This is a genomic window from Rufibacter sp. JT3400010 (genome assembly GCF_054956755.1).
Genome location: NZ_JBUDXA010000007.1, coordinates 57,672 through 173,014 on the forward strand (window position 1 = coordinate 57,672; position 115,343 = coordinate 173,014).

Genomic DNA, 115,343 nt, shown 5'->3' on the forward strand with positions numbered 1-115,343 from the left:
CAACTCGGCCGGTAAACGCGGCTCCTTTCAGGCCATAGGCGTATGGCAACGACCACGCGGTAATATCATAGGTCACGGAGTCTTCCAGGCGAGCCGAGGGTTCAAACAGCACGTTCAGCAACGTAGATTTAGGCTGATAAGCACTGATGACCAAATCGCCGGACTCATATTTCACAGATTCAGTTTTGCCGGTCTGGTAGTTGAACCCTTTGCTGCTGCCTGCGGCTTTGGCATAACCATAGCGTATTTGCTGGCGCTCCAGATAATCTGTCAAATCTTTGATGCGGCCTTCTTCGCCTTTCACCTTGAACACGTAGCTGCGGTACTGCCCGAAGGGCTTGGACTGGGCATCTGCGTAGAACTTCTTGAATTCCTTCACCACCTGGTCCGCTTTGTCTGACATGGCCTCCACACTGGCCAAACTGGCGGCGTGGTGGTGGGCAATGCGTTGGCTTAAGGTTAAGCTGTCGCCGTCTGACTTCTGAATGACCACCCCGGCGCGGCCCGAACCGCCTTGCTCATACGTCATGGCAATAGCGCCCTGGTAAGTAGGCCAGGTATCGCCGTAGCTGGGGTAAAAGAGGTCGAAGCTTTCGCGGGTGAAGTACAGCCAGTTGTTTTTGTCAAAGTACCGGCGGTTGTACTCGCCTATGAAGTTCTGGGCTTCGCGCTGCCAAGGCGTGATGGCATCATGGTAGGGCTTCGCCGAAGGCGCGAAATAATACGGATTGTCAACGGCTTGCTCGTGGAAATCGGCGTGGAGTTGCGGCATCCATTGGTTGTACACTACGGCCCGCTGCTTGGACTCAATCTGCGTTTGCCAAGCCCAGTCGCGGTTCAGGTCAAAGTAGTAGTGGTTGGGGCGTCCGCCCGGCCATGGTTCCTGGTGTTCCCAAGCGTACGGTGAGGCATTGGGCGTTTGGTTGCGAGCCCGGTTGTACCACTGCGTGTAACGTTCGCGGCCGTCTGGGTTTACGCAGGGATCAATCATGACCACCGTATTTTCCAGCCATTTCTGGGTCTGGGCATTGTTGGGGTTCATTAAGTCATACAACACCTGCAACACGGCCTCAGAAGAGACAGACTCATTGCCATGAATGTTGTAGCTGAGCCACACAATGGTCGGTTGCTTGGCACCGGTTGGCTGGCCGCTCATTAAACCAGTGCTCTTGAGGTTATTGGTTCTGATTTCCTCCAGGCGCTGCATGTTGGCCGGCGAAGAGATAGTGGCCAGCAGCAAGGGACGTTTTTCATACGTGTGCCCGTAGGTCTGCACCTGCATTTTGCCGGGGTTCTGGGCCGCCAGATACCGCACATAATCTACAATGCGGGCATGGTACGTGAACTGGTCGCCCAGGCGATACCCTAAGAATTGTTCTGGTGTCTGTAACGTGGCCTGGGCATAACCCACCGACATTCCGCACCACAGAATGGCCCAACAGAGCGCATACTTTACGTAAATTTTCAGCATAAGAATTGGCTTGAGTAAGCGTAATAAGCAAAAGAAGCGATTTCCAAAGTTTGTAAAAAATGCTGAAAGAGTAAGATGCCGCAGACGGGTTTTCAGGCCACTTTTCAGAAAACTCCTCAAAAAGATGTTCTCTTCTCTTGCCAGGAGTAACAAGGGAATCTGCTTTTTAGCCGAGGGCAGATTTGGCACAAGACATTGTTCCCTTCCAATTTTGGCTGATGGGTCTTCCAAATCTTAAAGATGTAGCTACTTATCAAGATACTTTAAGAAAGTTCTGCCAGTATTAGGGGTAAAGGGAAAGCCGGGTGTCTATACTTCTGAAAATGCATAGAAGCGCTTTGCATCTCTTTCAAAAAAAGACATTTCACCCAGTAGAATAATCTAACCACCATTAAAGCTCTCGCTACTAAGTGTATGCTTCCATTACCGTGGTTGTGTCCTTGACATTTGCGGGCACACTAAGGCTTTCTTCCATCAAATCACTTTAACATTTTATGAAACTCAACAGAATAGCACCCCTTTGTTTAGCAAGCGCATTTTTTCTCCTCACTTCCTGTGAAGACAAAGACAAAGGCACTGATCCGCAACCGGTTTTAAAAACTTGCTCGCTCACCAAAGCAACAGAAGGCCAACAGGTCACTACGCTCACGTATACAGGTGATCAGCTCACAAGCTTCACGGAAGGCGCAGAAACCGCCACTGTTCACTACAATTCGGCGGGTAAGCCCAGTAAACTAACCTATGCGGGCAGCAATGATGAAGTTCTGTATACCTATGATACCCAAGGCAAACTGACTTCTATGAGCGAAGCCGAACACCTGGAGAATGGGGTAAGCACCCTCACCACCCAGTACGAGTACACCAATGACAAGATCACGAAAGCTACCTACACTAGAACCTTTCGGCCAACGTCTGGTCCTTCTACCATTCCTCTGCCCAGAGGGTACACGACGTATACCTATGATGCCAAGGGCAATATTTTAGTTATAAAGGAATATTCGTCTCAGAACTTTATAACCTCTACTACAGAGAAGTCTAACTATGATGACAAAGTGAACCCGGGGGCCTTCCTGCAATCTTTGTTCGGGCCAGCAAGCCCAAATAATGCTCGTACTGAAGTTGAAAAAGACGAAGACAGCAACATTGACAAAGCGGCCTCTTACACCCATGTCTATACCTATAACGAGAGCGGCTACCCCACCAAATTGGAAAAAACAAACCAGAACGGCGTCAAGAGCTTAGCCACCTTTGATTACAGCTGTAAATAGCCTGCCCTACGTTCATTCAGAAAAGCCCGGTCTACCCGGGCTTTTCTGTTTTACCCCCGCTTTTACATTTTTGAGCTTATTTCCTGAAATCAATCCCTAAATAGATGTTGTCTGCTGCCGCCGGATTCTCTAATTTACCCGCACCAAACCTCACCAAACAAACACGTATGAAACCAAACCGCTGGCAATGGCTCTTGCTGGTCCTTTTATGGCCTACGCTTGCCGCCTCTGCCCAAACCCTGTCAGATTCGGCCTATATCCGGCAGAACTACACCAAAACCGAGCACCAGATTGCCATGCGTGACGGCACCAAGCTGTTCACCATTGTGTACGCGCCCAAAGACAGCCGCCAGAAATACCCCATCATGCTGAACCGCACGCCCTACTCCATTGGGCCGTACGGCGCTGATGTCTACAAAAACAGCATTGGTCCTTCTTCAGACATGCTGCGCGAAGGCTACATTTTCGCTTACCAGGATGTGCGCGGAAAGTTCATGAGCGAAGGCGAGTTTGTGAACATGGCCCCTCTCAAAGCCAAGAAAGGCAAAAACGACTGGGACGAAAGCACCGACACCTATGACGCCATTGCCTGGCTGGTGAAAAACGTGCCTAACAACAATGGCCGCGTAGGCCAATGGGGCATTTCGTACCCCGGCTATTACACCACTGTGGGTTTGGTGGGCAGCCACCCCGCCCTGAAAGCCTCTTCCCCGCAAGCCCCAGTGACCGACTGGTTCTGGGACGATTTCCACCACCACGGCGCTTTTTTCCTGCCGCACGCCTTCAACTTTTTGGCTTCCTTCGGGCAACCGCGTCCCCAGCCCTCACCTACCGGGGCACCGCGCTTCAACCACGGCACCCCAGACGGCTATGATTTCTTTATGCGCATGGGTCCGCTGTCTAACGCCAATACCCAATACCTCAAAAACAACGTCTCCTTCTGGAACGACATCATCCAGCACCCCAACTATGACGCTTTCTGGCAAGCCATGAACATCAGGCCGCACCTGAAAAACGTGAAACCCGCCGTGATGGTGGTAGGCGGTTGGTTTGATGCCGAAAACCTGTTCGGGGCGCTGGAAACGTACAAGACCATTGAGAAAAACAACCCCAAGACGTACAACACCATTGTGATGGGGCCGTGGTTCCACGGTGGTTGGTCGCGTTCAGCGGGCGAAAACCTGGGCAGCGTCTCTTTCCGGCAGAATACGTCTGAGTTCTACCGGCCTAACATTGAAGCCAAGTTCTTCCGGCACTACCTCAAAGGAAACGGCAAAGGCCAACCAGACCTTCCGGAAGCCTACATGTTTAACACCGGCGCGAACCAGTGGCGCGAATTTGCCGCCTGGCCGCCTAAAAACACGCAAGAACGCCAGTTGTATTTCGGGGCGAACGGCAAGCTCAGCTTCGAGAAACCAACTGCCACCGGCAACGGCTTTGACGAGTTCATCAGTGACCCTAACAAACCGGTACCGTTCTCGGAGGAAACCACCGTGGGCATGACCCGAGAATACATGACCGATGACCAGCGTTTCGCGGGCCGCCGCCCAGACGTATTGGTGTACCAGACCGATGTACTGACCGAAGACATTACCCTGGCCGGACAAATCTTATCTGCCCTCCACGTGTCCACCACCGGCTCAGACGCTGACTGGGTAGTGAAACTGATAGACGTGTACCCCGACACCGCCCGCCAGAATGCGCATAATCCGGCTAGCGTGAAAATGGGCGGTTACCAGCAAATGGTGCGCAGCGAAGTGTTGCGCGGCCGTTTTAGAAACAGCTATGAGAAACCAGAGCCGTTCACACCCAACCAGGTAACCGCTGTGAATGTGCCGCTGCAAGACGTGCTGCATACCTTCAAGAAAGGACACCGCATTATGGTGCAGGTGCAAAGCACCTGGTTCCCGCTGGTAGACCGCAATCCGCAGAAGTATGTGCCTAATATCTATGAGGCCAAACCCGAGGACTTCCAGAAAGCCACCCACCGCGTGTACCACAATGCCCAGCAACCTTCTTTCTTAAAAGTGAACGTACTGTAAGCAGTAAAGCCAAACAAAACAGAAAGGCCGCTCTTGTGTAAAGAGCGGCCTTTCTGTTTTTGATATAGTTTTATCAAAACGGCTTTAAAATCACTCTGCACCCTAGTTCAGAAAAAAATATGAAAAAACTTTATAGGAAGTCCTTTCTTCATCTTCTCTTCATCTTGACAGGATAGTTTTGACGCATTAATCATTTAAAACCATCTGACCAATATGAAAAAGTTAACCTTCTTTGCCGCCGCATTTTTAGTAGCCGCCACTTCTTTTGCCCAAACTACTCCAACCTCCGGCACCCCAGAAACCAAATCAAAAACAACCCACGGCACTACGGTTAGTGCTGCGGCCAAAGCCAATGTCACTTCTGATGTAACTGGCAAAGGAGAAGCCGTGCGGGAAGTAGCCAAAGCGAAGGCAGACAAAGCAAAAGCCAGAAAAGAAGAAACCACCACTGCGCTGAAAGAGGAGCTTACCTCTCAGAAAGAGGCCGCTAAAACCCGAAGAGAAGAGCTGAAAGCCAAAAAAGAAGAGACTAAAAACCAAACAGAACAAACCTTGGATGCCGCCGCTCAAGCAAAAGCTGATTTAAAAGCGAAAGCCAAAGCCCAGCGTGAGGAAAACCAGGAAACTTCCACTCAGTCCAAAGCTGACCTAAAGCTGAAATCCAAAGCCGAGGTGGAAATGTCAAAACAGGGGCTTGAAAACCATGGCGACGCCGTGAGCAATCTGGCAACAGAAACCGTTGCCGCTAGAAGAGAAAAAGGCCAGCTAGTAAAAGAAGCAGCCTCTGAAAAACGCCAGAGGGCGGGCAGATTGGAGACTAAAACAGGAACGGCTGTGAACATTGGTTCAGGCAGTGCTCACCGCGCTAAGGTAAACACTGGTCTTTCTACCAAAGGGCTGAAACCGGTAAAGGTCCATGCCGCCACTAACCTGAATATAGGTCGCAAATAACCTAAAATTCCAACCTTGTTGAACTGCGTTTGCACCGGCAGCGCAGTTCAAATTCCTTAACCTAATCCACTGTAATACCATGAAACTGTTCATCAGCGCTTGCTTTGTTCTGAACTGGCTTTTGGCTACCTGCGCCCCAGCATACGGTTGCTCTAAGGGCAATGCCAACAGTTCTTCTCCTGTTAGTAGCAAAGCCAACTGCCACCATACCGTGTAAAATTCTTTGCGACATAGTTTATGGCTACTTTTTTGTAAATGAGCCTTAAACCTAACCATCAGCAAACATTAGCTACTTAAAAATGAATAAAAATTGAAGTATTCATCTTTCCTTCATCTTTCAATAGTAGCTTTGAAGTATCAATATTAGAATGCGCCCAACCTATATGAAAATCAACTTCTTACTAGCTGCCACTTTTATCTTTTTCATCACCATTGCCCAGCCGGTAGCTGCCCGAAATGAACCCCTTCGTCCTGCTTCTTCGGCAGGTTCTGCACCTAAGGAGGTTTCCGGGAAGATTGAGGTATCTGTTGCTGCTTCCTCTTCTGGAACTGGGTTTAATGGTACCGTACTTTCCGGTGACAGCGACCTTCCCGGGCAGGAAAGACCACGTAAAGCCAAGGGGAAAGAAAGCGGAAATGAGCCTGAAAATGAGAAACAAGGGGTAAAAGAGGTAGCCACTGCCAAACGCCAAGAGAAGCCTGAGAAAGTTTCTGAGAGAACCGCGAATGAAGTTTCGGCTGCCCGAAATTCTGCGGCACGTCCGCAGAGTGCTGCCCGTCCGGGAAGAGGTGCCGCCAGTAGCGTTGTAAAAGCGGCCGGAAATGCCACTAAAGGGGTTAAGGTAGTAAAACCAGTAAAAGTTGGCGTAGGCTTGGGTCCCATTAAAGTAGGCAAAAACTAAGAACGCAGGTATACGGCAGAATTATCCTTTCCCAATATCTGGTCTCCTTTCCTCCTTTAAAACAGCAGTACTTTTTCTACACTTTATCTATCTACTCAGATGAAAACCATCTTAGGTGCCTGCTTCTTGCTTTTTATTTCCGTAGCGCAGGCTTTCTGTGCCAATACGAAGAAGCTAGCTATTGCTGAACCTTCTTCCATCTCTGCCCAGGATACCGCTTCAAAACAAGGCTGGTGGACGGTAGGCCTGGAGACGGCTAACAACGCTTCTTTCTTTGGGCGCAATACGGCAACCCAGTATCCGTACGTGGCGGCTTCGCTCACCTATACGCATACCTCGGGTTTGTTCCTGTCTGCCATGTCTTATCAGTTATTCAATACCGACGACTTTATAGACGAAACCGATGTCTCGGCGGGTTACTCGTTTAAAGTGGGCGAGCGGTTTGATGGTTTAGTAAGTTATTCGCGCTTTTTCTTCGGGCCCAATACGCCCCTGGTGAAATCCGTTACCTCCAATGCCGTCACTGCTTCTGGTACGCTGGACTGGAAATACCTTTTAACCGGCCTCACCTCCAGTTACATCTTCGGGGGCAGCAGCGACCTGTTTACCGTTCTGGACAACTCCCGCTATATTCCGTTGCAGAACCTCTGGAAAGGCAAGAACCCGGTGGGCATTGACCCTAAATTCAGCATCATTGCCGGAACCCAGGAATTTGCCGAGACGCATACCGTAGAGACCCAAAATAAGAAAAAAGGCTTGGGTACCATTTTGGACCCATTGAACCCGATTGGAAACGGAAACGGAAAAGGAAATGGAAATGGTACCACCACCACTACCACTACCACCACTACTACCAAATTTAAAGTACTGAACTATTCCATCACGGTGCCGGTAGTTTTCAGTTTACAGAACATTGACATTGAACCGGCTTACCGATTCGCGCTGCCGGTAAACAGGCTGGAAGGCGATGAGTCAAAGGCCCAGTCTTTTGTCTCCCTCAACCTAAGCTATACTTTCTAATCTGCTACTAACCCTACTTTTCCTATGCACATCCTGATTGTAGAAGACGAAACCAGTCTAGCTACCGAATTGATGCACTTTCTGGCACAGGAACATTACATCTGTGATTGGGCCTCTAACGGGCGCGAAGCATCTGAAAAAATTGCCGTAAACCGGTATGACTTTATCTTACTGGATTTGGGTCTGCCAGACTATGAAGGCATGGACCTGCTCCCAGAAATCAAAGCTGTTGACTATGACCCAGCCATCATCATTCTCACGGCACGTGGGGCTCTGGAAGACCGCATCAAAGGGTTAGGCCTGGGGGCCGATGATTATCTACCCAAGCCTTTTTCTCTGCTGGAACTGCAGGCACGAATGCAAGCCGTTCTACGCCGTAAGTTCAAGCTGAAATCCTCCTCGGTGACGTTTCATGGGTTTGAGATGGACAGCAGCTCGCGCCGCGTCATGTTTGGCTCCCATGAAATTGTGCTCACCAAAAAGGAGTTCGACCTTCTGCATTACCTGCTCCTGCACAAGAATCGCATTTTAACGCGTCTGCAACTCACCGAACATATCTGGGGCAACATCTTGGAAGATGATTATGACTCCAATTACATTGATGTGCACATCAAAAACCTGCGCAAGAAACTTTCAGCGTTCGCCCTTACCGAGTGGCTAGAAACAGTGCGCGGCGTGGGATACCGGTTAACAATTTGATGTGGAGATTTGGAAATGAGAAAATGTGGAGATTGGGAATATACCTTGTTAAATCTCCTAATCTACACATCTTCTCATCTCCTAATCTACACATCTTCAAATCTCCTAATCATCTAAATGCGCTTACAATCCAAATTAGCCCTGTTTAGTGCGGCTTCTAAGGTATTCATTCTGCTTCTTCTGGTGGTGGGGCTTCCTTTGCTGGTAAACAAAGTGGCCTTGCTCAACGCTGATGCAAGGCTTCAGCAGAAAGAGGCAAAGATGTACCAGATTATTGAAGAGCAGGGCATAGAATCTTTCATTACCGAAGAGACTGGTGCTGCCTACGGTAGTTACAACTTGTTCCGAGAGGAATTTATCTCCCTGGAGGAGATTTCTTCGGGCAAAGTGGTGAACAGCATTGAGAACAGCCTCCGGAAGGTAGACAACGAAATTGTAAACTACCGGGTACTGTCCTCCACGTTTGATTTAGGCGGAAAACGGTACCTGCTGGAGATCGGCCGCTCACTAGCTACCATTGAGCACAACAGCAAAACGCTGCAAACCTATGCTCTGTATTTTCTGGCCGCCGTGGTGCTCCTCACTGCCTTCACAGATTTGGCTTTTAGCAGGCTCCTGCTACGTCCGCTTGCGCAGATTGTGAAACGCCTGCAAAAGGTAGAACACCCCAGCACGTTCACGCCCAAGAAACTTCAGACTTCCACCGATGACTTCCTGTACCTCAACAACACCATCAACGCCATGATGGGGCAGATACAAGAGGCTTTCCAGAAAGAGAAAGAGTTTATCGGGAACGTGTCGCATGAGCTCCTTACACCCGTTTCCATTCTTCAAACCCGCTTAGAGAACCTGTTAGCGGACCCTGAAACGCCCGAAAGTCTATTAGAGAAACTGGTTGACAACCTCAAAACCTTGCACAGGCTGAAGAACATCATTCAAGCCCTGCTGCTCATCTCCCGCATTGAGAATGAACAATACCTGCGCAATGAATCTGTAGACATCCCGCAACTAGCCCAGGAAGTAGCCGAAGAAATAGAGGAACGGGCCGCAGCCCGCGAGATAGAACTGAAGCTTGAATTCTCTGGTGATTACACGTTAACCAAAGCGAATCAGTCGTTACTGTTTACCATGCTTTTCAATGTGGTGAACAATGCCATTAAATACAACAAACCCCAAGGCAGCATCTGCCTCAAAGGGCAACCTGCCCCCACCGGGTACGAACTTTCCATTATTGATACCGGCGTGGGCATTCCCCAAGAGCAAATACCCCACATATTCAACCGGTTCAAACGCTTACATGCCCCAGATGGTGAAAGCCACGGTTTAGGGCTCACCATTGTTAAAACCATTGCTACGTTTCACGGAATTGAGTTATCCGTTTCTTCTGAATTAGGTAAAGGCAGCACTTTCACGTTCAGATTTCCGCAGAAGGTTTAAACCAGGTTTAAGGCTTGTTTTCTGAAAATAAGCCTTAAACGGTAATTCGCTTGTACCGCTTGCGCGCTCCATTCGTAAATCCTTACTTTCGTGCATACCTAAAAGAGAAATACATGAACGTAGGATTTATAGGATTAGGCATTATGGGCAGCCGCATGGCCGCTAATCTGCAAAAAGCTGGTCACTCCTTAGTGGTTTATAACCGTACCCCTGAGAAAGCAGAAGCCTTGGTTTCCAACGGAGCTACCCTGGCCAACACCCCCGAAGAAGTAGGAAAACAATGCCGCGTCGTGTTCACCATGCTGGCTACGCCCGAGGCCGTAGAAGAAGCTGCCTTAGGACAACACGGCTTCCTAAAAGAACTGCCCGGCAACTCTCTCTGGATTGACTCCAGCACCGTGAACCCCTCCTTCAGCCAACGCATGGCGCAAGTGGCCCTCAAAATGGGGCACCGGTTCTTAGACGCGCCTGTTTCCGGCTCTCTTAAACCCGCTGAGACCGGGCAATTGGTGTTTCTGGTGGGCGGTGAGGAAAAAGACGTGGAAGAAGTGCGTCCCTTGCTAGATACCATGGGGAAAGCCGTTCAGCACATTGGTCCGCACGGGCAGGGCGCCAGCATGAAAATGGTCAATAACATGCTTTTCGGGCAGATGATGGCGGCCTTCGCCGAAGCCTTGCGCTTAGGTACGTCATTGGGCATTACCGAAGAGATGCTGTGCCAAACGCTCCTGAACGGGCCAGGCGGTGCACCTTTTCTCAAGCTGAAAGAAAACAAGCTCCTCACCCGTGACTTCTCCCCGGAGTTTCCGCTGGAATGGCTACACAAAGACCTGCACCTGGCTGGCGTAACCGCCTATGAACAAGGCATTGCGCTTCCTACCCTGCACACCGTGAAAGAACTCTACGCGCAGGCTAAACAAGCTGGCTTCGGCAAAGAAGATTTCTCCGCGCTGTACCAGTTTGTTAATCCTGAATAAGGTATACTCGGTAATTAAAGCCAGAGAACCACACTGACCACACGGTTGGTGAACCAATAAGCACGCATTCCGTCCCCCTTTGAAGTGGTAGGGGATGACAAAGGCGGTTGAAGATCCGAAATAAGCAGCTATGAAAGAATTCTATGGCGCGGAAGTTACTTCCGTGACTTGCGGAAACTAAGTAAGTCACGGAAGTAACTTCCGCGCCATAGTGCCCCTACTTAAAATTGGAATGTCATCAGCAGGAGTAATCATCCCCCTAACCCTTCAAAGGGGGACAGAAGGCGTGAGATAAATCATCTGACTCTGTTTCAGGTCTGTTTTAGTGAAAGGAGGCCTGAAACAGAGTCAGATTAAATCCTGTAGATGCAGCACGGTATCGAAAGACTTGTAATGTCGGCTCACTTTCAACTGCAGGCGGCGGTTGGGGTACTTCTGAAAAAGCTCCAGTATTTCGCCCAGGCTTTTGTCCATGCATTTCACGCCGTTGATACTGACAATGGCATCTCCTGCCTCCAAGCCCGCGCGTTCGGCCGGAGAATTGGGGATGACTAGTGCTACGGTGTAAAAGTTAAGGCCAGGAATAGGGCTGTTTAACTCCAGACCGCTCAGGTTGTAATGAAAGGGCTTTTTGTAACGGTGATTAGGCCGAAGCAGCATTCGGGAGTTGCCGTAATCAAACACCACGTGAAAGCGTTGCAGCACATCGGCTCCCAGATTTCCGTTGCGGTTGTTGAGCCCCAGTGCATGCCTGATGGACATGGTGTCTGGGAAGCAGGCCGGCAGATTGAGCAACGTAAAACTCCCGATTTCCAGTGCTTCTAACCGGGCAATTTCTCCGTGAATGTCTCCATTCAGCCCTCGGCCTAAGTAAGCCTCAATCTTCTTGTCAGGGATCTTGGCGTCTGGTAAAGTGGGCGGGTACAACAGCATGGAGGTACTCATGCCGCTGTCTACAATGAGGCGTAACGCGTGTCTGGAGCCATCTGGGAAGCTGGCATTCGCTTTCACGTACGGTTTAGAAGATTCAATCTCCAACGGCACAACAGAGCTTTTACGCGCTTTTTTTTCGGGGTACGTACCTGGCTTGTAGAGGGTAAGCACCTTGTTCTGGTAATCTATCTCTACCACAAAATCCTTGAACAGCGGGTACCCAATGATGCCGTGCACCTCCATGCCCAACCGGGAGGAAAGATTGAAGATGTTTTGCTCCAGCATGAGCACCTTTTGGTTTTTGGCCTCTACAGAAGAGAAGTTGATGTTGTTGCCGGAGGAAAGTATGGCCTCAATTCCGGCCCCTTTTCCCAAACCACGCAAAAAAAGCTTTTCTACATTGTTGAGGGTGATGGTGTCAAACTGCCCAATTTCCATGAGCAAGGTTCTGTCTACCCCCGTGTCTACCACAAAATTAAGCGGATTGGAATTGTTGATCTGTACCGGAATAATGACCAGATTATGCACCAACTGAAACGGAATCTTCACCTTTTTCCGGCCAAACTGAAACCGCATGCCCTCCTCGGCCACCGGCAGTTCTTGCGCCCAAAGTAACATTGGGAACAAAAACAGGGAGCAGAAGAACACCAGAAGAATGAATCCGGGAAATGAATGATTCTGCAGAGTTGTACCCATACATAGCTTTTTCAGTCCTAGTAAGTTAAGAAAAATTAATGCCGTGGGCAAGTTTAACGTCTCTGTTTTTTATGGAAGAAATCCTATCTTTTCAACGCCACGCGTCCCTTACTTTTTGCTGACCTACAACCCTAGATTTGTAAGTCAAGGTTTACAGGTTTGCTTAGATATACCACGGTATTCACCCTGTTTTATCTCCCATTTTCCTGAATGTTTCGGTTTGATTCCTTTCTCTGATCCTCTGCCTGGTGGCCCCTTTGGAACTGTTTTAGGGAAAACAGGCATGAAACGCACTGTTTCTTTTCCTAACTTGCCGCACTCCCGTAGTAACCCTGTCAGCCGCTTGGTTCCCACCAGAATCTGACGGCTACAGAAAACGTATTTCATTTTTTTGGCAGTATATATGAACACCTCACTTTACCAGCAGCTTCTCGCGCACGTTTTTCCTTCAACAGATGACGCGTTACGCCAAACGCTTACCCCTTTGCATGAAGAAATGGAAACAGCCTTGAAAGAGGCTCGTCCCGGCAGAACAAGTCAGGAGGAAGTTAGTTTCAGGTTTGAGCGCCTCCGGTTAGGGCTCGGCATTTCGCTGTTGCAACTCCTCACTGACTTAGGAGGAGACGAAGAAAGTGCCCAGGTGCGTGATCTGCTGCAGGATGCCTTGCAGGCGAAAAACGTCAAGGGAATAGACGAGGTCATTCAGAAGAAAAGCCACCTGTTTGAAGAACTCTACACAGATCTGTACGTGAACGCAGACGCCGAACACGTACTGGCTTTGTTTGAGGAAACCCTCAACGCATCTACCAAAGACGAGATGGAAGACCTGATTGACCGGGCTCTGGAGATTGCCGAGGATCTGGAATTTGAGGCCGAGGACGACAATTCTCCCGAAGAGTAAGCCCCGTTCTCCTTTGCTGCCATGGAAATAACGCTCACCACGCCTGCCCTGCTGTTCCCGGCGCTGTCTTTGCTGCTACTGGCGTTCACCAACCGCTTTCTGTCTTTGGCCAAACTGATCAGAGATTTAAAGCCCGTGTACAAGGCCAGCCACAGCCATCTGGTGTACGGCCAAATCCAGAACCTAAGGCTCCGGCTGGTCCTCATCAGAAACATGCAGGCGTTCGGGATTGCCAGTATGTTCTCGTGCGTGCTTTGCATGTTCATGCTCTACGCTGGTTGGCAAACGGCCGGAAAAATCATCTTCGGGGCCGGTTTGCTTTTGCTGCTGGTATCCATGGCACTTTCTTTATGGGAGATCCAGATCTCAGTGAAAGCGCTGGAACTAGAACTTAGTGACGTAGCGCATGACGAAGAAATTGCCCCCTATAGTGCTTCTTAAGGAAAGAGTTGGCTTTAACCTTGTTTTAGCACATATTCTAGAAAACGGCTATAAAAAAGAAGTATCTTTATGCCAATGAAATTGTCTTTGAAGGCGATGCCGTTTTTTGCCGGGTATAGATTGTTTTACTTATTTTTTACAGACCAGCCTGCGTAAACTGTGGTTTTCCTGTTCTTGAAGTCAATCGGATTTATAGGAAATATGTCCCCCGCATTTCCATCTGTGTTTCAGTTTAAGCAAACAGGCGAACTGCCGTTTTCCTGTCTTCTGCCAATTGATGCCGGGCCCTGCTTTTTTACCTATGTTTTCTATTGTGCTTGACGTTCATGCCTACTACTCATCCTAGACAGTTGTCTATTTCAGACTTTACGTACACCCTGCCCGAAGAAAGAATTGCCCAGTTCCCGCTAGAGAACCGTGATCAGTCAAAGCTGTTAGTCTATAAAAAGGGCCGCATCTCAGATGCACAATTCAAAGACCTCCCCGCTGCCCTTCCGTTCAACTCACTGCTGGTGTTCAATGACACCAAGGTAGTGCAGGGTCGTTTACGGTTCCAGAAACCTACGGGCGGCACCATTGAATTATTCTGCCTAGAGCCGCTGGAGCCCGTGCGCGAGGTGCAGCAAGCCATGCAGCAAACCTACTCCGTTATCTGGAAATGCCTGGTAGGCAACAACAAACGCTGGCGCGATGGACGTCTGGAATTACCCCTGGGCCCCTACCCCGCCGATGGCTCCCTGTGGGCCGAGCGTCTGGCTCCCGCCGAGGAAGGATTTGCCATTCACTTCACCTGGTCACCAGGCCATAAAACCTTCGCCGAGATTCTGGAACTGGCCGGTTTGCTGCCGCTGCCTCCCTACATGAACCGCGATGCCGTTGAAACTGACCAGGAACGCTACCAAACCGTGTATGCCTCTGAGGCTGGTGCCGTAGCAGCCCCAACCGCCGGTTTGCACTTCACCCCGCAGGTGCTGGAGAATGTTACCGCCAAAGGCCACCAATTGGGTTTTGTGACCCTGCACGTGGGTGCCGGTACGTTTAAGCCCGTGAAAGCCGAGTTGATGGAGTACCACTACATGCACGGGGAGCAACTATCCGTGAGCCGGGCTTTTGTGGAGCAACTGTTATACCATGGTCCGCACCCGGTTATTGCCGTGGGTACCACTTCCATGCGCACCCTGGAAAGTCTGTACTGGTTGGGTACCGGTATCTCCCTGGGCATCTTGCCTACCGAAGGCGAAGACCTTTACGTGCCGCAGTGGTTTCCGTATGACGTCCGCACCAACCTCTCGGTGCAGGAAGCGTTGGAAGCCCTCTTGAATTACTTAGACAGCCATCAACTCACCCATTTGCACGCCACCACCCAGATCTTGATTGCCCCCGGCTATCAGTTTAAAATCTGCACCGGCCTGGTCACCAACTTCCACCAACCGCAAAGCACGCTGCTCCTGCTGGTCTCAGCGTTGATTGGTCCTTCCTGGCAGAAGTTGTACAAACATGCCTTGGCGAATGGCTACCGCTTTCTGAGTTATGGCGATAGCTCGCTTTTATTGCCGTAAGCAGGGTTTGTTTTTGGGACTGTTTTTTGAAAATAAGCTTATAAGGGGTAGCGTAAGGGATTTAAACTGAATTGGTTGTGCATGCCTTACGCTGTTCCCTTGGCTTGACTGCTTTTTTCGTGGGTGCAGGTGCTGGGTTGTTTCATCTTTGCCGGTAAGCGCTCACGGCCGCGAGGCCCCGTCTTCCCCTCGCGCACTGCCCTTTCGGCCTGCAGTGTCCTTTGCGGTTAGCTTTGCCATTCCAGGGCCAAAAGCGAGGCGCGCTCGGGAAAGACTGGAAAGGGGAAAGTAGCGGAATGCGATGGTAGCAATGCGTGAGAAGCCCTTTCTAAAGCGGAGACTCCCCCTTTGAAGGAGGCGGAGGGGGATGTTTACACCTGCAGATCACACGCATTGCTCTCTCCTGCAAAAGCGTATTCCTTTGTTCAGAGGAAATTTTAAGCGTCGCCATCTCTTTACAAACCAATCACTACTATTTACTCAATTAGTATAAACAAAAAGAGGAGGCCTTGGGCCTCCTCTTTTTGTTTTGAAGTAGATTAGCTTATCCACCGTTATAACCTGGATTCTGTGTTAGGTTGCTGTTGGCATCTCTTTCCCGTTGAGGAATGGGGAATATAAGGTTGTTTGCACTGTAAGGCGTGTTCCCCACCATTCCTTTGGTACGCTTGATGTCATGCAAGAGCTGGCCTTCAAAGATGAGTTCCAGTTTCCGTTCTTGTAGCACTTGAGCGAGAGTGACGGTTGTTATTGGATCTAGGCCGGCGCGGGCTCTAATGGTGTTGATATCGGCTACAGCAGAAACGCCCCCAATGTTGGTTCCGGTTCTTACGCTTGCTTCTGCACGGGTCAGGTACATTTCAGCTAAACGCAAGATAGGAACCACGGCATACTGCTCATCAAACTTGTTGGTGTAACCATCTTCATAGATTTCTAAGCGCTCATCTCCGGCTTCATATTGCTCAATAAGCTGATCCTGGATTTCAATATCTCCTCGTTGCAACTGAGAGTAGTAGGTGTTCAATTCATTGATCCCATCCTGTGAGGTCACCTGAATAGCGAAGATATCTTCTGAGCTGTTTCCGGTGTTGTTGAAAGCCGCCGCATAGGTATCTGTAAGTCTGTACCGGCCAGATTTGATTACTCTATCAGCAGCTTGTCCGGCCTCCAGAAACTTCTCCTGTTGCAGGTACACGCGGGAAAGCATGCCTGCCGCTGCCCACTTGGTGGCGAAGAACCCGTTGGTAGCCGGCAATAGCGCCTCTGCTTCCATTAGGTCTTTTACTACTTGCGCATAGACATCTGCCACAGAATTTCTGCTGACAAAAGAACCTTCAGTGATGGTGCTAGTGGGCGTCAGGACGATAGGCACTCCCGGATTAGTGGCAGGGTTTCCGTCTACCCATGCTTTGCCGTAGAGCTTCACCAATTCAAAATAAATAGCACCTCTCAAAAACTTCGCCTCGCCTTCTACTCGTGCTTTTTTGGCTTGATCAACCTTGTCTAAATTCGCCAATACGCTGTTGGTGATGTTAATGACCCGGTAACTGTCTAACCAGGTGTTGGCTATAAAGGAGTTGTTCTCTAGTATAGCTTTTTCATACACCTCGCCGGGCTGTATGTACGTCCCTACCCAGGCAATGTCTTTATCATTGGCCAGAAGGTCAGACAAAAACTGAATATCTCCGCCATACACATCGGCATCGCCGGCGGCATCATAAGCGCCTACCAAGGCGGCCTCCACATCTGAAGAAGTAGCCAAGGCCTGCCCCACCTCTACAGATTGTTGGGGATCTATATCCAATTGATCATCACAGCTAGCCAGAAGTCCGGCAAAGCCGAAGATGACAACGTATGCTTTTATATTTTTTCTTTTCATGATCTGTTCTTTTTCGTAATTGAGTACCGCTTCTTAGAACCCGATGTTCACTCCAAACGTGAAGGTTTTTGCTTGTGGAGCCCCGTAGAAATCATTTCCCTGGGAGATGTTCCCGGCCAGGTAGTCTGTGTTCACTTCTGGGTCCCAACCTTCATAGTCTGTGAAAGTCAGCAAGTTCAGGCCTATGGCATATAACCGCACTTTTTCCAGTTTGAGTTTCTGCGTAAACGTGGCCGGTAAGGTATACCCAAGGGTCAGGTTCTTCAGACGCACATAGGAACCATCTGACAGGTAGCGCGAAGAAGCGTCTGTACCGTTAGAATACCCTAAATAAGCTCTTGGCACATTGGTGATGTCGCCGGGCTTTTGCCATCTGTCTAACTGATCTTTGGTTTGGTTGTCATACCAGGTGGCGCTGGCGCTCATGTAAGACCCGGCTCCGTTGTAGATATCGTTTCCTACTACTCCCTGGAAAAGAACGCTTAAATCAAAGCCTTTGAAGGAGAAGTTGTTGGTAAAGCCAATGGTATAGTCTGGGTTTGGATTTCCGATCACTACGCGCTGGGCCGCGCCATAGTCACTGGTTGTTTCACGGTTCAGGCTGCCGTCTGGGTTGGGAGTATTGAGGAAATACAAGGCATTTCCGTTGGCTGGGTCTACCCCGGCGTATTCCACCCCGAAGAACACTCCGATGGGTTGCCCTTCCACGGCCCGGTTCAGGTAACCGCCTTCAATGATCTGGCCTTGCAGGTCGGTGATTTTGTTGCGGTTCCTGGAGAAGTTGAAGTTAGTGGACCATTTGAAAGCCCCTACCAGGTTATCTGAATTCAGGCTGAACTCAAATCCTTTGTTTTCCAGCTTACCCACGTTCTTGAGCTGGGTTCTGTAACCGCTGGTGCCCGGTACGTTCACGTTCAACAGGAGGTCATCGGTTTTCTTGATGTAATAGTCAATCTCCCCAGATACTCTGCCGTTCCAGAAACCATATTCCAACCCAACGTCAAACTGAGCGGTTTCTTCCCATTTCAGCTCTGGGTTCTCTATCTGCGTTGGTCTCTGTCCTGGTGTACCACCGTAACCAGCATCACCGGAATACAAGCCCAGTGAGGCGGCGTTGGCGATTTCAGCGTTACCCGTAATGCCGTAGCTGGCTCTCAGTTTCAGGTAGTTGATGAGGCTTGAGTTAACCAAGAAAGATTCTTCGCTCAGAATCCAGCCCACCGAACCGGCCGGAAAGAACCCGTATTTGCTGTCATTTCCGAACCGGGAAGATCCATCAATCCGGCCGCTCAGTCCTAACAGGTAGCGGTCTCTGAACTTGTAATTCACCCGGGTAAAGTAAGACAGAAAGGAGTAGTCTGTGCCCGAAGAGGAACCTTCGGTGATATCTGCCGCACTAGCAATGGTTCTGTACGCGTTACTCGGGAACTGCTGCGCCTCTACATAATTCTCCGTTTGGTTCGCCTCCTGGTAGCTCATCCCCAACACGGCATCTAGAGCATGGGCATCGGTGAAGGTGGTGGTGTAGTTGAAGAAGTTATTGGTGTTGTAGTTGGCGATCTGGGTGTTGGAACTTACTCCAATACCGTTAGGCGTTCCGGTGTTTCTGGCCGTTAATTTACCATAGTAGGCGTTTTCGTTCTGGTTTAGCAAATCCAGACCAAATTCAGACCTGAAGGTTAAACCTGTGAAGAGCTTGTAACTGGCATATACGTTGGTGAAATTACGGAATACCGTGGTCAGGAAATCTGCGTCAAGGGCATTCAGTAACGGATTATAGTACACCGGATAATTGGTGTTAGGACGACCCGTAGCCGGATCTAAGACGCCGCTTATTAAGCCGGTTCTAGGATCTATCACAGGCGTGATAGGCGGCAAAGCCACAATCTGCATGGGCGTACTGAACGCATTGTCATTGCTTAGACGGTAGTTTTTAGTACGCGTCAAGCTGAAGTTCATGCCCAAGGCCAGTTTCTCCGTGGCCTGATGATCAAGGTTTAAACGCCCGCTCATCTTCTCAAACCGGTTATTGATCAGAATCCCTTCCTGGTTGCTGTAGGAAAGACCGGTGAAGAACCTTGTTTTCTCATTACCGCCCGTCACACTCACATCCATCTGGTTCACGGCGGCATCCTGAAAGACTTCGTCCTGCCATTCTGTGTTGTAGGTTAACGGATCGGCCCCGGCCGAATACCGCCGTAAACGGTCTTCGTTGAATTCTACCCAGTAAGGCTCACCTTCGCGTTCTTCTGAGTTAACGGCGGCTTCCCTTAAAAGCTCTACATATTCGGCTGAATTCAGGAACTCCCGTTTACGGGTTGGTTTTGAAAAACCAGTGAAATAATTCACGTTGATTTTAGTGTCACCGGTATTTCCTCTTTTTGTGGTAATCAAGACAACGCCATTGGCTGCTCTGGAACCGTAGATGGCTGCCGCCGCCGCGTCTTTCAACACCTCAATGGAAGCAATGTCGTTCGGGTTGAGGTCAGACAAAGGGTTGGTGGGAGCGCCGTTGGAGTTAGGAACACTGGTGGTCAGGGGCACCCCGTCCAGTACATACAACGGCTCATTACCGGCACTTACCGAGGAGGACCCACGCACCCGTACTTTGATGCCTTGCCCTAATTTACCGTTTTGCTGCTCTACCAGCACGCCAGAAGTTCTTCCCTGTAAGGCGTTTTCAAAGCTGGGAGTAGGTGTATTCTGGATGGCTTCGGCTTTGATAGACGAAATGGAGCCGGTTACTTCCCGTTTTTCCTGGCTGCCATATCCTACCACCACCACTTCTTCAAGGGTCTTTTCATCAACTGCCAGCCGCACATCAACCGTAGACCTGGTGCCTACCACTTCTTCGCGCGGCATGAAGCCAATAAAGGTAAAGACCAAGGTAGGGGATCCCGTCACGCTGATGGAGTAGCGCCCCTCCACGTCTGTACTAGCGCCAATGGTAGTTCCCTTTACCACCACGCTCACACCCGGAAGTGCTGAACCATCTGCCGCCGAAATCACTCGCCCGGAGATGGTTCTATTTTGCGCCATTGCACTAAAACTTAGTACAGAGAGCAAAAACAAGAACAAGAGTACATGTTTTTTCATCTGAAGTTTTTATTAGTTTGTTAATAGTTTGGTGATTTGTACTTAAGTTATAGTTTGAAAACTACTTTGCAATAAACTTCAGAACATTTATATCATGTCACTTTCGTGTTTTTTCAGCGAAAACCTGCGTTCATCACAACAACATCGTTATTATCAATATATTACCGAATAAAAATCTCTATTTTCAAGATAGTATCTACTCAGCCAAAAGAACTATCTTCCTGAATAAACTGACTCCAAAGAATGGAACTTCTTATTGATTTAAGAGCAGCATATTATGAAATTATTAAATATTGACACAAATCACTGATAGTAATCATAACAGAACAGCTAATCTTCTACTAGTATTTACAACCCTTAAGGGAAAGAAAACTAATGGTATTTATAGCATCTTAGAGAAAGAGTGTGCTATTCTTGTGCGGTCCTAAGACTAGGCATACTGCCTGCTTTTCACTAATATTACAATCCTAAATTTTGCTTGAAAACCCTGACTTATGAAAAAGATTTTATCCCTGAACCTGGTATGGGCATTTGCCATTGCCATGTTCCTGATGAGCCCCGAAGCGTCTGCCCAAATCAAGATGCCCGCCGCCAGCCCTACTGCTACTCTTGAACAAGCCGTGGGTATCACTGATGTCACGATTGAGTACTCGCGCCCCAGCATGAAAGGTAGAAAGATCTTCGGTGATCTGGCTCCTTACGGAAGACTATGGCGCACGGGAGCGAACGCTTCTACCAAACTAACCTTCTCAGATGAGGTGATGCTGGAAGGCAACAAGGTTCCGGCCGGAAAATATGCGCTTTACACCATTCCGGGCGAAAAAGAATGGACCATCATCATCCATAAGAACATTGAACACTGGGGAGACGGTGGCAACGCCTACAAAGCCGCAGAAGATCTGGTACGTTTTAAAGTGACGCCTAAAAAACTGAACGAGAAAGTGGAGACGTTCACCATTGGCTTAGCTGACCAAACCAACAACGGAGCCACCCTGCAAATCATGTGGGAAAACACCCTGGTACCGGTAAAAATCACGACCGATGTGGATTCAAAAGTGATGAGCCAGATTCAGCAGCAAGTGGTAAACGGCACTAATGTGAGCCCGGGCTTGTATGCGGCAGCGGCCAACTACTACGCCGAAAACAACAAAGACCTCAAGCAAGCCTTGACCTGGATCAAACAAGCCAACGAGAAAGACCCCAAGTTCTACATGTTGCACCAGCAAGCCAAAATCCAGGCCAAGTTGAAGGACTACAAAGGAGCTACTGCTACTGCCCAGAAATCCATTGAAATGGCGAAAAAAGAAAGCAACGCCGATTACGTGGCATTGAACGAGAAGCTTCTGGCCGAAATCAAAAACAAATAAGCCGGTTTATCTGCCTTTTTTCAGAAAACGACTCAAAAACAAAGCCCTGCTGAAGGTATTCAGCAGGGCTTTGTTTTTAATAGACCATCTACATAAGAGTTACACCCAACGCACTTTCTCTTTCAGAGGCACTACCCGTTTTCCTCCAGAGATCGGGCTGTCTGCGTAGCCCAGATACAGAACACCTAACACGGTATCCTCGTCGCGTAACTGCAGCATATGTTTCATGGCCGGCTTGTAAGCCATACCTCCGGAACCCCAATACGTGGCAATTCCCAACGCAGTAGCACCCAGCAACAGATTCTGGATGGCGCAGGAAGTAGCGGCAATTTCTTCCAGCGCCGGAATCTTAGGTAAATCGCCGCGCTGCATATAAGCGATGATCACGTGCGAGGCTTGGTCTCCCATGTGCAGCAGCTTTTCATAGTTCATGTCCAGAAACTTGTCTGGGGCGGTGTTCGTCCGGTAGAGTTCAGCGTGGACCAGGCAAAAGTCTTGAACCTTCTCGCGGGCATAGACCACAAAACGCCAGGGTTCGGTGTGGCCGTGGGTGGGTGCCCAATCGGCTAGGGCCAGGATTTCCTGTATCTGTTCATCAGGAATAAAATGGCCGTTCATCTTGGGCGGTTTGGTAGTTCTTCGGCTTTGAATAAGGTGCTGTAAGGTCTGGAAGGAGGAATTCATGCGAAAGTAAAAAATCAAAAAAGAGTATTACGCCTTTTTAGGCAGGAAAGACTGCAGCAGAAAACCCAGGCTCACCACCAGAATAGTCCCGATGAGATTATACCACAGGTACGCAATGCCGGTAAACTGATACAGAAGAAAGATGATGATTTGCGTGAGCACAGCCGCCCAGAACACCGCGTTTCCACGCAGTTTTTCGAAATAGAAGGCGGCCACAAAAATCCCCAGGATGGTGCCGTAAAACAAAGAGCCTAAGATGTTAACCGCCTGAATAAGGTTTTCGAGCTGAGAAGCGAAAAGGGCGAAGAAAATAGAAACGGCTCCCCACCCCACCGTAAACCAGCGCGAAGCTCTTACATAATGCCCATCAGAAGCGTTGGGTTTTAACGAGCGTTTGTAGACATCTACCACCGTAGTGGAAGCCAAGGAGTTGAACGCCGAGGCGGTACTCCCCATAGCGGCGCAAAGTACCACGGCCAGCAACAAGCCCACCAAACCGCGGGGCAACTGCTGGGTTACAAAAGTGAGAAACACGTAATCCGTGTCTTTCAAGTCAGTGCCCTCGTTGTAGGTTTTAACCATGACCTGGGCCTTCTCCCTAAGCGCTTTTCTTTTCACTTCCGCCCGCTGAATCTGCTCACTAGCCTGTTCTTCGCCTGCCTGGTTTTCGGTCTGATAGGCTTGTACTAACGCCAAGGTCGCGGCTTTTTTCTCCTGAAAGATTTGCCGGCTACTCGCTTCCAATTCTTTCCAGGCTGGGGCCGCCTCGGTTGCAGCCAGCACCTTGTCCGCTTGCTGCTGGTTGAAGTAAAGCGGCGGTTGGTAAAACTGGTAGAACACAAACACCAGCACGCCAACCAGCAGAATCAGAAACTGCATGGGCACTTTGACCAGACCGTTCATGAGCAAACCCAACCGGCTTTGGGCAATGGTTTCGCCGCCCAGATACCGGCCCACTTGTGACTGGTCGGTGCCGAAGTAAGACAAAGACAGAAAGACCCCCCCAATCAGGCCCGACCACAGGTTATAACGGTCCTTGGGATTAAAGCTGAGATCTACCAGGTTCAGTTTACCGGAGGTGCCCGCCACGGCCATCGCTTCAGAAAAACCTACTCCGTCGGGCAGTAAACGTACCACCACCACAGCGGCCACCAGCATGCCGCCTAACATCACCGCCATCTGTAGCCGCTGCGTCTGGCTCACGGCTTTGGTGCCCCCCACTACCGTGTAAAACGTCACAATCACGCCAATAAAGAGAATAGTGGCCGTGAGATTCCAGCCTAAAATAGCGGTGAGAATAATAGCCGGGGCATAGATGGTGATGCCGGTGGAAAGCCCGCGCTGAATGAGAAACAGGAGCGCCGCCAGCGAACGGGTTTTCAGGTCGAAGCGGCTTTCCAGGTACTCATAGGCCGTGAAAACCTTGAGGCGGTAGTAGATGGGGATAGCGGTAATGGATAAGACCACCATGGCCAGCGGCAACCCGAAATAGAATTGGATGAAGCGCATGCCGTCATCAAAGGCCTGCCCCGGCGTGGAAAGAAACGTGATGGCACTGGCCTGGGTAGCCATAATGGACAAGCCCATCATCCACCAACGCTCCGTATTATCGGCCCGCAGGTACCCCGACATTTGCTGGGTTTGGCGGGTTTTCCAGACGCCGAACAATACAATGAACGCAATAGTGCCAATTAGCACGCCCCAATCCAAGCCGCTCATTTATATGCTTCGGTGATGAGATAAAACAATAAGATGAACCCTGCCAGCACGCCTAACACCAGCCAGTACATAGAAGTCCAGCTTTTAAAGAACGGCGGTGGGTCAATATCTCCTTTGGTCATTTGGAATGGCTTGGATTAAGGACAAATTTGATCAATTTGCCATTTAGGTTGCTTCTATTATTATTTAAGACCGATCAATTCAATTACGTCACATTCTCCTACTTTTCTAGGCCCTTCCATAAAGAAACCATGGGTGCCTACTTTTATTTTACCCAAATGGTAGTTTATTCTTTCACTGTTAACGATCCACATTCTGGCTATGCCATGTCTGGGGATTGACATGTCTTTTTCTGCGATAACCTGGCCACTTATATCCTCAAACTCTGGCCAAATCATAAAAAATATTTTTTCTCCCAGTTTCAGGATCCTCATACTGAAAGTCCCACCTAATTCCTTGAAAAGGCAAACTGTATCTTCCACCTTCTTCCTGGGTAAATATGGAATAGGTTACCTTAAAATCAGGTTTCCTTTGGAATACTTCTTCATAGGGCTCACGGTACATTTCACAAGATTTTGCCTAGATAATGAATTATTTCAGGGCTACTTTCCACAAAACAGCCCTAAAACAGCTACTTCCCTAAAGAGAGCAGATTCACGAACAGGCGGTACGCACCCGGTACTCCGGCGGGCAATTCCCGGAAGAAGGAATAACCGGTATAGACGTAATATCCTTTGCCGTACTTGGCTACCAGCAATCCGCTGTCTTTCGGCGATTCGCCGGGGTCATTGGAGGAGATAATGGCCTCATACTCCGGGGCCCATTGGTTAGGGAAATACAGTCCACGCTCCTGTACCCAGCCTCTGAAATCCTGTTCGGTAATTTTGTTGGGCGTATTGAGTACCGGATGGTTCGGCTTAAGGAAGCGAACGGCCGCGTCTTCTACCGTGACCCGGTCGTTGGACAGTTTAATGGAATACGGCCCTAGATTTGGGGTCACCAGTCCGTTGCTCACGTTGTACTGTACTACCAGCGTACCGCCGTTCTGCACATACTGCATGAGCTGGGGCTGCTGAAATTTGAGCCGGTCCAGGGTATTGAAGGCCCGAACGCCCACCACCACCGCGTCATATTTCTGCAGCATGGCCGAAGATAAATCCTCTACGTGCAGTTGGTCTACGGCGTAGCCAATCTGTTGCAGGCTGGCGGGCACCTCGTCACCAGCCCCCATCAAATAGCCAATGTGCTGACCTTTGCGTTTCAGGTCTAGTTTCACAGCTTTGGCAACGGCCTCTGGGAACAAGGTTTGGGTAGGAATATGCGGGTACGTGATGGTTTTTAAACTTTGGGAATAGGTTCTACCCCGCGTAGTTACCACCGCGCTGATGGTACTTTCGGTTTGGGTTGTGCCGGGGTACACCATGAACGTGAACGTCTGCTCCTCGCCTTTTTGGGTTAGTTTGAACGTGCCGTTAGCTGGTTCAGAACGCCAGCCTTCGGGCAGACGCAAAGCCACTGTACCTTCCATCTGGTCTTTTCCGGCGCGCACGCGCAGTGTAACGGGCTTGGGTTGGGCATCGGCGAAGACGTACACTTTCTCGGTGATGTTCACGAAAACGGGCGGGGCAATCTCAAACGGACGGTACTGCTCGCCTTCTACGGGATCGGTGCGTTTGTAGACTACCGGCAGCGTGTACGCAAAAGGTTGGCCTTGTACCGTCAAGTGTACCCTCACCTGGGCGGCGGCCGGGTTCTCCGGTAAACCAATCAGGGCGGGCTCATCTACCCGGAACATACCGGTAGAGCCCGGTACCTGCAGCCAATACGGCTGAGAATAAGGTGTCGCTAACGGAATGGTTCTGGCACTTCTGATAAACAGCGGTTGGTTGGGTTCTAGTTTCTGCTGCAGGGTGGTGTCCTGGTTAGCGAACAGGTATTCTACCTTGGTAACGCTCACCGGAACAGCGGAGCGGTTCACGGCTTCCAAAGACAACGCCACCGGCTCACCTGGCGAAACAGAATATTCCCTCACCGAAGAGGCTTCCAGATACAAGCCCAGGCAATTCTTGATAACCTCTTGCAACTCCTGCTGTTTCACGTTCTTCCAGTAAGAGGCCGGTAGTTTGGCTAAGGCCGAATTCGCCTTTAACAAAGTAGGCACCGAAGCGGCCGGATTGCCGGGGTTGTAGTTCTGGAGCGCTTCCTGCAAGAGTTTGTCTACGTCTTTGCTGCCCGGCACGCGGCTCCAAGAAGTGTTCACGCCTTCCAGCACATCTTTCTTGGCGGGAGCACCTTTCAGGAATTCAAAATATTCTACGGCCTCGCCGCGGGTGCCGCTGCTCCCAAAACCCTGGCTTTTGTGCATGCTTCGGCTTTGGGCCGAAATTTCATTATAAGACCTGCCCAGCAATGGATTGTAGACCCCGGCATCTAGCATGAGCTTGTCTGACGCGTCAAACTGCTGGCCCTGGCCGTAGAAAAAGGAGGAAGTATTCCAGAGCAGGCGCTTGGCTTGCCAGGGCTCCACGGTTTTCAATTGTTCGGGAAAGCGCTTGGGGTCAGCGGCGGCATCAAAGGCTTCCATGGCAATCATGGCCGAGGCGGTATGATGGCCGTGTGTACCACTAGGCTGCGGCGAGAAACGGGTAATGATGACATCGGGACGGAACTTGCGGATCACCCAAACGGCATCTGCCAGCACTTGTTCTTTGTTCCAGATGGTGAACGTCTCGGCGGGGTTCTTGGAAAACCCGAAGTCATTGGCCCGGCTGAAGAACTGCTCGCCTCCGTCTATGCGGCGGGCCTGCAACAATTCCTGCGTGCGGATAATGCCTAGCTCTTCGCGTATTTCGGGGCCAATCAGGTTCTGGCCGCCATCACCACGGGTAAGGGAAAGGTAGCCGGTTCGCATTTTCCGTTCATTGGCCATGTAGGCGATAAGGCGGGTATTCTCGTCATCTGGGTGAGCGGCAAAATAAAGGACGCTGCCCAGCACATTCAGCTTTTCCAAAGCCAACCGAATCTCGGCGGCATCCGGCTTCTTGGGAGTTTGGGCTATAGAGGTGGAAATTCCCAATCCTGAGACCAGGAGAAAGGAGGCCACTAACGCACGTATAGAGGTCATGTTCTATGAAAGAAGGTCAAACGAAGAGTGTTAACCAAGGGCCACTTGTGCCGAAGGTATTGCACGGTAAAGCTATGGATTTTTCCAGCAAGGGCACAGAACTTACGCCCAGAATTGTATCCATAACTTTTTACTCCTTTTGGCAGTTAAGAGAATCTGATAAAGCGCTTAAAACCGAATAGATTATGAAAAAGATCCTCATGATATTGGCAATGGCTGGCATGACCAGTTTTGTTGCCTGTGATTCCCAAACGGGAGGAAACACGAATGCTGGTACTTCAGACGCCATGCAGAACTCCAGCAACCCCAACAACAACAGCAGCGTGGTGAACCCGAACCAAAATGACACAACCGGAGCCACTGCCACTGAGATAACCCAGCAACGGGTAGGCAACTCCCAAACCCGGGGTGATGAAAATAACTCTAAGTCCAGAACCACTCAAAACGTTACCGTGAGAGACAGTGTAGACTAATAAAAGAAGAGAGGCCTTTCTTGGCTAGTTTTCCTTAAACTAACCAGAAAAGGCCTCTCTTCTAGTAATTACGGCAATCCCGATTCTCTTCTATTTACTGCTTTTTAGCTTTTTGCTGCTCTTTAAACTCCTGCCCAGACCTGAGGGTATAGAATTCACCAATCAGGGTTCTGATTTTGATTTCATCCAGGGTAGTGAGTTTATTCTCAACAGCAGCTTTGCGTTTGCCCAGGTTCTGCAAGATGTAGTCAGCGTAATCCCAATCACGGGAGGTCCAGTTTTGGCGTTTCACCCGCACATTTTGCATGAACCTGATATAGGCTTCGCGCATGTGAATGTCACTGATGTTCTGCACGTTCGCAAAAGAGCCCAGTAATTCTTTTTCGCGCAGACGCACCTCCTCGGCCTGCAACGGCACTTCATCGGCCATGGGTTTGGCTTCCAGTTCCTGGAAGCGGGTTTTCAACTCCAGAAAGTCTCGCTTGGAAGTCTCTGACAAGCCTTGAAAACTGTTCTCAATCTTATTGGCTTGCCGCGCGAAGTCATTTTTAATGGTGGGCCATTCGGCACGGGTAGTAGTGGCAATTTTGTCAGATTGCAGCTTTATCCACTCCCTGAAGTTCCGCAGGTCCTGCTCCGCCGGAGATTCCTGCGTTTCTTTGGCCGGTCCGGCCTGGTTCTGTTCCTGGGCCCAGACAGGAGAAGAAAACGTGGCGCTGAGCCCCAGCATCAATCCTACTATCTTTCCTTTTAGCATGGTTTTCTTGTCTATGTTAGGTGGTTGTCACAATCAAAGGTAAAAACTTTCCTGTAGGGACAACGGCTTCTCTACAACAAGAATAACGCCAAAACGAACCTAGCAGTATAGCTTTCAGCCTATAATATGTATTTCTCTCTATATTTCCAAAAATCAGCCTAAAACCAAAGGCCCTGCCCAGATATTCTCCAGACAGGGCCCATTAATCTTTTATTCACAGCTTTTCTAGTTCGCCCACAAGGTCCCTTCCTGATGACAAAAAGAGTGGGTTTTGATTAGATAGGCTATTTAGTTCTGCTCCAGAATCTGGAAAAGCTCATCTAACTTAGGCGTAAGGATAATCTCGGTACGGCGGTTCTTCTGACGGGCCTCTGCCGTGGTGGCAGGGTCAACGGGCACGTACTTGGACCGTCCCGAAGGAGTAACCCGCTGCGGAGCCAGACCCGCTTCGGTGAGAATACGGGTAATTTCGGTGGCGCGCAGTACGCTCAAATCCCAGTTGTCTTGCATACCGGCCGTGCCTTTGGAAACCGGCACATCATCTGTGTGGCCTTCCACCACCACGTTCACATCTTGCTGGTTCTGCAGCGCGGCGGCCAGTTTCTTGAGGGCCTCCTGCCCCTGAGCGTCTACTTTGGTAGAGCCTGACTTGAACAGCAATTGGTTAGAGAGCGATACATATACTTTCCCGTTGCGTACTTCTACAGATAAATCAGAGGCCTTAAAGCCCAGCAAGGCGTTGCTTACCACTTGCCGAAGGTTATTTACCGCCTTGTCTTTCTCATCCAGAATACGTTGCATCTCGGCGAGACGCGCTTCCCGGGCTTTTAGGTCGGCTGAGAGTTTGTCTACCTGTTGGTTCTTGGTGTTCAGATTGGTCCGGAGCGAGGCTTCGGTGGAGGCTTTCTCGGTGGCCAGGTCTGCTTTTTCCTGGTTCAGGCGCTCTTTGTCTTGCTGCAGACGGGCCCGCTCGCTTTCCAACTCAGCTTTTTGGCGGGTCAGTTCATCTTGCAACACCACCAGTGAACGATTCTCGGCCAAGGCCGCTTCGTACTTTTTGGTAGATACGCAGGAACCTAACAAACTCATGGCCAGCACGGCAGGTAACACAGGGGTATAAAAGCTTTTTTTCATAGTAGTTCAAATGGTTTACGCAGTGGTTTTAGTTGCAACCCTGGTATTTATACTTACGCAGCGGTGATAACCAGGGTTAAAACACCGAAAAAAATGAACACCATGCAAATTCTCCGCAGAGGTAGATTTTGCTTTCCTGTTGTTACAAAGAATAAAATGAGGTAGCCTACCACCCATTCAGAATTCAGATGATTCTTGCAGAAACTGTAATCTGCCTGAAAGACTTTGACCAAAAATACTATCTTTGAATCGGGGCAAACTTGACATTCTGTCTTTGAACATAACCCATGTGCTTTCATTGTCTCAGATTTTATTTACCTTTTTACCTTTATTTCTTCAAAACCGCATGAAAACAAAATTAACAGTGAACAACAACGGCTCCCTTAAAATCGAAGGCGAGTTCACGATAGTAGATCCACAAGGCAACGAGTACAACCTGCAAGGACGCGAAGTGGTGTCTGTCTGTCGCTGTGGGCTTTCCCAAAACAAGCCTTTCTGCGATGGCTCTCACAAAGGCCATTTTGAGCACAACGCCGTGGCCTTTGACTTGCCACCGCGCAAAGTATAGTCCTGAGTTCTGAGTTAGGGCTACCTTGAAAAGATAAATACAGAAATGCGCGGAGACTCTGTCTTCGCCTTTTCTTTTTGCTTCCCTTCTTCTCCTATCGTTCAAAGCCTATGTCACAAACGCCTACTTTACCCACCACAGATTCTATGTCTCAAACCTCTACGGGATTTAAGCGCGAAATCAAGTTATTTGATGCCGTCATGTTGGTGGCCGGTTCCATGATTGGGTCCGGTATTTTTATTGTGAGTGCCGATATTGGCCGGTCTGTGGGCAGCGCGGGTTATCTGCTGCTGGTTTGGGCTTTGACGGGGTTAATGACCTTGGCCGGTGCCTTGAGTTATGGCGAACTGACCAGTTTAATGCCCCGCGCGGGCGGGCAGTACGTGTACCTGCGGGAGTCTTATGGTCCTTTAGTGGCTTTCCTGTATGGCTGGACGCTTTTTCTGGTGATTCAGAGCGGGACCATTGCGGCCGTGGCTGTGGCCTTTGCCCGGTTTACCGGCGTGCTGGTGCCGTGGTTCTCTGAGACCAATGTCCTGCTAGATTTGGGCTTATTTCAGTTCACCTCGGTACAGTTGCTGGCCATTGCCTCCATTATCCTTTTGACGCTGATCAACCAGCAAGGGGTGCGGAACGGTAAAATGATTCAGAATATCTTCGGGAGTACCAAACTGATTGCTTTATTTGCGTTGCTGGGTTTTGGGTTGCTGCTGGGCACAAGTCCGCAGGTGATGGACCTGAACTTCTCTGATCTTTGGAATGCGCAGGCGGTGGTAATGGACAAAGAAACCGGCGCGGTCACCCATACGGCTTTGTCGGGTTGGGCTTTGCTCGTGGGCATTAGCACGGCCATGATCGGGTCACTCTTCTCCTCAGATTCCTGGAACAACATCGGGTTCTCCGGCGATGAGATTGTGAACCCTAAAAGAACCATCGTGCTGAGCATGGCCATTGGAACAGGCATTGTGACTATCCTGTACATCCTCATCAACGTAGTGTACCTTACTATTCTGCCTTTGCAGGGAGATCCAGCCGCCACCGATGCACTGGGTCGTGGCCTTCAGTTTGCCAGCAATGACCGTGTGGGTACGGCCGTGGCCGAAGTGATTGGCGGCGCACCGGCTACCATTGCCATTGCCATTCTGATCATGATTTCCACCTTCGGTTGCAACAACGGGGTTATCCTTTCGGCGCCGCGCGTGTACTACGCCATGGCGAAAGACGGGCTGTTTTTCCCGAACATGGCCAAACTGAACAAAAACGGCGTGCCAGGCGCGGCCTTGGCCATCCAGTGCGTGTGGGCTAGTATGCTCTGCCTTTCGGGTAGGTATTCAGACCTGTTGGATTACGTCATTTTTGCGGTGTTGCTGTTTTATATTCTCACCATTGCCGGTATTTTCATTCTGCGCCGCACCATGCCAGACGCCCCGCGTCCGTACAAAGCAATTGGCTACCCGGTTCTGCCTGCGCTGTACATACTCATGGCCTCGTTCATTTGCATCATCCTGCTCATCTACAAGCCCAATTACTCGTGGCCGGGTTTGATTCTGGTGGGCGTGGGCATACCGGTGTATTACCTGTTCGGGAACCGCTTTAAGAAGTTAGAAGGCTGATTCTACTTTAAGCCTCTGCCTGGCACCGCGGCTTTGTTTTTAGACGAAGCAGCGGTGTTTTGTTTATGGGCTGTTTTTATGAAAAGTAGAGGGAAACGGCCAGGCGTTACAGGTGAATTTCATTTGGGCCTCACGGAAGTTGCAAACTTCCGGTCATGGCAGGTCCAAGTCACAGACTTGAACCATGTACAGAGAAGAAAGAAATACGTGTGGACATGCAGGTGTAAACATCCCCCTTCGCCCCCTTCAAAGGGGGAATCTCCGCTTCAGAGGACAGAAGTCCATCTGCTACTTTCCCCATTCCAGTCTTTCCCGAGCGCGCCTCGCTTTTGGCCATAGATAGACTTGAACTATGCGCAAAGGACAAGGCAGGCCGAAAGGGCAGTGCGCGAGGGGAAGACGGGGCCTCGCGGCCGTGAGCGCACGGAGGGCAGCCATGCAACAACAAAGCATAAGGGCACCGCATCAACCCGCCGCCACGCCAGCGACAGGCAAACCCCATGCACCAACTAATTGAATGCAAACACCCTATCCTTCACAGCGTAAAGTGCAAACGCTAAAATGAAGTAAGAAAGGCTAAAACAAGCCCTAAATATTCGGCATTCAGGAAGATGTTTGAATTTACAAAGATTCAGATGCTTCTAAGGGCGATGGCTTTATCCATCCCATCTCTTTCACGTATCTTTCTCACTTAATTCTATACAGTCCTAGATTTCATGAAAAAGATTTTGTTGTTATTAGCCGTAGTGCTGTCTTTTGCCCTGGGCACCGAGGCGCAAACAAGGTTGGGGATTAAAGCTGGTTTGAATGTAGCCTCCATCCGGTTTCCTAACACAGACCTGGACCCCAGGCTTGGCGTACACGTGGGTGGCTTCGCCTCTACCCCTCTCTCCAGCAGGTTTGCCCTTCAGCCCGAAGTAGTGTTTTCGCAGCAGGGCGTAAAAACCGGCCCCACCGATCATATCTACCATTACCTGAATGTTCCGCTTATCTTCAAGGGCACCATTTCCGGCGGACTCCACCTACAGGTTGGCCCGCAGTTTGGCATCTTACTGGCCGCGAAGGAAAAAAGAGGCAACGTGACGGTAGATGTCACTGATTCCAGAAACAGGTATGATGCGGCCATTGGCCTGGGACTGGGCTATGACTTAACCGACTGGCAAGTTTCGGCGCGGTACAACCTGGGCTTGTCAGACATCAGGGAAGACAGTGACAGCGGCATGAATTTCGCCAACAACGTCTTCCAATTGTCATTGGGGTACAAACTCAGATAAACCTTACAGAGGGCCTGTTTACCCGCTTTTTTGCCAAAACGTCTTGTATTCAAAAAGGCTCCTGCTTTGCTCTTGTGGAGGCAGGAGCCTTTCTGTTTGGAATTGATTCCAGTGCTGGTGCCCTTAAAAGCAAAACCATTTTCTTCCTCATTCGTCCTTGTCACAAACAGTTAGAGTCTTTAAAAACAAAGAAGAGACAGCGTTGACAAGATTTTTACGCGCCTATAGGCGTTTGACCACAGTACTTCTGTCTATTTCAGGACACAAACAGGTCTTCTAAGTATAGCTTAAAACAAACCTTCTACCAAACAGTTGATTCTTTAAGAAAGCTGCCCGGCCTAGCACCCTTACTTGCTTATGAATTCCCCTACCGCCCCTATCACCATTGCACCTACCACAGACACTGCTGCCATTCATTCCATTGCGCACGCCACCTGGTTTCCTACGTACAGCAACATTCTCTCAGCCGAACAGATAAACTTCATGCTGGCAGAATTCTATACCGAAGATTCGCTGCGCAAGCAGATGGAAAGCGGGCAAACGTTTTTGCTGGCCCGCTACAACGGTACGCCCGCCGCCTTTGCCGCGTACTCAGCGCTTGACGATGAACAGCAGCGTTTCAAATTGAACAAACTATACATCCACCCCTCTCGCCAAGGCCTAGGTTTAGGCAAAAACCTCCTGCAAGAAGTGATACAAAAGTCCAAATATTTAGGTGGTCAGAAATTGGAATTAAATGTGCACCGCCAGAACCCTGCCCTTCACTTTTATCTCAAGCATGGCTTCAAGATTTCTAAAATTACCGACATCCCACTTGCCCAATTCACGCTTAATGACTACATTTTGGTTCTAAATCTAGCCAATGTGCCTTAGTTTTACACAGAGCAAGATTTAGAAATAGCGATTATATTCATTTAATAAAATAGTGATATACTCTAAATCTATGTTTTGCGCTCGTATCAATAAATTTCTATTACTAATTATATTTATTTTAATAACGCCAAATACTGGATTTTCCTGGGGTTTCTTCGGCCACAAGGTTATTCAGCAATTGGCTATTTACGGGTTACCCAAAGACATGCAGGTGCTGTACCACCGGCACATGGCACTGCTGGTGGAAACAGCGGTACGGCCCGATGAGCGTCGCAACGAAGACCCAAAAGAGGCCCCGCGCCACTTCATAGACTTAGAGGCCTTTGGGGAGCACCCGCTGGAGAAAATGCCGCATGCCTGGGCCGCGGCGGCCGCCAAATACAGCGCAGACACCCTACAGAAATATGGGGTGGTGCCGTGGCAGGTCATAAAACTGAAAGAACGCCTCACCCAAGCCTTCTTCCGCAAAGACCTTGACAGCATCTTATATTATTCTGCAGATCTGGCGCACTACATTCAGGATGCCCACGTACCGTTACACACCAGCCTGAACCATGACGGGCAACTCACCGGCCAAACCGGTCTGCACAGTCTCTGGGAATCTAAACTGCCGGAGCAGAACCTTTCTGCTTACAACCTGAAACACCACAAAGCCCAGTACCTCAAAAACCCCGAACAAGCCATCTGGGACGTGGTGCGAAGCTCGCACGTGTTGGTGCCGCAACTGTTGGCCATTGAAAAACAGGTAAGCGAGAACTTCACCGAGGAAACCAAATTCACGGTGACCGAACGAAACGGCCGTAGCCGCAAAACGTACACCGATGCCTTCGCCAGTGCCTACAACCAGGCGCTGGGCACCATGGTAGAAGATCGTATGCGAGCCGCTGCCGAACAAACGGCTTCCTTCTGGTACACCTGCTGGGTAGACGGCGGAAAACCCAACCTAGCCCCCCTGCTGGCCACGCCGCGCACCAAAGCCGAAAACAAGCAACTGCAGCAGGAACAGAAAGCCTGGAAAAAGGGCACCTTGCAGGAGAAAGACCTGCTGCTCACCAAAATCAGGATTTCGCTCATGAACGTAGTGGAATGGGTCAGCAGTCCTTTTGCTTAAATTAAACTCAAGAACACCTCACCTGTTTTTCGCCTCATCCTGAAGACACTGCCTGAAATCTGAGGCGAAACGCGTACTTTTGCCGTCCGCGTTTAACAACAGTAGAAACACATGCATATTGCAATAGTAGGCAACATTGGGGCTGGCAAAACCACCCTGGCCACTAAACTGGCTCAACATTACAAGTGGGAAGTTTTTCTAGAAGCCGTAGAGAACAACCCCTATCTGAAAGATTTCTATGAAGACATGCCCCGGTGGGCGTTTCACCTGCAGGTTTTTTTCCTGAACAGCCGCTTTAACCAAGTGTTGCAGATCAATGAGCGCACCACGGGCGTAGTACAGGACCGCACCATTTACGAAGACGCGTACATTTTTGCCAAGAACCTGCACCATTCCGGCATGATGAGTGATCGGGACTACCAGAACTACTTCAACCTTTTTGAGTCCATGACCAAGATGGTGAAAGCCCCTGATTTGCTGGTGTACCTGAAAGCCGATCTGCCTAAACTCATCGGGCAGATTCAGAAACGCGGCCGTGACTACGAAGACAATATCTCTTTGGCGTACCTGAAAAACCTGAATGAACACTACGACCAATGGATAGCCGACTACAAACAGGGCAAACTGCTGGTCATTGACGTGAACCACATGGATTTCGTGCAGAATCCCGAGGACCTGGGCCTCATCATTGACCGCATCAACATAGAGCTGTTCGGACTTTTTTAGGCATCAGCCAACCTCCTATTCTTATCAAGTCCCATGCGTGTTTGAGGGCTGTTTTGTGCAAAACAGCCCTCAAACACGCATGGGACTTTGCTTTGCTCCCTTAGAGCCCACGCATTTGCCTTTGAATTACAGATTCCAAGCCTGTTATCCAGAACTGTTTTCAGGTTAGTTTTTGAATTTCGCACCCAAAGCCCTGCTCAGAAAAAAGACCAGAAAAGAGAAAACCATCGTTCCTTGAAACTTTGCGTATGTATAGGGAAAAAGCGATATGAATTCTTTGCCTACAAAATACCTGGTCATCGGCGTCCTTCTTCTCACCTTATTAGGTGGTACTTCTTGCGAGCGCAATTCTACTTCTGAGGCCAAAAACCGGGCAGAACAAGACCTGGCTGATTTGCGGGAATGGGTGAATGACAAAACCGACAGCACCGGAAACTCAGATAATGACAAGCCTCAGGTGAACGAAGAGTTCAAGGAGAAAATGGCGCAATTAGATGCCAGAATGGACAGTCTTTCGGCTAAGTCAAAGGAAGAATACAAGGAGCTTAGAAGGAAATACCAGAACTGGGAAGCGCGTAACCAGCAACGCAGTCAAGTGCCTCTGAGCCAGGAAACTTTACGGCGTTTTCAGGAAGAACTTTTAGGATCGCGCACTGCGTTGGACGCTACTTTCACCGCTGCCCAGATGCGCGAGGTTTACACCCAGTTTCTACAGAACGTACGCGCCCGCCGCGCCACCTGGACCGCCGCTGACTGGGATTATGTTGACGAGATCTATTCTCGCCTTAACCAGAAGAAAGACCTGGTAGAAGACCAGATTTCAGGCGAAGACAAACTTAAAATCAAAGCCCTGCAAGCCGAATACCTTACGCTGGAAACCAGCAAAGACGCCAAAGACTTGTACAAAGAGATAAAGCAATAAGCTGTTATTTCACTTCACCACAGGGCGTTATCCGTTCAGGGTGGAAGTTCTGTTCAGGGTTTTCCAGCCATTTTGTTGCAGAAACAAGGTCGCAGAACAGGGCTACTTTGCAGTAAGTAGACAATCTGCGTTGTAAGTCTTGGGCGGTGCTTTGGTCATGCATGTCCTTAGAGATAACCAAGGCTAAGTACTGCAGGTCGGTTTTCTGTACTTGGGGCATCCATTCATACTGCAGCCAGTTGTTGGCTTCTTCCCACTCGCCGGTAACCTCGCTCTTGTCATTTAACAGCTTGGGGCACCGTTTCTCCTGCTGCAGTTCCAGATACCTTTGGGCAACAGATACCACATCATCTGAATTGATGTGGCCGCTCCATTTCACATAAAACCACTCCTGCTCTTTTACATATTCAAGCGAAATACAGGAATGAGCGCTTTTGACAGTCCATAGTTCGGCCATACAGCATTACGTTAGTTTGCATAGAACTCTGGTTATAGTAAAGGTCAGAAGCGTTGTTTGTCTCTAATTAAATACGATGCCCGGCAGGGGAATGTTCAACCTGCCGGGAGGCCATCGCTTAACGGGCTGCCTCGGCGGAAATCCAGCCGGTAGCGCCGTTGGTATCTTTCACCAGCAGGTACTCGTCCTGTTTGGCTAGTACCCGCACGGTAGAATCTGCGGTGAGGTTTTTCTGCGTGGCAGCCTGGGTTGAAGAAGCATCCAGCAGCGGCGCTTCCTGACGCAACCGCACCGATTGAATGGGCTTATCCAGCGACTCAACCAAAGAAGCGGCTACATACCCCTGCCGACCATTAGAAAGCATGACCCGGTACCAATTGGCTGAACCCGCCAGCACTTGCAATGGGGTGTGCTGCGGAAGCGACTGCAAGGAGGCAGCTTTAGAAGAAGCGGTCTCCCGCAATGAAGCATTCGGCTTGGCTACCCGCACCCAACTTCCCAGTTTCTTCTCATCGGCTTGCAGCGAGGCGGGTTTGGTGCGGTCCTGGTGTACGTACGGGTACGGGTCTACGGCTCCCTGCCCAAACCGGTAAATCCCGAAGTGCAGGTGCGGGGCGGTGGTTTTGGCATTTCCGGTATTGCCCAACAACCCTAAGGTGTCTCCAATGGAAACACGCTGACCGGGTTGCACCAGTTGGCTGTCCAGGTGGGCGTAATACAGGCTTTGCTGCCGTTTCATATCTGAGAGCCACACTACTTTTCCGCCGATGGGCGTGGTGTTCACCCGGGTGATGACGCCTTCTACGGCCGCTACCACCGGCGTATTCCGGGCCGCGAAAATGTCAATGCCTTCATGACGTCTGGCTCCGGCATCGCGGTCCTGGCCCCAGAAACTCTGTACGGCCCGGCTGTCTTTGCCCTGCACCGGAAAAGAAAGTAAAGGCTGCGTTTCAATGGTTACCGTATATTGCCCGCTTCTCAATAATTCGGGCTGTACCCGCAGCAGGTGCGGCAGGTCTTCCTCAATCTCGTATTGCAGGTTTTGGGCAGTGGTATCGGCGTACGCCACTTGTTTAGGCCGGGTGGCGGTATCTGGGCTGATTTCAAATAAATCGATGAAAACCTGGGGTACGTCGCGGCCTTGGGTCTGTACCTTCACGGCTACTTTCTGGCCTTGTTTCACCGTAAACCGGTAACTGGCTGCCAATGGCTTATCGGCGGGGAAGTAGCCGGTTTCTTTAAAGGGTAGCGTGACCGGCACCGCCTGCCGCAAGGCGCGCTCACCTGCGGCTACCCACTGCTGCCCTAGGGCCGTTTCATCCAGTTTGGCCGCTTTCAAGCCATCCTGGTATTTCTCATACGGCGACTGCTTCTTGAACACTCCCCGCAAGCTATTCTGCGGACTACAGCCCGTGAAAAACAGCAAGCTGAGGGATAAGAGCAAAAACAGGGAACGTACTTTATTGGAATATATAGTCAGATGCATCTTTCAAAACGATTTACATAGATAACCCGGTCAGGTCCTAGAAGGTTCTAAGGGCCAGACCGGGTTATCTTACGCAGAAAGTTCTGCCAGGTGCACTATCTATTTACTCTTCCTCTACCCGCTGAAACGGATGGGAATAACCTCTGGCTGCCGCCTCGTCAATCACTTCGTATTGGTCCAGCATCAGGTGAGGGTTATCTGAGTTGGTTCCTTTCACAAAGAGCCCTTCGGGTGTTTGATAGATGGCATAGTTGTGCAAGCCGAAGGGAAACAGATTGTTGCTGCGCAACTCCTTGGCGTAGGTAAGGTCTATTTCTTCGCCTCCGGCGGCAGTTACTAAATAGCGGCTATGTTGTGTCATGTTCTTTGGGTTTGAGAGGTGAAGCGTTTGGCCTCCTACACTTTTAGTCTGGTTTGCTGCGCCAGCCACTGTTTTGCTTCTGCCGCTGAGTAAAAATGACGGTTCAGGCAAATGCCTTTTCCGTTGGAGATTTCCTCAATGGAGGTGACCGCTAATTGGGTAAATATTTTCTCAGGTACTATGATGGCAATGTATAGGTAACTGCCTGGTGCATTCTTAGCCAATTGCGGAACAATGGTATGCCCCACCCACTTCTGGTCCTCGGGCGAGGTAACGCCCATGCCTCTTACATCTACGTACAGCCGGTGCGTTGGAATTTTGGCAATGGTAGAAACAAGTCTGTTATTCGCGTCCCTGAATTCCTGCGAGTTTCCTTGGCGCTTGTACATCAGGTAAACAGATTCCAGCACTTCATCATAACCGGTAGTAGCGTAATCATTGTCTGTGTGCACCATTCAGCAAAATGTAGCATTGTTACAAGTGACTGCAAAATACATTAGAAGTGTTGGCTCTGCAAGTGCACTGTTTTCATAACATTTAGTCTGATTTAAAGAAAACGGCCTTAAAGCATTAAGCACCCAATCAGTTAATGCATTACTTAATCACTGATGCCACCTGTTACCCAGATCCTATCATGCTTACGCACCCGCTTCCATGATGGTGATGCTGTCACCCACCGAGACGGTACCTTCAGACAACCCAATGAGGTTCATCCCAAAGATGACTTTGTTGCCTTTGGCTTGGTACGTGGATAGCGTTTTCAAGGGTTCTGCTCCCGCTTGGGCCGTATTCTGGTCAATGGTGGTTACGTTGCAGCGGCCGCAGGGCTTGGCGCCGTAGAACAGCACGTTGCCAATTTTAAAGGTCTTCCACTTCTCCTCAGCGTAAGGCTGCCCGCCGGTAAACACAAACGTAGGCCGGAAACGGTTCATGGGGACCGGGCTTTCCAGCCGGTTGTTCAAATCATTCAAAGACTCCTGCCCGATGATGAGGAACGGATAACCGTCAGCGAAACTTACTTTCTCATTGTGCTTGGCGTAGTTGGGGTCAATGAGCCGGATGGAGTTTTCTGGCATGTAGACCAAACGGCAGCTGATGCCCAGCGCTTCAGAAAACCAGGCATTGGCCTCGGGGCTTACCAGATAGGCAAAGCAGATATCGTCCCAAACGGTGACCAGGGTAGAGCGGGTGCTGTTGGTTTCAAAAGGAATCTGCAAAGGCGGTAGTTCCTTTGTTTTGTGCGATACCTGTAAGCCGTCTGGCGTGAGGGCTACTTGCAGCAGGGCCATCTCGGCTAGTTTACGTTGGGTCAGGAAAATGCCACTGTCATCAATCAGCATCCAGCGTCGGTCATACTGCAAACCCCGTTCCTGCACCTGGGCAGAAGTAAGGGAAATGCCACCTAATGATTTGATGGGGTAGATATAAATCTCGCTGAGTACAAGTGTTGACATAGAGTAATAGGGATGTGCGTGGTTCCTGAACCAATGAAGCAATAAAGGTAGGAATGATTCTTAGAACGGGAAGAGTCCTTGCAAGGATTTGTACTTTTTAAACAATTTCGCTTTACCTTAGATTGATTTTCAAAGTTAGAGGCAAACCTGTTTCTTCAGAAGAAAAGTTTTACTTTAGAGGACCAAACAAAGACGCATGAATTTTATTCAAAAAGCAAAAAGATACATTCAGATTAACTTTCCTACGGAAAAGAATGCAACCAAACGGGTAATATCATTCTGGGAGAAGGGAGGCGCAGATTTTGACTACTACCAAAGTGCGGACCAAGAGGACTGGATTAAGGTTTTCTGGGCTGAAAACACCATTTTCTATAAGCTTTTTCAACAACTAGACCTAACCCACACGCTTGAGATAGCCTGCGGTACCGGCAGACATTCGGCACAGGTTTCAGATAAAATTGAAAAGCTTTACCTTTTAGACTCTTCAAAAGGAGCATTAGACCTGGCAAAGCAGAGATTCGGGAACCGCGCCCATGTGGAGTACATCTACAATGAAAGTGGCCTTGGAATACCCACTAACCGGATCAAAGACAACAGCCTCACGGCCGTCTTCTCTTATGATGCCATGGTTCATTTTGAAAGAGAAGCAGTAGAATCTTACCTGGCAGATAGTTTCAGGGTGTTAAAGCCTGGCTCGTTTGCGTTGTTCCACCACTCTAACTATGATAAAAATCCTACTGGTAAATTCTCTGACAATCCTGGCTGGAGAAACTTCATGACAAAGTCATTATTCTGCTCCCTCTCTGAAAAATATGGATTCCAGATCATCCACTCTGAAATATTCTCATTTTCAACTACCGATTCAGACTGCGTTACCTTAGTAAGAAAACCCTAAGAAGCAGCTGGTTTCCCAAAACTGGTGCAGAAACATTTTAAGCGGCTAACGGGCATCAGAATAGAGTAATTTTCCTTTACTTAGAGGTAGAACCGAATCTGGTGGACCGCCACTTGCCTAGAAGAAAAGGCGAAATCAAATTGCTTAAATTTTTAGCAAAACAATTGGCGGCACACATAAAAACCGTAATTTTAGCACACTGAAATAAAGAGGAGCGCACACGGCATGGGGACATATTTTCAGAGTAGCAGGGAAGAGATTTCGTTTACCGTTAGTACCAACAGGCCTTACACGCTCTACGAGTTCAACCGCAGGTTGCGCGAGGAGATTGAGAATGCCCTACCCAACAAGTACTGGATTATTGCCGAGATTTCAGAGGCCCGGGTGCACCACCAAAGCGGCCATTGCTACCTCACCCTCACCGACAAAGAACCAGGTTCCAAAAGCACCCTCACGGCCCAGGCCCGCGGCACCGTCTGGAAACGCCAATACCAGGAAATTGCCCAATACTTTGAGGCCCAAACCGGGCATCCGCTCAGAGCCGGGCTCAAGATTCTGTTCAACGCCAGCCCCCGATTTCATGAGTTGTACGGGTTCAGTCTGGACATTCATGACATTGACCCTACCTACACCTTAGGCGATTTGGCCCGGCAGCGGCAGGAAACCATTGCCCGCCTGCAAACCGAAGGCCTCTTTGACCTGAACGCCAAACAGGTGTTGCCCCAGGTGCCGCAACGCTTAGCCATTATCTCGTCGCCCACCGCGGCCGGGTACCAGGACTTTGTGGTGCAACTACAGAATAACCCCTTCGCCTATGACTTTAACCTGACTCTTTTTGAGGCGAGCGTACAAGGCATGGAAGCGGTTTCGTCCATTAAAGCGGCTTTGTCTAGGGTGACTTTGCAACGGCAGGCGTTTGATGCGGTGGTGATTATCAGAGGCGGCGGCTCCCAAACCGATTTGCTGTGTTTCGACCATTATGAACTGGCTTCGGCCGTGGCGCAGATGCCTTTACCGGTGCTTACGGGTATTGGGCACGAACGCGACGAGTCTATTACGGATCTGGTGGCCCACACACCGTTGAAAACCCCTACGGCCGTTGCGGCTTTCTTAATTGACCGGTTAGCCGTCTTTGAGGCGTCTGTGGAGGAAGTGTTTTTACAGATAAGAGATGCCGCTACGGCGCTGGCGGTGGCCGCCGAACGCCGGGTAGCTTTACTGGCGGCGCAGGTGCAGCAAGGCACCAACCAGTATTTACACCGCAAACAGTACCAACTGGAATGCCAAACCCGTACCTTGTCTGACAAGCCCCAGAAGTTCCTGACTGAAGAGCAGCGGCACGTCATGTGTGAAGAGCTTCGGCTCACACATTCAGTGGAACAACTGTTGCGGGTAAAAGAAACCAAACAGCAGAAATACCTGGTACACCTGGAAACCAACAGCCTGAAAAAACTGGAAGCGGGCCAGCGGAAACTGACGCATGTAGAGCATTGCCTGCAACTGTTTTCCAAGCAACGTATTCAGAAGGCCCAGATGATTTTCCAGAAGAACCAGCAACGGCTGCAATACGGCGCCAAAGACCAGCTACAGATCAAAGGCCACCAGTTACAGCTCCTAGAGATGGATGTCAAATCCCATGACCCCGAAATCATGCTCATGCGCGGCTACACGCTCACGTACGTCAACGGCAAACTGCTGCGCTCGCTGGACCAGGTTACCCCAGGCCATGTGCTGCAAACCCGGCTCCTGGCGGGCTCCGTGATCAGTAAAGTCACCAAAACCAAAGAACCAGACCTTTTTGATTAACCTTTTATATATTTCGAATTAGGAAACCAGAACAAAGAATAAGACATGCGGTATAACCATGCAGGCATTTTATTCCGGCACTTCTCTTTTTCCTGATTTCCCATTCTAAAAACTTTACTATGAGTAACCTTACCTATAAACAAGCCACTCAGGAATTAGAGACTATCTTGAAAGCCATTGAGAACGATGACGTGGACGTTGACGAACTGACCCAAAAGGTACAGCGCTCGTCAGAATTGCTCAAGCTGTGCAAGCAGAAGCTCCGCAACGCCGAAGACGCCATCAGCCAGGTTTTCAAAGACATTAACTGCGAAGACCCAAAAGCAGAGTAAAGCTGCTGGTTTGGGGCTTTTTTCCGAAAATCAGCCTTAAACCAGCTAGTAAGACCTCTGCCGCTCTGTTGTTCTACACTTGAAGCTCTTGGCCGAGGTCAGTTTTTCATCTGTTCTCTTAAAATGAGCTAAATACAAAAAGGCCGCCTCTGGTTCAGAGGCGGCCTTTTCAATGAAGGATCTAAAACTATAAGTGGATGATTGGGTCTGCCACTCCGTCCGGGTCACTTTTCACGTAGCCACTAATGGTGGGCTTGCCACCCGTAATCAGCATGACGCCGGCCGCGTGCGGAGTAGCCATAGACGTACCACTAATGGTGTTGTATCCGCCGGATTTCCAGGTAGACTTGATGTTGACCCCAGGTGCACAGTAATCCACGTGTGCACCGTAGTTGGAGAACGATGCCCAGGTATCGGTGTTATTCATAGCCGAAATGGTGTAGATGTTTGCTCCTTCGGCACGGGCCGGAGAATGGTTGTTCGCATCATCGGTTTCGTTACCCGCTGCCAGGCAGAAAATCACCCCGCCTTTGGCCGCATTGACAACTGCCGCATCCAGAGCCGTGGAAACGCCGCCGCCCAAGCTCATGTTGGCTACATCTCCGGCTTTGCCGTTAGCGCCCACATAGTCAATACCGGCAATTACGCCAGAGTTGGAGCCGCTTCCTTGGGAGTTAAGCACCTTTACGGCTACTACGGTGGCGCCGTAGGCTACCCCAATTACCCCAATGGTGTTGTTTTTGGCGGCAATGGTACCAGCTACGTGCGTTCCGTGTCCGTTTCCGTCATCGGCGCTGCGTGCATCTGTTCCAGAAGTGATGAAGGTGCGGCTACGGGCTGCGTCTACGGTCAGGTCTGGGTGGTCTAAATCAATTCCTGAATCTATTACCCAGGCAGTTTTGCCCACGCCGCTCGCGTATCCCACGCGGGTAATGCCATACGGCGTTTCCTGCGCGGCTGGCGTAGTTCCGCCTCCGCCAGGTTTGCCTAAACTTACAACCTGGTCTTGCTCAATGTACGCTACCCGCGGGTCGCGGCGCAGTTTGTCTACCTCAGACTCTGAAAGGCTGGCAGAAAAACCTTGAAGGGCTTTGCCGTAGGATAATTCAATGGCATCGGGATCCAGGCCCCGCTCCCGCAAAATCTGCTGCCCAAAGCTTTTCACCTGGCGCAATCTCTCGGGGTAAGAAGCATTCTCTGCCAGCCGCAGGCCGCTCTCTTTTTTAAGCACGACAATGTATTTTCCGGCAATGAGGGTGCCACTGTCTGAGATACCCACTACTTCTTGCGGCTGAACGGCATCTTCTACCTGCTCGCAGCTTTGGAAAGTACAGGAGGAAGCGATGACCGCTGCTCCAATCAGCATTTTAAACGGGGGACGGGTAAAGTAATTTTTTAGCATAAACAATACAGGTTTAAATAAGTGATAGGTAAGTAAAAAACAAGGTTAAATGTTATCCAATATAGAAAGAAGAAATTCCATTCTCAACCCCAAAACTCTGAATCTTTCAATTATTTTCTTCGTACAAGGCCGATTAAAATAGAATTTTACTATATCCAAAATAAGTATATACCCCCGCTAAAACAAGAATAAAGAAAGAAGCAAATAGGGCGCCTACAGGGCTTTTGTGATTCTGCCTTGATTCTCCTAGTTTTACCCATGCCAGAAAAGCAGTTTAACCGAAAGAAGATGTTTCCATTTCCTTTTACCACCTCGGGGTTTTCAAAGTACTCTCTCCTTCTGGGTCTAGCCTGGTTAGGGGCCTGTCAGCAGAAACAAGAGCAACCGGCGGCCACCCAAGCCCCTACTCCCCCGCCCGCTCCAGCCCTGCTCACCCAAGAAACCGTGGTAGATTCTCTTACCGCTTATGGTCAGGCGCATCCCAATGACACGCTGGTACTTATCAGTACGCCCAAAGGCGATATCAAAATCAGGTTGTACAAAGACGTTCCCCTGCACCGGGCCAACTTCGTGCGGCTGGCCAATTATGGCTTCTTTGACAAAACGGTCTTTTTCAGAGTAGAGAAAGATTTCATGATCCAGGGCGGCAGGTCTGATTTCCAGACCATGAAGATTGGCACGTACAAAATTCCGCCGGAGATAAAACCGCATTACTTCCACAAACGCGGCGCCGTAGGCATGGCCCGCTACGGCGATGATGAAAACCCGGAGCGGATGTCGTCTAACAAAGATTTCTACATCGTACAAGGGCACAAACTTCCGGAGTATGAGTTGGAAGCCAACATCAAAGAGTTCAAGCTGAACCTTACGCCCGCGCAAAAGCAAGTTTACCGCACGCAGGGCGGCGCCCCCAATCTGGACCAGACCTTCACGGTCATTGGCGAAGTGCTGGAAGGCATAGAAGTAGTAGACAGCATTGCCGCCGTACCGGTAGACCAGCAGAAATGGCCCGTCAAAGATGTAGGCATGAAGGTACGCGTGATCCGTTAACCGAAGCCGTATTTAAGCTGAATTTCAATAAACAGGCTAAAAACACACCTTACAGCAGTAGGGGCAATCCTTGTGGTTGCCCTTTACTTTTGCCGAACGATGGTGTGCATTTCCTCTGCATGAGTACCTCGTTACAGGGTACCGAGGCTACATTCTGCTATTCTGTAGCGCCGTTACCCTGTAACGGCGTGCGCATTCCTGTCGTGCCATTCCTCTATCAGTTCCCTTTTCAAAACTGCCACCATAACAACAAAAAAGCGCACCCCATTTCTGAGGTGCGCTTTTTAGGCGTTTTAGCTGAATCAGTGTAAAAGCAGTGACTACCAGATATGAATGCGTTCTGCGTCTGGGCGATACATTTTGTTGCCTGGGCCACAGCCGAAGGCTTTGTAGAACTGCGGCATGTTGGACAACGGACCGTTAATCCGGAACATGGCCGGGGAGTGTGGGTCTGTCAGAACCTGCTGGCGCAGAGCGGCTGGGGTAGAGTTGTTCCGCCAGATCTGGGCCCATGCCAGGAAGAAGCGCTGCTCTGGGGTGAAGCCGTCAATCTTGCCTACGTTCTTGTTGGCAATGGCTTTCTGCAGGGCAGAAAACGCAATGTTCAACCCGCCAATATCGGCTATGTTCTCGCCCATGGTCAGTTTACCGTTCACGAATACGCTGTCTAATGGTTGGAAGGCACTGTACTGACGGTCTACCAAATCTGTGCGTTGCTTGAATTTGGCTTTGTCTTCGGCGGTCCACCAGTCACGGAGGTTACCTTCTGGGTCGTACTGGCTGCCTTGGTCATCAAAACCATGGGTCAGTTCGTGGCCAATTACGGCACCCATTCCACCGTAGTTCACGGCATCATCGGCGTTAGGATCAAAGAACGGCGGTTGCAGAATTCCAGCGGGGAACACAATCTCGTTCATGCTGGGGTTGTAGTAAGCATTCACGGTTGGCGGCGTCATGCCCCACTCGGCGCGGTCTACCGGTTTACCCAATTTGCTTACGTTGTCTTTGAAGCCCCACTCAGAGGCCTGCAACACGTTTTGCAGATAAGAAGCCCGGCTCACGGTTAAACCTTCATAGGTTTCCCATTTCTCTGGATAGCCAATCTTCACCGCGAAGGCGTTCAATTTACCCAGCGCCTGTTGTTTGGTGGCTTCGCTCATCCAGTCCAGGTTTTTCACGTGCTCCTGAAAAGCCGAACGCAGGTTGTTCACCATCTCCAGGGCTTTGGCTTTGGCCTGCGGGGAGAACGCTTTGTCTACGTACTCCTGCCCCAGGGCTTCGCCTACGGTGGCATCGGTCATGCGTAGCACACGCTTCCAGCGGGGTTGCATTTCTTTAGCGCCGCTCAGGAATTTGCTGTTGAAGTTAAAGCTTTCCTGCACAAACGCCTGCGGCAGATACGCCGCAGAGGTACGGGCCAGATGCCAACGCAGATAGGTTTTCCAGTCAGAAACCGGAACCGAGGCAATCATGGTGTTGGCTGCCTTCAGGAAATCTGGCTGCGCCACAATCACTTCTTTGGCATTGGTCACGCTCATGTTTTTGAGCATGGTAGGCCAGTTGAAGTTAGGAGCCAGTTTCTGCAACTCGGCTACGGTCATTTTGTTGTAGGTAGCATGCGGGTCGCGCTGCTGTACCCGGGTCATGGAGGCGTTGGCTAAACGGGTTTCCATTTCCACCACTTTCGCGGCGTTTTTACGAGCGGTAGCTTCGTTGTCGCCCAGCAACTGGAACATATTGGCTACGTGCTTCTGGTACTCCTCTTTCACGCTCTTGGAGCGGGCATCGGTTTTGGTGTAGTAATCCCGGTCTGGCAGACCCAGGCCGCTTTGCCCGATGTTCACGATATACTGCGTGCTGATTTTATCGTCCTGGCCCACATAGAAGCTGAACACGCCGCCGCGGCCCAGCATTCTGAAACGTGCCATGGCTTGCAACAGGCTATTCCGGTCTTTGATGGCGTTGATTCTGTCCAGTTCTGGTCTCAAAGGCGTAAGGCCCGCTTTCTCAATGGCGGCCGAGTCCATACCAGCGGCGTAGAAATCACCTACCAACTGGGTAGAAGAACCTTTGGGGGCATTGGTCTGTTTCACGGCAGCCTCAACCACGGCCCGCAGCGTAGCGTTGTTGTTATCGGCTAGTTCATTGAAGCTGCCCCAGCGGCTTTCTGAGGCTGGAATAGGGTTGTTTTTCAGCCATCCGCCGTTGGCGAAAAGGTTGAAGTCTTCGCAGGGCGAAACACTGCGGTCCAGGTTAGCCATGTTCAAGCCTACGCCCTTCACTTCGGGCTCAGACTGACTTACCGCCGCCGTTTCAGTAGTAGTAGCTTGCTGCACGGCTGGCTTGGAGCAACCGGCTGCCACTACCCCACTCAAGGCAAAGGCCAGCCAAATTAAATTACGCTTTTTCATAAAGATGCTTGATGGACAATACATTAACTCTGATGAGTCTTTCTTGCTAAGGCAATATAAAACCCCTGTATTTTTAAAGCAAACAAACGCTTGTAAAACTCAGCAGAGACCTATTCACCAACGAAGATAAACATTGGATTATTTTTCCCGCACTTATGAGCCATCTGTATAGGCAAAGAGAAGCCGTTATTACCTTGATTTCAGGAAATCGGCTTAAAAACGGACCGGGGTTATTGCAGGGGATCATGGTCGGTTTCGCGCCACTCATAGAACGTAGCAAAGGACTTGGGGCGCAGCGGCAGGTTCAGGTACCGGGTGTACACCAGCGTAAAACAGGCCCCAAAGAAAAAAATCATGGCTGAATAGAAGATGAACAGCAGCAGCACCACCACTGAGCCCGAGGCATCATACAGCGAACCCAAGTCACTGTTCACCAGAAAACGCGCCAACACTATTTTGCCCAGCAAGAACAACAACGCCGTTACCGCAGCGCCTACCCACACCGCCCGGGCCGGCATGTGCGCGAAAGGCAGAAAGCGTAAAATAATAGCAAACCAGGTGGTTTCCACCACAAACCCCAGAATGCGGTTCAGGACCTGAATGAGTTGCAACTTAAACTGCTCGTCTACCAACAAGAAATTGTCTTTCAGGAAGGCCAGGGAGGCATCAATCACCAGAAAAGCCAGAAACAGCAACCCGCTGGAAAGAATGATAAGCAAAGCCCTGAACCGGTTGCGCAACGCCCTTTTCAGGTGCTGGTGTCCGCGTACTTTAATGCTCCAGAGCTGGTTGATAGAATTCTGCACCACCGTGAACAGCGTGGTAGAGACAAACGTCAGGAACACAAAACTGAGGGCCGCGGCCCAGCCGTTTCCCTGCAAGTCCAGAAAGTTGGTGAGAATAAGCTCTATCTGCCCGGCCACGTCTTCGCCTACCAAACTGGCCAGTTTCTCAAACAGCTCCCCCGTAATCAGCGCATCATTGAACAGGACGCCTAATAAAGAAATCACCAGAATCAAGGTGGGCGGCAGCGCAAATAATGTAAAGAAGGCCACCGATGAAGCCAACCGCAGTGGGTCGTTCTCCCGGAACAGGTCAAAGGCGTTTCTGAAAAGCCGTACCACCGGCTGCACTCTGGGAAGGATTTGGGAAGGCATAAGAGCAATCATCTCGCCCCAATACGTAAAACTACGTTTAAGGGCTGATTTTTAGAAAAGAAAGCAAAAACAGGCGACTGGCCGCTGATTCAGCGATAATTTTACAGCAGTTCTTTGGCCGGGTCCCAGAATAGTTTCTCGAAATCCTGCACCTGGTCGTCTTTGATTTTGATGCCCTCCCGCTCCAGGTGCTGCTGCATGGCATCATAGGACTCAAAGTGCTGTTTGCCCGTGAGCATGCCGTTGCGGTTCACTACCCGGTACGCCGGAATAGGCACACCCTGGTGCGTGTGGGAAGCAATGAGCGCCCAGCCCACCATTCTAGCGGAGCCTTTCGCCCCCAGGTAAGACGCGATGGCCCCGTAAGACGTCACCCGCCCCGGCGGAATGAGTTTCACCACTTCATAGACATCGTGGAAAAAATTGGTGCGCTTTTCTGAGGCATCAGTCTTTGGCATATGTTTTGCTTTAAAGCTTCGCTTACGAAGGCCGGTACCCCTGGTATATTTTTTTGGGTTGCGCCTTAAACCTTCGGGTTGTTTTTAGGTCTAAATTCTAAAAATAGCCAAAAAACGCGATACATTTACTTGCTGCCGGGGTGTTCAGGAGAGTTTTCTTCCTTTACACGGCAGCACATTGCCTTTACCCGATCCCCTAAACCCTGAGCCCTGAATGAAGAACCTGCTCTTTAATCCAGTACCAGTCCAGCCTGCTGGCAGCTTACCCCCGCCTATCCCCACTTCACATTTTATAGGCCAAGCCATGATGTTTCTCTCCTTGCACCATGCGCCTGTTTAGCGCCGGTTCAGGCAAAAAGACCCCGAAAACGTAATCTTCCGCCTGCCTCCTTTCTGTCACAAGGAACCCAGGGGCTACTTGGGGAGGTTATGTGAACTGCACCATCAGAAACTACTTACAAACCAAAACAAAATCCTACCATCTACCTGTTTCACTACAAACGAACACGTTTCGTCTTACCAATTCTATGAAAATAAAACACATTGTCTATGCGCTGCTTATCCTTGGTTTAGGGGCTTTAGTGTATTACCGAATTTCAAGTAACAAAGAAGCAGCCGGAGCCGGTGGCCCAGGTGGTGGTGGCGGAAGAGGTCCGGGTGGACCCGGTGGTGCTGGTGCCCCAGCCATGCGGGTGAGCGGCGTGGTAGCTACCCCCCAGGAGTTCGCCAATTCGCTTTCCGTAACCGGTTCCATTGAAGCCAACGAGCAGATTGAAGTACGCGGCCAGGTTTCTGGCTTGGTGCGCAGCATCAATTTCCAGGAAGGCAGCAACGTGCGCAAAGGCCAGGTGCTAGTGAAAATAGATGACTCTGAACTGCGCGCCCAACTAGCGCAGGCACAGACCAGACAAACGCTAGCCGCCGAAAACGAAAGACGCGCCCGTCTGCTTTTAGAGAAAGAAGCTATTAGCCGGGAAGAATATGATATAGCCCGCGCCGAACTGAAAACCGCTCAGGCGCAGATTCAGTTAGTACGCGCCCAATTAGCCAAAACCTCTATTACTGCCCCCTTTGCCGGCAAAGTGGGGCTGAGAGCCGTTTCCGTGGGAAGTTTCCTTTCCCCTGAAACCGTGGTGACCAATCTGGTGAGCATCAACCCTATCAAGATCTCCTTTGCCGTACCGGAGAAATATGCGTCTCAGGTAAAACTCAATACCGAGATTACGTTCACCGTGGCCGGAACGCAGGAGAAATACACCGCCAAAGTGTACGCCATTGAGCCTAGCATTGAAGCCACTACCCGCACCTTGCAGTTACGTGCCCGGGCAGATAATTCCAGCGGAAAGCTGTTGCCGGGTTCCTTCGCCAACATTCAGTTGCCGTTAACGGTTATCAATGATGCGCTCCTCATCCCTACCCAAGCGGTAGTACCGGTACAAAACGGAAAAAAAGTCTTCATCGCAGAAAATGGCAAAGCCAAAGAAGTGATGATTGAGACAAGCACCCGTACCGCGAAAGATTTACTGGTCACCTCTGGCCTTAGCGCCGGTGATACAGTGTTAACCACGGGTGTTATGTCTTTGAAAGCAGGTAGCCCGGTTAAGGTGGCCTTGGCGAAGAAATAAAATTTAATTACAATGAGTTTATCAACCACAAGTATAAAAAGACCGGTCTTCACAATCGTGTTGAACCTTCTCCTGATGCTGTTCGGGGTGATTGGGTACACGTTTCTGGGCGTACGGGAATATCCGTCCATTGACCCCGCCATTGTGTCTGTACGCACCAGTTATTCTGGTGCCAACTCAGATATTATTGAATCTCAGATCACAGAACCGCTGGAAAAGGCTATCAACTCCATTGACGGTATCCGGAACATTTCCTCCACGTCCAACCAAGGCTCCAGCAATATTAACATTGAGTTTAATCTGGAGAAAAACCTGGAGGAAGCGGCCAATGACGTGCGCGATAAAGTTTCACAGGCGGTAAGAAGCTTGCCTGAGGACATTGATGCGCCACCAGTTGTTTCCAAAGCCGATGCCGACTCTGAGCCCATCATCACCATGACTGTAAGGAGCGCCACGCGTGATGCCTTGCAACTGTCTGATTACGCCGAGAACGTGATTTCGCAGCGTCTGCAAACCATTCCGGGCGTAAGTAGCATCCAGATTTGGGGGCAGAAGCGGTACGCCATGCGTTTATGGCTGGACCCTATGAAACTGGCCTCTTACGGCTTAACCGTTGGTGATGTGCGCACCGCCCTCAACCGCCAGAACGTGGAGCTGCCAACCGGTAAAGTAAGCGGTAACAACACTGAATTAACGGTCAGAACCTTAGGAAACCTTTCCAACGAGCAGCAGTTCAATGATCTGATTATCTCTTCGGAAGGCGAAACCATTACCCGTTTCAGTGACATCGGCCGTGCCGAATTAGGTCCTGAGAACCTGGAAACCAAGATGACGGAATCTGGCGTGCCTATGGTAGGGATGGCCATTATTCCGCAGCCTGGTACCAACTACCTGGACATTGCCGGCAATTTCTATGATCAATTTGAACGGTTGAAAACTGAGCTTCCCCAAGATTTGCAGTTAGACATTGTAATGGACAACACCCTGTTCATCAAGCAATCTGTAACCGAAGTAGCTGAAACCATTCTTATTTCCCTGGTGCTGGTAATTCTTATTATTTACCTGTTCTTCCGGGACTGGGGTATTGCCTTCCGTCCTTTGATAGACATTCCGGTATCATTGATTGCCACGTTCTTTATCATGTACCTGGCCGGTTTCTCCATCAATGTATTGACTTTGTTGGCAATTGTACTGGCCACTGGTCTGGTGGTAGATGATGGTATTGTGGTAACAGAGAACATCTATAAGAAAGTAGAAGAAGGCATGTCGCCTATTGAGGCGGCTATCAAAGGTTCTAATGAGATCTTCTTAGCGGTTATCTCCATTTCCATTACCCTGGCAGCCGTGTTCTTACCGGTTATCTTCCTGGAGGGCTTTGTGGGTAGATTATTCCGTGAGTTCGGGGTGGTGATCGGCGCAGCCGTGTTGATCTCAGCGTTTGTGTCGCTAACCTTAACCCCCATGCTGAATGCCTACCTGATGAAGGGCGGTGTTCATAAACGCTCTAAATTCTATGAGTGGACTGAGCCGTTCTTCCAGAAAATGAACAGCAGCTACGCAGAAGCACTGAGTGGTTTCATGAAACGTAAATGGCTCAGCTTCCCTATCATTGTGGCATGTCTTGGCTTGATCGTACTCTTCTATAATGTTCTCCAGAAGGAAACCGCCCCGTATGATGACCGCAGTATGCTACGGGTTTCTTCTACAGCCCCAGAAGGCGCTTCTTATGAATACATGGAGCGCTTCATGACAGAGTTAAGCCAACTGGTAGATGATTCTATCCCTGAAAAACAAGTGAATTTGGTTATCACCTCCCCTGGTTTTGGTGGTTCTGGTTCTGTTAACAGTGGGATGATGCGTTTAGCGTTGAAGCCCGTTGATAAACGGGAGCGCTCGCAGAAAGAAGTAGCCGATCATCTTTCCAAACTAACGCGCCGTTACCCTGAGGCCCGTACCAACGTGATTCAGCAGCCAACCATTTCGGTGAACCGCCGGGGAGGGCAGCCAATCCAGTACATTATTCAGGCCCCAAACTTTGATAAACTACAGGAGAAAGTTCCGCAGTTTATGGAAGCGGTCAGCAATGACCCTACCTTCGTCATGCCAGATGTGAACCTAAAGTTCAACAAACCGGAAATCAACATTACCATTGACCGCGAGAAAGCCCAAAGCTTAGGCGTATCAGTGATTGACGTAGCACAGACGTTGCAATTATCTTTGAGCGGACAGCGCTTTGGATACTTCCTGATGAACGGACGCCAGTACCAGGTCATGGGTCAATTTGATCGCCCAGACCGTGATGACCCTATGGACTTGACTTCTTTGTTCGTACGGAGTTCCACCGGTCAGTTGATTCAGCTAGACAATCTGGTAACCATGGAAGAACGCAGCAGCCCGCCGCAGCTATACCACAACAACCGGTACTTATCTGCGACAGTATCTGCTGGTCTGGCTCCGGGCAAAAGTATTGGCGACGGTATTGAAGCCATGGACCGCATTAGAGAACAAGTACTAGATGAAACCTTCTCTACTGATTTAGGCGGTGAATCACGTGACTTTGTAGAAAGTGGTTCCAACACCATGTTCGCTTTTGGCTTAGCCTTGTTATTGATTTACCTGATCCTGGCCGCGCAGTTTGAGAGCTTCATTGACCCGCTCATCATTATTTTGACGGTACCCATGGCGGTAGCTGGTGCCATGCTTTCATTATGGCTATTTGGTCAAACCTGGAACATCTTCAGCCAGATTGGTACCATTATGTTGATTGGTCTGGTAACTAAAAACGGTATCTTGATTGTAGAATTCGCGAACCAGTTGCGGGAAGAAGGCAAGTCTAAGATGGACGCCATTCTGGAAGCCTCTGAAGCCCGCCTCCGCCCAATTCTGATGACTAGCTTGGCTATTGCTTTAGGTGCCTTACCAATTGCCCTGGCCTTAGGCGCTGCAGCCCAAAGCCGGATTGGGATGGGGGTAGTGATTGTGGGTGGTACTATTTTCTCTCTTGTGCTTACCCTTTTCATCATTCCTGCCATTTACTCTATGTGGTCTAAGGAGCGCAAACACCATCCAGAGTTTGACCACATTGAAGAGTACGAGAAAGCAGTGGCCCACTAATTGTTTGTTTGAACTAAACCGTATATGTTAAACTATAGATTTGGTCTTTTGAGCTTATTCCTAATCTCACTGCTCTTTGGGGCAAGTGAGGTTAAGGCTCAAGAGATACTGACGCTTGAAGATGCCGTAAGAATTGCCTTGGAGCGGAACTACGACATCAAACTATCTGCCAACGAAGAGCGCATTGCCGAAAACAACGTAACCCGCGGCAATGCGGGCATGCTGCCCAACGTGAACGCCACCTTGACCAACAACAACACGCTCCAGAACAGCTCCCAAACCCGGTCAGACGGCCAGGTAAATGAAGTAAGTTGGGGCCAGGGATCCAGCCTGAACTACGGCGTAGGTCTGAACTGGACCGTTTTCAACGGCTTTGCCATGTTCGCCCGCTATGAGCAGTTGCAGGAACTGGAAAAACTGGGGGAAACCAACTTGCAGTTAACCATTCTTACCCGCATAGGAGATGTAACCAGTACGTTCTATGAACTGGTGCAGCAACAGCACCAATTAAGAGCGTATGACACGGCTATCTCACTTTCCCGCTTGCGGGTAACCACTGCCCAGAATCGTTTCGAGATTGGAAGGGCGGCCCGGCTGGAAGTGCTGAATGCCCAGGTAGACTATAACACAGACACTACCAATTACCTAAGGCAACAGGAATTGTATCGCAACACACAAATCAGGATGAATGAATTGCTGGTTCGCGATGTGAATATCCGGTTCAGTGTTCCAGATGCTATTACCATTGATGACCAACTCACGCTAGAAGGCTTGTCTTCGCAGGCTGCGCAGTTGAATCCGTCCTTAAAAGCGGCCGTGTTAAACCGTAGAATTGCCGAACTGGATGCTAAACAGGTAAGAGCTGCCAGATTGCCGGTGATTGGGGTGAATACCGGCTATAACTTCAACCGAAACCGTTCAGCCCTAGGCTTCTCCACCCTTTCCACGGGAAACGGGCTGACCTATGGCGTGACGGCCTCGGTGCCCATCTTCACGGGTTTCAACCAGCGCCGTCTGGAGCAGAATGCCAATATCCTCATCAACAGCGCCCAACTGCAGTTTGAGCAGGTAAACCAGAACATCAACGCGCAACTGGCCTCGGCCTACCAAACGTACTTGACCAACCTCAGCTTGGTACGGCTGGAGGAAAACAACCAGCGCATTGCCCGCCAGAACCTGGACATTACCATGGAGAAATACCGGTTAGGCAGCATAACTACCGTTGAGGTGCGCGATGCACAATTGAACTATGTGAACGCCAGCGTGCGCTTCAGCAATGCGCTTTACTTAGCTAAAATTGGAGAAGTTGCTTTAAAAGAGATTGCGGGTACATTGACTCTATAAGTTCTTTATTAATTCTAAAAAGCGTTTGGGGCCTGTTTTTGTAAAAACAGCCCCAAACGCTTTTTAGGTTTTACCATGTTCTGTCTTCTGCAGCGCACAAAAGATGCTCAACATTTTGCAAAACTTTATTTGATGTAATTTGAAGCCGTTTTGGACAGCAGCTATCCTTTACTGAAACGTACTGAAGGCGTAGTTAGCTTAAAAGTAGTTTTAGGTCTGTTTTGTGAAAAGCAGCCCTAAACGCTTCTTCCTTCCTCACGTACTTCATCACCATGCAGAACAACCTTGCCTACTCAGCCCTGAACTACTTTGGAGAATCAAACCTGGACCGGGCCCACCTTCTCCGGAAAGACGATGCCTGGATAACCGCCCGTCTGCAGGACCCCGAAACGAGACTTGTGCCCTTTCAGGGAATGAAGCCGCTTCTCACGTCAGGGAATCAGTTACTATCGGTGCCGTTGGCGCAGGTTGAGCTTTCAAGCCTAAGCCAGCCGCCTATTTTTCTGGGCCTCCGCGAGGAGAAAGCGTATTTTGCCGTTGATGTCACCCATGCCCCGGAACTACCGCTGGCCGGAGGCGCTTTCCAGGAACTGCGGGAGGCGACTCTTCAACTGGCCCGCCCAGATAGTGGCTTGCTGGCCTACGCCAAAGCCATGCTCTACTGGAACCGACAGCACCAGTTCTGCAGCGTGTGCGGTTCCCCTACGCTCTTCTCTGAGGCGGGGCACTTGCGCAAATGCAGCAATTCGGCGTGCCATACCTCCCACTTCCCCCGCACCGACACCGCTGTGATCACCATGGTTACCTGCGGCGAGAAAGGATTACTAGCTCGGCAAGCTTCCTGGCCTGCGGGAATGTATGCGTCCATTGCGGGTTTTCTGGAACCCGGCGAAACCTTGGAGAGTGCGGTAGCCCGCGAAGTGTTGGAAGAGACCGGCCTTAACGTGCAGCACGTGCAGTACCATTCTTCGCAACCGTGGCCGTTTCCGGCCTCTATCATGGTGGGGTTCTCGGCCGAAGTCCAAAACCCTGCGCTACACCTGGACCCCTTGGAAATTGAAGACGCCCGCTGGTTCACCAGAGCCGAATTGAAAGAATTAGTAGCCTCCGGCCAGATAACCCTGCCCCCTGCCCTTTCCATTGCTTACCGGCTGATTCAGGATTGGCTTAAGGGGTAGAAGCAGATTTTGCCAATCAAAAACTCCTGTCCTCAGGCTTATTTCTGAAAAACAAGCTGATAACAGGAGTTCCTGAAAGACACAAAAATACAGTCACTCTGCCCGCGAAAAGCAGCGTAAAAAGGCTACGCTTGCGCCGCCTTCATCTGTTCCCGCAATTGCTTCACGCGATCTTCAAACAAGGCGGGCGTATCTTCCTTGACCACCACTTCGGCAAACAACTCCATCAGCTCCGGTTCATGGGTGGCGCGGGAGGTCTTGCGCACGTCTATGTACACAAACTTGGTCCAGAGCACGGCTTTCAGTTTCTCCTTTTTCTCGTCAAACATGAGGTGCTCCACCAACATGCTGCTGTCTGTCACCTGCCGGATGCTGGTCTGGATGGTCACCAGTTCGCGAACCACGGCTGGGTTCAGGTACACAATCTGGTTTTGGCCTACCACCCAGGCCCGACCGGTTTTCCGGAAGTACGCGTGAATGTCAAGCCCGTAGGCGGCTTCCACCTGGTCTTCGCGCTCATTCTGGAAGTAGTTGAGAAAAGCGCTGTTGTTCAGGTGCCCGAACGGATCACAATGGTCAAAACGAATGCGGGTCTGGCTTTCCAGCACGGCTGGTTTGGGAGAAGAAGTTTGGGGTATCATAGTTTCAAGTGAGTTTCAGGGGTAATTTTCTAAAAAGCGGATTAAAACGGACCTAGTTCCTGTTGCAGGAAGCGCTCCAGTTGGTCTAGCACGGTCTGGAGCGGTTTCTCTTCGCCGTAGGCCTTGGCCAGCAGAATGCCGCCTTCCACCGTAGAAATGAAGAACGTGGCCAGCGCCGCCGTGTCTGCCGAGGCTTGGAACGTACCTTGCTCCTTACCAAGTTCAATTAGGTTCCGGACGCCTTTGTGCAGCCGGTTCAAAACGTGCACCACCCGCTCATGCAGCACCGGATGGTTGTCATCGGCTTCTACGGCGGTATTGAGCAAAGGGCAGCCACCCGCAATGATGGGTTTGGTGAGGTACGTGCGGTAAAAATCCAACAGCGCTCGCAGCCTTTCCCTGGCGTTCTCATACGGTGCAATGGCACTGCCCACCCGGTCAATCAAAGTTTGGGCCGCGAACTCAAAAGCCGCCACGGCCAGTTCCTCTTTGCTGGCAAAGTGGCCGTACAGACAGCCTTTGGTCACGCCTGTGGCTTCTATCAGATCTTGGTAAGAGGTTCCAGAAAAGCCTTTCTGATTGAACAACTCCGCAGATCGCTCAATGATCAATTGCCGGGTGCGCTCTGCTTTGGTGGGCTGGACTAGATTCATGGGACTAAATAAACCAAATGGTATATTACATCCTAGAACTTTCTTGAAAAGAATCTCCCCTGCCACATGGCTATGCAACAACTTGAGCACCTACCCGGAAAAGCCATGATACCTGCTGCACACATTTTTTTGTTTTCGGGCTGTTTTACCCAAATCAGCTAAAAACGGCAGGTTATCTCCAGCCGCCGTTTGAGGTTGATTGTGGTAAAACAGCCTAAAAAGGAATTTTACAAGATAGTTTGAAATAGAAAAGGCAAGCCTGGTGCAGGCTTGCCTTTTTGAAAGAATACAGACGTTATGTTATTTCGCCAGCAGCCCGTCTAACGTAACGGCTACGTAATACAATCCGCCAATGGTGGGACCAGCAGCGTATTGGATGTAACGCTGGTTGAAGATGTTGGTGCCTCCCGTTTTGATGGTGATTTTGCTTTCGGGTACCCGAAGCGTGACTTGGGCATCTAAGGTGCTGTAACTTGGTACGATTCCGTTGGCCAGCGGGCTTTCCCACAGGAAGGAATCCTGCCAGCGCCACACCACGTTAAAGCCCAGGTTCTTCAGCACCTCTCGGTTCCCGAGGGAGACGTTGGTGATCCAGTTGGGCGTGTTGAAGGCCGTCACGAAGATGTCTTTCTCCTGGTTGGTTTTAATGGCGTTGTAGTTCACGTTGCCTGAGAGGGTGAATTTCTCGTAGAAATTGTACGTCAGGCCCAGCGAGGAACCGTAGTTGTTGTACTTGTTCTTGGCGTTGGTATACACGCGGTAGCGGGTCTGCTGCCCAGTGCGGTTGGCAGCCAGCATGGCAAGCACTGCTTCGTCGGTGCCTACCTGCACGGTATTGCTCTTCGGCACAGATACTTCCACTTGCCCCAGGAAACCATCATACACGTTGGTATAGGCGTCAATGTCCAGCACCAGTTTGTTGTCAAACAACACACTCTTGTAACCTACCTCAAACGAGTTAATCTGCTCTGGTCGGGTGGCCGAAAGGCTGGTGATTTGCAGTACTTCGCGGTTTTTCAGGGCGGCTTCGTTGGTGGTTAACCCGGCGGTCACGTCTCGGTTTACGGCGGCGTTGAAATCATTCACCGAGGTTAGCGTGTAGGAGTTATCCAGGTAGCCCAGGCCTTCGTTGATGTACGACAAGCCTCCCACGCGGCGCACGTTCCCGTTGTTCACGTAAGACACGGCTTCAAACAAGGCCGGAAACCGGAACCCGTTCTGGTAAGACACTCTAAAATTGTGCGACTCAGACAAGGTGTACACCGCCGCTATTCTGGGGTTCACCTTGGGGGCAAACTCAGGGTTGTAGTCTACGCGCAAAGACCCAAATACCTTTAATCTATCGTCCAGGAACGTTTTGGTCAGCTGCGCGAAAGCGCCAAATTTCTTGTAGTACACGTTGTTGCCGCCGGGTTGCGTGCGTTGTTCAATGGGCCGGGTGAAATCCACGAAGTTGTTCCCGTCCGGGATGACTTCATACACGCGGGCATCAGCGCCTACCAGCACATTGGCAAACTTGATGCGGTCTGTGAAATCCCACTGGGCATCTGTGTGGTACAGGCGGCTTTTCTGACTTAGCCAGGCTCCGCCGGTGGCGGGGGCACCGGGCACTACTTTCCCGTGGTCCCAGTTGTTAATGCCTCTGATGGTGTTTTTTAGGGCTTCAAACTGCGGGGTGCCCGGTTCGGCCCGTCCCGCATCGGCGGCCTGACGGGCTAGTTGCATGGCAGTGGCCAGATTGGTGCCTGCGTTGAGCTGGGTTTGCAGCGCGGTCTTGAATTTGGCACCCCACTCGCTGTTGGAGCCGCCGCTGGTAATATCCAGGTTGTCTACCATGGGTTTCACGTTGTACGAGTCGCCGGTGTTCTCAATGGACAGGTAAGAACGCAGGAAATAGTTGGCTCCCCGTAGTTCCAGACGATGGTTCTGTACCACCACGTTGTCTAGCTGAATCTTGTTTCCGCGCTGGAAAACGCCGTCCATCTTGCCTATGCGGTAGCCGTAGGAAAGCTCGGCGTTATCGCTGAGGCGGTAGTGCAGGGCCGCATCAAATTTCAGGTTGTCTACCCGCGGGCTCACCACGTCTTTCTCCCAGTAGCCAGTTCTGCGCACCAGAAACGTCTGGTTTTTGCCGCCGTATTGCACACCGCTAATGGTCACGGCATTGTTGTTCTCATCGCCGTATTTGTTCCAGGCATCATAGGCGGGGTTGTTGGCACCGGCCAGTTCGGGGAAAGATGGGTTGGCGGTGTTCAGGGTATTAGGGTTTTGGTCGGTGGTGGTGTTGGAGCGCCAGTCGGTGCCATTCATGTAGCTGGCGTTAATTTTGAAGGCGAATTTGTCGCTCAGGGCTTTGGCGTACCGCACGGCGAATTCAGACAAGATGCTGGGCTCGGCGTCAATGCCGTCTACGTGGTTTATACCGGTTTTCTGGTACACGCTCAATCCCTGGTACAGGAAAGGACTTTTAGTGATGAGGTTGGCCATGCCGTTGATGGCGTTCATGCCGTACAGCGCCGAGGCCGCCCCCGGCGTAATCTCCACGCTTTCTATGTCCAGCTCCGTAGGTCCGATGGCGTTGCCCAGCGGTACGCCCAGGGTGGCCGCCTGCATGTCTACCCCGTCTACCAGTTGCATAAACCGAAAGTTGTTGGGAATGTTAAAACCCCGCGTGTTGGGCACTTTGAACGTGAGGCTGCTGGTGGTCATCTGCACGCCTTTCACGTTTTCCAGCGCGTCATAGAAGCTGGGTGCGGGCGTTTCCTTGATGGCCCTGATGTCCAGTTTCTCAATCGCCACCGGCGATTTCAGGATGCTTTCCTCTACGCGGGATGCGGTTACCACCACTTCTTTCCCCAGTAAGGTCTGCGTTACCAGCGCAATATCCAGGCGGGAACCGGGCTCGGTGATTTCAAATTCCTGCGGCTGGAATCCTACTAAGGAAACCACCAGGGTAAATGGAAACTTCAAGCGGGTTTTCAGCGTGAAGTCGCCGTTGAGGTTGGTGGCGGTTCCGGTTACGGTGCCGCGCACGTACACACTCACGCCGGGCAAGGGCTCTTTGTTGGCCTGGTCGGTTACCCGGCCGCTGATTTCTACCAGATTGGTTTCCTGCGCGCGCAGGGTGATGAGGGGAAGTAAAAGAAAATGAAGGAGGAGTAGATATTTTGGTTTCATGAATGATGTCTTGAAAAGTAAGAAGGAAAAACGGGTTGAGAACGGCTAGCGGCAACAACAGCCAAAACCGGAGAACTGGCCCTGCATTCGTTTCTGGGTTCTTTTCTGGAAGACATCGGTTTTCATAGTAGTAAAAGTTTAGGGATAATCAGGTTCATTGGGACCTTTCACGGGTTGGCCTTGGGTCAGTAGTCAGTTTGAGTGGGGCAGAACTGGCGCGGGTGGCGGTTACTCTTTGGTGCTCTCTTTCTTGAGTTTTTAGGCTTGTTTTCAGTAAGTTGGGAGAAACGGCTTAGCCAAACCCGCAGATGGCTGGCCGTCTCTTCCCCACCATACTTCTCCTCCTTACCGTTTTAGCGTTGGTTTTCTAAAAGCATCCCTAAAACACTCCGCGGCTTTTTCTCGCTTTGCCGCAGAGCACTTTAGGCAGAGGAGGGTTGCGGTCACGGGCGGATTCGAACCGCCGTAAAAGACTTTGCTGGTCTTTGCTTCGCCACTCAGCCACACGACCTTGTTTCCTATTCCCTCATCAGAAAAATCATTTCCAATTGCAGATGCTTTTCGCAAGCCTCAAACATCCGCAGCTATATAGATACTCTTAATCTCTATAGGATTGGTAGACAAATAGAGTTGTTTCTTACGAGACATCCAAACAATAGATGGAAAAAATTTAATATAATTAAACTACTCGTCTGATTTTCAGATACAAATCCGAAAACTACTCTACTCCTTTCAGGTTAGATTCTGGAAAACTAAGCTAAAAACAGAAGGAAATGTAGGAGACCAGCCAAGGCGCTGATGCCAATCCAAGTCATCATGCCTACCTTGAAACGGAACATGGCCAGAAAGGAAATGATGATCCAGGCGAGGGCGAAGTAATCCATGGTTTGTAGGTTGAGGCCTTCGGGAAACAGGACGGCTACCCCGAAGTAGACGGTCAGGTTGAGCACCACGCCTACCACAGCGGCGGTCACCACGCCCAAAATGGATTTCACGGCAACGTTGCCGCGGGTGCGTTCTATGAGGGGCGCACCGGCCAGAATGAAGAAAAAGCAGGGCATAAACGTGTAGAAGGTAGTGGTGAACAAGCCCAGCGCGCCCATGGCCAAGGAGCCGTCGTAGTGGTTGAAGCCCGCCATGAACCCCACAAAAGCCAGCACCATGATGAGCGGACCGGGCGTGGTCTCGCCCAAAGCCAAGCCGTCAATCATCTCAAAGCGGGAGAGCCAGTCAAACTTCTCCACGGCCACCTGCGCCACGTAAGGGAGCACCGCATACGCTCCCCCAAACGTCACCAGGGCGGCTTTGGTGAAGAACGTAATGAGGTGGTTCCAGAAAGCAAATTCGCGGGTGAGATAGTAGAAGAGCGCTACCGGCAGGGCCCAAAGCACCAGCGTAATGCCCAACCGCAGCAGGCTTTTGCCCCAACTGTAACCAGAACCCACCACTTCACTGCCCGCGTGCAGGTAATAGCCTTCCTCATCTGCGGCCTGCTTCTGCGTCGTTTCTTTTTCTAGGAAGAGGCTGGGAAGCAACTTGCGTAGGATGACGGCCAGCACAATGGCTCCCAAAATAATCAGCGGGAAAGGCACCTTCAAAAAGAAAATCGCCACAAAACTGACCAAGGCCAGCACGTAGTGAAACCAACTCTTAAGCGATTTGCCCGCAATCTTGAACAAAGCAAGCCCCACAATGGCCACAACTGCCGGTTTGAGGCCGTAGAACAGCGCCGCCACCCACGGAATGGTCCCGTAACTCACGTACACGGTGCTCAGCCCCAAGAGAATAAACACCGAAGGCAGCACGAAGAAGATACCGGCCACCAAGCCGCCGCGTACGCCGTGCATGAGCCAACCCAGGTACGTGGCCAACTGCTGCGCCTCGGGACCGGGCAGCAGCATGCAGTAATTGAGCGCGTGCAGAAAGCGGGAATCTGACACCCAGCGTTTCTGCTCTACCAGATACGTGTGCATAATGCCAATCTGCCCTGCCGGACCACCGAAACTAATAAACCCCAATTTTAGCCAGAACAGGAAAGCCTCTTTGAACGAAGGTTTCTCGGGCGCGGTGCGTCTGGTTTGAGGGGGAGCGGTGTCTGGCAAAGTGGTTTCCATGGCGATTCTGAATTTCTGCTCAAGATTACGCAGCCCCTTATACGAAAGATAGAACAGAGTTAACCTTTGGTATCTGGTTTACTTTTCTTCAAAATTTTTAGGTATTCAGACGGACTTTGCCCCATGTGCTGCCGGAAAATGCGGGTAAAGTGGCTTTGGTCTGAGAAGCCAGTCAAATAAGCGACTTCGGCCAGCGAGTACCCCGAGGTATGCAGCAGGTTCAACGCTTTCTCAATGCGCAGTTTCCTGATGTATTCCCCGAATGACAGATTATCAAAGTATTTGGAAAACGCCCGGGAAACGTAGGCTGGGTGCACGTCGAGGGCCTCCGAGATTTCCTTCAGATTCAGGCTGAGGTTGGTGTCAATCTGGTCCTGGATAATTTCTTTGAGGTGCTGCGCCCAGGCTGGTACTTTCTGGGTGGTGTCTTTCTTTTCCTGCAGGTAATTGTGGTAGACTTGCAGGAAAAGTTGCTCGGTGGGGTGTGTAGTGTGTTTCTGATTCTGCAGGTGCTTGGCCCAACTGTACAGCCCGTCATACAGTACCATGGCTTTCTCCAGCAGTTCGTGGTCATCAGAGATATTGAAGGCCATGCCGTGTGAGATGGCCCACAGCCCCGCCGATTGCGCCGCCAGGGTGTGGTCATCGGTGTCTGCGCCGCGCACAATCACGGCCATGGTTTGCAGCGCGGGGTCCTGCAGGTTGAATTTCTTCAGGAAGTAGTCAAAGGTGCAGTGGTCCTGGTAATGCGAATACTCCACCCCCGGAATGTCAAACGGAATGGCGTCCAGTTCTTTGGCTTTTTCCAGCACCTGGTTTTCAGGTACGTAGAGGATCTCCGCGGTGGCATCAATAAACCGCCGGATGAGCCACGGGCAAGCTAGGCGGTCAATTTTGGGGCGCTCGCGGGTAATCCATCTCATAAAGGTTGACTTGAAAACAGGTTGTTAAGCTAAATATAAGCCTTCGTCTTCATGTCTGATTCTCTCCCAAAACTAAGATTTCTACTTTCGTAAAGCCTGCCATAAAATCTCTGCCGGATGCAGCGCTTTTTTAGCAGTTCCATCCTTTATCTGGTGACGGCAACTGGTACCGGCGGCGGCAATGATGGTTTCCGGCGCAGCATTTCTCACGGCGGGGAATAAGACTAATTCCCCAATCTGCATGGAAACATCATAGTGCTCGGCCTCATACCCAAACGAGCCCGCCATACCGCAGCAGCCCGATGGTATCATTTCCACCTCATAGTTCTGAGGCAGCGATAGAATTTTCTGCGTAGGCGTGAGTACCTGCAAGGCTTTCTGGTAGCAATGCCCGTGCAGTTTGATGTGCTTTTTCTCCAAGCTAAAAGCAGCTGCGGTGATGTTTCCATTTTCAACCTCTTTTAGCAGAAACTCCTCTAAAAGGAAAGAGTTAGCAGCTACTTTATGGGCTAATGGGACCAAATCAGCCGAAACCAAATCCAGGTACTCATCGCGCAGGGTTAAGATAGCAGACGGTTCAATCCCGATTAAGGGAATGCCGCTTTCCATGGCTTTGCCCAGCATCTGCACGTTCTGAATGGCAATCTCTTTCGCATCACGCACCAAGCCTTTAGACAAGTAGGTTCGGCCACTTTCCAGGTGCTCCGGTATTTGTACGGAATACCCCAAAGCGGATAACAGTTTTACTGTAGTTTGGCCAATTTCTACATCATTGTAGCTGGTGAACTCGTCGCAAAACAAATACACGGGTCTGCCGGCTTTCACCTGTCCTGCATTCTCCTTCTGCCATTTCTTAAACCAGCTTTTGAGTGTGGTTTTCCCAACGGTGGGCAAAGAACGTTCCGCTGCGAAGCCTACGGTTTTCTTGATCAGCTTACTGGTAGCCGAGTTACTAATCATGAAGTTGTAAACGCCGGGCACCACGCTGGCCAGTTGCTGCATCTTAGTGAAGTTGCCTATCATGCGCGTGCGCAGCGGAACGCCGTTGGCATCATGGTAGTGTTGCAGGAACTCGGCTTTCATTTTGGATACATCTACGCTGGAGGGGCACTCAGACTTACAGGCTTTGCAACTCAGGCACAAATCCATCACCTCTTTGATTTCCTTGTGATCAAACTTGTTGACTTTATCTGAGTTGGTCAGGAACTGGCGAAGAATGTTGGCGCGGGCGCGGGTGGTGTCTTTTTCCTGACGCGTAGCCATGTAGCTGGGACACATGGTACCACCGCTCACGTGCGTTTTGCGGCAGTCACCAGAGCCGGAACATTTTTCGGCGAGGCGTAGAATACCTTCTTGTTTGGAGAAGTCAAACAGGGTTTCTACCGGAATAAGCTGCTGCGCAGGACGTTCTTCATACCGCAGAAACTCGTTCATGGGTGGCGTGTCCACAATCTTACCGGCATTGAAGATATGATGAGGGTCAAATATCTGCTTTACCTCTTTCAGGAGTTCATACACTTCCTGCCCCAAGGCCTGCGGAATGAACTCGCCGCGCAGACGGCCGTCGCCGTGCTCGCCGCTGAGGGAACCGTTGTATTTCTTCACCAACGTAGTGGTCTCGGCTAAAACTTGCCGGAAGACTTGTTTTCCCTCGTTGGTTTTGAGGTTAATCATGGGCTCTATGTGCAGCTCTCCGGCCCCGGCATGGGCGTAGTACGAGGCTTGCAGTTTGTGCTTCTCCAAGACTTTTTGCACATCTGCCACGTACGCGGGCAAATCCTCGGGAGACACGGCGCAGTCTTCAATCAGGTTCACGGGCTGAGTATCGCCGGGCAGGTTCCGGATTAAGCCGAGACCTGCTTTGCGCACATCCCAGACAGGCTTGGTCAACGCGCCGCGTACGACTGGGTAGGCATAGCCCAGACTAGCGGCTTTTAGGTCGGCAATCAGGGCTTCGGCTTTGTCCGTAATTACGTCCTGACTATCGGCCATGAACTCCACCATCAGTAATGCGGCTGGGTCGCCTTCAATGAAGAACCGGTTGGCGTCATAGGTGCGGTGGCCCTTGGTGAAATCCATGATGTATTTGTCCACCAACTCAGAAGACATGGGCTGGTGCTTCAGGATGATGATGTTGGCTTCCAGCGCCTCCATGAGGGAGTTGAAATGCACACACACCAAACCTTCCTCTTTGGGTGGCAAGGGAATCAGGTTCAGTTTGGCTTCGGTCACAAAGGCCAGCGTTCCCTCAGAGCCCGCCAGTACTTTGCAGAAATCTAGGGTAGTCTGTCCTTCCGGCCCGGCACCATCGTCTACCAAAAAGTCCAGTGCATAGCCGGTGTTACGGCGGGTCAGGGTTTTCTTGGGGTAGTTCTTTTCAATAAGGCTGCGGTTGCCCTGGTCACTGATGAGGCCATACATTTTGCGGTAAATCTCCCCTTCCAGGTTCTGGAGCGTCAGCTTTTGCTGGAGTTCCTGATGCGTCAGAGGCTTGAACTCCGCCTCTGTGCCATCGCTCAGCAGTACCTTAGCTGAGAGCAAATGCGTGCGGGTGTCGCCCCAAACAATGGAATGCAGACCGCAGGAATTATTCCCAATCATGCCGCCCACCATGGCCCTGCTGGCGGTGGAAGTCTCGGGCCCAAACAACATTCCGTGCGGACGGAGGGCGGCATTCAGGTCATCCCGAATCACGCCGGGCTGCACGCGCACCCAATGTTCCTGGGGGTTTACTTCCAGAATCTGGGTGAAGTACTTGGAAATGTCTACTACCAGGCCGTTCCCCACCACCTGGCCCGCCAATGAGGTCCCGGCGGCCCGGGGAATAAGCGTGATCTGGTGCTGGTTGGCAAACTGAATTAGTGCCTTCAGGTCTTCCGTGGTTTTGGGAATGGCGACGGCTACGGGTTTTTCTTGGTACACCGAGGCATCTGTGGCATAAACCATTTTCTGGGAATTGTCTAGCGAAGAGGCATCGTTGTAAAACAATTCACCGGTTAAAGAAGCTTGCAAGGCAGCAAAGGCGGACAAAGAGGGGGCGGCGGTCATACGTGCATGGGAATAACAGGCAAATATAAGAATGCCTTAAAAGGATGTCTAATGGAATTGAAGGGGTTCCTCTTTTTCAGGAACTAGGCTTTTCAGGACAATGCCTACTATCAGTGCTTTAACGCTGCTTTCTCAAAAACTGCATGGAAGCCTCACCTTAATTTGATGTGGTTGCTCAAGGCAGCAAATACGCTGGAATGTTTGGACAAATAAAACCTACATTCTGTCATTCTGGAAGAATCTTGTGGGCGAGCTAGGATTACCATTATTGCCTGCCACTGCCGTTCGCCACCAAGTTCCTTTCAGGATGACAAAGAAGAAGTGTATGTTTCCTTATGTCTGAGCACTTACACCTTAAATTTAATGCGGCAGGCCGAAGTGAGTTTGTACACCACTTGCCCGGTTTTGGGATTGAGAAGTGTGATTTTCCCCTGTTCCTTCAGTTTCTCAAAAGCAGTCTGGTAATTGTCTTTACTGTAGGGTTTGCCCACGTTGTGCTTCTCGTAAATTTTCTCCAACATCATGCTGTTGTAGGCAGGGGCGTTTTGCACCAAGTCTTCCATCAGGTTCACCAGAGAGAACTCCAGGTATTTAGAATATTCTGGCACTAGCAACCGGACGGTTTTCAAATTCGCACCGAACACCGGCACACCGTCTTCCTGCACCTCGCAGAAGGGCAGCAGCAACTCTTTGAACTTGGTATGCGCCAGGTTACTCCTAGATACCAGCCAGACATGTTGGCTACTCTGTTCTTTGCCGGGTACATTGATTCTGAACCGCGACGTATTAAGCCCCTTTTCCTGTAAACAGGCGGAAAACGCCTTTAAAGCATAGGTTTCTTTTTTGGCGGCATGGCTGGTTTTGGCAAAAAAGCGTTGCAGTTCGGGTAGTCTCTCGCCCAGCAAAGTTTGCAAATGGTTTGGCGATTTCTGGTTGGTCAGGGCGGCGGCCATGCGTTTGTAGTCAAACTGGAGCAGAAAATCGGTTTTACCGAGTTCCAGATAACGCGCCCAAAGCTCCTGCGAGAATTTATTCCCGAACGGGTCTACCAACAGGAAAATCGCCGAGGCCTCCAGTTCTTGCTCCTGTAGCGCGGCCACAATCTCTGGCTCATGCAGGAACAAGGGTTTTTGATGAAGTTCGGGGTAAAAAGGAAGTTCTTCGGCTAACGGGGGCAGGGTTGCGGCCAGCGCTTTGTTACTTTCATACAGAAAGGGCTGCACCACTTTGTTCAGGTCTATGCGACCACCCGTGCGGGCGAAAATACTTTTCAGGACTTTGAATGAGACAGGCCATTCGCCACCTTCCTCGGGCAAGCCTAAACTGGCACTGGTGTCTACGTACAGTACTTTCTCCACCGGCTCCTGACCTGCGAACAAGGTTTCACACCAGATTGGGAAAAACGGCAGCAAAACAGCCTCCTTGATTTGGGCGGGGCTTCTTTTCTGCTTGAAGAAATCTTTGGGTTCAGTACCGGTCACTACTTCTTGTATCCTTCTTTCCACTATTTGTCTCTTACGCAAAGCGCTTGCACCTGGCACTTTCCTGAACTTTTCTTTCTGTTTGAGAAAAGCGGGCTACAAATTTACTTCCATTTTGGTAGAAAGCAGGAGAATTTTGCTAAAATCATTCGCAAACAGAAAAGTACCTTACTACTTTTAACGAAGATTTTAGCAGGAAAACAGGGATACTTTTCCCTTAAATGGCTCTGTCTAAATGAACATAACCACCGTCTACGTGAATAATCTGCCCGGTGGTGTGGCTGGACTTATCAGATAGCAGAAATACGGCAGTGTTAGCAATTTCCTCTGGAGCGGTCATCCGTTTCCCCAGCGGAATTCTGGAAGTAATTTCCCGGAGCTTTTCCTCTGGGTTTGGCAAGGTCTGAATCCAGCTTTCATATTGCGGTGTCCAACTCTCGGCCACCGCAATGGCGTTCACCCTGATGCCGTATTTCAGCAATTCCACGGCCCACTCCCGGGTGAGGGCGTTCCGGCCACCGTTAGACGCGGCGTAAGCGGAGGTGTTTCCCTGGCCGGTCTCGGCAACTTTGGAGGTGATGTTCACAATGGAACCTTGTGCTTGAATCAGCTCTGGCAGAGCGTGGTGGGCGAGCAAGTAATAATGAATGAGATTGCGGTGCAGAGAGGCTAGAAACCCTTCGTAATTGCCGTTTTCCAAACCAACTCCGTCGTTATGGCCCGCGTTGTTCACTAACCCATCAATTCGGCCAAACTCTTTCCTGACTGCCTCTATGGCCTGCTTGCATTCTTCGGGATTGCTTAGCTCAGCGCCTACCTGAAAGGCGTTTCCGCCGGCTTTTTCCACTTCGTTTACGGCTTCATTGTTATCTTCCTCGCTCCTTCCAATAATGACCGGAATGGCTTTTTCCTGCGCCAAAATCTTGACAATGGCCTTACCGATGCCCTTAGCGCCACCTGACACGATAATGACTTTCCCTGCTAGATGTAAATCCATACCTGTATTAAATGTGCCAGAACTAAGTGGCGTTTATAGGTTAAGTTTATAAAAACGACTTGCATTCTCCCCAAATACCAACGCCTGCTCATCTTGACTGAACGTGGAGAAATATTCCTCTACAATTCCAAGCACTTCTTCATAAGCTCCAGCCACCAGGCAGACCGGCCAGTCAGAGCCGTACATAAGCCGCTGCACCCCGAAGGTTTCGACCAAGGCATCCAGAAAAGGAGTAAAGTCGCTTTGCTTCCAGTTCTTCCAATCTGCTTCGGTCACCATGCCCGATACTTTGCAACAGACATGCTCCTGCTCCGCGAACGCTTTGATGTCTTTTTTCCAGTCTTTCAGCTTTCCATGCTTTATGTCAGGTTTGCCCAGATGGTCTAAAACAAAAGGCTGGTTCGGGAAAGCAGCTACAAATTCTTGAGTATACTGCAGTTGGTCTGGATAGATGAGAATATCATAGACGTAGCCGTACCGTTGCATTTTCTGGATACCTCGTTTGAACTCTGGACGTAACATCAAAGCACGGTCCTGGGCACTTTGCAGGATGTAGCGGAAGCCCTTCATCTTCTCAAACTGATGATAGTAGGCCAGCTTTTCTTCCACCAGCTCATCCAAAAAATCAACCCAGCCCACAACACCCTTCACAAACGAGTGCTGAGAGGTAATCTCCAGCAAGAAGTCATTGTCTTCATCGGCCTGCACCAACACACAGCCGTCAAACCCGTTGCGTTCCAGAACTGGCTGCAAGTTTTCAGGCAGAAAGTCCCGGCGGATAGCAGACATTTCTTCTGTAATCCAACTATCCCGCACGGGGTCAAACTTCCAGAAGTGCTGGTGGGCGTCTATTTTAGGCATAGGCCTGTACCGTCTGTCTGGATGAACCTAAACCTTCAATGCCTAACTCAACCACATCGCCGGGCTTGAGGTAGACTTGCGGGTTCATGCCTAACCCTACTCCAGCGGGCGTGCCGGTAGAAATGATATCGCCGGGCAGCAGCGTCATGAACTGGCTCAGATAGGAAACTAAAACCGGAATGTTGAAAATCAGATTGGAGGTGGAGCCGTCTTGCATGGTTTCGCCGTTCACGGTGAGCCACAGACGCAGATTGTCTATGTCGCCGAGTTCATCTGGCGTGGCCAAGAACGGACCTACCGGGGCGAAAGTATCGTTGCTTTTGCCTTTCACCCACTGACCGCCGCGCTCCAGTTGGAAGGCACGTTCACTGTAATCGTTGTGCAACACGTAACCGGCCACGTAGTTCAGGGCTTCCGCCTCAGAGACGTAACTTGCTTTTTTGCCAATCACCACACCCAGTTCCACTTCCCAGTCCAGCTTTTCGGCACCCCGGGGAATGATCACGTCATCGTTAGGGCCGCAGAGGGCGGTGGTGGCTTTGAAGAAAATAATAGGCTCTTTGGGAATGGCAGCACCGGTTTCTTTGGCGTGGTCGGCGTAGTTAAGGCCAATACAGACAATCTTGGAAGGACGCGCAATGGCCGAACCTAACCGAACGCCATCGGGGATTTGCGTCAGCTTGGCTTCATTTTCCCGCACAAAGTTCTCCAGCCGCGCCAAACCATCGTTTTGAAAAAAAGCCTCGGTGTAATCTTCCCCAAAGGCAGATACATCATACAGAACATCGTTCAGGATTACTCCCGGTTTTTCCTGTTCTGGCGCACCAAATCTGAATAACTTCATAAATTAAAATCAGTTAGAAATATAATAAGGGTATTTTCTGAGACACATATAATGCTATGTTTAGGATCTTGGTGGCGAACGGCAATAGCAGTGAACAATGGCAATTCTAATTCGCCCACAAGTTCCTTTCAAGGTGACTGACTGAACAGCTTAGCCATTCAGCCTGATAAATCCACCGTCAATGGGGTAGTCACAGCCTGTGATAAATCCAGCCTCATCTGAACACAGGAACAACACCAATGCGGCCACTTCCTCGGGTTTGGCCATGCGGCCGATGGGTTGGGTTTGGGAAAGCTTCTCAAACATTTCGGCTTCCTGCCCCGGGTAGTTTTTGGAGATAAACCCATCTACAAACGGCGTATGCACCCGCGCGGGCGAGACACTGTTGCAGCGAATGTTATAAGGCAGATAATCTTTGGCTACCGACAAGGTCATGGCGTACATGGCCCCCTTGCTCATGGAATACGCGAAGCGGTCATTCAGACCCACGTGCGAGGCAATGGAAGCCATGTTCAGGATTACCCCATGGCCTTGTTCTTTCATGAGCGCCACGGCGGCTTGCAGGGAATTGTAGGCGCCTTTCACATTGACCTGGTAGATGCGGTCCAAATCTTCCTGGGTGGTTTTCTCCACGTTGCCCACATGCGCAATGCCGGCATTATTCACCAGAATGTCAACGCGGGAAATAGCTTTAAAAGCAGCCCTCACCTGTTCCTGCTGGCTTACATCGCAGGCATGGCTTTTGGCTCTGCCCCCGGTGGCCTCAATCTGGGTGACCGTTTCCTGAGCGGTGTCGGCGTGGAGTTCCAGAATATGCACTTCGGCCCCCTGTTGGGCGAAGAGAAGGGAAATAGCTTGGCCAATTCCGCTTCCGCCCCCGGTTACTACGGCTGTTTTGCCTGTTAACTTAAACATGTGGTTCTATTGTTTACTCACGTTTTCAAAAGCCCGCCTATTTAAAGAAACTGTTTTAAGCTTGCTTCAACAAAAGCAGGTCAAAAATGAAGAACAGAAAATGTGCTGCTCCACTAGAAATTAGCCCGAAGCGAAACACCGTACGTGGCCGGATTTCCTAACCGGGCTGCGCCGAAGTTGTAGGCGTAGTCAATGTATTTTTCATCTGTGAGGTTACGGCCCCAGAAGAAAATTTCATAACGTTTGGCCTGCACGCCCACACGGGCATTGAACACGCTGAAGCCTTCCTGTGACAACTGGTTGGCTAAGTCAAAATACTGCTGACCCAAGTACCGCCACTCTCCTCTCAGTACCAAGCGAAGGTTCTGGGCTTTGCCTAGTGCGTAGCCGTATTGCAGGGCTAGCATGGAGGTAATGTCTGGCGTAAAGATTTGTTTGTTACCTTCTAAGTTGACTTCTTCGCCATCAGCATTCCCGATGAGGTTGGTGTACTCAGCATCAGTGTATCCGAAGCTGTAGCTGGTCTCCAAGCCTTTCACCGGCGTGGCATTCAGTTCCAGTTCAACTCCTTTGCTTTCCAGTTCGCCCACGTTGCGGGTGATGATAATGGCATCTGGCAGCACTAAGGTGGGCACTTGGGCATCGGTTACCTGGGTGTAAAACGCCGAGACATTAGCGGTTACCCGGTTTTGGAGAAAAGAGGTTTTCAAACCAATTTCATAGTTATTGCTGTATTCTGGGTCATAAGCAAAAAGCGGGGGCTGCGATGGGTCAGAAGACAGTTGCGTGATGCCGCCCGTCCGGAAGCCGCGGCTGTAGGAGCCGTACACATGGTAGTCTTCAGAGAGGTGGTACGCCAAGCTGGCTTTGGGCGAAAAGGCTTTGAAACTGGCCGAAGAGGAAGTATCTGGTAGCACTACCATGGCCTCCTCACCGTCAGGCTGAAACTCACTTCTGATGGACTGTTTCCGGTGTTCGTAGTCATACCGCAACCCGGCGGTCAGTTCCAAGTTAGGATGGAGCTGATAGGTGCCCTGCCCGAAGAAGGCCACTCCGTAATTTCTGCCATCATTCACATTGATGCTGGTAAAATTAGGAAAAGGGGCGCCCACCAATTCAGCGTCTTCCCCAAAATGGGTGCCCTGCTTGGTCGGATTATCATGGAGGAACCCGTAGGCGCCTGCTACCCACTGCAAGGCAGAAGTGTTGGAAGCCGGAGAAGAAAACCTGATTTCCTGGGTCAGAACCTTCACCTTGTTCCAGTCTTTGCCATAGTTGTTTACCACCGCAACTCCGTCAATGGGCGAAAAATCTCCATCTACGGGTTGCTCATAAAAGCGGTAGTTAGATTGGTAAGCCGTTTGTGAGGTGAAGTTGAACGCGCTGCCGGTATGGTTCACAATTAACGACCCATTAAAGGTATTGTCATTCATTTTCCCCACGGAATTCTGGCTTAACTCAAACCGATTCTCAAGGGCTTCCTGCATACTGGACACCAAAGGGAAAGCACCATGGTTTCTATTGGCGCTGTGCTTCGCGTTAAGCGTCAAATTCCATCTTGGGTTGATTAGGTACTTGAGGTAGTAATTACCTGCAAACACATTTTGTTTGTCAAACTTGGTGTTGTTGAAAGTGTTGGTATAGAATCCGTCTTGTTTTCTGAAAAGACCCGATATACCCAGAAACAGCTTGTCCTGAATCAAAGGCGTTCTCACGCCCAGGCTGTACCGCTGTTGGCCGTAATTTCCAAACTCTAGGGAGGCGAAACCGCTGGTGGTGTTGCTTGGCTGCCGGGTGATGATGTTGATGACCCCGCCCATTGCGTTGCGGCCGTACAAGGTGCTCTGAGGTCCGCGCAAAACTTCAATGCGCTCCACATCCAGCAACTCGGGCAAGTAAGTGTCTAGGGTGAATTGGTTTACCCCGTCAACGTAGGTGGCTACTGCCGGGTCATACGAGGTGGTGGCAATGCCCCGAATAGAAGTGGTATTACGGTTGTCGCCGGGGTCTGAGGCATACAGGTTAGGGATAATGGCGGTGATGTCGCGGGTGTTCCACAAGCGATACTCCTGCACTTGACGGCTGGAAAGCGCCGTGATGCTGGCCGGAACTCGTTGTAAATCTTCCTCTACTTTCTGGGCGCTTACCACCACTTCGTCTAACCTTGCCGCAGCTTCCGTTAGTTGAAAAACTATGTCAGTTTCCTTGCCAGAAAGCCGAACGGTTTGAGTGGAAGTAGAAAAACCTAGGGCACTCACCTGTATGGTATATTGTCCAGTGGGCACATTAGTGAGTTGAAACTGTCCCTGTCCGTCAGAGAAGGCATTCAGGTTGGTGTTTATCAGTCTAATGCTTGCTCCCGCAATTCCCGCTGCATTTCTATCCTGCACCTGTCCCCGCAACACACCTGAACTCTGACTATATCCGAAGGAGATACTTAAAAAAACGAATACTATTAATGATAAAGCTACTTTGAATTTCATAATAAACTTTGCTCTAGAATACTTCCAGAAAGTACGTAAAAGAAAGCAGCAGCTTAACCAGGGAGAACCTAGCCAAGCTGCCTGCCAATTGTCTTTGTTTTAGGCATGTTTTCTGTAAGACAGGCCTAAAAAGCACCGGAGATCTTTTTCAAAGCTCCGGGACTTCTACCTTTTCAGATAGCTATAAGGTGAAGTTGAAAACTGACGTAGAAACTGCTACTAGTAAATAAAACTACGCAGCGGCGTACTTTGAATCTTGCACGTTCTTGTTTCTTCTGGACCGCATGTAGAGGAAAAGTCCGCCAAAAGCGAATGCCAGAATGATTGGAATAACTAACGTGACTTGCAGCACCTCTGGGCCCGCCAGGTTTCGGGCGTTGTTCAGGACAGTTGCCATTTCGGTGCCCGGCGCTGCTTTCACGTACTCTTCCAAACTCGCACCAGCCGGTAAACGGTCAGCCAGAATGCCATCATAGAAATTACCCATGAAAATAGTATAGATAGAAACGGCAAACATACCGGCTCCGCCGATCAGGTTCAATCCTAGAGCACCAGATTTAGGGATGTTTTCGGCCACAAAACCAATCATGGTGGGCCAGAAATAGGTAACTCCTAACCCAAAGATAATAGCAGCGAAGAAGATGGAGTTACCGGTTAACGTGCTTAACAAATAAAGCCCCAGCGCCGAGAGTACCGCCGAGAAGCACAACACCCCAGATGGGCTCAATTTGTGCACCACAGGCTCGGCAAAGGCTCTCCCCAATACTTGTACTCCTGCCGTAAGGGTTAGAATCAGCAGCGCGTTGTCGGTTACGTTTTTCAGGAGAACGTCAATCCATTGGCCGGTAAACAGCTCAGTAATAGCCGTTCCGAACATACAGATAAACATGAAAAGGAACAGCGGTGACAGTACGGCTTTGTACATGTCGGCGGTGGTATAGCCAGAGGCTACCCGTTCGGTCACTGGGAAATTCAGTTTAGAGAACAGGAATCCGTAGATGATGGTGGGGATTAACATAACGGCGACTTGGTATTGCCAGCCAATTTCTAAGCTATCAAAGAGGAACACCAGCAAGGTGCCAATTACAGCCCCGCCCGGGAACCACAAGTGGAAGTAGTTCAGACGTGTGGTTTTGTTTTCAGGGTACAGTGTGGCCACCAACGGATTACATGCCGCTTCTACAGTTCCGTTCGCCAATCCTACGCACAACGTGGAAATAAATAAAGTCCAGTAACCCTGCGCAAAAATGGTGAGCAGAATGCCAGTTAAATGAAGGATGAAGGCTGCTACCAACAAACGTTTCATGCCAATGGCATCCACCACAAAGCCTCCCACCACAATAGCTAATGGAAAACCCCAGAATGCCGTGGCAGTGATGGTACTCAACTCAGAAGCATTCAATTGAAACTCCACGCCCAATTTGTTTAGAATTCCAGCCCTAATCCCAAAGGACAGCGACGTCACCAAAAGGGCCAAACAGCTTGCCCAGAAGAGCTTTGATCGTTGGATATTTTGCATAAAACAGAAGTTTGTTAGAAGGTTAGCTTGTTCGTAATTGTGTGCAATACAGGAAAATTTTCTTTGTTGGTGACTTTATAGCCAGCATATTTCCAGAAAGCAGTTTCTCCTGAAGGTAGCCTCTTTTCTGAAAAGAAGAGGAAAACCACCAGTGTACCACTGCTTTCCAGAAAAGAGACTGCTATCTAGGAAAGACCCAGAATCTGCTTGTTCAAGGCTTCATTCACTCCGGTAGCGGCAAAATCATCAAAGGCTTTTTCAGTAACTCTGATGATGTGGTCTTTGATAAAAACAGCTCCTTCGCGGGCACCGTCTTCAGGGTGTTTGATGGCGCATTCCCACTCCATTACGGCCCAACCTTTGAAATCGTAAGCGGCTAATTTGCTGAAAATGCCCTTGAAATCAACCTGACCATCGCCCAAAGAGCGGAAGCGGCCCGCGCGGTCTATCCAGCTTTGGTAGCCGCCGTACACACCTTGTTTGCCGGTAGGGTTGAACTCAGCGTCTTTCACATGGAACATCTTGATGCGCTCATGGTAATGGTCAATGTACGCCAGGTAATCCAGGCACTGCAACACAAAGTGTGAGGGGTCATACAGCAAGCAGGCGCGCGGGTGGTTGTTCACCTTCTCCAGGAACATCTCATAGGAGATACCGTCGTGCAAGTCTTCGCCCGGATGGATTTCATAACACAAGTCTACCCCATTCTCGTCGTAAATATCCAGAATTGGCGTCCAGCGTTTCGCTAACTCGGTGAAACCGGCTTCTACCAGACCGGCTGGGCGCTGTGGCCATGGATACACCGTGTGCCACAGCAGCGCGCCGCTGAACGAAGCGCTGGCATTTAAGCCTAAGTTCCGGGAAGCTTGCGCAGCATACGTTAATTGCTGCACGGCCCACTCCGTTCTGGCTTTCGGGTTGTTGCGGTACGCCTCCGGCGCGAATCCGTCAAACAACTGGTCATAGGCTGGGTTTACAGCTACCAATTGCCCTTGAAGGTGGGTGGACAGCTCGGTGATTTTAAGGCCGTGGCTTTCTACCATGCCTTTGATTTCATCGGCGTAGGTTTTGCTTTCGGCGGCTTTCTGCAAATCAAAGTAGCTGGTAGCCCAGGTAGGAATCTGAACTCCTTCAAACCCGAGGCTTTTGGCCCATTTACAGATAGATTCTAAATCGTTGAACGGGGGATTATCTCCTAGAAACTGGGCCAGGAAAATAGCGGGTCCTTGTATGGTAGTCATGTCTATGCTAGAGGTTAAATTCTATCCATTTATTTTCTGATTGACCGGAGGCAATCACTTGCTCAATAAAGGCCATGCCGCGCACTCCTTCCAGAATACCTGGGTAATCCAGCGCCTCGGCTTGTGGCTCTTCGCCGTTGAGGCGGGCTTTCACGCACAAAGCAAAATTACGGTACAAGTTGGCGAATGCTTCTAAGTAACCTTCGGGGTGGCCGCCCGGGGTGCGGGTGTTGTGCATTGCGTAAGAACCCACGTGTCCGCCGCCGGTACGGTAAATCTCAGCGGGTCTGTCCAGCCATTTCACGAGCAAGGTATTGGCCATGTCCTGCTGCCAATCCAAGCCGCCTTTCTCGCCGTACACGCGTATTCTGACGTTGTTTTCCTCGCCGGCTGCAATCTGTGTAGCGAACAGAACACCGCTGGCGCCGTTGTTGAATTTGAGCAGTGCCGCCCCGTCATCGTCTAACAGACGGCCTTCTACTACTACATTGATATCGGCGCAGATTTGAGTTACCTCCAGGCCAGACACATATTCGGCCAGATTGAAGGCGTGCGTGCCTATGTCGCCCATGGCGCCGGCGATGCCGCTTTGTTTGGGATCGGTTCTCCATGCGGCTTGCTTGTTGTCTCCACCTTCCTCAAAGGTGCTTAACCAGCCCTGCGGATACTCCACGTACACTTTTCTGATTTTACCCAGTTTACCCGAAGCCACCAGTTGCCGGGCTTCTTTCACCATCGGGTAGCCGGTGTAGGTGTGGGTTAAACAGAAGAGGTTGCCGGTTCTTTCCACCACTTCTCTCAACTGCAAGGCCTCCTCCAGAGAGAAGGTCATGGGCTTGTCTAGGATCACGTGGAAACCACTTTCCAGCGCCAGTTTAGTAGGCTCAAAGTGCACGTGGTTGGGGGTCACAATGCTGATGACCTGCACGCGTTGGTCTTCCGGTAGTTGTTGCTCTTTCTCGTATAATTCCTGATATGAGCCATATACTCGGTCTGGGGAGATGCCCAGCAGCTGGCCGCTGGCTTTAGATTTCTCTGGATTGCTGCTGAAAGCGCCGCAAACAAGCTCATATTCCCCGTCTATTCGGGCCGCGATGCGGTGGACAGCGCCAATAAAAGCTCCTTGTCCCCCACCTATCATGCCCAGTCTGAGTCTCTGGTTGTTCATTCGTTTTATTTGTTAGGTTACAGATTGATGCTCGCTAATATATACTTCCTCCCTGTTTTAGCCCTACTTTCTAAGAAATAGGCCTAAAATCTGCACCATGGTTACCCATGGGAAGGGGTTGACGTTTTGTAGAATTTATATCCGAACAGGAAGATCACCAGATAGCAGATAATAGGTAAATAGTAAGCGGTGGCGACGTCATGGTCGGCCACCATGCCCATAATGGGCGGAAATACCGCTCCCCCCACTACCCCCATCACAATAAAGGACGAGGCTTGTTTGGTATGCGATCCCAGGCTTTTAAGGCCCAGGCTGAAGATAGTGGGGAACATGATACTGAAGAAGAAGTTGATCATGAGCAGGGCCACAAAAGACACCGTTCCCCAGCTTTGGGCCACCACTAGGCACATGGTGATACTTGCCAAGGCATAAACCGCCAGCAATTTGTTTGGTGCGATATACCGCATAAGGAAAGTACCACTAAAACGGCCTGCCATCATCATGAACATGCTCAGAGAGAAGTAGTAGGAAGCCACCTCGGCGGGCAAACCCATCTTTTCTTTCCCGTAATTGATGAAGAACGCCCACGTGCCACCTTGGGCCGCCACGTTGAAAAACTGTGCCACACAGGCCCACACAAAATGCCGGTACTGAAACAATTTTTTAGACTGGGCAATTGCCTCGGAATCAGTTTTCACTTCATAAGTATCAGTGCTGATGACATGGTGATCTTCTAGGATCGGCACTTTTACAAAGGAGTAAATTACAGCCAGCAGCGCAATCACCGACCCAATGACCGTGTACAGCACCCTAACTGAATCCAGATCTCCAGAGGTACCGGTGCGCAACAAAAAAAATCCGCCGATGAATGGTCCAATCGCTGCGCCCAGACCGTTGAAGGCCTGCGCAAAGTTCAGCCGTTGGTCACTGGTGCGTTGGTCGCCTAGAGAAGCAATGAACGGATGCGCCACGGTCTCAAGGGTAGCTAAGCCGCAGCCCAGAATGAACAGCGCCACCCGGAAGAATCCGAAGGACTCAGCTCCGGCTGCCGGCACAAACAGGAACGCTCCTATAGCATACAGGCACAATCCCAGCAGCACCCCCATCTTGTACCCGAAGCGTTTCATGAACAGTCCCGCTGGAATGCCCATCAGGAAATACGCCCCAAAGATGGAAAACTGCACTAAACCAGACTGCGCCTTGGAAACATGGAGCACCTCCTGAAAGTGCTGGTTCAACACGTCGCCCATGGTGATGGCAATGCCCCAGAGCATGAATAGAGACGTGACAAAGACAAACGTGACCAAGTATTTCTTCTCCGTGAAAGCAGGTTTGCTCTCCACCAGATGCCCTGCATTGGTCACACTCTTAGCGGCGGTTACTTGTGTCATGGGCGGTACCTTTGGTTTGACGTTGTATGAATATAAGGTTTATTCCTAAGGGATAAAACAGGTCCAGAACCCTTGAGCTAAATCATTCTGGTTTATGGTCTGTTTTGGAAAACCAGACATTTAACCCCTTTGATGATTTTACTCACTTCCCCTGTCATCCTGAAAGGACCTTGTGGGCGTACTAGAAAAGCTTTGTAGTAAGCGCTATCACCGTTCGCTCACAAGGTCCTTTCAGGATGACAGGTGGGTAGAAAGTATAGTTTATTTCACTTTACTAAAGGTTAACGAGGAGCCGGCACTTCTACCCTGCGGGGTAAAAGTGACCGTTTTTAAAAGTGGCTTATTGTTGCCACGGCCATTTACTTCCTTACAGATGATGTACACGTCTGTGGTTCGTAGATTGAGCGGAACTTGGATTGGAATACGAGCGCTTACAATCTGCCCTTCAATACCGAAGGCCATACGTCCACTTCCTATTCTCTTTCCGTTTACCTGCCCAATTCTAACTTCCACGGCATAAGTGCCCAGATACCCACTGTTCACCGCGGTCAAATCAATAGAAGCAATGTCTGTCAGATCCAAGGTTTCTTTAATCCAGCCTTCACTGGTAGGAAACACCAGGTATTTGCTACCTGCGGAATCCTTACTGGCAAAACCCTTCACTTGCTTGAATTCAGACACATCACTCTTGTTGCTTCTGAGTTGAACGGCGTTTGAACCTACCATAGGTTTTAACCCCGTACCGCCCTCATGGGTGTAAGTGGCGGTGAGTTTCAGGACGGTGTTCTCTTTCTTCTGCTCGGCTACCTTGGGCACAATCTCTCCCTTGGCCGGAAGCGAAGGCTTGGTGCTGGTTGGACTGGCTAGAGAAAGAATCCAGGAGACGATCTGCCGGGCATCTGCCTCTGACATGTCTGGGTGGGCTGGCATGGCATTCTCTCCCCACACGCCGCCGCCGCCTTTGATGATCTTATTGGTGAGATGCGACGTGGCTTTGCCATCTTTAAGGTAGCGCTTAGAAACGTCTACGTAAGCCGGCCCTATAGACTTTCCGTCAATTTTATGGCAGCCTTTGCAGTCTGAGTTTTCCATGAGCGTTCTGCCCACCAAGGTGGCCGAAGCGACCTGGTGCCCCATGGAGGCGCCCGCTAAGTCTTTTCCTTCTATGTATTCAGCTGACACGAAGAGGTTCTGGGGCTTCACCTGACCGCCCGGAGTGTTTACGTATACCTGGTACTTGATAGGGATTCCCTCAAAATAGAAGCTACGGTTGCCCGGCAAAGCCACCACCACGTCGGGCTGCTCATTACCGGCGTACACGGTTACCGCCTTGCTTCCGGAGGTTGCCTTTTCCGGATCGGTGACTTCTACCCGTATGTCGTAGTCTCCTGCCTTGGTAAAGGTGTACTCCAGTTGCGGGGTATCCGTGAGTTTTCTGAGGCCATTAACGGTCCAGAGGTATTTCAGATTATCTTTCTCAGGGTCTGCCACTTCAACGGTAGCGGTAATGGTGAAAGGAAGCAACCCGCTTTGGCGATCTACCGTTAGGTTCGTGATTTTAGGAGGTCGGTTCCCGGAAAGGTAATCCACCCTGGAAAGCGCAGCATCCGGGTTTCCGGTGAACCATCCTTTTCCATATTCCAGGATATAAAGCTTCCCATCGGGCCCAACTTCCATGTCCATGATGGCCGCGAACTTCTCATTCTCCATAAATGGCTCCATTTTATCAAAGTCACCATTTTCCTTCATGGTTACTACTTTGATCCAGTCTCGGATCCAGTCATAGATAAAGAGCTTGCCGTGGTAGTACTGGGCATACCGGGTGTTTTCCGGAAACATATCGGTGTAGTAGACCGGACCAGCCATGGCGTTTCGCCCGCCCGTACCTACCTGCGGAAAATCCGGTGACGCATCATACGGGTACCAGATAAAAGCGGGCTGGGCTGCTGGTAAATTCACAATACCGGTGTTGTTGGGTGATTCATTAACCGGTTTCGCCGGATTGAAGGCCGCCCCAGAAGTACCGGTACCATAGTTATAGCGGTGGTAGGCATAGTTGTTCGCCACAAAAAGGGGCCAGCCAAAGTTACCTGCCTTACGGGCTTGGTTTACTTCATCATATCCTTTGGGTCCTCTGGTAGCTAAGCTATCGGTTTTGGCATCTGGGCCTACTTCGCCCCAATACAGGAAGCCTGTTTTCTGATCCACCGAAATCCGGTACGGGTTGCGGTGGCCCATGGTGTAAATCTCAGGTCTGGTTTTCGCCTGTTTTCCGGGGAATAGATTTCCCTTCGGGATACTGTAGGTTCCGTCCTCATTTACTTTTATCCGGATGATCTTGCCACGCAGGTCATTGGTATTGCCAGACGATCTTCTGGCATCATACTTCTCATGACCCGGACGATCATCTAAAGGCGCGTACCCCTGGTTGGTATAGGTCTGTCCTTTTTCATCAAAGGGTGTGCTGTTGTCGCCGGTAGATAGGTACAACAGGTTGTCTGGTCCGAAGGCAATAGAGCCGCCCGTATGGCAGCATATCTGACGCTGGGAGTACAGTTGCAGGATAATCTTCTCAGAGGCCATGTCCAGTTTGCCGTCTCTGAAGACAAAGCGGGAAAGCCGGTTCACCGAAGTATCGGCAGGGCTGTAGTAGAGGTAGATAAAGTTGTTCTTCCTGAAATCAGGGTCTTTGGCCAGTCCCATCAGCCCTTCTTCCGCATTCTCACTGGAACTGGAGGTATGGTACACATCCAGAAAGCCGGCCTGCTGCAAAGCGCCAGTACTTTGGTTGTACAACATGAGTTCGCCCCTGCGTTGCGCCACCAAAATATCCAGAGTAGGCAAAACAGCCATTTCGGTAGGCTCGGTAAACTTGCCCTGGGTCAGGACGGTTTTCACAAAGCGGTTCTCTTCCGGTACCCGCAGAGCGGTGGCTTTCTCGTAATCCAGTTCTTTGTTATCGCCTATGGCATATTCAATACCGGCCAGCAGGTGCTGTAAGAACAGCTTGTCAGCGTAGGATTCCTCGGTGTGGCCCAAGGCGGTGTAAAAAGAGCGGCCTCCGTCAAAGTCATGGTACCAGGCTACGGGGTGGTTCGCGCCGTTGGTGCCGCCTTTGTAGCTTTTCTCGTCTAGGGTGAGCAGCACCTTTACATCTTTGCTCAGGTTTTTGAAGTTGTACCACTCGTCTTTTCTTTTCCATTCTTTGGGTAAGTGTTCGGTGGCTTCGTTCTTTTCATTTGTTACCCGCACAATGGCTTGCTGCTGCTCTGGGTGCCCGTTGAAATAGGCGCCTACCAGACGGCCGTACCAGCCCCAGTCATACTCCGTATCAGTGGCCGAGTGAACACCCGCGAACCCGCCACCAGCCTGAATGTACCGCTCAAAATCGGCCTCCTGGTAATGGTTCAACACATCACCAGTGGTGTTCAGGAAGACTACCGCCGCATACTTCTTCAAAGAATCTTCCTGAATGTAAGCAGCATTGGTGGTGGTATCTACAGCAAAGCCATTCTTCTGGCCCAGTTCCACGATGGCCTTGTTGCCCACGTCAATGGCAGAGTGGTGGTAGCCGCTGGTTTTGCTGAACACCAGAATTCTTGGGTCACCGTCTCGTTTACCACAAGAGGAGAGCACCAATAGCAAACAAGAGAACAGAAAGGTAAACCTTAGCGCGGCTACCTCTTTTAAGCCTGTTTTTCCAGAAGTAGCTTTAAAAAGCATTCTAGATAATAGAACCGGGAAAGAAGTTGATTTGCTAAAAGTCAGAAGTGACTTGATGTACGCCATTTGGGATGTCAAAAGGGAAATAAGAAAAATTTGGAGGTCCTGTGAAGGAACAAGTAAAGAGCCATGACTTGAATTCTAAACTTCTGTTTTGCGGCCCTTTTGATGAAAATCAACTCAAAACAGAAGCTAAGGATGTTAATCCCTGGCTTTTTACAGTTCTCTAATCCAGATATTGCGGTAGGCCACAGGGTTGCCGTGGTCCTGCAAACTGATAGGTGCTTTGCCGTGGGCTTTGTACTCCGGTAACCCGATGTACTCCGTTGGGCCTTTCAGTTCCACGTTGTTCTGTACCAGAACGCCGTTGTGAATGACAGTTACCCTGGCCGGAGTGAAGAGAGAACCATCTTCTTTGAAACGGGGAGCGGTGAAAATGATGTCATACACGTTCCACTCCGTTGGAGGGCGCATGGAATTCACCAATGGGCGGTGCTGTTTGTAGATACTTCCGGCTTGTCCGTTGGAATACGTGCGGTTATTGTAGGAATCCAGCACTTGTACCTCGTAGCGGTCTTGCAGGAAGATGCCGCTGTTGCCACGGCCCTGGCTGGTGCCTTTCACTTCATCTGGGGCGCTCCACTCTATATGCAACTGAAAATCCTGAAACTCCCTTTTGGTAGAGATGTCGCCTTTGCCAACGGTAAAAGCACCGTTTTGCACCTGCCACTGCGCATCACCTCCGCCGTTTTTGGCTTTCCACTGAGATAAGTCTTTCCCGTTGAAGAGCACCAGTGCGTCTGAAGGAGCTGCATTGTTGGTGCCGGGGGTTACTTTCCGGGGTTCGGGCTCCCAGAACTCGGTCATTTCAGGAACCATCTTTGGCGGTTTAGGAACCTCCTGCGTTTGGGCGTTTGCCTGATAGCCTACCAATAGCCCCATGGCGATAACGGTGAAAGAAAACTTAGAAGTAATAGATGCTGACATAAATAGTGGTGATTTCATTTTAAGGCATTTTCTAAAAACGGAGGCGAAAACGCCCCTCGTAGGTCTTGTTATCTCAAAGAGTTAATCCAGGCAGCAATCTTGAGTGCCTCCCCTTTTGGAACCTGCGGCATAGGCGGCATAGGTGTGGCGTAAGTAGGCCAGTTCTCCGGTTTGGGGTTATGGATAAGTTCTACAATGCGTTGGTTCGTGTACTTGCGCTTCGCGATTTCCCTGAAACCCGGGCCTACCTGTTTCTTCTCAGTGGTGTGACACGCCAGGCAAGTGTTTTTAGCCAGAAGCGGTTTCACGTCGTTGAAGGTGAGCACAGCATTGGCAGGACTGGCTTTAGGCGCAGGCTTTGCAGCGGTGGAAGAAGTACCTTTTTTAACCGGTGCTTTGGCGGCAGCTTTTCCAGCATTAAGGCTCGTTTTAGCCACAGACGCTTTTGCTGACGCAGCCTTTTTTGTCACAGCGGCTGAGTTGCGGGTACTCACATCTTTTAAAGCCAGCTTCTCGCCTTCTGGAATGGCGTTCAAGGTATAGTAGGCCGCCGGATGCACCAGCGTATAATAATTCTCCTTCGCGCGCACACCGTCTAACTTAAGCAGGTGAATGTAGCCTTCCCGCAAATTATCCACGAGCAGGCGGGCTTTCATGCCATCATCTGACAGCTTCACCCCTTTAATAGCTAATTGCTTTGAGTTCACGGGCGGACTACCGTACACGGGATGGTACTTGTAGATATAGCTCTCCACGGAGTAAGAAGCCAGGTCCTCGGCCGATTTCCGGTCTACCGGCGTGGTAAATTCCACCTCAAACCCGTCGGGCTTGGCGCTCACAGTGCGCATTTCAAACGGCACCTTGTTGTTCCAGATGAGGCGTTGTAAGCCTTCCATGGCCTCGCCGGCGGCTCCCCACCCACGGGCGGTTTCCCCCACGAACAAGGATTTGTCTTTGGCCCAAGCCATGCGCAATACCCCAGACTGGAAGCCGCTCCGGAAATCAAAAGCCACGCCTTGGTACTCGCCTTTCACTTTCTCCATCACCACCCGCATGATTTTGCTCTGCCCCTGGTCGCCTACCAGCAGTTGCCCTTCAAACGGCCCGAAGTGTCCCTGAGGAATTTGCAAAGGTTCAGAGTTGGAAATCCCTAAAATGCCGTGCGGCAGCCAGACAGCCGGCAATTGCATAGCTGGGAACTGCTTCTTCATGTCAAACATGGTCACATAGGGCTCGTTCACCTTGTTCTCTGGTTTCACATGTCCGCCCTGGGCATCCTTTTCAAAGCGCGGGTTTATTTTGGCGTAGACCTGTTCCTGGCTCATTTTGATAGGGGAAGCAGGCAGACTCGCCCAGCGGAGACCACCCGGGTGCACCGTAAAAGCGCCTTTCTTCACGTGCCACACGCCGCCAGAACCAACCCAGTCACCCTGGTTTTCGGTGTAGAACATCTCGCCGTCTACCAGGCCTATTCCGGCTGGCGAGCGCATACCTGTTGCCCAAGGCTCCATTTTACCATCTGGCGATATTTTCAGCATCCAGCCGCGCCAAGGCACCAAACTGGTCGCGTGCCACCAGGGATCTGGAAAGCCCAGGTTGGTGGTCACGAAGAAAGAACCATCCTGCGCAATCTTAGGTCCGAAGCTGTATTCATGGTAGTTTCCTGACAAAGGCCAGGCGTACACGGTCTCAAACAAATCGGCTTTGCCGTCATTGTTGGTGTCTGTGAGTTTGGTGAGTTCGCCGCGCTGGGCGCAGTACAGAGAACCGTCTTTGTAGGCCAAGCCTAATACCTCATGCAGACCGGCGGCAAATTTCCGGAAGTGCGGTTTGGGGCTAGTGGGGTTCTCCACAATAAAGATGTCTCCCCGGCGGGTAGAAATACCTAAATCACCGCTGGGCATCACCACCAAACCACCCACTTCCAACAGCGTCCCTTCGGGCGAAGGCAAACGCAGGATCTTGAAAAAGTCTTCCTCTTGAGGCGACTCCTGTGCGGCTGCCTTTTGCGGCGAACCAGCGAAGAGCGCTCCAGCCAACAGCGCTGACAGAAAGAACTTCTTACGTACTTGTATCATCTATAATCTTTTAAGCAATTAATAAAGAATAGAATAGGTCACCTTTCCCTGCATAGGAATCACCAATTCCTGCCGACCACCCACATTTCGGATGGTTGGTTTGGCCCCTGCGGTTTCCTCCAGGCGCACGTAGTAGGCTTTGTCATCAACCAGGTACATCCCCTTGCCTATTTCCTCTATTTTGGCGCCTTCTACCAAACGGGCCACTAAACCCGCCGCTGGGTTCTGCACGCTGAGTTCGCGCCGCAGCCCTTTCCCGTTTTCAATAATCCGGATGGCATCTTGCACGTTAGCCCCGTAGATTTGGTACAAGAAAGTAGGCTCTGAATTCTGGTCTAATTGGTAGCCCTTCGGGCGATAGGAAGTACCGGTAGTATCTGTGATCCAGGTGGCCTGATCTGAGGTAAGTTTGGAGACCGTAGTGGTGGGTTTCCCGAAGTACTGAATCGAGCCTATGGCTTTGGAAGAACCATCGCCGCGCTCGTGCCACATAGGGGTAGCATCCAGGAAACCGCCGCGCCAGAGCTGCACAATGGAGCCGTTGTCCAGGTCATAGGTATAATGCAGTTGGGTGGGGCTCCCCACCGACACCGCATGGGTAACCCGGTGGTTGCCGGGCAGGTCAATGAAGCTTCGCAGCACCGGCCTTTCTTTCACATCTACCAAAATGGGGTCTATTTCTTCTGACAGGATTTCTTCACTGATCAGGAATTCACGCACGCCCGGTCCCGCTATTCTCAAACCTAACGCCGGTCTTCCCCAGTCCATGGTTTTGGAATAGATCAACTCAAACGGTACTTCACCAGCGGGCAGCACCGCCGTTCCTCTCCCGTTCCAGGTTTTCATGGGCAGCACATCTTTGTTATTTACCCGAATAAGGCCGGCTCCGGCGGGCGTGTTCAGGCTGAACGTGTATTCGCCGGGTTCCTTCACCACCAGGGTGCCGGTATAGCGCAACAGGAATTGCCTGGCATCATTGTCTAAGGTAGAAGTAAGGATATTGGAGGGACCCTGCGGACCTTCGGCCTCTGGGGGCAGGCTGTCGTATTTGGGCTCTTTTTCGAATTTCCCCTTGAAAACACGGTACGTTAACCCTTTCAGTTCGGGCCGAGGTTTGCTGTACTGGCTCACCTTTATATTGCGGAACGCAACCGCGCCATGGTCACCCTGGAAACGAAGCGGTCCGGTGGCTTTTTCGTCGTTGCTGATGGCACCCCGGGTGGGCCCGAATAGCTCCACATCCTCCTGAATAGTGACGCCATTCAGCTCTACCAGCAGAATTTTGGCATTCTCTATCTTCCTTCCGCTGGCATCAAAGCGAGGCGCCTGAAAAGAAATCTTCAGGTGTTGCCACAGACCTGGCGCTCTTCCTGCATTCTGCCGGGGCGCATACCCTTGATAACCTTTCTGCCCTTCAGGACGGCTTTCATCCCAACGTTCATACACGCCACCGTTGCTGGCCGCCGTCCGATCCGTGGTTCCCCAGTTGTCGGCTAACTGAAGTTCATAACGGCCTTGCAGGTAAATACCGGAGTTGGAGCCTTTAGCCATCAGGTAATCCAATTCAAGATCAAGGTCACCGTGCTCAAAATTGGTTAACAAGTCTTGCCCCTTGTTCTTCTTGGTGGGCTGGTTTACCAGAATTCCTCCACCCTCACTGGTGGTTAGCTTGTTGTTATCTGAAAGACTTGCGCCAACGTTGGCAGCAACATGCCAGCTTTTACCAGGGTTTTGGAAAGAAGACAAATCGTTCAGAACAAGTGGATTGCTTTGGCTATAAGCGGCGCTTGAGACAGCTAAACAGGCCATAAAAGAACCGGCCAGGGCTCCCCATTTAGAAAATAGAAATCGTGATATGGGCATTAGGTATACTGGTTTTACAAATTGCGGCTAGCTTTCCTCATCCATAGCAGCCTAAGTAGGGAATGATCCTGATGGGATAGCACAGGATATTCTTGTCTAATATTAGCGATATTAAATTAAATAGCGACATGTTCCTCTTAATTCTTAAATCAAATTTTCGTTAAGTACCTGATTTTACATTTTCGGCAAAGAAAGTGAAGGAAGTGAAGGAAGTTTCTGACCCAGAAAGTATAGGAGCGCACGCAAGTTTCTGCTATTTCAGAAAACATATTTCTGCAATCTCTTGTATAGCTATAAACTCTGTTTTAACTTTGAATCGCAAAGTACTTTAAGATGAAAGAAAAACAGGACTACATTCGGGACATAACAGAGATTCGCTCTATGATGGAGCGTTCTTCCAAGTTTCTGTTCCTCTCTGGTTGGGCGGGCATTTTGGCAGGTATCTATGCTTTGGTAGGTGCCTACATTGCCTACAATGTGTTTAATTTCAATCCAGATGGTGTAGAGTATGGTGCCCTGCAAGCCGGAGAACTTTCTTCCAACTTAGAGAAGGCCATTCTTCTGGCAGTGAGCATCTTGGTACTGGCCTCCTGCACGGCAGTTTTCTTTTCCCACAAAAGGGCTAGCAACCGAGGCGAAAAGCTTTGGAGCGCCACCGCCCGGCAGCTGTTAACCAGCATGGCGGTGCCGTTTATCTCAGGGGCGGTGTTAATCCTAATCTTGGTCTCTTACGGACTGATTGGCTTAATAGCCCCTTTAACCTTATTGTTTTACGGTCTGGCATTGTACAATGGCAGCAAATTCACATATGACGTAGTAAAGGTCTTAGGCTTAACTGAGATTGTGCTGGGCCTGCTTAGTGCCTACTTTCTGGGGTATGGACTAGTATTCTGGGCGCTTGGCTTCGGGGTGGCGCACATTATCTATGGCATTTATGTGTATTACAGGTACGAAAAGTGAAAATAGTAATAAGCGGTTTACATAAAGCCTTTGAGAGCAGAATCAGGCTGGGGATCATGTCTGCGTTGGCAGTGAATGACAGGCTTGACTTCAACTCCCTGAAGGAATACCTGGATGTGACAGACGGCAACCTGGCAAGCCACCTAAAGGCGTTGGAAAAAGAAGAATTCATTGCGGTGGAAAAGTCATTTATAGGCCGAAAACCCAATACCCAATATTTCATGACGAAGGAAGGCCGAAAAGCATTTGAAGATCACCTCAAAGCGCTGGAACAATTGATCAGGGGCGTTTCTGAATAAATTGAATTCCCTTTCATTTTGCAATCCATCCGAAGGTTAGTACGTATAAATCAATACATTAGCACCTAACAACTAGAAGAGCATTCACCCTAATTCACTAACGTATGAAAGCTACATTCGTCTTATCTACCAGAAGCACCCGGCAGCTTAGGATAGTTACCAGAAAGGGAAACTGATATTTTTTTGCGCCATTACTTTGCATTTCAAAGTACTTTAACAACAAAAACCAACCTCATTTTTAACTCATAAATCTCTAATGCCATGACCCTTGAAAACAATTTAACCCCACAGACCAATCAGTCAGTATCAGTAGCCAAACCAGTATTGATCGGGGCCGGAATTGCCCTGCTGGCCATCTCTTTCTTTGTATTTGGGGTAGATTACCCTAACCCAGCCTGGGGAGAGTACTGGAGAATCAGGCCATTGATCATCACGCCGTTAGCCGGGGCCACGGGCGGTGCCTTTTACGCCTTCATGGATTACCAAGCTTCCCGTGGATTCAACCGAACGCTGGCCATTCTGCTCAGCATCGTGGTGTATTTCATTGGGCTTTGGATGGGTATTGTTCTGGGCTTGGCAGGAACCATGTGGAACTAAGCGTTCTGGCCCAAGAAATCACTTGATCTTTAAAATGCTAATTCCAGCGGTCTTGCAAAAAAAATTCACCATGTTTTCGGCTTATTTATAAAAAATAGGCCGAAAACAGGAAAGCCGATCACAGTTGCTTGATGATGACGGATGCACCTGCACAACGTGTAAAGAATGCCTCTAAACGTATACACCCATGAAAGACGAAATTCTCACCTTTCTACATGATCCTGGCCACCTTGAAAGGTTATACCGCACCAACAAGGCGTCTTTTAAACGGGAATTCAGTACGCTTTACCCAACCCTCCAGGGCAACCCCATCGCTGACTTCTGGCATGAACGGCTGACCTACGAAGGTGATGACATAAACTGGGGCACCAGTAGAGAATTACTCTTTGTCTTGATGGCGGCGTTGGTAGCAGGCCTGATCGCAAAATTCCCGGCATTTTTCCCTGTTGACGAGGAGTTCTTCTACCCCAGAAACATCGGGTTTATTATTTTCCCGGCCCTTACAGCGTACTTCGCCTGGAAAAACAAACTTACTACCGGCAAAATAGCTGCCCTACTTGGTTTAACCCTGGCCGGGGTGCTGTTCATCAATTTCCTACCCCATGACAAGACAAGCGATACCCTAGTTTTGTCCTGCCTCCATTTGCTTTTATTTCTCTGGTCTATCCTAGGCGTTGCTTTTGTGGGTGATTTCAGAAATAACCCCGAAAAACGACTGGGTTATTTAAAGTATAACGGTGATCTGGTAGTAATGACTACGCTCATTGTCATAGCCGGGGGCATCATGACAGGGATCACCATCGGGCTTTTCCAACTCATCGGCTTCCATATTGAGGAGTTTTATTTCAGAAACATTGTCGTCTTTGGGCTGCCTGCGGCTCCCATTTTAGGCTCCTATCTTACCCAGACAAATCCCCAGTTGGTAGGCAAGGTCTCACCGGTCATTGCCCGGCTTTTCAGCCCTTTGGTCTTAGTCATGCTGGTGATTTATCTGATCGCCATTGTCTACTCGGGCAAAGACCCTTACAATGACCGGGAATTCCTGATCATCTTCAACGCGCTCTTAATTGGCGTCATGGCCATCATCTTCTTCTCCATCGCCGAGACTTCTAAAACAACCAAGAGCCGCCCTCAAATCTGGATTCTTGCTTTGCTCTCTCTGGTCACGGTAGTGGTGAACGGCATTGCGCTTTCTGCCATCTTGTTCCGGATTTCAGAAGGTGGCCTTACGCCTAACAGAGCCGCCGTCTTGGGCAGCAACGTCTTGATTCTTGTAAACCTTTTGTTCGTAACGGGCCAGCTTTTAAGGGTGATTTCCAAAAAGGAGAGCATAAACGGCGTAAGGAAAGTCATTGCCCTGTACCTCCCCCTCTACTGTGTATGGGCCATCATTGTGACCTTCCTATTCCCGCTTGTATTCGGGTTTAAATAAAACCTGAAACAACAGGTCAAAAACACGGCAGAACAGATAAATAACCAACATAAACTAAAGCAAAACAGTGATGGTAAACAGTTTAAATCTTAAGCATACCGCCAATTGGATATTTGGCACCTTCGTTTTTGTCATCGGTCTCCTGAACTTGTTTCTGGTACACCCCGTGCCGGGAATCGCGTACATCCTGCTCTCTTTCATCTATCTACCTCCGGCCAGTGACGTGCTGAAACAGAAGTTTGATTTCTCTATTCCCCCTGTGGTTAAAATCATCTTTGGTATCATCATTTTCCTGTTCACGTTTGGAGTGAGTGACTTGGGAGACATGATTGATAAGTGGCTTAAATAGCGCTTATTCAAAAGGAAATAGATTTAACAGCTAGAAATAACAGAACCAGGAATGAGCCTTGCTGCTACCTTAGACCACCTTCACCGGCAAGCCAGACAAAACAAATGGCTTTACTTATTTGCCATGTTCTGCCGGTTTATTCTGGCAGTGGGGTTCATACCGCCGGGCATAGTGAAAATAGTAGGAGAGCGGTTTACAGCGCTGGCGGTCAATCACCCCATGGGGAATTATCTGGAAGCGCTTTACCACACGGGGTATTACTACACTATGATTGGGGTGATGCAGGTAGTAGCCGGGGTTTTGCTCTTGATCCCCAGAACAGCCATTCTTGGGGCAGTCATCTATTTCCCCATCATCTTAAACATCTGCATTCTGTCCTTAGCCGTGCGGTTTGACGGGTCAAGGGTTACTTCGCCGCTAATGGTGCTGGCTAATTTGTACCTGCTTTGCTGGTACTATCACACCTGGAAATTTATCCTGCCCTTCAACCACCTGGAAAGCCAAATGTCATTGCCCAAATGGAAGGATTTAAGGGGTAAATTCCCCTTCAAGTTCTTTACGGGGGTGCTGGCGGCCTTCGCGCTGGTCATCCTATTCGCGCGTTTTGGCCATGAACTAATGCCGCGTAACACACTAAAAGAATGCAGAACGCAATGTGAAGCCAGTGCCAATCCCGAGGCATGTTATACGTTCTGTGATTGCATCCATAATGAAGGTCAACCGCTAGATAAATGCTTGGAGGCCTATGAGCAGGCGAAGTAAATCTTCCTTCTTAAAACCCGCGCAAACCGCACAAGCTTTAGCTTATCCGTGAAAAGCTACGGCTAATCAATTTTCCATGCTTCTGCAGTAAGATTATTAAAGCCAACAGAATTGCTTAGGCACTTTTACTTTGCATTACAAAGAACTTTCAAACGATTAAACAAAAATATCTGTACACTTTAACACGCCGAAAGATGAAACCAGAAATCATCCACATTTCCAAAAATGGCTCCACTAGGACTAATCGCCCAACCAGCAGCAAGAGCCTCATGGGCTATTTTCACCTATTAGCCGCCCTGCTTTTCTTCACTTTCCAGAATGCAACAACCGCTTCTGCCCAAGACAAAACAAGTGAAATTGACAAGATCTTCAGTTGGACCGCTGCAGATAAACCGGGGTGCACTTGTGCCGTCTCGCAGAACGGCAAAGTGGTAGTGAACCGCGCGTACGGCGCTGCCGATCTTGAGCGGAATGTTCCTCTAAACCAGAACTCAGTGTTTGATATAGGATCTGTGCGGAAGCAGTTTATTGCCGCAGCCACCCTACTGCTAGTGGAAGAAAAGCGCCTTTCCCTTACGGAAGACATCCACAAATACATTCCAGAGTTACCTGATTATGGTCACAAGATCACTCTGGACCACTTGCTTACGCATACCAGCGGCATTAGGGATTGGACGGGCATGTTGTCGCTGGCGAACGGAGATCCAGATGCCTTGACCCTGATCCTGCGCCAGAAAGGACTCAATTTCACGCCCGGCGAAGAATGGTCTTACTCCAACAGCGGCTATGTATTGCTAGTTGAAATTGTAGCCCGAACCAGCGGAATGCCGTTCGCAGAATTTGCAAGCAAGCGCCTGTTTGAACCCCTCGGGATGAAATCTACCACCTACGTGGCAGATATGACCGACCTCATTCAGAACCGCGCTCTTGGGTATGAGAAGAAGAAAGACACCTGGAAATTGGATATGTACCTGGGCAATGACCGGGGCGGTGGAGCCATTCTCAGTACTGCCCATGACCTTCTGCGCTGGAACGATGCCCTGACCAGCAACCGCCTCGGCAAATTTGTCAGTGAAAAGCTTCAGGAACCGGCAAAACTGAACAATGGTCGCAAGCTGGGCTACGCCCGGGGTTTGTTTCTGGAGACGTTCCGGGGCGTAAAAGAAGTGTGGCATTCTGGTGGTGCGGCAGGGTACCACACCTGGCTAGGCCGCTTTCCGGAACAGGGCATCTCCATAGCCGTGATGTGTAATTCAGATGCCATGCCCGCCACGGCTGTCGCCGAACGCATCGCCGATCTATTTGTCACCTACGCTCCTTCCCAAAAAGCCTTGGCTATAACCCCACCCGTTATTACCGGTGATACGTTGGCCGAAGTGAAAAGTAAGGCGGGCCTGTTCCTCAATGAGCGTACCGGTGAGACACTTCGTTTGATAGTAGACCGAGACAGATTCCGGATTGCCGGTGGACCAGGTTTGGTGCCGGTGACCAAAGACCGTTTCCGCCGCCATGGCGCCTTTGTGCAATTCATGTCACAGGACGAGTTTGAGCTGCATTTCCTGTCGCCAGATCAGTTGGAACTGAAGTCCATGGAAGGCAAAACCACTAAATACAGTCGGGCCAAGCCCTACACTCCTACTGCCCTAGACCTACAAGCGCTTGTCGGCCGTTACCACAGCGACGAGATTGGAACCTTCTTTGACATGTCTGCCGGGAAAGAGAACTTGCTGGGCCGCGCCAACGATGCACCAGGCACGGGTTTTGAATTCAAAGCCATTGCCCCAGACACCTATCAGCTAGGCGGCGTAACTATCCATTTTCTTAGGGACAAAGCCGGCAAGGTAATGGCCCTAGACTACAGCAATCCGGTAGTCCGCAATATTAGATTCACCCGCATCAGTAATCTAACCAGCCGCCGTTAATTCTCCACTATGCATTGCAAATACACGCTTGGCGTTTCTATACACATAGAACCGTAAGAGTTATTAAAGACAAAGGGTTGTAAGGAAATAGCCTTACAACCCTTTGTCTTTAAACTGCTGGGCCACAGAAGCAGTAAGATTATTGAGATTTACCCCCTCATTCTCATCTATAGGTTAGAGGTCTTTGTGCCCCCGCTTGACAATCTTTGGAAAACACTTATATTGGAGATGCCATGCAATGAAGGAAATGTGCGTGTATCTGACGTGAAATGGCTGTAAAAATAACTGCAGACTCCAATCAAAGTGCCAATAACCGTAGTTTCTCCTTAGACACAGTAGTTGAGTTTAAGTAAAAAGCATAGAATGTTCACAGCCATTAACAAGTTCGTAAAATGAAAACTCGAATAATGTACCTTGAAAACAAGGAAACAGTTAAAGCCAGAATTGATAGAGTTACATTTTCAAGAACAATGCAAACTGTTTATTATAGGGATTTAACTCTTCAACGGGCAGGAAGCGAAAAAATAGCAGGTAATTTCTTTAATGTTGAAACAGGGAAAGAATACTGGGTATCTGGATGTAAAAAGAAAGGTGGAGATTATCATTGGGCAAACAAAGTTCCTATAATGATTGACGATGATATTAAGCAGGAATACTGGACAACGATTAGAGGAATCAAACCTGAAGAATACCTTAACTCAACAAAAGCTAAAGCACACTAAAGCGTGCCCTAGCCCAACCGTTGGCTAAAATATTAGATGAAAAATTTTACTCCCATTCTCTTGCTACCCTTAATAGGCGTCATCTTAGGCTGCTCAAATTCAGACAACCTGAAAAAGCCCGAAAACAAACCTCCAACGGTAAGCCAAATTGAAAAGTCTGCTCCAGAAACTAAGGTGGACGTGTATGAGATACCGACCATTAAGACTCTTTATATCACAAATCCAAAAGGGAGCAATATTTATGAGAAGCCCGATAAGCAGTCAGCAGTTTTAGAGACGCTAGAATACGGCTACAAGGTGGAGGTCATTGGGGAAGCCGCAAGCTGGTACCAGATAAAGGAACGAATAGGGAGAAGCTTTGTGAGAGACGGTCAGCAAATTCAGTCATCTGGCTGGGAGGTAGTGCATATACCCAAGCTCGATGTAGGACCTCTCACCCAGGTAAAGTTGACAGCCAAGGATTTATACCTAACTCCTGACAATGTGCCTATCAAGGGCAAATTAAGGGTTAGCCTAATCAGCAAAGATGAATTTGAGAAATCTAAGGAAGAGAAAGATAAGTTTATTGTTCCCCGTAGCTCCTTAGTTTCTCAGAAAGATTCTGTACTCTATATATCCACAAGTAATGGCCAGAAAAAGAAATTTGTAAGCTCACCCAATGCAGAGGAAAGTAGGAAGGACTACAGTTACGTTGGACATTCAGACCTTCTTAATGCGTTTTTGCTCTCAATCGGGTACTATGAAGAAGGTGAGTACATGCTGTACAGCTCTGAAAACGGTGAGGAGATTATCAGCTTCAATGATTACCCCTATGTTTCCCCTGACGGGCGATATGCTGTTTCTTTGTATACCAACCCCTATGACCAGACTACCGACTTTCAGTTGTACAGAATTAACGACAGCAAAAGTATTAAGAAAGAACTGGAGGCGAGCTTCAGCAAATGGATGGCCGCATTAGAGCCTCAGGAGATTTATTGGCAGGACGCAAACACGATTGTTGTGAAGGTTCTCCATTCACAGGTATTTTGGGATGAGGGAGGCGACCTCAATAAAGATTTCCAATACCTACAGATAAAAATATTTTAGTCAACAAAGCGCTTAAGCCATGCCATGGCCTTGCACGCCTCATACACGGGGGTGTTAAGCCAAATTCTATATACTCAAATTAATATGAGAAAAATAGCATTATTGTTTTTAAGTGTTTCTTTCGTTTACTCTTGCAGTAATTCCAAGAAAATTACCAGCGAAGGCACCTCTCAGTCAGAAAATGAGAAGAGGTATTACGCAGATACTGAGAGCGCTATCAGAAAGTATAGGGCAGATTCTCAGAAGTACTATGAAAGGAACGACAATGAGACTATCCACAAGTACGAAGACTCCATCAAGTCCCTAATTATAGGGTCATATATCAGGGAACATGAATTCACACCTTTAAAGGGGAGTAAAGTCAGCACAGCCAAAAGGAACAAACCACTGTTCCTACAGGTAACAGCTTCTTGGTGCGCCCCATGCAAAGCAGAGATTCCAGCCCTTAACAGAATCGCAGAAAAGTATAAGGAAGGCGCTGATTTCGTGCTTCTGTTCTGGGACACAAAGGAGGGGCTGGAAAAATTAGAGAATCTCTACAGTTCAAACATATCCTTGGTACCCTCCCAGGAAAAATTTGATGATCCTTCTACAATTGATATCTCTGGATTTAAGCACACCATGGGTTTCCCTACAGATTACCTCATAAACAAAGACAACAAGATTGTTGGCTTTTCGCAGGGTGCTGCATCTGAATATACCTACACTACTGCAGAGGGAAAACTGATAACATTTACCAGGCAAATGGCAGACAGCCTCAATTACATCCGCTTGGAAAAAGAAGTAACCGAACTGATAGCAAAAAGTAAGTAGGACGTACCAGATTGAAACTAGGTTTAACAAAGCGCAAACTGGACCATCTGCTGGCGTCTTGCACGCTGTAGGGCTAAATTACAAGAACGAATTACCCTTATATCCTAACTCAGGAATTCTAACTCCATCCCTAAAGTAAAGGCATCCTTAAATGAATGCATTGTTTGATTGCATATCACAGTACCATCCTATTTCACCCGAAGCGCGGGAGGCCCTTTCCAAAGCATTGACGCAGGTAGAGATTCCAAGGAATTCTTTTTTAATTCAACAAGGCATGGTGTGCAATAACCTGTACTTCCTTGAACAGGGCTGTCTGCGTGGATACTATCACCTGGACGGTAAAGAAATCACTTATTGGTTCGGCTTCGAGAACAATTTCGTCACTTCCTTCTACAGCTTCATCTCCCGAAAGCCGGGAGTGGAAAACATTCAAGCGCTGGAGACCTCCACTCTGTGGTGTATCAGTTTCGAGGCCCTGAACCGGTTGTTTAATTTCCATGGAGACCTTGAGCGCCTCGTGCGGATTATAAATGAGCAGTACTACATCAGGCTGGAAGAGCGATTAATGGCCATGCAGTTCAAGACCGCCCGGGAGCGGTACGGACAGCTGTTGGAGACCTCGCCACATATCCTCCAGAGAATCCCTCTCGGGCAAATTGCCTCTTACCTGGGTATCAGTCAGGAAACGTTGAGCAGGATACGGAGCCACATTTGACACTCTCCCTTTTTTGACAATTGTCAAAAGAAAGGAGTAGGGACTGGTATACCTTTGGTTCATCATCTAATAAAAGACAAAATGAATCAGAAACCATCAAACGCATTCATTGCAGCTTCTTGGGCTACTTTATTGACTGGTATTACGGCGTACATCATTGGGCTGTGGAATGCCGAAATGTTGCTGAACGAAAAGGGCTATTATTTTACCGTACTGATGTATGGTTTATTCTCCGCCATCTCCCTCCAGAAGAGTGTGCGTGACCAACTGGACGGTATCCCTGTTACCAATATCTATTATGGCCTCAGTTGGTTCTCTACTGTTTTAGCGGTGGTGTTGCTGGTAGTGGGGCTTTGGAATGCTGATTTGCTCCTTAGCGAGAAAGGTTTTTACGCAATGTCATTTCTGCTGAGCCTTTTTGCGGCCATTGCGGTTCAGAAAAACACCAGAGACAGTTTAGGAAAAGAAGAGCCTGTGAAGAACAGTGTTGAGGTATATTAACTATGCAGCAGAGTTCTACCTTAACGAGCTAAAAAAGGACTACTACCTATCAATCTCCCAGCCAAATGACAGCCTCTCTGTTATCCTATAAACGGGGGAATAGAGAAACTCAAGAAACCTACAAGGTGTCCGATATACCTCCGGACTATAACAAAAAGCCCTGTAAGTTAAAACTTACAGGGCTTTTATCTAATTACCAGCAGAGAGAGAGGGATTCGAACCCCCGGACCCGCAAAGGTCAACGGTTTTCAAGACCGCCGCAATCGACCACTCTGCCATCTCTCTAAATGTGACACAAAAGTAAGGGTTGGAAGGGTACCTGTCAAGTACTGAGCATGCATTTTTTGCTTTTTTTCAGCTAAAATATTTCCTCCATTCCCTTACGCCTTGAAAATCATCACGCTAGACCGAAATATTTTTTTCTTACGGAGTCTACTTTCATCCACCGAAGAAGGAGTTTGCCCTTGCTTCAGCCCTGTTTTCTGAAACTCAGGTCCAAAACAACTTAGACTTTCCCTCTTACCAGGCGTTTGGTCAAGGCATCAATGCTGATGTTCACCTCAAACCCCACAATCAGGCTCATGCACACGAAATCAAGCCACACCATCAAACCAATAAGTGCGCCAATGGAACCGTAGAACTTATTGTAGGAGTCAAACTTACTAATGTAGAGCGAAAAGAGCCAGGACACCAGGAAAATGAGCACCGTGGCTACCACCGAGCCCGCCGAAACGAATGGCCATTTGTCATGCACCGCCGGTACATAATAGTAGATCATGGAGGTAGCTAGAAAGAACAGCAGCACTACCGCCACATACTTCACAGAGACAATGAGCCCATAGGTGAACGACTCCGTTACTATCTCATAAAAGACCAGCGCATCCAGAATATACGTCCCGAAGAAGATGGCCCCTATGGCCAGAAACAAGATCAGCGCCAGCGCGATGGTGAGCAGCGTGGCAATCATTCGTTTGCGCAGGTACGTGCGTCTCCTGAAAGTCTTGTACTTCTTGTCAAAGGCATCCATCAAACTCATGATCCCGTTGGTAGACAGCACCAGCGCAAAAAGAAAACCGAAGGAAAGCAGGCCTCCGCGGGGTTTGTTCACAATGTCCTCAATGGTATCTGCCGCCGCCACGTAGATCTCCGAAGGCATAATGTCGCCCAGCAGGGTAAGGATGTCCCGGTCCAGGTGGCCAACGGGAATGTAGGGTATGAGCGTGAAAAGGAAGATGATGGTGGGGAAAATGGCCAGCGTGAAGTTGAAAGCCATGTAAGACGATCGCTTGGTGAGCGAATCCATCTTCAGTTCATCCAGCATCACTTTGAGCACATGGTACACAGACACCTGTTCATCCCCAAAACGAAGCCGTTTCAAGAGAATGATGAACTTCCGGTACCACCGGAAACCGTGCAGGCGTTGGGTAATACTCATGCCGTGAAATGCGGATCTATCTTTTCATGAATATATGCCGGAATTGCCGTGGGCCGGTTACTTTTCATGTCTACAAACACCATCACGGTTTCGCCAATGTTCAGGAGTTCCTGCGCCTCATTGTACACCTCGTACTCAAACTTGATGCGGGCTCCCTGGGGTTTCGTTTTCAGAAGCAGTCTCACCGTGAGTAAATCATCATACCGGGCCGGACGGATGTACTTACACCGCAGTTCCATCACGGGCATCATGACGCCCGCCGCCTCCATCTCTTTGTAATTGATGCCCAACAGCCGGAACGTCTCGGTACGGGCTACTTCATAGTAGGCTCCGTAGTTTCCGTAATAGACATAGCCCATTTGGTCGGTCTCGGCGTAGCGCACGCGTATCTGTACTTCTGATGTAAACACAGTTCTTCTTGGTTAGTTGCCACTTTCCGGTTAGAGCTTCTTTTCAGAAAACACCGTCTAAACGGATTAGGGAGTAATGTTTACCGGGCATGAAAAGTAATGGCTTTTCACGACCAGATTTCTGAGGTTAGTGAAACACATGCTTTTTCTTTGGCAGTGCCTCCTCTGGGTTATACGTGGCGTTCAATAGTTGGGCATACTCCTCAACGGTCTCGCGAAAGCCCACTGCCTTGCGGCGCGCGTTTACGTGCTTACTGTCCTCAATGGGCCAGATGAACATGGTCCCGTCTTCTCTGCCCATGGAGGTAGCTTGCGTCCCATAGATTTGCTTCTCGCCCTCAAACATACGTAAACGATCTTCCATCATGGCCGCATCGGTTTTGCTTGCCTCGCCTTTTTGCGCCATCTTCTGCAAACCTGGCAGGTACTTCCTGATGACGGGGGCGGGAGCATGCTGCACCACCAGAAACAATCCATCGGCGGCCTTCTCCCCTATCTTGCTTTTAGGTAGCCAGCCGTATTGCTGCAACATCTTCACTACCTTCACTTGGTTCACGGAGTCCACACGCATCATTTTCTGGAAAAAAGCATTCCGGTCTTCTTCTTTCACCTGGTTAAAACCATCCCGTACGGCTTGATCCGTATCATGTATCTTCTCCAACTCCGTTCTTAGGGCATCATACGGAATAGCCACAGATGCTCCCCGTTCAGTCTGACCACAAGCGGTCATCATGACACAGAAGAATAGAATAACAGATGAGAAAGCTTTTCCCATGGTCAGAAGTTTTAACAAGCGTAAACGACCTAGCCTTTTAGGCTCCTTTTAGGAAATCAAGCCAAACCAGACTACCGCATGATGTTGCGCTGGTTCATGGCCGCGTGGAAACGCTGGGCGTTCCGCCGATGCTCGGCCTCAGTCACGGCAAACGCGTGGTAGCCGGAGAAATCCTCCTTCGCGCAGAAATACAGGTACTCGTGCTGCTCAGGATTGAGAACGGCGTTGATGGAAGTAATGGACGGCAGATTGATAGGCCCCGGCGGCAAACCTTTGTTCAGATAAGTATTATAAGGAGAAGGCGTTCTGAGGTGCTGATTAAGCACTCTCCTAATGGTAAAGTCACCGGTTGCAAACACCACTGTTGGGTCAGCTTGCAGGGCCATGTTGCGTTTGAGGCGATTCAGGTACACCCCGGCAATGCGCGGACGCTCATCAGCATGCACAGACTGCTCGGCCTGTACAATGGATGCCAGAATAGATACCTCTTTCTGCGAAAGCCCCACGTCTTCGGCTTTCGCCTTGCGTTCCGCGGTCCAGAAGTTGTCGTACTCTTTTTTCATCCGCTTCATCATGTCTGGCGCACTGGTGGTCCAGTACATCTCATAGGTGTTGGGGATGAACATGGTGAGGATGGTGGTGGTGTCAAAGCCCAGCTGCTTGGTGAACGAAGGGCTGTTGAGCAAAGAATCAATCTCGGCGGGCGAAGCGCTAATGAAGGTGCTCAGTTTCTGGGCCAGGTCTTTTTTCAGGCGCACGTTGGTGTACGTCAGTTTCACGGGATCCTGGTCTCCGGAGCGTAGCTTAGCGATGAGTTTGTAGTTGGTCAGGCCGTCTTTCAACTCGTAGCGGCCGGGCTTCACCAACTCGGGGTAGTCCATCAGTTTGGCCATGAACCGGAGCGAAAGCCTATCAATGACCACTTTTTTGGCGTCAATGGAATCCATGGCTTGCTCATAGGTGGCTCCGTTAGGGATGAGCACGTACACCGGCTCTCCCTTGTTTTCCACGTTAGCGGTATAGACAATCTGGTAGGCGTAATAAGAGAAGCAAACGAATAGGAACATCAGCACCACCAGGACATACGTCCATTTGCTGGTCTTACGGGGCTTGCGCGGTCCTCTGGGACTGCGCGTGACAGGTATGTTTTGTTCTGACATAGGAAACAAAGGTACAAATTTAATGTGCTAATGGGGAAATGTGCTGATGTGCTATTTCATGGGAATGCTACTCTTTGCAAGCGCTACAGATAGGCCCGTGCGGCTTTCCACTCATTTTCTAAAATCACCTAAAAAACGCAAATTCAGGTTTAGGCGTATGTTAAAGGAACGTTCTATTTTATCCTGGTTAGCAGATATAAACTGAATAGCTTTGCAGGCTTCGCGCGAACAGGAGACAGCCGTTGTACACCATTCAGACATTCACTCCATCATTCAATCTCTCAATAAAACATGGCACAGGCAGTATTACTAAGAATTCACCCAGACAACCCGCAACCCAAAGCCATTGCCCAGGCAGTGGACATTCTACGGAAAGGAGGTTTGGTCATCTACCCTACTGACACCATCTATGGCTTGGGCTGTGATATCCATAACGCCCGGGCCGTGGAACGGCTGTGTCATCTGAGGGGTATCAACCCGGCCAAAGCGCACCTTTCGTTTATTTGCCATGACCTCACCCACATTTCAGATTACGCCAAGATCTCCACGCAAACGTACAAGGTCATGAAGAAAGCCCTGCCGGGTCCATTCACGTTTGTGCTGGAAGCCAGCAGCAAAGTACCTAAAATTGGCGGCAAGCGGAAAGACACAGTGGGCATACGCGTACCTAACAACAAGATTTCGCTGTGCCTGGTAGAGGAACTGGGCAACCCTATTGTCTCCACGTCCATCCATGACGAGGACGAAGTAGTAGAATACACCACTGACCCCGAACTGATCTATGAAAAATACCGCAACCAGGTAGACCTGGTCATTGACGGAGGTTTCGGGAACAACATAGCTTCTACCGTGGTCAACTGTGAAAACGATGAGTTTGACGTTTTGCGCCAGGGAGCCGGAATTATCGAAGATTTTCTGTAGAAAATCTGAGTTCTGAGTTCTGAGTCTTGAGTTCTAAGTCCGAGGCAGGTTTATCGGCTTGTTTTGCAAAATCAGTACAAAAAGAGAATGCCTTGCAGGTCAAACTTGCAAGGCATTCTCTTTTTATGATTGATTAAAATTTGATTGATTAAAATTTAGAAAGGCAGTTTCAACCTGAAATTCCATACAATGAACTCAGAAATCAAGACTCAGAACTAGCGGCCACCGGCCGCTTATGCTTCCAGCGTTTATGTGACCAGAGGTAACTGGCCGGATATTGATTCACCCAATTTTCTAGTTTAAGGGCAAAAGCATCGGTCAGGGGGTGCCCTTCTTCTTTCAGGCCGGGCACCGGGGCGTGTAACAGCTCCTGAAATTCAATCTCATAGTAGCCCCGCTTCAGGTGCCGCATGCCCAGAAAAAAGGTGGGGTATTGAAAGGAAGTCCGAAGCTTCTCTGCACCCACATAAAAAGCAGTGTCCTGGTGCAGAAACCTGGTCCAGTACTGAATTTCGCCATAGGGCGGCACCTGGTCGCTCAGCAGCGTAAATATGCGGTTTTCAGCTTTATGCCGAATCAGGTGACGGAGCGTATCTTTCATGCGCACCAGGTTAATCCCGAAGCGGCCGCGCATAAATTTCATAAACTCTTCAAAGAAGGAATTCGCCAGTGGTTTGTACACCCCGTCAATGGGAAAGGAGAAAATACCGCTTCCCGCCGCCGACATGTATTCCCAGTTGCCTAAATGCGCCCCTAACACCAACACTGAAGTGCCCTTCGTCAGTTGAGCCACCACTTTTTCCTGGCCTTTAGGAATCACCCTTTTCTGGAGTTCGGCCGGTGAAAGGGTAATCAGCTTCAGCGATTCCACCATAATATCCGTCAGGTTCAGAAAAAACTGCTTCTCAATCTTACGGAGTTCGGCTGTGCTTTTAGCGGGGAAAGACCGCTCCAAATTCTGCCGCACCACTTTCTTGCGGTACCCAATGACATAGTACAGCACCCCGTACAGAAACGTGGAAATCGCATACAGCACCGGAAAAGGCAGCAGCGAAATACCTTTTAACAACCACCAAAGAGGCAACTGACCGGTGGTTAATGCAGGGCGGGAAAAGGAGGCGGTAGTCGTTTTATGGTGCATTTCCTGAAAACAGGCCGAAAACAGCTAGTCCTTTCTTCGGCAGGAGCAAAGATAACATGCAATTAGCGATTTAGCCCCCTACACTCACCCAGAGAACGACACCCGCTTTCCTGCATTATATCATCGTTGAATGATTTCCGCAGGTGGAGAGCAAGAACCCAACCCTACCCCTCTTTCACCATACCGCCCTCCGGGGGCACCCCTCCTAAATTAGGAGGGGAGTTGTCACCTTTGCAGGAGATAGTAATGCATGTGACTGGCAGGTGTAAACATCCCTTTTCGCCCCTGCAAAGGGTAGGGACGTTAAGTTCTACATTGGAGGCTTAAACTGCGGTAAAGTCCATTGCCTTTATTGCAGAATTTGAGGCTAACGCCTCACTGATTTGCAAACTTCAGCTCATTTTAGGTCCAAGTTGAAAACTTGAACCATATCAATTTTTAGAACTAAACGGCCCTGCCCTTCAAAGGGTTTTTACTACTTCCGCTACTTTCCCCCTTCCAGTCTTTCCCGAGCGCGCCTCGCTTTTGGCCATAGACAGACTTTAACTAAGTGCAAAGGACAATGCAGGCCGAAAGGGCAGTGCGAGAGGGGAAGACGGGGCCTCGCGGCCGTGAGCGCACGGAGGGAAACCATGCAACAACAAAGCATAAGGGCTCTGCATCAACCACCCGCCACGCCAGCAACAGGCATAAGGCATGCATAGAACTACCATAAGTAGCCAATCGCAGATACAGCTATAAACCAAAACTGCGCCGTCCCTGACAAGAAGTACATCCAATCAGAAACGACGCAGAAAAAGATTCAGAACCAAAAATTAAACAACGGCAGGCTTAAAATACTGCGAAATGATTTCATAGGAACGCACGCGGGCCGCATGGTCATAGATATTGGAACCAACCATGATCTCATCTACCCCCGTCTCGTCCAGAAACGCCTGCAACTCTTCCTGAATGGTCTTGGGTCCGCCTATAAAGGAATACCTCAGCATCTGCTGCACGGCGTAACGCTCCTGCGCATCCCAGAGACCGTCCATGCTTTTCACCGGCGGTTGCATAGGCTTACCGGTACCGCGCACCACATTCAGGAAAGACTGGTACAGTGAAGTTGATTGATAGATGGCTTCTTCATCAGTATCAGCGGCAATCACGTTCACGCAGGCCATGGCGTAAGGCTCTTTCAAGTCCCCGACGGGCTGGAAGCTTTCTTTATACACTTTCAAGGCCGCAAGCAGGTGCGAAGGCGCAAAGTGACTGGCAAAGGCGTACGGCATGCCCAGAATTCCGGCCAGTTGCGCTCCAAAGGTACTGGAACCCAGAATCCAGATGGGAACGTTGGAACCTTCACCAGGAACCGCCCGCACCCTGGCTGTAGGGTCAATGGGTCCCAGGTAATTCTTCAACTCCACCACGTTCTGCGGAAATTCATCTACTGAGCCATGTAAACTTCGCCGAAGCGCATGGGAAGTCAATTGGTCGGTGCCCGGGGCGCGACCTAATCCTAAATCGATGCGGTCTGGGTAAAGCGTAGCCAAAGTGCCAAACTGCTCGGCCACCACCAGCGGGGCGTGGTTAGGAAGCATGATGCCGCCCGAACCTACCCGTATGCGGGAGGTAGCCCCGGCGATGTGTCCAATTAACACCACCGTTGCTGAGCTGGCAATACCGGCCATGTTGTGGTGCTCGGCCATCCAGTAGCGGGTAAACCCGAAGCGTTCTACTTGTTGAGCCAGGTCAACGGTGTTCTGAAAAGACTCGGCAGCCGTTTTGTCACTTAGAATGGGTACCAGATCCAGCAAGGAAACCGGTATATCTGAAAGTTTTTTAGTAGCCATAGGTATGCTCTTGTAATTCCTCTCCTTGTACGAGGTATCTTCTAAAAGGCAAAAGTACCCCCAGAAAGTTCTGCTCCTCTCCCATTCGGCCGTTACTTAAAGGATACCACCGGTACGCTTTAGCCGTCGTTTCCTGAAAACAGCCCCTAAACAGGAGCATTAGCGCTCAGTTAAACAAGTCACAGGAAACTAGGTTTCTTCAAAGTCCTAACTGTGTTTCGTACAAATCTGCTAAATTTCCTTTACTTGCACTTATTCAACTTTCCGTTTGCATGCAGTTATTAACCGAGCTCCAGTACAACCCCAATATTCTCTTTTTTCAGAAAGCTTTTGAAGCCGATGAAATCTTGATTGAGGCCCATGAGCATTACCAGAAACAGAGTTACCGCAACCGATGCCACATATTAACGGCCCAGGGCGTGGTGCCGTTGTCTGTACCCGTGGTGAAAGGCAATAGTAAAACCATCATTACAGAACTGGAGATTGATTACAGCCAGCGCTGGATAGACATTCACTGGCGTACCATCAGTAGCGCTTACGGGAGTGCGCCTTTCTTTGAGTTCTATGCAGATTACATAAAAGACGTTTATGACCGCAAACCGGCCCTTCTTTTTGAGCTAAATATGGATTTGCTCAAACTTTTCGTTAAAATGCTGAAGCTTAAGAAACCCATGACCCTTACCCAAACGTATGTGAAGACATACGAGGCACCGGTGTTGGATTGGCGCGGGGAACTACACCCCAAGAAGGAGCCTGACATTTTGCGCCTTATGCCATACCGGCAGGTGTTTGGCAAACAATTTGCAATAAACCTGAGTATACTGGATTTGTTGTTTAACCTTGGCCCTGAGGCATCTACTTATCTTCAGAATACTGCGGCTTTCTGTTGAACATTTGCCCCACTCAATTTGTTATTTTTTTGATGCGTGGCCTTGGCAGCACTTTGCAGTACACGCAAAACAACAACTTACTAGACAAGAACTTACATGGAAGCCAAATTCTCAAATAGAGTGAAAGAGGTGATCTCTCTCAGTCGCGAGGAAGCCATCCGCCTAGGCCATGATTACATTGGTACAGAGCATTTGCTCCTGGGGATGATCCGCGAAGGAGAAGGCACGGCTATCGCTTTGCTTAAAAAACTAGGGGTACCTATGGAGGAGCTGAAGTACGCACTTGAGCAAGCCACCAAGAATACCGCTAGTCCCAACACCAATATAACTGGTAGTATTCCGCTTACTAAACAGACGGAGAAGGTCCTGAAAATAACGTATTTGGAGGCTAAAATCTTCAAATCTGACATCATAGGTACAGAACACCTGTTGTTGTCTATTTTGCGGGATGAGGATAATATTTCATCGCAAACCTTAGCCAAATTCAACGTGAACTATGAAGCTATTCGGGATTCGTTAGACTATCATGCTAACAACCCACTTGCCTCCTCAGATACTGATGATAACGATGATAACGATAAACTCTTCGGCTCTTCCTCCAAAGGAGGTGCTGGCTCTGCCGCTAAGAAGGGTGCTGAGAAATCCCGTACTCCGGTGCTGGACAACTTCGGCCGTGATCTGACTAAATTGGCCGAAGAAGGCAAACTGGACCCAATTGTGGGTCGTGAAAAAGAAATTGAGCGTGTGGCTCAGGTATTGAGCCGTCGTAAGAAAAACAACCCAATCTTGATTGGGGAGCCTGGTGTGGGTAAAACCGCCATCGCTGAAGGTCTTGCGCTGCGCATCATCCAGAAGAAGGTTTCTCGGGTGCTTTTCGGAAAACGTGTGGTAACCTTAGACCTGGCTTCCTTGGTAGCAGGTACTAAATACCGCGGTCAGTTTGAAGAGCGTATGAAAGCCGTGATGAACGAACTGGAGAAATCTCCGGACGTGATTCTCTTCATTGATGAGCTGCACACTATTGTGGGTGCTGGTGGAGCCTCCGGATCGCTGGATGCCTCCAACATGTTCAAACCTGCGCTGGCCCGTGGCGAAATACAATGCATCGGCGCTACAACGCTAGACGAGTACCGTCAGTACATAGAGAAAGATGGTGCCTTGGCTCGTAGGTTCCAGATTGTGATGGTGGACCCTACCACGCCTGAGGAAACCATTGAGATTCTGCACAACATCAAAGACAAATACCAGGATCACCACCATGTAACCTATTCAGACAAAGCCATTGAGGCCTGTGTGAAGTTGAGCGACCGTTACATGAGCGACCGTTTCTTACCAGACAAAGCGATTGACATTCTGGATGAGGCCGGTGCCCGCGTGCACATCAACAACATTGTGGTGCCAGAAGATATTCTTAAACTGGAGCAACAGATTGAGAATATTAAAGATGAGAAAAACCGCGTAGTGAAAAGCCAGAAGTATGAAGAGGCGGCTCAACTGCGTGACAAAGAGAAAAAACTTCTTGACCAACTGGACGCCGCTAAAAAGAGCTGGGAAGAGGAAACCAAGAAGAAACGTTACGCCGTGAAAGAAGAAAACGTGGCTGAGGTAATCGCCATGATGACGGGTATTCCGGTGAAACGTATCGCGCAGAAAGAAAGCCTGAAGCTTTTGAACATGGGCGAAGAGCTGAAAGGCAAAGTGATTGGACAGGAAAAAGCCATCACCCAGTTGGTGAAAGCTATCCAGCGTACGCGTGTTGGTCTGAAAGATCCTAAGCGCCCTATCGGTTCATTCGTATTCTTAGGCCCTACCGGGGTTGGTAAAACCGAGCTTGCCAAAGTTTTGGCTACCTACCTGTTTGACAAGGAAGACGCCTTGGTTCGTATAGATATGAGTGAGTACATGGAGAAATTCAGTGTATCTCGCTTAGTGGGAGCGCCTCCAGGCTACGTGGGTTACGAAGAAGGTGGTCAGTTGACGGAGAAAATCCGCCGCAAGCCATATTCAGTGGTCTTGTTGGATGAGATTGAGAAAGCGCACCCAGACGTGTACAACCTGTTGTTGCAAGTATTGGATGACGGTGTGTTGACCGATGGTTTAGGCCGTAAAGTTGACTTCAGAAACACCATCATCATCATGACCTCCAACATTGGAGCCCGTGACTTGCAGGACTTCGGAGCCGGGGTTGGTTTCGCGACCAAAACCCGTCAGGAGAACATGGATGACATCATGAAAGGCACCATTGCAAGCGCCTTGAAGAAAACGTTCTCGCCTGAGTTCCTGAACCGTCTGGATGATGTGATCGTGTTCAACTCGCTTCAAAAAGAAGATATCCATAAAATCATTGATATCTCTCTTGCTAAATTGTTGACTCGCGTGAAAACGTTGGGCTACACCATTGAGATCACTGACAAAGCCAAAGATTTTGTGGCCGAAAAAGGATATGACTCTAAGTATGGTGCCCGTCCGTTGAACCGTGCCATCACCAAGTACATGGAAGATCCAATTGCCGAGGAAATCCTGAAAGCTGAACTGGCCCAGGGAGACACCATCGTGATTGACTACGAAGAAGGCAAAGAGGAACTCACCTTCTCTAACCGCAAGGGCGAGAATGTAACTCCAGATACTTCTGATGATCTACCGGAGGCTTCTTCTTCGTCTGAAGAAGAGGAAACCACTCCTACAGATGGTAAAAAAGGTGAATAACAGATAAGTTAAATTTGGAAAGGCTGACAGACAAACTGTCAGCCTTTTTTGTTTTTAACAAGATTTCAGAAAAACATAACAAATATTTTACACTGCCCTAATCTTTCCTAAATTTGATTTCTTGTACCAACATCAATGTGCTTCAATGGCAGACCAGAATAACCTGAATAGCAAATTTGAAATATTAGACCGCAAAAATGCCGAGGCACTCTTAGGAGGCGGTCAGGCGCGGATTGATGCACAGCACAAAAAAGGGAAACTAACCGCCCGTGAACGCATTGACTTACTCCTGGACGAAGGTTCCTTTGAAGAGATAGGCAAGTTTGTGATGCACCGTTCCAAAGACTTCGGGCTGGACAAAGAATACTATCTAGGCGATGGCGTAGTGACGGGTTACGGTACCGTGAATGGTCGTTTGGTGTATGTCTTCTCCCAGGATTTCACTGTTTTTGGTGGTTCCCTTTCTGAGACCCACGCCGAAAAGATTGTCAAGATCATGGATCTAGCCATGAAAAACGGCGCGCCTGTAATTGGCCTGAACGACTCAGGTGGAGCCCGTATTCAGGAAGGAGTTGTTTCGTTGGGTGGCTACGCCGATATTTTTTATAAAAACACCCTTGCCTCCGGTGTGGTACCCCAGCTTTCCGGCATCATGGGGCCTTGCGCGGGTGGGGCCGTTTATTCTCCTGCTATCACAGATTTTATCCTGATGGTGGAAGACACGTCCTACATGTTTGTGACCGGCCCTAACGTGGTGAAAACGGTGACGCATGAAACGGTGACCTCAGAGGAATTAGGCGGCGCCAGCACCCACAGCACCAAAAGTGGCGTGACCCATTTCTCCTGCGCCAATGAGGTAGTCTGCATCCAGAACATCAAACAATTGCTCAGCTACATGCCGCAGAACTGTGAGGAACTCCCTCCTGCCCTGCCGTATGAACCACAAGCCGACGAGACCCGTGAGGTGCTGAATACTATTGTTCCGGAAAACCCGAATCAGCCGTATGATATCAGGGAAGTAATTGAAGGCATTATTGATAGCGAATCTTTCCTGGAAGTGCACAAGAACTTCGGGGAGAACATTGTAGTGGGCTTTGCCAGATTGGCAGGCCGGAGCATAGGCATTGTGGGCAATCAACCAGCGGTTCTGGCCGGGGTTCTGGACATCAACGCCAGTACTAAAGCTGCTCGTTTCGTGCGTTTCTGCGACTCGTTCAATATTCCGTTGTTGGTGCTGGAAGATGTACCCGGTTTCTTACCAGGCACCGACCAGGAATGGCGTGGCATCATCACTAACGGAGCTAAATTACTGTACGCCTTCTGTGAGGCCACGGTACCGCGTGTAACCGTTATTACCAGAAAAGCATATGGTGGCGCCTATGATGTGATGAACTCCAAGCACATTGGCGCTGACCTGAACTATGCCTGGCCTACCGCTGAGATTGCTGTGATGGGCGCTAAAGGAGCCGCGGAGATCATCTTCAAACGTGAGATTGCCGCCGCTGAAGATCCGGAAGCCAAACTAGCCGAGAAAGTTGCCGAGTACCAGGCCAAATTCGCGACGCCGTATCGGGCTGCCCACCGTGGTTTTGTTGACGAGGTGATTTATCCTTCAGAGACCCGGGCCAAGCTGATCAAAGCCTTTAAAATGCTGGAAAACAAAGTAGATCAGCTTCCTAAGAAAAAACATGGCAACATTCCGTTGTAATGCCGTAAGAGGTTAGGTATTAGGGATGGGAAGCGGCGGGTCTTTCTTAGACGCAAATGTCATCCTCCTGCGTTTAACCTTTGTTGATATTCTTAATTTCAGCATGTTCTTGGTTGGAGATGACAAAGCACCCCAACCATTTAACTACTACTTCAACTGACAAACAAAATTGGAGAGTGCTTTGCTCCATCTAAACAGAAAGCTATGAGAGAAGAAAGCTTTAATTTCTTACAAACCTACCTCAATAATGCTGCCCCCACAGGCTTTGAGTCATCGGGACAAAAACTGTGGTTAGAGTATATCAAACCATACATAGACGAGTACTTCGTAGATACTTATGGCTCTGTAGTGGGTGTCATCAACCCCGAGGCAGAATACAAGGTTGTCATTGAGGCGCACGCCGATGAGATTGCGTGGTTTGTGAACTACATTACGCCCGAAGGCTTCATCTATGTGCGCCGGAACGGTGGTTCAGATGCCGTGATTGCCCCTTCCAAGCGGGTGAACATCCATACCAAAAAAGGAATGGTGAAAGCGGTATTCGGGTACCCGGCCATTCATGTGCGCAAGCCAGACCAGGACAAAGCCCCTACCGTTGAAACCATCTATCTGGATTGCGGTGCTGCCAATAAGCAGGAAGTAGAAGACATGGGCATTCACGTAGGCTGCGTTGTCACCTTTGACGATGAGTTCTGGGTGATGAACGAGAAGTTCTATGTGGGTCGTGCTTTGGACAACAGAATCGGGGGATTCATGATTGCCGAAGTAGCCCGTATGCTCAAGGAGAACGGTGTAAAGCTTCCTTTCGGATTATACATCGTAAATGCGGTCCAGGAAGAGATTGGCCTACGTGGGGCCGAGATGATAGCGCACCGTATCAAACCAGACGTAGCGGTGATCACAGACGTAACCCATGACACGCAGTCACAAGGCTATGAGAAGAAAACCAACGGGGACCTGCATTGCGGAAAAGGTCCGGTTCTTACCTATGGCCCGGCTGTACAGAACAACCTGCTGGACATGCTGATTGAGGTAGCCCAAAAGAACGAGATTCCGTTCCAGCGCGCTGCTGCCACCCGTGCCACCGGTACTGATACCGACGCTTTTGCTTATTCTTCTACAGGAGTAGCTTCGGCTTTAATTTCTTTACCGCTTAGGTACATGCACACCACCGTGGAAACCGTGCACAAAGACGATGTAGACAGTATCATTAACCTGTACTACCAGTTCTTAACCCAACTGCAAAGCGGTCATGACTTCCGTTATCTGAAATAAGCGTTTTCCAGCTCGTTTTTCAGGAAATAGCCTGAGAACGCAGGTACGTTAGACCTGTGAGGTTTCTTAAACCTCACAGGTCTTTGTGTTTATGGGCTTCTTTACAGAAAAGAAGCGAAAACAGCCTTACGGTTCCTCACATGAAAGTCAGCAATCACGTAGCAAACCGAATATAAATCACATAATTGCCTATCTTCAACCTCTATTTTGTATTGGTTACGCATGGAACTACACACCACCCGTCTGCTTTTGCGCGAGTTCATAGAGGACGACTGGCATTTCACGAATTTGTATGAATCCAGTGAAGAAGTGATGCAATACCAGACCAGCGAAATAAGAAACAGCCAGGAAAGCCGCGAATACATTTTGCATTGTCTGGAGGAAGCCAAGGAGTACCCCCGCACCTTATTCGACTTAGCCATCGTTCTAAAAACCACCAATATGCTGATTGGCCGCGTGGGCATGAAGGTAGACTATGACGCCGAAGAAGCGGTGCTTTGGTATATTCTGAACCAAACCTACTGGAACAAAGGCTACACCACAGAAGCCGCCGCCGCTCTCATGCGCTACGGATTTGAAGAACTCCACCTTCACCGCATCTGGGCCGACTGCGACCCGCGCAACACTGGATCTTACCGCATCATGGAGAAGCTAGGCATGCGCCGCGAAGCTCACTTCAAAGAAAATATCTTCATCAAAGGAGCCTGGTGCGATTCTTTCGTCTATGCCATCCTAGACCATGAATGGAGAAATCAATTAAGAATTAGGAGTTAGGAATAAAGTATCGCAAAGGAGTTCACTTCCTTTTTATCTGTTTTCTGAAAATCAAACTAAAAGGAACCCCAACCAAATGAACGATTCTCTATGCCAGATTCAATTAAGTACTTGGACAGAGACAACTTTATTCTCTTATCTCCGCGTCAACTTTCCAAGATGACAATAGGTATATTTCAAATCGTCTCGCTGCTTAATTCTTAAAAAAGTGTTGTTTACAGACCAAATGGGCCACCGGCTCAGCTTACAGAAACCGCCGCAGCGGATTGTGTCACTGGTTCCTTCCCAGACGGAGTTGCTGTTTCATTTAGGTTTGGGAAGCAGAGTGGTGGGAATTACCAAGTTTTGCATTCACCCAAAGGTGCAAGTAAAGCAAGTTCAGAAAATTGGAGGCACCAAGAACTTCAACTTTGACACCATTGACCAACTAAAGCCAGATTTGATTATTGGTAATAAAGAAGAAAACTACCAGGAAGGAATTGAGCGGCTGCAACAGCAATACCCGGTTTGGATGAGCGATATCTACACGCTGGAAGATACCTTTCAGATGATGGTTGCCTTAGGCCAATTAACAGATACGGAAGCAAAAGCCCGTGCGTTAGTTTCTGAACTTCAGGAACAGTTCGCCTCTTTGCAGCCCGTCGTTCCGCCTGTACCTACGGCCTATTTTATCTGGCGCAACCCGTACATGGGCGTTGGCAGTCAAAACTTTATAGACCATCTGCTTACCAAGTGTGGTTTTCAGAATGTACTGGCCCATCAAGCCAGGTACCCTGAAGTAGCAGTGGAACAGCTACAAAAAGCTAACCCAAAACTCATTCTACTTTCCTCTGAGCCTTATCCGTTCAAAGAAAAACACATCTCCGAGTTTCGGGCTATTTGCCCACATGCTCAAATCAAGGTG

The 115,343-nt window shown here is 49.8% G+C and carries 93 protein-coding genes and 2 tRNA genes (2 of these 95 cut by a window edge); 47 read left to right on the plus strand and 48 right to left on the minus strand.

Features of this window, described 5'->3' with window-relative positions; all coding sequences use genetic code 11:
• Positions 1-1,471, minus strand: partial view of a M14 family metallopeptidase gene (locus ACY0JR_RS09180; protein WP_462633703.1) — the 5' portion only. The gene continues 1,073 nt to the left of window position 1, outside the view; only the first 1,471 of its 2,544 coding nucleotides appear in the window; its start codon is at positions 1,469-1,471; its stop codon lies beyond the left edge, outside the window.
• 494 nt (positions 1,472-1,965) lie between these two features.
• Between ACY0JR_RS09180 and ACY0JR_RS09185 the strand changes: the two genes are divergently transcribed.
• The 8 genes from ACY0JR_RS09185 to ACY0JR_RS09220 all read left to right on the plus strand — a co-directional run bounded on the left by ACY0JR_RS09185 (position 1,966) and on the right by ACY0JR_RS09220 (position 10,767).
• Positions 1,966-2,739 carry a hypothetical protein gene (locus ACY0JR_RS09185; RefSeq protein ID WP_462633704.1) on the plus strand — a complete coding sequence of 258 codons (774 nt, stop codon included), beginning with the start codon at positions 1,966-1,968 and terminating at the stop codon, positions 2,737-2,739.
• A gap of 167 nt (positions 2,740-2,906) precedes the next feature.
• Positions 2,907-4,781, plus strand: coding sequence for a CocE/NonD family hydrolase (locus tag ACY0JR_RS09190; protein WP_462633705.1), 1,875 nt, complete (start codon positions 2,907-2,909; stop codon positions 4,779-4,781).
• Between the two features lie 213 nt (positions 4,782-4,994).
• On the plus strand, positions 4,995-5,732 hold the full coding sequence (locus ACY0JR_RS09195; protein ID WP_462633706.1) for a hypothetical protein: 738 nt from the start codon (positions 4,995-4,997) through the stop codon (positions 5,730-5,732).
• A gap of 383 nt (positions 5,733-6,115) precedes the next feature.
• Complete coding sequence (locus ACY0JR_RS09200) at positions 6,116-6,634, plus strand: hypothetical protein (protein ID WP_462633708.1); 519 nt, start codon at positions 6,116-6,118, stop codon at positions 6,632-6,634.
• A 99-nt stretch (positions 6,635-6,733) separates the two neighbouring features.
• Positions 6,734-7,654 carry a hypothetical protein gene (locus ACY0JR_RS09205; RefSeq protein ID WP_462633710.1) on the plus strand — a complete coding sequence of 307 codons (921 nt, stop codon included), beginning with the start codon at positions 6,734-6,736 and terminating at the stop codon, positions 7,652-7,654.
• A 24-nt stretch (positions 7,655-7,678) separates the two neighbouring features.
• Positions 7,679-8,353: a response regulator transcription factor gene (locus ACY0JR_RS09210; protein WP_462633712.1), complete on the plus strand. Its 675-nt coding sequence runs from the start codon at positions 7,679-7,681 to the stop codon at positions 8,351-8,353.
• 117 nt (positions 8,354-8,470) lie between these two features.
• Positions 8,471-9,790: a sensor histidine kinase gene (locus tag ACY0JR_RS09215; RefSeq protein WP_462633713.1), complete on the plus strand. Its 1,320-nt coding sequence runs from the start codon at positions 8,471-8,473 to the stop codon at positions 9,788-9,790.
• Between the two features lie 113 nt (positions 9,791-9,903).
• Positions 9,904-10,767, plus strand: a complete 864-nt coding sequence (locus ACY0JR_RS09220; RefSeq protein ID WP_462633714.1) for an NAD(P)-dependent oxidoreductase — start codon at positions 9,904-9,906, stop codon at positions 10,765-10,767.
• Between the two features lie 348 nt (positions 10,768-11,115).
• Here the strand turns inward: ACY0JR_RS09220 and ACY0JR_RS09225 are convergent, their stop codons facing one another.
• A complete protein-coding gene (locus ACY0JR_RS09225; RefSeq protein WP_462633715.1) occupies positions 11,116-12,396 on the minus strand; it encodes an aspartyl protease family protein in 1,281 nt (426 codons plus the stop codon).
• A gap of 403 nt (positions 12,397-12,799) precedes the next feature.
• Here ACY0JR_RS09225 and ACY0JR_RS09230 point away from each other — a divergent pair, with 403 nt between their 5' ends.
• From ACY0JR_RS09230 to ACY0JR_RS09240, 3 genes are all read left to right on the plus strand, one after another.
• Complete coding sequence (locus tag ACY0JR_RS09230) at positions 12,800-13,297, plus strand: hypothetical protein (RefSeq protein ID WP_462633716.1); 498 nt, start codon at positions 12,800-12,802, stop codon at positions 13,295-13,297.
• A gap of 21 nt (positions 13,298-13,318) precedes the next feature.
• Positions 13,319-13,738, plus strand: a complete 420-nt coding sequence (locus ACY0JR_RS09235) for a DUF2721 domain-containing protein (RefSeq protein ID WP_462633717.1) — start codon at positions 13,319-13,321, stop codon at positions 13,736-13,738.
• A gap of 326 nt (positions 13,739-14,064) precedes the next feature.
• A complete protein-coding gene (locus tag ACY0JR_RS09240) occupies positions 14,065-15,297 on the plus strand; it encodes an S-adenosylmethionine:tRNA ribosyltransferase-isomerase (protein WP_462633719.1) in 1,233 nt (410 codons plus the stop codon).
• 544 nt (positions 15,298-15,841) lie between these two features.
• Here ACY0JR_RS09240 and ACY0JR_RS09245 read toward each other — a convergent pair.
• On the minus strand, positions 15,842-17,176 hold the full coding sequence (locus ACY0JR_RS09245; protein WP_462633721.1) for a RagB/SusD family nutrient uptake outer membrane protein: 1,335 nt from the start codon (positions 17,174-17,176) through the stop codon (positions 15,842-15,844).
• A gap of 33 nt (positions 17,177-17,209) precedes the next feature.
• Entirely contained in the window at positions 17,210-20,215 is a 3,006-nt protein-coding gene (locus ACY0JR_RS09250; RefSeq protein WP_462633722.1) for a SusC/RagA family TonB-linked outer membrane protein, read from the minus strand.
• 551 nt (positions 20,216-20,766) lie between these two features.
• Between ACY0JR_RS09250 and ACY0JR_RS09255 the strand changes: the two genes are divergently transcribed.
• Positions 20,767-21,639: a DUF2911 domain-containing protein gene (locus ACY0JR_RS09255; RefSeq protein WP_462633723.1), complete on the plus strand. Its 873-nt coding sequence runs from the start codon at positions 20,767-20,769 to the stop codon at positions 21,637-21,639.
• 99 nt (positions 21,640-21,738) lie between these two features.
• Here ACY0JR_RS09255 and ACY0JR_RS09260 read toward each other — a convergent pair whose 3' ends face one another.
• The 5 genes from ACY0JR_RS09260 to ACY0JR_RS09280 form a co-directional block, all read right to left on the minus strand.
• Positions 21,739-22,323: a nitroreductase family protein gene (locus tag ACY0JR_RS09260; RefSeq protein ID WP_462633725.1), complete on the minus strand. Its 585-nt coding sequence runs from the start codon at positions 22,321-22,323 to the stop codon at positions 21,739-21,741.
• 27 nt (positions 22,324-22,350) lie between these two features.
• Positions 22,351-24,042, minus strand: coding sequence for a sodium:solute symporter family transporter (locus tag ACY0JR_RS09265; protein ID WP_462633726.1), 1,692 nt, complete (start codon positions 24,040-24,042; stop codon positions 22,351-22,353).
• Positions 24,039-24,164, minus strand: coding sequence for a hypothetical protein (locus tag ACY0JR_RS09270; RefSeq protein WP_462633727.1), 126 nt, complete (start codon positions 24,162-24,164; stop codon positions 24,039-24,041). The genes ACY0JR_RS09265 and ACY0JR_RS09270 overlap by 4 nt, the downstream gene beginning before the upstream one ends.
• A gap of 60 nt (positions 24,165-24,224) precedes the next feature.
• On the minus strand, positions 24,225-24,524 hold the full coding sequence (locus tag ACY0JR_RS09275) for a hypothetical protein (protein WP_462633728.1): 300 nt from the start codon (positions 24,522-24,524) through the stop codon (positions 24,225-24,227).
• Positions 24,525-24,673: 149 nt separating this feature from the next.
• The gene (locus tag ACY0JR_RS09280) at positions 24,674-27,166 is read right to left on the minus strand and encodes a PIG-L family deacetylase (RefSeq protein ID WP_462633729.1); all 2,493 of its coding nucleotides are present in this window, start codon (positions 27,164-27,166) and stop codon (positions 24,674-24,676) included.
• A gap of 185 nt (positions 27,167-27,351) precedes the next feature.
• Here ACY0JR_RS09280 and ACY0JR_RS09285 point away from each other — a divergent pair, with 185 nt between their 5' ends.
• Positions 27,352-27,639, plus strand: coding sequence for a hypothetical protein (locus ACY0JR_RS09285; RefSeq protein WP_462633731.1), 288 nt, complete (start codon positions 27,352-27,354; stop codon positions 27,637-27,639).
• Between the two features lie 94 nt (positions 27,640-27,733).
• Here the strand turns inward: ACY0JR_RS09285 and ACY0JR_RS09290 are convergent, their stop codons facing one another.
• Both ACY0JR_RS09290 and ACY0JR_RS09295 read right to left on the minus strand, forming a co-directional pair.
• Positions 27,734-28,396, minus strand: a complete 663-nt coding sequence (locus tag ACY0JR_RS09290; protein WP_462633732.1) for a hypothetical protein — start codon at positions 28,394-28,396, stop codon at positions 27,734-27,736.
• Between the two features lie 288 nt (positions 28,397-28,684).
• A complete protein-coding gene (locus ACY0JR_RS09295; RefSeq protein ID WP_462633734.1) occupies positions 28,685-29,530 on the minus strand; it encodes an OmpA/MotB family protein in 846 nt (281 codons plus the stop codon).
• Positions 29,531-29,876: 346 nt separating this feature from the next.
• Between ACY0JR_RS09295 and ACY0JR_RS09300 the strand changes: the two genes are divergently transcribed.
• The 7 genes from ACY0JR_RS09300 (at position 29,877) to ACY0JR_RS09330 (ending at position 36,617) form a co-directional block, all read left to right on the plus strand.
• Complete coding sequence (locus tag ACY0JR_RS09300) at positions 29,877-30,098, plus strand: CDGSH iron-sulfur domain-containing protein (protein WP_123133416.1); 222 nt, start codon at positions 29,877-29,879, stop codon at positions 30,096-30,098.
• Positions 30,099-30,208: 110 nt separating this feature from the next.
• A complete protein-coding gene (locus ACY0JR_RS09305; protein ID WP_462633736.1) occupies positions 30,209-31,711 on the plus strand; it encodes an APC family permease in 1,503 nt (500 codons plus the stop codon).
• Positions 31,712-32,427: 716 nt separating this feature from the next.
• Complete coding sequence (locus ACY0JR_RS09310; protein WP_462633737.1) at positions 32,428-32,985, plus strand: porin family protein; 558 nt, start codon at positions 32,428-32,430, stop codon at positions 32,983-32,985.
• Between the two features lie 357 nt (positions 32,986-33,342).
• Positions 33,343-33,858: a GNAT family N-acetyltransferase gene (locus ACY0JR_RS09315; protein WP_462633739.1), complete on the plus strand. Its 516-nt coding sequence runs from the start codon at positions 33,343-33,345 to the stop codon at positions 33,856-33,858.
• A gap of 70 nt (positions 33,859-33,928) precedes the next feature.
• Positions 33,929-34,969 carry a zinc dependent phospholipase C family protein gene (locus ACY0JR_RS09320; RefSeq protein ID WP_462633741.1) on the plus strand — a complete coding sequence of 347 codons (1,041 nt, stop codon included), beginning with the start codon at positions 33,929-33,931 and terminating at the stop codon, positions 34,967-34,969.
• Positions 34,970-35,080: 111 nt separating this feature from the next.
• Positions 35,081-35,695: a deoxynucleoside kinase gene (locus tag ACY0JR_RS09325; RefSeq protein ID WP_462633742.1), complete on the plus strand. Its 615-nt coding sequence runs from the start codon at positions 35,081-35,083 to the stop codon at positions 35,693-35,695.
• A 268-nt stretch (positions 35,696-35,963) separates the two neighbouring features.
• Positions 35,964-36,617, plus strand: coding sequence for a hypothetical protein (locus ACY0JR_RS09330; RefSeq protein ID WP_462633743.1), 654 nt, complete (start codon positions 35,964-35,966; stop codon positions 36,615-36,617).
• A 4-nt stretch (positions 36,618-36,621) separates the two neighbouring features.
• Here ACY0JR_RS09330 and ACY0JR_RS09335 read toward each other — a convergent pair whose 3' ends face one another.
• From ACY0JR_RS09335 to ACY0JR_RS09355, 5 genes are all read right to left on the minus strand, one after another.
• Complete coding sequence (locus ACY0JR_RS09335; RefSeq protein ID WP_462633744.1) at positions 36,622-37,074, minus strand: hypothetical protein; 453 nt, start codon at positions 37,072-37,074, stop codon at positions 36,622-36,624.
• Positions 37,075-37,192: 118 nt separating this feature from the next.
• Complete coding sequence (locus tag ACY0JR_RS09340; RefSeq protein ID WP_462633745.1) at positions 37,193-38,560, minus strand: peptidoglycan DD-metalloendopeptidase family protein; 1,368 nt, start codon at positions 38,558-38,560, stop codon at positions 37,193-37,195.
• 103 nt (positions 38,561-38,663) lie between these two features.
• The gene (locus ACY0JR_RS09345) at positions 38,664-38,921 is read right to left on the minus strand and encodes a hypothetical protein (RefSeq protein WP_462633747.1); all 258 of its coding nucleotides are present in this window, start codon (positions 38,919-38,921) and stop codon (positions 38,664-38,666) included.
• 35 nt (positions 38,922-38,956) lie between these two features.
• Positions 38,957-39,376, minus strand: a complete 420-nt coding sequence (locus ACY0JR_RS09350; protein WP_462633748.1) for a hypothetical protein — start codon at positions 39,374-39,376, stop codon at positions 38,957-38,959.
• 183 nt (positions 39,377-39,559) lie between these two features.
• Positions 39,560-40,375: an MOSC domain-containing protein gene (locus tag ACY0JR_RS09355; protein ID WP_462633749.1), complete on the minus strand. Its 816-nt coding sequence runs from the start codon at positions 40,373-40,375 to the stop codon at positions 39,560-39,562.
• Positions 40,376-40,571: 196 nt separating this feature from the next.
• Between ACY0JR_RS09355 and ACY0JR_RS09360 the strand changes: the two genes are divergently transcribed.
• From ACY0JR_RS09360 to xseB, 3 genes are all read left to right on the plus strand, one after another.
• Positions 40,572-41,270, plus strand: a complete 699-nt coding sequence (locus tag ACY0JR_RS09360; RefSeq protein ID WP_462633750.1) for a class I SAM-dependent methyltransferase — start codon at positions 40,572-40,574, stop codon at positions 41,268-41,270.
• A 225-nt stretch (positions 41,271-41,495) separates the two neighbouring features.
• Entirely contained in the window at positions 41,496-43,076 is a 1,581-nt protein-coding gene (gene xseA, locus ACY0JR_RS09365; protein ID WP_462633751.1) for an exodeoxyribonuclease VII large subunit, read from the plus strand.
• 119 nt (positions 43,077-43,195) lie between these two features.
• Positions 43,196-43,408: an exodeoxyribonuclease VII small subunit gene (gene xseB / locus ACY0JR_RS09370; protein ID WP_181305875.1), complete on the plus strand. Its 213-nt coding sequence runs from the start codon at positions 43,196-43,198 to the stop codon at positions 43,406-43,408.
• Positions 43,409-43,595: 187 nt separating this feature from the next.
• On the opposite strand, the gene ACY0JR_RS09375 is transcribed toward xseB, so the two are convergent.
• Positions 43,596-44,810, minus strand: a complete 1,215-nt coding sequence (locus ACY0JR_RS09375; protein WP_462633752.1) for a S8 family peptidase — start codon at positions 44,808-44,810, stop codon at positions 43,596-43,598.
• A 288-nt stretch (positions 44,811-45,098) separates the two neighbouring features.
• On the opposite strand from ACY0JR_RS09375, the gene ACY0JR_RS09380 reads away from it, so the two are divergent.
• Positions 45,099-45,860, plus strand: a complete 762-nt coding sequence (locus ACY0JR_RS09380) for a peptidylprolyl isomerase (RefSeq protein WP_462633754.1) — start codon at positions 45,099-45,101, stop codon at positions 45,858-45,860.
• A gap of 320 nt (positions 45,861-46,180) precedes the next feature.
• On the opposite strand, the gene ACY0JR_RS09385 is transcribed toward ACY0JR_RS09380, so the two are convergent.
• From ACY0JR_RS09385 to ACY0JR_RS09395, 3 genes are all read right to left on the minus strand, one after another.
• Positions 46,181-48,271 (minus strand): M13 family metallopeptidase, encoded by a 2,091-nt coding sequence (locus ACY0JR_RS09385; RefSeq protein WP_462633755.1) that lies wholly within the window; start codon positions 48,269-48,271, stop codon positions 46,181-46,183.
• Positions 48,272-48,501: 230 nt separating this feature from the next.
• A complete protein-coding gene (locus ACY0JR_RS09390; protein WP_462633757.1) occupies positions 48,502-49,428 on the minus strand; it encodes a YihY/virulence factor BrkB family protein in 927 nt (308 codons plus the stop codon).
• 101 nt (positions 49,429-49,529) lie between these two features.
• Entirely contained in the window at positions 49,530-49,886 is a 357-nt protein-coding gene (locus tag ACY0JR_RS09395; RefSeq protein ID WP_462633758.1) for an MGMT family protein, read from the minus strand.
• 527 nt (positions 49,887-50,413) lie between these two features.
• Between ACY0JR_RS09395 and ACY0JR_RS09400 the strand changes: the two genes are divergently transcribed.
• The 4 genes from ACY0JR_RS09400 to nudC all read left to right on the plus strand — a co-directional run bounded on the left by ACY0JR_RS09400 (position 50,414) and on the right by nudC (position 57,147).
• Positions 50,414-51,511, plus strand: coding sequence for an efflux RND transporter periplasmic adaptor subunit (locus ACY0JR_RS09400; protein ID WP_462633759.1), 1,098 nt, complete (start codon positions 50,414-50,416; stop codon positions 51,509-51,511).
• A 12-nt stretch (positions 51,512-51,523) separates the two neighbouring features.
• Complete coding sequence (locus ACY0JR_RS09405) at positions 51,524-54,625, plus strand: efflux RND transporter permease subunit (protein ID WP_462633760.1); 3,102 nt, start codon at positions 51,524-51,526, stop codon at positions 54,623-54,625.
• A gap of 48 nt (positions 54,626-54,673) precedes the next feature.
• Positions 54,674-55,969 (plus strand): TolC family protein, encoded by a 1,296-nt coding sequence (locus tag ACY0JR_RS09410; protein WP_462633761.1) that lies wholly within the window; start codon positions 54,674-54,676, stop codon positions 55,967-55,969.
• A 272-nt stretch (positions 55,970-56,241) separates the two neighbouring features.
• Positions 56,242-57,147: an NAD(+) diphosphatase gene (gene nudC / locus ACY0JR_RS09415; RefSeq protein WP_462633763.1), complete on the plus strand. Its 906-nt coding sequence runs from the start codon at positions 56,242-56,244 to the stop codon at positions 57,145-57,147.
• 125 nt (positions 57,148-57,272) lie between these two features.
• On the opposite strand, the gene ACY0JR_RS09420 is transcribed toward nudC, so the two are convergent.
• From ACY0JR_RS09420 to ACY0JR_RS09520, 21 genes are all read right to left on the minus strand, one after another.
• Entirely contained in the window at positions 57,273-57,788 is a 516-nt protein-coding gene (locus ACY0JR_RS09420; RefSeq protein ID WP_462633764.1) for an acyl-CoA thioesterase, read from the minus strand.
• Between the two features lie 41 nt (positions 57,789-57,829).
• Positions 57,830-58,441 carry a TetR/AcrR family transcriptional regulator gene (locus ACY0JR_RS09425; protein WP_462633766.1) on the minus strand — a complete coding sequence of 204 codons (612 nt, stop codon included), beginning with the start codon at positions 58,439-58,441 and terminating at the stop codon, positions 57,830-57,832.
• A gap of 300 nt (positions 58,442-58,741) precedes the next feature.
• Complete coding sequence (locus ACY0JR_RS09430) at positions 58,742-61,618, minus strand: TonB-dependent receptor (protein ID WP_462633767.1); 2,877 nt, start codon at positions 61,616-61,618, stop codon at positions 58,742-58,744.
• Between the two features lie 440 nt (positions 61,619-62,058).
• Positions 62,059-62,129 (minus strand) — tRNA-Cys (locus ACY0JR_RS09435).
• 241 nt (positions 62,130-62,370) lie between these two features.
• Positions 62,371-63,732: a chromate efflux transporter gene (gene chrA / locus ACY0JR_RS09440; RefSeq protein WP_462633768.1), complete on the minus strand. Its 1,362-nt coding sequence runs from the start codon at positions 63,730-63,732 to the stop codon at positions 62,371-62,373.
• A 59-nt stretch (positions 63,733-63,791) separates the two neighbouring features.
• On the minus strand, positions 63,792-64,655 hold the full coding sequence (locus tag ACY0JR_RS09445) for a chromate resistance protein ChrB domain-containing protein (protein ID WP_462633770.1): 864 nt from the start codon (positions 64,653-64,655) through the stop codon (positions 63,792-63,794).
• An 81-nt stretch (positions 64,656-64,736) separates the two neighbouring features.
• Positions 64,737-67,703: an FAD-binding and (Fe-S)-binding domain-containing protein gene (locus ACY0JR_RS09450; RefSeq protein WP_462633771.1), complete on the minus strand. Its 2,967-nt coding sequence runs from the start codon at positions 67,701-67,703 to the stop codon at positions 64,737-64,739.
• Between the two features lie 347 nt (positions 67,704-68,050).
• On the minus strand, positions 68,051-69,208 hold the full coding sequence (locus tag ACY0JR_RS09455) for a hypothetical protein (protein WP_462633772.1): 1,158 nt from the start codon (positions 69,206-69,208) through the stop codon (positions 68,051-68,053).
• Positions 69,209-69,401: 193 nt separating this feature from the next.
• Positions 69,402-70,181 (minus strand): L-fucose dehydrogenase, encoded by a 780-nt coding sequence (locus ACY0JR_RS09460; RefSeq protein WP_462633773.1) that lies wholly within the window; start codon positions 70,179-70,181, stop codon positions 69,402-69,404.
• A 33-nt stretch (positions 70,182-70,214) separates the two neighbouring features.
• On the minus strand, positions 70,215-71,042 hold the full coding sequence (locus ACY0JR_RS09465) for an amidohydrolase family protein (RefSeq protein WP_462633774.1): 828 nt from the start codon (positions 71,040-71,042) through the stop codon (positions 70,215-70,217).
• A complete protein-coding gene (locus tag ACY0JR_RS09470) occupies positions 71,035-71,886 on the minus strand; it encodes a fumarylacetoacetate hydrolase family protein (protein WP_462633775.1) in 852 nt (283 codons plus the stop codon). Before ACY0JR_RS09470 ends, ACY0JR_RS09465 begins: the two co-directional genes overlap by 8 nt.
• Positions 71,887-72,036: 150 nt before the next feature.
• Positions 72,037-72,801, minus strand: coding sequence for an SDR family NAD(P)-dependent oxidoreductase (locus tag ACY0JR_RS09475; RefSeq protein ID WP_462633776.1), 765 nt, complete (start codon positions 72,799-72,801; stop codon positions 72,037-72,039).
• Positions 72,802-72,914: 113 nt separating this feature from the next.
• Positions 72,915-75,284 (minus strand): TonB-dependent receptor, encoded by a 2,370-nt coding sequence (locus ACY0JR_RS09480; RefSeq protein WP_462633777.1) that lies wholly within the window; start codon positions 75,282-75,284, stop codon positions 72,915-72,917.
• Between the two features lie 232 nt (positions 75,285-75,516).
• Entirely contained in the window at positions 75,517-76,803 is a 1,287-nt protein-coding gene (locus tag ACY0JR_RS09485) for an MFS transporter (protein ID WP_462633778.1), read from the minus strand.
• A gap of 185 nt (positions 76,804-76,988) precedes the next feature.
• On the minus strand, positions 76,989-78,044 hold the full coding sequence (locus ACY0JR_RS09490; protein ID WP_462633779.1) for a sugar phosphate isomerase/epimerase family protein: 1,056 nt from the start codon (positions 78,042-78,044) through the stop codon (positions 76,989-76,991).
• A 7-nt stretch (positions 78,045-78,051) separates the two neighbouring features.
• Positions 78,052-79,212 carry a Gfo/Idh/MocA family protein gene (locus tag ACY0JR_RS09495; RefSeq protein WP_462633780.1) on the minus strand — a complete coding sequence of 387 codons (1,161 nt, stop codon included), beginning with the start codon at positions 79,210-79,212 and terminating at the stop codon, positions 78,052-78,054.
• A 101-nt stretch (positions 79,213-79,313) separates the two neighbouring features.
• Positions 79,314-80,603 carry a sugar MFS transporter gene (locus tag ACY0JR_RS09500; RefSeq protein WP_462633781.1) on the minus strand — a complete coding sequence of 430 codons (1,290 nt, stop codon included), beginning with the start codon at positions 80,601-80,603 and terminating at the stop codon, positions 79,314-79,316.
• Positions 80,604-80,864: 261 nt separating this feature from the next.
• On the minus strand, positions 80,865-84,326 hold the full coding sequence (locus ACY0JR_RS09505) for a ThuA domain-containing protein (protein ID WP_462633782.1): 3,462 nt from the start codon (positions 84,324-84,326) through the stop codon (positions 80,865-80,867).
• Positions 84,327-84,542: 216 nt separating this feature from the next.
• Entirely contained in the window at positions 84,543-85,313 is a 771-nt protein-coding gene (locus ACY0JR_RS09510) for a 3-keto-disaccharide hydrolase (RefSeq protein ID WP_462633783.1), read from the minus strand.
• 68 nt (positions 85,314-85,381) lie between these two features.
• A complete protein-coding gene (locus ACY0JR_RS09515) occupies positions 85,382-87,391 on the minus strand; it encodes a c-type cytochrome (protein WP_462633784.1) in 2,010 nt (669 codons plus the stop codon).
• Positions 87,392-87,409: 18 nt separating this feature from the next.
• Positions 87,410-89,254, minus strand: coding sequence for a 3-keto-alpha-glucoside-1,2-lyase-like domain-containing protein (locus tag ACY0JR_RS09520; protein WP_462633785.1), 1,845 nt, complete (start codon positions 89,252-89,254; stop codon positions 87,410-87,412).
• Between the two features lie 333 nt (positions 89,255-89,587).
• On the opposite strand from ACY0JR_RS09520, the gene ACY0JR_RS09525 reads away from it, so the two are divergent.
• From ACY0JR_RS09525 to yiaA, 12 genes are all read left to right on the plus strand, one after another.
• Positions 89,588-90,214 carry a hypothetical protein gene (locus tag ACY0JR_RS09525; protein WP_462633786.1) on the plus strand — a complete coding sequence of 209 codons (627 nt, stop codon included), beginning with the start codon at positions 89,588-89,590 and terminating at the stop codon, positions 90,212-90,214.
• Entirely contained in the window at positions 90,211-90,513 is a 303-nt protein-coding gene (locus tag ACY0JR_RS09530) for a winged helix-turn-helix domain-containing protein (RefSeq protein WP_462633787.1), read from the plus strand. The genes ACY0JR_RS09525 and ACY0JR_RS09530 overlap by 4 nt, the downstream gene beginning before the upstream one ends.
• A gap of 261 nt (positions 90,514-90,774) precedes the next feature.
• Positions 90,775-91,110: a potassium transporter KefB gene (locus ACY0JR_RS09535; RefSeq protein ID WP_462633788.1), complete on the plus strand. Its 336-nt coding sequence runs from the start codon at positions 90,775-90,777 to the stop codon at positions 91,108-91,110.
• Positions 91,111-91,297: 187 nt separating this feature from the next.
• A complete protein-coding gene (locus ACY0JR_RS09540) occupies positions 91,298-92,542 on the plus strand; it encodes a hypothetical protein (RefSeq protein WP_462633789.1) in 1,245 nt (414 codons plus the stop codon).
• A 70-nt stretch (positions 92,543-92,612) separates the two neighbouring features.
• Positions 92,613-92,891 carry a hypothetical protein gene (locus ACY0JR_RS09545; RefSeq protein ID WP_462633790.1) on the plus strand — a complete coding sequence of 93 codons (279 nt, stop codon included), beginning with the start codon at positions 92,613-92,615 and terminating at the stop codon, positions 92,889-92,891.
• Positions 92,892-92,942: 51 nt separating this feature from the next.
• Entirely contained in the window at positions 92,943-93,653 is a 711-nt protein-coding gene (locus ACY0JR_RS09550; RefSeq protein WP_462633791.1) for a DoxX family protein, read from the plus strand.
• Between the two features lie 194 nt (positions 93,654-93,847).
• Positions 93,848-95,575: a serine hydrolase domain-containing protein gene (locus tag ACY0JR_RS09555; RefSeq protein WP_462633792.1), complete on the plus strand. Its 1,728-nt coding sequence runs from the start codon at positions 93,848-93,850 to the stop codon at positions 95,573-95,575.
• A gap of 392 nt (positions 95,576-95,967) precedes the next feature.
• Positions 95,968-96,297, plus strand: a complete 330-nt coding sequence (locus tag ACY0JR_RS09560) for a hypothetical protein (protein WP_462633793.1) — start codon at positions 95,968-95,970, stop codon at positions 96,295-96,297.
• Positions 96,298-96,333: 36 nt separating this feature from the next.
• Complete coding sequence (locus tag ACY0JR_RS09565) at positions 96,334-97,383, plus strand: SH3 domain-containing protein (protein ID WP_462633794.1); 1,050 nt, start codon at positions 96,334-96,336, stop codon at positions 97,381-97,383.
• Positions 97,384-97,467: 84 nt separating this feature from the next.
• Positions 97,468-98,196 (plus strand): TlpA family protein disulfide reductase, encoded by a 729-nt coding sequence (locus tag ACY0JR_RS09570; RefSeq protein WP_462633795.1) that lies wholly within the window; start codon positions 97,468-97,470, stop codon positions 98,194-98,196.
• Positions 98,197-98,347: 151 nt separating this feature from the next.
• Positions 98,348-98,911, plus strand: coding sequence for a Crp/Fnr family transcriptional regulator (locus tag ACY0JR_RS09575; RefSeq protein ID WP_462633796.1), 564 nt, complete (start codon positions 98,348-98,350; stop codon positions 98,909-98,911).
• Positions 98,912-98,992: 81 nt separating this feature from the next.
• Positions 98,993-99,412, plus strand: a complete 420-nt coding sequence (yiaA, locus tag ACY0JR_RS09580; RefSeq protein ID WP_462633797.1) for an inner membrane protein YiaA — start codon at positions 98,993-98,995, stop codon at positions 99,410-99,412.
• A 200-nt stretch (positions 99,413-99,612) separates the two neighbouring features.
• Here yiaA and ACY0JR_RS09585 read toward each other — a convergent pair.
• The 5 genes from ACY0JR_RS09585 to mltG form a co-directional block, all read right to left on the minus strand.
• Positions 99,613-99,697, minus strand: a tRNA-Ser gene (locus tag ACY0JR_RS09585).
• Between the two features lie 220 nt (positions 99,698-99,917).
• The gene (locus ACY0JR_RS09590; protein WP_462633799.1) at positions 99,918-100,847 is read right to left on the minus strand and encodes a YihY/virulence factor BrkB family protein; all 930 of its coding nucleotides are present in this window, start codon (positions 100,845-100,847) and stop codon (positions 99,918-99,920) included.
• The gene (locus ACY0JR_RS09595; protein ID WP_462633800.1) at positions 100,844-101,257 is read right to left on the minus strand and encodes an acyl-CoA thioesterase; all 414 of its coding nucleotides are present in this window, start codon (positions 101,255-101,257) and stop codon (positions 100,844-100,846) included. Before ACY0JR_RS09595 ends, ACY0JR_RS09590 begins: the two co-directional genes overlap by 4 nt.
• Positions 101,258-101,384: 127 nt before the next feature.
• Entirely contained in the window at positions 101,385-102,032 is a 648-nt protein-coding gene (locus ACY0JR_RS09600) for a DUF6624 domain-containing protein (RefSeq protein WP_462633801.1), read from the minus strand.
• 71 nt (positions 102,033-102,103) lie between these two features.
• Positions 102,104-103,192 (minus strand): endolytic transglycosylase MltG, encoded by a 1,089-nt coding sequence (gene mltG, locus ACY0JR_RS09605; protein WP_462633802.1) that lies wholly within the window; start codon positions 103,190-103,192, stop codon positions 102,104-102,106.
• Between the two features lie 291 nt (positions 103,193-103,483).
• On the opposite strand from mltG, the gene ACY0JR_RS09610 reads away from it, so the two are divergent.
• Positions 103,484-104,113: an L-threonylcarbamoyladenylate synthase gene (locus ACY0JR_RS09610; RefSeq protein ID WP_462633804.1), complete on the plus strand. Its 630-nt coding sequence runs from the start codon at positions 103,484-103,486 to the stop codon at positions 104,111-104,113.
• Positions 104,114-104,315: 202 nt separating this feature from the next.
• On the opposite strand, the gene ACY0JR_RS09615 is transcribed toward ACY0JR_RS09610, so the two are convergent.
• Together ACY0JR_RS09615 and ACY0JR_RS09620 are read right to left on the minus strand one after the other, a co-directional pair.
• Positions 104,316-105,254 (minus strand): lysophospholipid acyltransferase family protein, encoded by a 939-nt coding sequence (locus ACY0JR_RS09615; protein WP_462633805.1) that lies wholly within the window; start codon positions 105,252-105,254, stop codon positions 104,316-104,318.
• Between the two features lie 815 nt (positions 105,255-106,069).
• Positions 106,070-107,086, minus strand: coding sequence for an LLM class flavin-dependent oxidoreductase (locus ACY0JR_RS09620; RefSeq protein WP_462633806.1), 1,017 nt, complete (start codon positions 107,084-107,086; stop codon positions 106,070-106,072).
• Positions 107,087-107,358: 272 nt separating this feature from the next.
• On the opposite strand from ACY0JR_RS09620, the gene ACY0JR_RS09625 reads away from it, so the two are divergent.
• The 6 genes from ACY0JR_RS09625 to ACY0JR_RS09650 form a co-directional block, all read left to right on the plus strand.
• Positions 107,359-107,976, plus strand: a complete 618-nt coding sequence (locus ACY0JR_RS09625) for a WbqC family protein (protein WP_462633807.1) — start codon at positions 107,359-107,361, stop codon at positions 107,974-107,976.
• Between the two features lie 96 nt (positions 107,977-108,072).
• On the plus strand, positions 108,073-110,682 hold the full coding sequence (locus tag ACY0JR_RS09630; protein WP_462633808.1) for an ATP-dependent Clp protease ATP-binding subunit: 2,610 nt from the start codon (positions 108,073-108,075) through the stop codon (positions 110,680-110,682).
• Positions 110,683-110,827: 145 nt separating this feature from the next.
• On the plus strand, positions 110,828-112,390 hold the full coding sequence (locus tag ACY0JR_RS09635) for an acyl-CoA carboxylase subunit beta (RefSeq protein ID WP_462633809.1): 1,563 nt from the start codon (positions 110,828-110,830) through the stop codon (positions 112,388-112,390).
• A 204-nt stretch (positions 112,391-112,594) separates the two neighbouring features.
• On the plus strand, positions 112,595-113,665 hold the full coding sequence (locus ACY0JR_RS09640) for a M42 family metallopeptidase (RefSeq protein ID WP_462633810.1): 1,071 nt from the start codon (positions 112,595-112,597) through the stop codon (positions 113,663-113,665).
• A 222-nt stretch (positions 113,666-113,887) separates the two neighbouring features.
• The gene (locus tag ACY0JR_RS09645; protein ID WP_462633811.1) at positions 113,888-114,439 is read left to right on the plus strand and encodes a GNAT family N-acetyltransferase; all 552 of its coding nucleotides are present in this window, start codon (positions 113,888-113,890) and stop codon (positions 114,437-114,439) included.
• Between the two features lie 208 nt (positions 114,440-114,647).
• A protein-coding gene (locus tag ACY0JR_RS09650) for an ABC transporter substrate-binding protein (protein WP_462633813.1) crosses the window boundary here: on the plus strand, positions 114,648-115,343 show its 5' portion. The gene runs 105 nt beyond the window's last position; the window shows 696 of its 801 coding nt (coding positions 1-696); the start codon lies at positions 114,648-114,650; its stop codon lies off the right edge, out of view.

Excerpts from the sequence above, each read along its gene's own strand:
- ACY0JR_RS09185 (WP_462633704.1), top strand. The coding sequence starts at position 1,966 with ATGAAACTCAACAGAATAGCACCCCTTTGTTTAGCAAGCGCATTTTTT.
- ACY0JR_RS09190 (WP_462633705.1), top strand. The coding sequence starts at position 2,907 with ATGAAACCAAACCGCTGGCAATGGCTCTTGCTGGTCCTTTTATGGCCT.
- ACY0JR_RS09195 (WP_462633706.1), top strand. The coding sequence starts at position 4,995 with ATGAAAAAGTTAACCTTCTTTGCCGCCGCATTTTTAGTAGCCGCCACT.
- ACY0JR_RS09200 (WP_462633708.1), top strand. The coding sequence starts at position 6,116 with ATGAAAATCAACTTCTTACTAGCTGCCACTTTTATCTTTTTCATCACC.
- ACY0JR_RS09205 (WP_462633710.1), top strand. The coding sequence starts at position 6,734 with ATGAAAACCATCTTAGGTGCCTGCTTCTTGCTTTTTATTTCCGTAGCG.
- ACY0JR_RS09210 (WP_462633712.1), top strand. The coding sequence starts at position 7,679 with ATGCACATCCTGATTGTAGAAGACGAAACCAGTCTAGCTACCGAATTG.
- ACY0JR_RS09215 (WP_462633713.1), top strand. The coding sequence starts at position 8,471 with ATGCGCTTACAATCCAAATTAGCCCTGTTTAGTGCGGCTTCTAAGGTA.
- ACY0JR_RS09220 (WP_462633714.1), top strand. The coding sequence starts at position 9,904 with ATGAACGTAGGATTTATAGGATTAGGCATTATGGGCAGCCGCATGGCC.
- ACY0JR_RS09225 (WP_462633715.1), bottom strand. The coding sequence starts at position 12,396 with ATGGGTACAACTCTGCAGAATCATTCATTTCCCGGATTCATTCTTCTG.
- ACY0JR_RS09230 (WP_462633716.1), top strand. The coding sequence starts at position 12,800 with ATGAACACCTCACTTTACCAGCAGCTTCTCGCGCACGTTTTTCCTTCA.
- ACY0JR_RS09235 (WP_462633717.1), top strand. The coding sequence starts at position 13,319 with ATGGAAATAACGCTCACCACGCCTGCCCTGCTGTTCCCGGCGCTGTCT.
- ACY0JR_RS09240 (WP_462633719.1), top strand. The coding sequence starts at position 14,065 with ATGCCTACTACTCATCCTAGACAGTTGTCTATTTCAGACTTTACGTAC.
- ACY0JR_RS09245 (WP_462633721.1), bottom strand. The coding sequence starts at position 17,176 with ATGAAAAGAAAAAATATAAAAGCATACGTTGTCATCTTCGGCTTTGCC.
- ACY0JR_RS09250 (WP_462633722.1), bottom strand. The coding sequence starts at position 20,215 with ATGGCGCAAAATAGAACCATCTCCGGGCGAGTGATTTCGGCGGCAGAT.
- ACY0JR_RS09255 (WP_462633723.1), top strand. The coding sequence starts at position 20,767 with ATGAAAAAGATTTTATCCCTGAACCTGGTATGGGCATTTGCCATTGCC.
- ACY0JR_RS09260 (WP_462633725.1), bottom strand. The coding sequence starts at position 22,323 with ATGAATTCCTCCTTCCAGACCTTACAGCACCTTATTCAAAGCCGAAGA.
- ACY0JR_RS09265 (WP_462633726.1), bottom strand. The coding sequence starts at position 24,042 with ATGAGCGGCTTGGATTGGGGCGTGCTAATTGGCACTATTGCGTTCATT.
- ACY0JR_RS09270 (WP_462633727.1), bottom strand. The coding sequence starts at position 24,164 with ATGACCAAAGGAGATATTGACCCACCGCCGTTCTTTAAAAGCTGGACT.
- ACY0JR_RS09280 (WP_462633729.1), bottom strand. The coding sequence starts at position 27,166 with ATGACCTCTATACGTGCGTTAGTGGCCTCCTTTCTCCTGGTCTCAGGA.
- ACY0JR_RS09285 (WP_462633731.1), top strand. The coding sequence starts at position 27,352 with ATGAAAAAGATCCTCATGATATTGGCAATGGCTGGCATGACCAGTTTT.
- ACY0JR_RS09290 (WP_462633732.1), bottom strand. The coding sequence starts at position 28,396 with ATGCTAAAAGGAAAGATAGTAGGATTGATGCTGGGGCTCAGCGCCACG.
- ACY0JR_RS09295 (WP_462633734.1), bottom strand. The coding sequence starts at position 29,530 with ATGAAAAAAAGCTTTTATACCCCTGTGTTACCTGCCGTGCTGGCCATG.
- ACY0JR_RS09300 (WP_123133416.1), top strand. The coding sequence starts at position 29,877 with ATGAAAACAAAATTAACAGTGAACAACAACGGCTCCCTTAAAATCGAA.
- ACY0JR_RS09305 (WP_462633736.1), top strand. The coding sequence starts at position 30,209 with ATGTCACAAACGCCTACTTTACCCACCACAGATTCTATGTCTCAAACC.
- ACY0JR_RS09310 (WP_462633737.1), top strand. The coding sequence starts at position 32,428 with ATGAAAAAGATTTTGTTGTTATTAGCCGTAGTGCTGTCTTTTGCCCTG.
- ACY0JR_RS09315 (WP_462633739.1), top strand. The coding sequence starts at position 33,343 with ATGAATTCCCCTACCGCCCCTATCACCATTGCACCTACCACAGACACT.
- ACY0JR_RS09320 (WP_462633741.1), top strand. The coding sequence starts at position 33,929 with ATGTTTTGCGCTCGTATCAATAAATTTCTATTACTAATTATATTTATT.
- ACY0JR_RS09325 (WP_462633742.1), top strand. The coding sequence starts at position 35,081 with ATGCATATTGCAATAGTAGGCAACATTGGGGCTGGCAAAACCACCCTG.
- ACY0JR_RS09330 (WP_462633743.1), top strand. The coding sequence starts at position 35,964 with ATGAATTCTTTGCCTACAAAATACCTGGTCATCGGCGTCCTTCTTCTC.
- ACY0JR_RS09335 (WP_462633744.1), bottom strand. The coding sequence starts at position 37,074 with ATGGCCGAACTATGGACTGTCAAAAGCGCTCATTCCTGTATTTCGCTT.
- ACY0JR_RS09340 (WP_462633745.1), bottom strand. The coding sequence starts at position 38,560 with ATGCATCTGACTATATATTCCAATAAAGTACGTTCCCTGTTTTTGCTC.
- ACY0JR_RS09345 (WP_462633747.1), bottom strand. The coding sequence starts at position 38,921 with ATGACACAACATAGCCGCTATTTAGTAACTGCCGCCGGAGGCGAAGAA.
- ACY0JR_RS09350 (WP_462633748.1), bottom strand. The coding sequence starts at position 39,376 with ATGGTGCACACAGACAATGATTACGCTACTACCGGTTATGATGAAGTG.
- ACY0JR_RS09355 (WP_462633749.1), bottom strand. The coding sequence starts at position 40,375 with ATGTCAACACTTGTACTCAGCGAGATTTATATCTACCCCATCAAATCA.
- ACY0JR_RS09360 (WP_462633750.1), top strand. The coding sequence starts at position 40,572 with ATGAATTTTATTCAAAAAGCAAAAAGATACATTCAGATTAACTTTCCT.
- xseA (WP_462633751.1), top strand. The coding sequence starts at position 41,496 with ATGGGGACATATTTTCAGAGTAGCAGGGAAGAGATTTCGTTTACCGTT.
- xseB (WP_181305875.1), top strand. The coding sequence starts at position 43,196 with ATGAGTAACCTTACCTATAAACAAGCCACTCAGGAATTAGAGACTATC.
- ACY0JR_RS09375 (WP_462633752.1), bottom strand. The coding sequence starts at position 44,810 with ATGCTAAAAAATTACTTTACCCGTCCCCCGTTTAAAATGCTGATTGGA.
- ACY0JR_RS09380 (WP_462633754.1), top strand. The coding sequence starts at position 45,099 with ATGTTTCCATTTCCTTTTACCACCTCGGGGTTTTCAAAGTACTCTCTC.
- ACY0JR_RS09385 (WP_462633755.1), bottom strand. The coding sequence starts at position 48,271 with ATGAAAAAGCGTAATTTAATTTGGCTGGCCTTTGCCTTGAGTGGGGTA.
- ACY0JR_RS09390 (WP_462633757.1), bottom strand. The coding sequence starts at position 49,428 with ATGCCTTCCCAAATCCTTCCCAGAGTGCAGCCGGTGGTACGGCTTTTC.
- ACY0JR_RS09395 (WP_462633758.1), bottom strand. The coding sequence starts at position 49,886 with ATGCCAAAGACTGATGCCTCAGAAAAGCGCACCAATTTTTTCCACGAT.
- ACY0JR_RS09400 (WP_462633759.1), top strand. The coding sequence starts at position 50,414 with ATGAAAATAAAACACATTGTCTATGCGCTGCTTATCCTTGGTTTAGGG.
- ACY0JR_RS09405 (WP_462633760.1), top strand. The coding sequence starts at position 51,524 with ATGAGTTTATCAACCACAAGTATAAAAAGACCGGTCTTCACAATCGTG.
- nudC (WP_462633763.1), top strand. The coding sequence starts at position 56,242 with ATGCAGAACAACCTTGCCTACTCAGCCCTGAACTACTTTGGAGAATCA.
- ACY0JR_RS09420 (WP_462633764.1), bottom strand. The coding sequence starts at position 57,788 with ATGATACCCCAAACTTCTTCTCCCAAACCAGCCGTGCTGGAAAGCCAG.
- ACY0JR_RS09425 (WP_462633766.1), bottom strand. The coding sequence starts at position 58,441 with ATGAATCTAGTCCAGCCCACCAAAGCAGAGCGCACCCGGCAATTGATC.
- ACY0JR_RS09430 (WP_462633767.1), bottom strand. The coding sequence starts at position 61,618 with ATGAAACCAAAATATCTACTCCTCCTTCATTTTCTTTTACTTCCCCTC.
- chrA (WP_462633768.1), bottom strand. The coding sequence starts at position 63,732 with ATGGAAACCACTTTGCCAGACACCGCTCCCCCTCAAACCAGACGCACC.
- ACY0JR_RS09445 (WP_462633770.1), bottom strand. The coding sequence starts at position 64,655 with ATGAGATGGATTACCCGCGAGCGCCCCAAAATTGACCGCCTAGCTTGC.
- ACY0JR_RS09450 (WP_462633771.1), bottom strand. The coding sequence starts at position 67,703 with ATGACCGCCGCCCCCTCTTTGTCCGCCTTTGCTGCCTTGCAAGCTTCT.
- ACY0JR_RS09460 (WP_462633773.1), bottom strand. The coding sequence starts at position 70,181 with ATGGATTTACATCTAGCAGGGAAAGTCATTATCGTGTCAGGTGGCGCT.
- ACY0JR_RS09465 (WP_462633774.1), bottom strand. The coding sequence starts at position 71,042 with ATGCCTAAAATAGACGCCCACCAGCACTTCTGGAAGTTTGACCCCGTG.
- ACY0JR_RS09470 (WP_462633775.1), bottom strand. The coding sequence starts at position 71,886 with ATGAAGTTATTCAGATTTGGTGCGCCAGAACAGGAAAAACCGGGAGTA.
- ACY0JR_RS09475 (WP_462633776.1), bottom strand. The coding sequence starts at position 72,801 with ATGTTTAAGTTAACAGGCAAAACAGCCGTAGTAACCGGGGGCGGAAGC.
- ACY0JR_RS09480 (WP_462633777.1), bottom strand. The coding sequence starts at position 75,284 with ATGAAATTCAAAGTAGCTTTATCATTAATAGTATTCGTTTTTTTAAGT.
- ACY0JR_RS09485 (WP_462633778.1), bottom strand. The coding sequence starts at position 76,803 with ATGCAAAATATCCAACGATCAAAGCTCTTCTGGGCAAGCTGTTTGGCC.
- ACY0JR_RS09490 (WP_462633779.1), bottom strand. The coding sequence starts at position 78,044 with ATGACTACCATACAAGGACCCGCTATTTTCCTGGCCCAGTTTCTAGGA.
- ACY0JR_RS09495 (WP_462633780.1), bottom strand. The coding sequence starts at position 79,212 with ATGAACAACCAGAGACTCAGACTGGGCATGATAGGTGGGGGACAAGGA.
- ACY0JR_RS09500 (WP_462633781.1), bottom strand. The coding sequence starts at position 80,603 with ATGACACAAGTAACCGCCGCTAAGAGTGTGACCAATGCAGGGCATCTG.
- ACY0JR_RS09505 (WP_462633782.1), bottom strand. The coding sequence starts at position 84,326 with ATGCTTTTTAAAGCTACTTCTGGAAAAACAGGCTTAAAAGAGGTAGCC.
- ACY0JR_RS09510 (WP_462633783.1), bottom strand. The coding sequence starts at position 85,313 with ATGTCAGCATCTATTACTTCTAAGTTTTCTTTCACCGTTATCGCCATG.
- ACY0JR_RS09515 (WP_462633784.1), bottom strand. The coding sequence starts at position 87,391 with ATGATACAAGTACGTAAGAAGTTCTTTCTGTCAGCGCTGTTGGCTGGA.
- ACY0JR_RS09520 (WP_462633785.1), bottom strand. The coding sequence starts at position 89,254 with ATGCCCATATCACGATTTCTATTTTCTAAATGGGGAGCCCTGGCCGGT.
- ACY0JR_RS09525 (WP_462633786.1), top strand. The coding sequence starts at position 89,588 with ATGAAAGAAAAACAGGACTACATTCGGGACATAACAGAGATTCGCTCT.
- ACY0JR_RS09535 (WP_462633788.1), top strand. The coding sequence starts at position 90,775 with ATGACCCTTGAAAACAATTTAACCCCACAGACCAATCAGTCAGTATCA.
- ACY0JR_RS09540 (WP_462633789.1), top strand. The coding sequence starts at position 91,298 with ATGAAAGACGAAATTCTCACCTTTCTACATGATCCTGGCCACCTTGAA.
- ACY0JR_RS09545 (WP_462633790.1), top strand. The coding sequence starts at position 92,613 with ATGGTAAACAGTTTAAATCTTAAGCATACCGCCAATTGGATATTTGGC.
- ACY0JR_RS09550 (WP_462633791.1), top strand. The coding sequence starts at position 92,943 with ATGAGCCTTGCTGCTACCTTAGACCACCTTCACCGGCAAGCCAGACAA.
- ACY0JR_RS09555 (WP_462633792.1), top strand. The coding sequence starts at position 93,848 with ATGAAACCAGAAATCATCCACATTTCCAAAAATGGCTCCACTAGGACT.
- ACY0JR_RS09560 (WP_462633793.1), top strand. The coding sequence starts at position 95,968 with ATGAAAACTCGAATAATGTACCTTGAAAACAAGGAAACAGTTAAAGCC.
- ACY0JR_RS09565 (WP_462633794.1), top strand. The coding sequence starts at position 96,334 with ATGAAAAATTTTACTCCCATTCTCTTGCTACCCTTAATAGGCGTCATC.
- ACY0JR_RS09570 (WP_462633795.1), top strand. The coding sequence starts at position 97,468 with ATGAGAAAAATAGCATTATTGTTTTTAAGTGTTTCTTTCGTTTACTCT.
- ACY0JR_RS09575 (WP_462633796.1), top strand. The coding sequence starts at position 98,348 with ATGAATGCATTGTTTGATTGCATATCACAGTACCATCCTATTTCACCC.
- yiaA (WP_462633797.1), top strand. The coding sequence starts at position 98,993 with ATGAATCAGAAACCATCAAACGCATTCATTGCAGCTTCTTGGGCTACT.
- ACY0JR_RS09590 (WP_462633799.1), bottom strand. The coding sequence starts at position 100,847 with ATGAGTATTACCCAACGCCTGCACGGTTTCCGGTGGTACCGGAAGTTC.
- ACY0JR_RS09600 (WP_462633801.1), bottom strand. The coding sequence starts at position 102,032 with ATGGGAAAAGCTTTCTCATCTGTTATTCTATTCTTCTGTGTCATGATG.
- mltG (WP_462633802.1), bottom strand. The coding sequence starts at position 103,192 with ATGTCAGAACAAAACATACCTGTCACGCGCAGTCCCAGAGGACCGCGC.
- ACY0JR_RS09610 (WP_462633804.1), top strand. The coding sequence starts at position 103,484 with ATGGCACAGGCAGTATTACTAAGAATTCACCCAGACAACCCGCAACCC.
- ACY0JR_RS09615 (WP_462633805.1), bottom strand. The coding sequence starts at position 105,254 with ATGCACCATAAAACGACTACCGCCTCCTTTTCCCGCCCTGCATTAACC.
- ACY0JR_RS09620 (WP_462633806.1), bottom strand. The coding sequence starts at position 107,086 with ATGGCTACTAAAAAACTTTCAGATATACCGGTTTCCTTGCTGGATCTG.
- ACY0JR_RS09625 (WP_462633807.1), top strand. The coding sequence starts at position 107,359 with ATGCAGTTATTAACCGAGCTCCAGTACAACCCCAATATTCTCTTTTTT.
- ACY0JR_RS09630 (WP_462633808.1), top strand. The coding sequence starts at position 108,073 with ATGGAAGCCAAATTCTCAAATAGAGTGAAAGAGGTGATCTCTCTCAGT.
- ACY0JR_RS09635 (WP_462633809.1), top strand. The coding sequence starts at position 110,828 with ATGGCAGACCAGAATAACCTGAATAGCAAATTTGAAATATTAGACCGC.
- ACY0JR_RS09640 (WP_462633810.1), top strand. The coding sequence starts at position 112,595 with ATGAGAGAAGAAAGCTTTAATTTCTTACAAACCTACCTCAATAATGCT.
- ACY0JR_RS09645 (WP_462633811.1), top strand. The coding sequence starts at position 113,888 with ATGGAACTACACACCACCCGTCTGCTTTTGCGCGAGTTCATAGAGGAC.